Here is a 115,343-nt window from a genome sequence, read left to right on the forward strand (position 1 = left end):
CCTTTGAACATGGTGTTAAATCACGGTGCTGATGGGGGTTTTCACGGTATGCTCAATGACATCAATGTGATCAGTGAACTGGTCAATGGTAAAGGCAACCGTGTCAAAGCGCAGGTTGTTTGTAATGTATCAGAGTGTCTGTCGAACAAAGAAATTAAACTTAGAACCGGAAAAAGCTCACCAGATTTAACCCATGTACTCCAACATAAAGCTGGAGATAGTGTGATAGCCCAAGTGACTTCAATTTACGGTGAACCTGACTACGTACATCAGGTGGCAAGTGTGAATAAATTGGCTTCAATTCGCAGCGCTGACGTGGGAGCTGAAATTATTTACCCGCCTTTGGAGCGCTGATATGGATATACGTTACACCATTTTAGTCGACGGCAGTGAAAAAAAACTGGAAGTGGGTGTCAAAGAGATAGTCGCTCGCCGAGGGGTGAATCAGATCCCTGAGCTATCGATTATTTTCGCTGATGGTGATATGGCAGAAGAAACTTTCTCGCTGTCTCTGTCAAAAGACTTTCCACCGGGCAAGTCAATAGAGGTGAAAGCAGGCTTTGGTGATGCGGCGCAAATAACCGTTTTTTCTGGTGTGATCACTGGCGGTAAAATTGGCTATTGTTGCGAGCCATTTGTAGAAGTTGAAGCCAAAGGGGAGGCAAATAAGCTTTGTCAATCGAGGATCAGCAAACTATACAAACCAGACTCCACAGACACAGATATTCTAAATGATTTGTTGACGCCGTGTGCAGGAAAAAAGACGGTCGCAGACAGTAAAATCAAACATTATCAATACCTCATGGTTGAGAAAAAGCCATGGGAAGTACTAATGAATCGAATCTTGACCAATGGCTTTGTTTTTTACGAAGAAGAAGGCGGAATTAACATTGTCGATTTGACTAAGCATACACCAAGTGCCACAGAGTTTAATGTCGCCATGGACGGGTGTACTGAGTTTGAGCTCTGTATAGATAACAGCTCCTATGCGAAAAAAGTCGATCACAGTGCATGGGATATTAAAACTCAAGCGATGCTTGTCGAAAACCATGACTCAGGTGAAAAAAAGGACGGTGCGACCGCTGACATTGTTATCAAGTCTCAAGCGCCAATAGACAAAGTGGAGTTGGCGGCAAAAGCCAAAGCTGAGCAAACCTATCGCCTCTGGGATACTCAACAAGGTCGTATTCAAGTAGATATGTCAGTAGCTGAGTCATTGCATAACGTTAAGTTGTTAGAAGCCATCACCGTATCAGGTGCTGGTGAGAGCAATAAAGCGGATTATATGATCAGCGAGATCCATCATCACCTTTCTAATCAGGGATGGTTTTGTGAGTTCACTTTGGGCTTGTCCTTGGTCAATAGTGGTTGGTCGCAGTGGGAAACTTTGGAGCCAACCCCAGTTGTGGTAGGTAAAGTCGCAGAGTTTAAAGATGATAAAGAAAAACTGCATCGGATCCCACTCACTTTACATAGCCTGACGACAGAACCTATTTGGGCTCGGCTACTAACACCTTACGTGGGGGTAGAAGAAGGGCTGTTTTTACCGCCAGATCAAGATACTGAAGTGATAGTGGACTTCATCGGTGGTGATGCAAGATTTCCGGTCATTGTGGGGGCTGTTCACAACCCCGTTGCTAAGCCCCCTCTGGGTGGATATAAAAAAGAATATGATGTCCGAGGGTTAGTATTTAAAGAGCAGGCCATGGGTTTGAAATTTACCTTTAAAAAACCACACATCATCATGGAAGGCAGTAAGGACCACTCTATTTCACTGGGTGAAAGCTCAGGTTATAGCTTATCGCAAAAAGACAAAGCGGGCATGACGGCAAAGACTGATGTCGTGATCAAAACCCCGGATGATAGTCAAATCAAGATGGATAAATCCATCACCATCGAAAGTAAAAAAGTCGCAGTCGTGACAGACAAAATGGAAATAGGATAAAGAGGGTTTATATATGGACCAATCATTTCTTGGACGAGGGTGGGGTTTTCCACCGCAATTTGCCAGCCCAGATGCTGGGCCTGAAATGGCCGAAGGAGAAGAGCTTGTGAAGCAGGCGATCTCTACTGCTTTAAATACGCTAAAAGGTGAGCGACCATTTTGGTCTGAACTTGGTTCTGGGTTATCAAACTTTGTGTTTGAGGATGCCAGTGAAGCCGCGCTTGTTACCTTAAAGCAAGAAATTTCAGCGGTGCTGCTTAATCACGAGCCTAGAATTATATTAGAAGACATTTCGTTTGATCCACAAGAGCTCTACGATGGAGTATTACTCATTGAGTTGACCTATTTGATCCGCAAGACGAATAGCCGCAGCAATATGGTATTTCCATTTTATCTATCTGAACAGTCTGTCTAACTGCTTTTGCTCGTGGTCCTCCCACACTGAGCAATACCTTTACTTTTTTATCTTTTGCATTGTTGCAATCTGCACGAACGCCGTAATACATAGCAGCCAACTTTTGTTGGTACGTGTGGTTACGTTTATGTGTTCGTTTTCGAATTTATAAGGTAATCACATGACTTCTAAGTCTCGTAGTCTTTCACACATTACCCATTATCAAACAGGGTTGAGCCAAACTGGGCGCATCATACCCGAGCTCTCAAGTGGGTTTTACGAAATAGAGCCACGCTCGATTGAGCAATGGCTAAGCTACCTTGCTAAGGTGGCCGAACAAACAAACTTCATTGGTACAGATACTTGGCGTCCAGTACAAACATGGTACAAAATTCTACCTGATGCAGAAAAATTTGCCGACCTGAGTACATTTGTGTTAACTGGCAATGCTGATGAACTAACGGCCAAGATAGCAGAGCGTCCAGATTTAGCGCTGCTTCTGACTTTTGTTGATTTACTGTCTCACACACAAAGTCAGTTTAATGAGTTTATTGAGCGTCACTTGAATCACTATTATCGCGATGTTCTGGGCTTTGAGCCCTTGGCAGCAGAGCCTGACGCCGCGCATATTTTGATTGCTTTAAATGAAGTCGACTCAATAACTTTGCAATCTGGAACTGAGTTCGATGGCGGCAAGGATGAAGAGGGTAACGACCTGACTTATCTCTCGACTGAGCCATGTGCCATTAATCGTGCCGTGGTTGATAATGTCACAACGGTAAACAAGCTTATCACCAGCTCAGGCCTAGACATTTGTCGCCATGTCCTCATTGACAGCGAGCAGGGCACTGAGTTGGAATCCAGTGCGATGACGTTTGGTGACGACAAAGTCATTGAGTCAGATCCTGAAGTAGAAATTGGCTTCAAAGTAGCATCACAAGACCTGTTCCTATCTAGCGGAAAACGTATTATTTCAATGCGATTTTCCAGTGATGAGTTTGGGGAAAGCCCGCTGGATTTAACTGCTTGGTTAGAGAGCTTTGATGTATGGGTCAGTACCGAAGATGGCCCTATTCTATTATCAGCAGAGCAGCTAACGCTTAATTCTGAAAACAGTGAAATTCACATCACAATTGATGAGCTGTTCGCGCCAATAGCACCAGTAAAAGATGGTTTTATTGGACGGGATAAAGTGTTGCCTTATGTGGCGTTTGTGCTCAAGAAGTCTAAGTATCAAGGTCTTTACAGCATAGATTTAAACAAGCGTGAAAAATTATTAGCGTCTCTTACTTTAAACGAAGTGCAAGAAGTGCGACTTAATGTATTAGTCGTAGGTGCGAATGGCTTAATAGGAAATAATGGCATTGGCTTTTTAGATATGGCTAAACCATTTGAGCCTTTCGGGTTCGCACCTCAACTTGCCGAAAAGTTTGAATTTACGCACCCAGAGTTACTGTGCAAACGTATAACCAGAGCAAGCGTTGAGCTAAATTGGGTAGGGCGACCGGATGATTTTGATGAGTACTACAAAACCTACCTAAACTACCAAAGCGTGATCGCTTCAGCTCAAGGTGCCAAGAAGTCTGAAGCAACACCTATATGGCCAGTCAACCAAGTTCAGATTTCTCAGTCGGATGAAACTTACGGTGACGCACACCACAAAATAACCGCAGACCTATTTTATAACGACGATCTTTGGGACAGCTCAGAGGTTCAAGTTTCACAGCAAAAAAACTTACCTAGTAATGAAAATAATATTGCCACAAATCGGCTCGCTTTCACCTTCGACGATGACAATGGTGCCCGGGACTATTTGACGCTACCCTTTAATCTGACGCAAGCGAAAGAGTGGCCTAAATGGTACACATTTGAACTGTCTAATCAGGACTTTGGACATCCATACCATTTAAAAGTTGCTGAGTATTACGCATACCAAAACAGCATTAATTTAACCAAGTGGGACCCAACTGATGGGGACTTTATGCCTGTTCAGGTACCGGAACCTTATACCCCGTTACTTGATTCAATTAAACTCAACTATTACAGCCAAAGTATTTCTCGTGCCCAACGAGATGTTATTGGTAATTCAATTTGGATTGAGCACATATCGCCAATCGGCAGGCAATTACAGTTACTTGAAGATCAGAACAGTCTGCACCTGTTACCGCAAATTGACGATTTAGGCTATTTATACATTGCGCTAGGCTCGATGGTGACACCAGGTCAATGCAGCGTGCTATTTCAATTAGAAGCTGTTGATGGTTATAACTTTGTAGAGCAGCCGGACTTTAAATGGGAGTATTACAATCAAGGGAAGTGGCATCACTTTAGCCGGGAAGACTCTCAGGGAACGGGTGGTGAAGGCCGTATTTTGCAAGACAACACCTATGACTTGTTAGACTCAGGGATCATCGTTTTTTCGTTACCTGAATTTGATCTAACCGATCAATTTAATCAAGACGGCAAAGTTTGGGTTCGCGCGGCCATTGATACTTCGATGCTTTCAAGTGATTACACCCATCCAATATACTCTAAGCTAAAGGGGGTTTACTCGCAGGCTGTAAAAGTCACTCTGGGTTCAACAGGACACCCTGAGTCTCACTATTTGAAGCCTCTTCCCGCACAGAGTATTTCGAAGCTGGTAACAACAGATCCGCTCATATCCTCCGTCGAACAACCTTTTGATAGTTTCGGTGCACGTGTTAAAGAAGATGATAGCCGCATTAACTTGCGTGTGAGTGAACGCCTGAGACATAGAGATCGGTTACTAACAGGTTGGGACTTCGAACACCATACACTGCAAACTTTTCCTGAATTGCATACGGTTCGGGCATATAAGACGAGTGACGGGGTGAACATGATGGTGATCCCACTCAACCATGATACTGAGTTGTTACAGCCCAAAGTACCTAGATATTTAATGCGTCAGATCCAGGACGAAGTTGAATTGCGTTCAGTACCTAATTTAGACATCACGGTTGTTGACCCAATTTATGTAGAAGTCCAACTAGAGATCATTATTCAAATCGATCCTCGTTTTGATATCCAAACAACGGTGATAGAGCTGAACGATTTAGTTGTTGATACGCTGACACCTTGGAATAAGAGCGATGAGAAACTATCTCATACCATCTATTTGGCGGATGTAGCGCAAGCCTTAGAAATGCACCAAGCGGTAAAAATGGTGCAAGTTATTCGTGGTAAACGCCTAGATGACAACATTCGTCAATATGCACAGGTGTGCCCTCAGAGTATGGACGAAATTTTGGTGCCAAGCCGTAATCACAAGATATCACTGACTAACGTGGCAGGCGATGTTTTTGAAGGCATCGGGAAGTGGAAAATTCAACATAACTTTGTGGTGCAGTAAGCACGCAACTGAATACAGTCTCTAAACACCCATATATGCGTTCACAGATATGAACGCACTCCGTCTATTCAAATATTGACCAAATTCCCAGAGGAAAAACATGGAACCCAATGCACTGAAAATTGCTTCAGATGCTTCGTTGCATCCCGGGCAAGACCTAACTAGGTTACGCCAGCAAGGGATAGCGCAGCTGCAAAAGTTGGCACCTGAAACTTGGAGTGATCACAACGTTTTTGACCCTGGCATTACTTTGCTGGAAGTACTCGCCTATGTGCTATCTGATTTAAGTTACAAATTAAGTTACCCCGTGGCAGATCTGCTTGAGGTCGATCCACAAAGTGATGGCGCACCAGATCAGTTTTTAACGTCTGACGCGGTCATGTTTAGCCACTGTGTCACTCTGGCTGACTATCGACGATTGTTTTTAGATATTCCGATTATTAAAAACTTAGACATTCAAACCAGCGATAAGACGAAAAACGGTGAAACTTGCTTTGATTTAATGGTGCAACTTTATAACTATGAACCAGAGCAAGTAGTACAGGTGCAAAACCGTATTCATCATGTGTTCTCTCAAGCGCGGTGTGTGACACACCAATTGGGTGATATCGCTTTTTATAACCCTGCTGATGTTAAGCTTGGCATGAAAATGGTGCTTGAAAACACAAATAGCATCGTTGACGCTTTGGTTGATATTTTGGCTAAAGTTGCATTAGAAATCTCCCCCACGGTCAAACGATACAGCGCAACAGAGTTGTTTAACATGGGGATGTATGTGCAGGATATTTATCAAGGGCCGCGGCTTAATAATGGTTACATTTTAGATAGCGACCTCGAAAATACGCCCATTAAAAAGTACTTATATAGCTCCGATATTCTTGATGTATTACGCCAACACCAAAACATCAAACAAATCGAGGAGTTTAGGTTTATTACTGAAGGTGGTGCTCAACCTGGTTATGAATATTGGCAAGTTGAAGTTGCTGAGTTAGATCCTACCAAGAACAACTTGGCGCCACAGCTCGGATTCTCAAGTGACGCTTTCTTTGAAGGACTGTCGTTAGTCATTGAAGGTCAAGACTATCATTTGAGTGAGCAAGAAATCGCGCAAATAAAGTTGGGCATCGCTGCGAAGTTGAGTGAAGAATCGGGGGGTCTAGAACAGAGCTTTGCACAAAGCGAAGGGCAATATGTACATTTGAGCCGCTATGACTCATTGCAGCATGAGCTACCTAAGACCTATGCGGTTACTGAGCAAATGCTCAACCGTGAAATAGACTCCGCACAAAAAGCGCAATTATTACAATTTAAGGGTTATCTGCATCTTTTTGACCAGCTGCTAGCGGATCAGCATAAACAAATCGATATATTGCCGCATGTGCTGGCCTTACCTCAACAGCAAAGCTTTGAATTCTTAGGCATGGTCTTAGACTGTATGTTAGCCAGTGAAGCCATTTCTGAGTCGGTGCTGCACAAGTTTTGGCAACGCGCAATTTCATTGCCACATACACAGTTGAGTCAAGCAGTTACGGGCATAAGTGGGGTTAACCACCTGATTAGGGTCGCCATGCCTAGCTATCTCGAGCAAGGTTTACAACAGCAATTAGAAATAGATTTTTCAATTGCGCAGCTAACTCGGTTAAATGACAGCGCGGCACACCTTTTAGCTCGGTTTGCAATTAAACTGCCCAATGCCAATCTGTTGAAATATCGCGAAGCATTTAGCTTTTACATGAGTGCACTCTCTGGGTGCGAATTGGACCCAAGTCATGAAGAAGATTTATTAACGCGTTTAGTATTGCTACGCCAGTATATTGATAAATGTCGACTACTCAATGAAATTGGCACACTAGGTCACAATCGTTGCCGCGGCTTTAACTATTTATCTAAAAGTCCAAAAACCGCACACTTGTCCAGTCTAAGCCAACTTGTTATGCGCAACTTAGGCTTTTCTCACCAAGGGCAAATGCCACTCGCAACACACAACCGAGAAAGCTTCTACTTGCTAGAGGGAGATCTCATTAGCGAGCAACAAAGTGAAACCTTGTTTTTTGTGCTGCCTAATTGGACAACGCGACTGAACAATGAAAATTTCCAGCGCCTAGTCGAGAGCCAAATTGTGCAACACGTCCCATTGCATATGACAGTGCGTTGTGTATGGCTGCAACGTGAACAAATGAGTTTGTTTGAGCGGCTTTACTACGGTTGGTTAAACTTCTACGGGCAGGCACAAAGAGAGCGGTTTTGCGAAGGGCAAGCGCACATCGCTAACGTCGCGACAGACATTGGTGAATTGTTGGAATTGATACTGTTGGACAGTGGCAGAGTTATCGAGCTGATTATCGAGTATGTTCTGGCCAAGCCGCAAGGCGGCGAAGTACTCGAAACATACCTGCTGCAAATACTACAAGGTTATGCATCGGCAGAGTTACCCGATGATTTAGAACTAAATGGCGATTCGTATCAAGCCATTATGGATCAGATCACAGAGGTTATCTCGACGCATTCCGAACTGTATCCGCAAGGCTTCAATGCACAGCAAGTGATCTACCTTGCAACGCAATTGTGTATCGACCATATCTGTACGCCGAATGCATTTACACAACCAAATAGCAACACGCGATTCACCGTAGGCTATTCGCCGTTGGCTTACCTCAAGCCTATTTTGCCGGTGTCTTTTTCTCAAATTAACTCAAATACAGCGGTAGTTTCGAAATTCATCGTCGCTACTAGCGTGCCAAATCGAATAGATCCTGAAGGAAACGAAGAATGAACAAAGTCAGTGACCAAGAAATTGTAGCCGAGTGCGACTCAACATCTGTGATTGCCAAAAGCAGTCGGGCTGAATTGATTGATAAATTTGACGATCTTAAAACGCCAACGGGCGATGATTTTGAATCCCTGATCCGCTCCGGGTTTAATCAAATTGACGATCCGATAGCTGTCACTCAAGATGGCGATGAGCAAGAAATCTCTGTGACGTCTGCTCTATCAGTGAGCCCAGATGGAGAAACAGAGCAATTCAGAGTCGATGATTCTGCGGTAACGGTGGATCATACACTACATGTTTCTCCAGATGGTGGCGAGGTAAAAGCGCTAAAGGTTGAAGCTGATACATTGACAATGTATGACAAGGTAAAGGTCGACAGCGATGCAAACGACTTGCTACAAGTGAGTGGCAATATAAAGTCAACCGGTGAACTTAAATCACAATCAGCCAATGTGAGTGAACGCGTAACGGCGGGTGAGCTCAGCGTGAAAAAAGGCACGACTCAGGCACTTGAGGCGGGGTTAGATGCAGATAATCAGCCCTACGTGACAACGTCAGGCACGCTGAGGGCAAAAGAATCTGTCATTGCAGAAAAAGATATTCAGGCAGATTCTTTGAATGTCTCAGGTGAGGCCGAACTGGGTGGCGTGACCACTGCACATCAGCTAACTGTTGCAGAAAAAACCATGCTACAAGGTGAGTTGTTCGCAGCTAGACAGTCAATTTTCGAGTCGCATGTAGAAGTGCCAAAACTCGGTGTTGGGCTTGATGAGCAAAGTACGACTGCGAAATTACATATTGGTAAGCGCTCAACAGATACGAGTGATTTGCTGCGAGTCGACGACCTCAACCAAGATGCCACGCCATTTATTATTAACCCTGAAGGCCGAGTGGGTGTAGGTACTGCGACGCCCGATGAGAGTTTCCATGTCACCAATAGAGTATTGGTTGGCAAAAATAAAGACGAAGCACACATCCTGTTAGGTAATAATGGCAACGCTTCTTTTACTGGAGAAGTGGAGATTGGAGAGTCTCTAGATGTCGCGGGCAGCGCAGTATTTAACGCAAATGCACATGTGGAAACGGCCCTTTCAGTGGGCGCTCAAGCGCCGACGGCAAAGCTAGATGTACAAAGTAATCAGGGAGATATTCTTAACCTTGGCAACACTAATGACTCGTTGATCAAAGTCACAAATGCGCCTTTAGTAGGTGAACAACCCGTCAATATTTGGGCAAACACGCAAGTTTCTGAAAGCCTGAATGTGGGTGAAAAAGTGACTGCAAATCGCGCTGAGATTGAAATGGCTTTGAACGCCGGTGATACTCATCTGGATTCATTGGATGTCGCTGAAAACACTACTGTACTTGGACAGACTCGCACGCGTCAATTACAAGTTGGTGAGCAACCTAATGTACCAGTTCAAAGCGATGCTGGTGCGATTATTAATACAACTTTAGATGTAAAAGCACACGCTGACTTTACATCAATTGATGCAAAAGATGTCATTGAATCTGATGCGCACGTTATTTCGCCAGACATGATAGCGAAACAAGCGCTCACTGTCGGTGAAAATACAATTTCAGAAGAAGCGACGCTTACCATTAAAGGCACTGCTGCTGAAACCCCGGCACTTCTTGTCAAAGATAAAGATGGCAATCATTTAGTACGAGTGAAACATGGTCAGGCTGTTATGGGAAGCTCGGACTCTGCACTTTCTCTTGATGTCAAAGGTGATGTAAATACGCCGCTACTTGAAATAACAGAGCATGCTAAGGTTAAGCAAGCAGATTTCAGCGAGCATGTGGTTATTGCAAAGCACAATCTACAAAGTGATTGGACTACGGATGCGAAGCTATCTGTTCTAGCGCACAATGAGCAATCTCAAAGTGTTGATATCAGTTATTTTGATGGTCTTAATACAACTTCATTAATCCATGCTAAAGCGAAAAATATTGGCTTTTTCCAAACTAACCCGCTGGCACAATTTCACGTGGGTGAGGCGGCGCGCTTTGATAAAGACGTCAACGTGTTAACAGGGCTCTATGTTGCGACTGAAAATAGCGAGTTCGGCGGATTCAGTGCAGGGCTTTCGCAGACTATGGTGGGGACATCGCAAAAGTCAGCAGATTTCAGTGTATATGGTAATACGGATTTGCACGGCGCATTCTCAATTGTAGAAAACGAACACATTTCGGTTAATTTCTCCGCGAGCCAATTGACGCTCACTCAGCAGGCAGAAACGCCCATTTTCAAAGTAACGAATAGTGCAGGTGATGCTGAACTGAATGCGGCGCCTGGTCAACTCGCCATTAACCAAATGCTACCTAGCAATGAGGTTAACTTGGCAGTGACAGGTCGTGCCGATATTACTGGTCTGTTGAATGTCAGTAATCACGGTGATGCACTGACCGTTGATGGCAGAACAAAATTAATGGGTCATGCAACGCTTAAAGATGGCCTAGCAGTGAGTGTGACAAATAACACCGGTGATGCGCAACGTGCTGCATTACAAGTGTCTGGTGAGTCGGTGCTGGATGGCGAACTGACTGTGACACAAAAAGCCACGCTTGAACACGATTTGCTCGTGCGGGGCAATACGACCATCAGTTCAAACTTAGAAGTTGGACGCTCGGTTATTATTGAAGAAGATCTGAATGTTCACGGAGAGCATTATGCTGCTGGGAGCGTTGAGATTCAGGGCACAGAAGGTAGGGATGCACTGACAGTAAATAATGACGTGAGCTTTAGAGCCAATTTAGATGTTGCTGGCAATTTGTCGCTTGTTCCTTATCAGGCAAGTGCGCGATTACATATCAGTGAAAAAGACTTACAAGCGATACGTGTCGATGACCCTGCGGGCAATGTGCAACTGGTTGTAAGCCGAGGTTATTTAGGCCTTGGTATGGAAAGACCAGAATTCATGCTAGATGTTGCAGAAGATGCGCGATTTAGAAAGGACTTAGCAATTCAAGGCCGCCTCGAGATAGATGACAGCCTACATGTGAACGAATACGCGAGCTTTAGAAGTAATGTAAATGTTTATGGTACATCAGAGCTGCTTGGTGAAACGCGCATTGGTGTAGCGATGCATGCGTCTGACGAAGAAGAAATGAAAATTCTGCGCAGCGCCCAGCTTAGCCTTGAACAAAATCATTTCGAACACGCTTTCGCGGTTTATCACAAAGGCGCAAATCCGATTGTATTCCAAGATGGTAGAGTGGGGATCCGAAATGATAGTCCTGAAGCTGAGCTGGATATTGTAGGCGATGTTAAAGTTGAAGGTGATATTGAGCTAAACGGCGTACTTCGAGGCACAGGTCAACTCGAATGTTTGGACGGCGCAAAGATCCTTGGCGATGTAGAACTGCGTTCAGACTTAACAGTTTATGATGATGCGCTATTTAAAGACACAGTAACTATTGAAGGTCAAACGACTATTGAGCGCAAGTTAACGCTTGAGAGTGATGCTGTGTTTGCCAAAAGTCTAAATTTGGGCGGTGAGTTCACCACCCTTGGCAATGCGTATTTCAAGGAAGCCGTTCACTTAGATAAAGATGCGACAATTCGCGGAAGTCTAATCGTTGAAGGTTTAGAGCCCCAATCTCAGGTTGCATTGAAGCCTGCTGTAAATATGCTTAATACGCTTTCTGTTCAAGGCACAGCCAAGTTTAGCGATATGGTGAGAGCGCAGAAGCTAGATGTACAGCATAAAGTCTCTGTGGGCGATGCCCATACCGAAATTGCAATGTTGGCTGTTAACACCAGCGAAGGAGAGAATGCCCTTGATATCGGTGTGAGAGGCAATTCTGAACTGGTATTAGATGGTAACGCAAACCTAGGTTTAGGGTGTGCTCAGCCGCAACACAAGCTAGACGTACAAGGTGATGTGCGTGTTGCTGAGCAGTTGAAGGTAGAAGGCGAGCTTATCCTCGAAAACCAACTTCATCTGGATCAAGGCGCACAAATTGTTGGCGATTGCTCTGTACAAGGTGAATTGTCACCGACAACATTGAAAATGCCTTCAGGTCCATGCATTGAGGCGACATCAGCGGATATTGAACTCGGTGGTGATACGCCGTCTGATCATGTAATTGCAACGCAAGCTGCGGTTAAAGCATACGTGGATGAACATGCATGGCGATTTGGTCGCGGCAAGAAGGTCGTCGCTGTCCACAACCAAGATGAGTTCGATGCGGTCTTTAGTCGTGAAAACTTAAACAACATGACTATTTTGTTATTCCCTCACAATGGTCACAGACAAGTCTCTCGTGCTTATAAACTTAAAAACTCAGTCCAGGTTGGTTCTAACCTGAGTATCATCGGGTTTAATGAGCGTGAAACCCGTATCGTCAAAGCGCATGTGGGTTGTCGTTTTATTGTACGTGGTGACCGCGATGCCCCAGTGAAACATGTATCCATGCAAGGCTTTACTTTTGATGGGGCAATTCATGAAGTATCTCGTGAAATGAGCATGTATGAGGGCAATGGCGGTGCGTTTAATCTTCGCTATGCGGACCAAATTGAACTTAACTGCGTTATCGAAAATCACTGTGTTAGTGGTGATGGTGGGGCCATTTATGGTGAAGATGCAACGAACATTGAGGCCAAGCACATTCGTAATTGTCGTGCGGGGCGTCAAGGTGGTGCAGCATATGGCCTACGTTACGCCAAAATAGAAGCTCAGCACTGCCAAGCAGAGCGCGGTGGTGCAGTCGCACACTGTGATGAAAGCGAAGTATTGGCGATGAATAATGTGGCTCAATTACATGGTGGTGGCGCTTACAAGTGTCAGAACTTAATCTGTACAGGCTTTTGGCGTCGTAATACTGCTCAAAAAGGCGAGGGTGACCATATATACAGCGCCGGGTGTTATCACCTCGAAGAGCAAGAGGAGCATAAAGGCGACTTCCTTTGGCATGCCGTGTTCTTAGACAGACCAATGAATGATTCTCGCTATTTCTGGCGCAACGACCACGTGTAATTATGAAACTAGCAATCGCGCAAATAGGGGCTGATATTGATGCCCCTTCATCTCTCATTGACTCAGGGCAATATAGTGTAGGTGCCCTAGAGTCACTATTAAAAACATGGCTACACCATGCGATTAACCAATTGCAACTGGATGTATCTGAAGTTGAGCTCCTAAAAGGAAAGGACGTTTGTTTAGATGATATTAGTATTGAATTACCAGATATTGATTTAACCGCCTTACATGCGGATCCTAAAGGGTATTTTGAACGTGTATTTAGCCCCGTCATACGGCGAGTGCTAAAGCACTCGATTGAGGTGCAACTCAATGCACAAAGCTCAGCGAAAAACACCGAAGTGCATGAGTTTGTATCAAGTGTGGCGGAGTTAGAGTTTGGGCATCTAGATGAAAAAGTAATGATCTGCTTAAAAGAGGCGTTCTTAAAATGCATAACCGAAAATAAACAAGCGTTTTTAGGGCTGATCACGTCTACCGAGTGGCCAGCTTTGCGCGACACCTTTATTAAAGCGTTGTGTAACAGCCCACAGCAGGTTGCTTCCTTTATTGACACTTTAGTAGGAAATCTCCCTTCCACTAATGTCGCTGAGGTAGTCAATAAGCTTTCGCCAGAAGACCGGTTTTCGTTATGGCTAGATATTGAGTCAATATACTGCGCAAACGATAACCATCAGGCTCAACTGCAAGAGCGTATTAAGGTGCTCGCGATCGCTTACGAGTATTTTATTCGCGGTGAATTTAATCGCTTGGCATTAAATAGGGTGACCGCTGCGTTAATACGCCCACAAAGTGACCTGAAATTACTAAAAACATGGTTTGCGATAAAAGCCGCGAATGATCTAACGGACAATGACAGGCGCACGTTAGCTCGTATTGTTAATCGAGTTCTTGCGCATTCAAATGGAACAAGTGATTTAGCGTACATTCTTCAAAAGCCTCTGACGCATACTTCGTTAAGAGAGCTAATTACAACGTTTCGCGGTGATTCTAGCCCTATAGCCCAGCAAGAGCTATTGGGAGGCTCACAAGAAAAGCTTATTACCTTGCCGATTTATCGTCAGTTTAAGCAGGGTTTCAAGTCTTCGTATTTGGCTTTGCAAAAATTGAGTAAGCTTCTAAATCATCGTAGTGCAAACCTCGAACTGCCACTGTTTGATCGCAAGAATTGGCTTTCTTTATTTACGCAAGCTGATGCTTTTAAGGATTTACCACACCCCATTTACAGGCTATTTCAACACATAGGGCAATCAGTTATTTACCCCAACGCCAATACTGACAAACAGCACAAGAAGACCGAGTATTTGCTTAAGCTGGTTGAGCGTGAGCTACAAGCGATATCTTTAGCACCAGAGCGTTTGTTTAATTATGTGTATGCAAATCGGATAAGAGCTTTGGTATGCACATTTGAAGATATGCCATCATCAATTCTGAAAAAATTACAAAATCATTGTAGTGCGGTGCGAGTAATCGGTGCTCCGCTGCAACAAAATGTCAATTTACAGGCATATACCGAATTGTTAAATGAATTGAGTTGCTGGCTGGTGGAAAACAAGCATGGCGTTATTCAGAACAGTGAAGAAGCACAGCCGTCAAACGAGATTGTTAGTCGGCTTTGTGAGTCCATCACCTTTTATTCTGAGTATGATGAGTCTGTATACGTTCCGCAAAGCGATAAGGGGGGGCAAGTAACGCAACCAGTGCAAAATGCAATTGCCAGCGCCGTTGAATTGCAAGGACCGCTCTCTAAATTGGTAGCAAAGCGGCAAACAAAGCGTTTTGAACAAGCGCAAATTGCGCAGTATCGCCTGGCGCTCTGTGTCATAAAGCAAGGATTAAACTCTGTAGAAAAAGCGATCCTAGAGGCACAAATGATAGGGGCTAGCACGCAAATACTCGCCTTGATGGTACAAAAATTTGGAGCAATAAAACCTCAACTACGTGCAGGGGAACAAAAAAATCACGATTTTACAGAGACTCAATCGCAAGCAAATCAGCGCATCGAAAGTGGGCTAGTAGCAGAGCTAACAACACTGTGCGCAACCATGCTCAAATCCGTACACACGACTTGTGGTGACATAGAGCGGTCTATTGAGCAGCAATGTGCTGACCCTGTAGAGGCGAGTTTGGCCAAGCCGTGCGTTGAGTATTCAGAGTCGCAGTTGGTAGATGAGAAGTACGATTTAGTCGTGGGGCGGTTAAAGCAGACTCAATTACTTGAGGTGCTGAGTAGAATTCGATGTTATCTAAACGAGCTTGTGCAACAAATCGAAAATATCACTGTATCAGTCAGCCTTAAAGGCACACATCAGTTAATCGCAGAACTGACGTTGTGTTTCATTAGCTGGAAAACGCTGTTAAGTGAAGCTGAATTTGTTGAAACAGTCATTGATATAGACCGTACTATCGACAAAAGTCTAGCCAAATTGCAAAGCTTACAAAAGCGAATTCTTGTTTTAAATCCTTATCTAGTAAACGATACACAGAAAACGTCGAGTTGGTGGGGGGGGCTTTTACAGTGCAGTATTGAAGAACTGACAAAATTATCAGTGATGGGCACAGATGCCTTTTCCGAATACCAAACAACGCCAGAACTGGTACCATCAAAGTGCAACGATTCGAAAGTTAGTACAAATAATGCGGCAGGTCTTATCCCAACGGACTTACTGATGGATTTAGTGAGTATGCAGTCTGCGAGCTCCTACCAACAGGTGCAGCAAATATTGACGCAATTTACTGACAGGCTCGAAGGTATTCTGCTTAAACCCAAGTCAGCCGACTCTCCCGAATTCCCTTCCTCTTATCACGGTACAGAGGGCGTGTTTGCTATCGCAGCCCAAGAGGAAGTTAATTTAGAAACAGAATTACAACTGGGGTTTGTGGATGTAAGTGAAGCGTCGCAACAACGCGTAGAACAGCAATTCTACTCGAGTGCGAAACGCATCGTTGCGCAAAGTAAAACTTTAATGTGCCGGCTATCAAAACAAGCCGAAAAACATGAAGGCCGAGTGCTTGCAGCTGGCCTCACCGAGTTACGTAAACAAACTTTACAGGCGCTGGAAAGTGCTAAAGCAATTTATCAATCAAGCATAGAGAAATTGGTGAGTGAAGATGCTGGCATTGTACTGTTGTGGCCTTTTTTGGAAACCTTGTTTCGCAAGTTTGAGCTACTTTGTGAGGAAGAGTCTGGCAATGTGGTGTTTTGCAATGAGGTGTGCCAGCAAAAGGCGCATCAATTACTGTGCTACTTAGTTGATACCGACCCACAAGCGCATGAAACCTATGCAATCAACGCAGTATTGGGCCTGCCCTTGGATTATTGCTGTGAACATGAAATGCCACTCGATGATCTCGACATTTCTGAGTTAGATCGGCTTCTTGAGGTTGCGATTCTGCGTTGGGAAGCCCTTAAAGGGATGCCCAATAGCGTGTTCAAAGAAGTGTTCTTACATCGAAATGGAGAAGTTAACTTGACGTCAAACGGTGTCAGCATTGCCGTCGAAACCAAGCCTCAAGATATTCTAATGATGAAGCTGCCGTGGGGCTTGGGCATCGCCCAACTGCCTTGGTTAGGTAATGATCTTATCAATATCGATTGGCAATACGGCATATAGTAAGCCGTAACCTCATTAAACCAACTTGGTACATGCTCATGGTGACTGTTTACCTCTGAGCATGGTTGCCCATTTTATTTATTCACTAATTACGCCTTCGCGCGTTTTAAAAAAAACAATAATAGCGGACTGAATCTGAGATTTTGGTCCATCAACCCACCAATGGCAAGGTATCTAACGGGTTGGTATCACCCATGTTAATCCAACCTAAATTTAAAATGGAGAAGTGTATGCCTGTAAATAATTATTCAAACTTACGCGCCCTGATTGAAGAACATCAGGCGCGTCAACAGCAGTATCAAGTAGCCGAATCTAAAGTACAATCATATTTAGATTACAATCGACATAGTCTTTTACAGCACTTGAATAACTTATTTGAAAATAGAGTGTTGCCGCATTTGGAAACAGCGAAAGCCCTCTTAATTGAGCAAGGGTATACAGCTTCAATAGAAATTGAAAAACAAACGTTACATGAAGGGGACTCACCTATCGAGGTGATTAGTCAGGTCACTTTACTGTTTTCGGGTAACCCTCAAGAGCAAGACATTGGCCTAAATAGGTTACTTATTTTTACACGACCCAATCACTCTTTCATTTATTCAAAGTACCTAACTGAACTGGTGACGAGCCAAGTCCAACCTCTATTTTTTGCGGATGAGTACTACTACAAAAATGTACAAGCCCCGGAGCTTCATTTTCCCCATTGGCCTTGCCCACCTAACTTTGAAGACCATAGTGAGTTTAAGTCGATGCTGTCAGATTTCTTGAGCCTAGTGTTTTTACAAATTCGGGGAAAGCTAAGTTAGCTTTCAAGTCGAATTAAATACTTTTCACAAATGCCACTGAGGTACGTCCATTGATAAGTTGAATCAAGAGGTGGCTCCGTGGCGGATTATCATAAAGCATTTCAATATGCATTCAGTGTGGAATCGATAGAACCCAGCAGTACCCAAGCTGGGTTGGAAAAGTTAGCCATATGGCAAACACTAAGCGTGAATGGTTTCTCAGAGAAAGAGATATGCGCATTGTGCGAAGACTTGTACGTGTCTGAGCTTTGGCATTTTTTAAAAGGCGCACAAATTTATGACCAAAAGGTAGCTGGGTTATTGTTACTGGTCGCATCTAGAGGCTACCTAAGTGAGCTGCTTTCAGAAATACAACATTATGTGGGTATTCAGCAAAGTAGTGAAATGTGTGATGCAACGCTTCGTTACATCAACAAGGTATCTGTATCCAAGTTACAACAGTGGCTGTATGCCAGCGTTGCATATTTTGACCTTGTAAAGCAAAAGCAAACACTTATCGAAAGGAAAACAGCGACAAGGTATACCGTGAAAGGTGAATTAATTCCCAATATCGGTATATTATCTGTTTAAAACGTTAGCTTGATGAGCTGGCGGGCTGAATGAGTAGTAAATTAGGGAATAAACATGGCTATAAAATTACCGGATATCGGGCGTTTTACATTTGAGCAGGAAGGGCAAGAAGGGGGGCGGTATCACAGTCGTATTCTTCATGTGCCTACTAATAGTTCAGGGTTAACTATCGGGCGTGGATTTGACTTAAAGCATCGAGACCCGGATGAGGTAATGACCTTGCTGTCTCAAGCGGGGGTTTCCTTTGAAGACGCTAAGTTATTATCAAAAGCAGCTGGTTTATTTGGCGAAACCGCCAGAAAGTTTATTGAAGAACACGGTCTTAATAAGTTTGAGGTTAGCCATCAGGAACAGGTTAAGTTATTTGAGCAGACCTATTTAGATATGGCAAACGATGTTAAACGCATCTGTAATAAAGCAGATTGCGTCGAAGCCTATGGTGCGGTGGATTGGTATGGCTTGAACCCAAAAATCAAAGACATTCTTGTCGACTTGAGATACCGAGGTGATTACACACCTGCAACGCGGCGTAGAATTCAACGTTATGTCGCACAGAATGACTTGGCTTCTTTTAGTAAAGAAATGTCAGATAAAGAACTTTGGCACAAAGTGCCAAGAGAACGCTTTAAACAGCGACTTGCATATTTGCTCGAAAGCTAATTGATGCACCGGCTAGATTCAGCATCTGGTTAAAAAGCTTATCTCTGTGAGATAGACTTTCTCCATAAGCGCTGAGTGTGTTTTAGAATGCTTGTGCCATCGGCCAGTTTAATGGTTATGGCACAAACGATAAACTTAGCGATGAGGCCGTCTGAAAAGCCTATCTAAAAGTGTAATATTGATAAATATATACGCCGCCAGGTGCCCATCCTCCAGGTCCTGCGATTGTCCAGCTTGGTGGACATTTCTGTGAAGCTCGTACTGTCTTTGTCTCCCAAAGTGGCGCTGTAGAATTACTATGTGCAGCGGTTAATTTGTAGTAACAGACTTTATAAGTTGCACTTGAACTGCTGTTTTCCGTAGCTGTTGCACTGAGACTAAATGCTGCTACGCCGGCAACCAAAGCCGCACGCATAAACGCACTTGTTTTCATCTTATTTCCTTGACTTAGTTTATATGATTTAAGGCGAACCTTAGTTTAATTTGTCAGAACTAGACCCGATTACTTAAACATAAGCTGAATATAATGTGAACAGGTTGAACTTGGGATATTTTCAAGTTCAATCTTTGTCGTTATTGTCCTCAAGAGTATAAATTTCTGGCTCAAGCTGACAATCTCGTATCCAGTTATAGAGATATCCAGCGGTGTTACAAGCACTTTGAACTTGTGACGAATACTCATCCCGCTTGCTCACTTCATGTAGTTATTAACTCTGTATCGATTCACAACACTTGAAAATCGTGTAGCTTGGACACATAACAAAAAGCCTAAGCAAACTAAACTGGCTGCAAAATAGTCGGTAATTTGCTCAGTGTTTAAAAAACACTAAATAAATCGGCTTTAACAGCGGATAAGCGCTGTAAGTTACCAAATTATTTTGTAATAATGCCTCAGTTAACAAGCTACATATTCAGAGGAAAGACCTCCTATGGCGGATACAGAGAATCGCCCAACTAATTTCATAAGAAATATTATTGACGGGGATCTGGCAAGCGGTAAACACGCGTCAACCCATACGCGTTTCCCGCCAGAACCAAATGGTTTTTTACACATTGGTCACGCAAAGTCTATCTGCCTGAACTTCGGGATAGCACAAGATTATAAAGGTCTTTGTAATCTTCGTTTCGATGATACGAATCCAGAAAAAGAAGACATCGATTATGTGCACTCTATTCAGGAAGATGTGAAGTGGTTAGGCTTTGATTGGGACGGTGAAATTTGTTACTCGTCAAGTTACTTTGACAAGTTATACGGCTACGCAGTTGAGCTAATTGAAAAAGGCTTAGCGTATGTTTGCTTTCTTTCACCAGAGCAAGCTAGAGAGTACCGTGGAACACTGACCGAACCAGGTAAAAATAGCCCACACAGAGATACGTCTGTTGAAGAGAATCTAGCACTGTTTGAAAAAATGAAAAACGGTGAGTTTAAAGAGGGCGAATGCGTATTACGTGCAAAAATTGATATGGCGAGTTCATTCATGGTTTTGCGCGATCCAATTATTTATAGAATTCGTTTTGCACATCATCACCAAACAGGTGACAAATGGTGCATTTACCCGATGTATGACTTCACGCATTGTATTTCTGATGCACTCGAAGGCATTACACACTCACTGTGTACGCTAGAGTTCCAAGATAATCGCCGCCTTTACGACTGGGTGTTAGAGAATATCAGCATTGAGTGCAAACCTCAGCAAATCGAGTTTTCACGCTTAAACCTTGAATACACGGTTATGTCCAAGCGTAAACTAAACGATTTGGTTGAAAATGGCCAAGTCGAAGGGTGGGATGACCCGCGCATGCCAACGATTGCTGGACTGCGTCGCCGAGGTTATACACCAGCGTCAATTCGTGAGTTTTGTAAGCGTATTGGTATCACCAAGCAAGATAATATGGTCGAAATGGGCATGCTTGAAGCGTGTATCCGTGATGACTTGAATGAGAACGCGCCGCGTGCGATGGCAGTACTTGACCCAGTTAAAATCGTGATCGAAAACTTCGATGCTGACAAAGTTGAAATGCTTAGTGCACCAAATCACCCAACACTTGATATGGGTGAGCGAGAGCTGCCGTTCACGAGAGAAATTTTTATCGAGCGTGAAGATTTCCGTGTGGAAGCCAACAAAAAGTTTAAGCGTTTAGTGCTTGGTAAAGAAGTGCGTTTACGTAATGCTTATGTGATTAAAGCAGAGCGTATTGAAGAGGACGACGCTGGCAATATTACAACGATTTTCTGCTCTTACGACGACGAAACCTTGGGTAAAAACCCAGCGGATGGTCGTAAAGTGAAAGGTGTAATCCACTGGGTTTCAGCAACGCACTGCATTGAAGCTGAAGTGCGTCAGTACGACCGCTTATTCAACGTACCAAACCCAGCTGCGGCGGAAGACTTTACCGCGACACTGAACCCAGAGTCGCTTGTGATCATTGCAAATGCTAAGTTAGAGCCGTCATTGGCGAATGCTGAAGCTGAGCAAGGCTTCCAGTTTGAACGACTTGGTTATTATAGCCGTGATAACAAAGCCGAGACGTTAACTTTCAACCAGACGGTTGGGTTAAGAGACTCGTGGGCAAAAATTGAAAAGGCTTAAAGCTTAGCCGTCAAAATTTGCAGTAATTGATAAAAAAGGTCGACAAATGTCGGCCTTTTTTTCAATATATTCATAATATTAGTTTGAGAAGTGCTCGCCGTGAGTAAACAGTCAATTCATAATTTTTATATCAATGAGCAGCAATCCATCTATTTGCTATCCCATCATGATGCAAAAAAGCACCGCCAATGGCTGAACATATGTAAAAAGCAGTTAAGCTTGCTCGGCTATCAAGGAGTTGAATTAATCGGTTCAGGTGCATTTGGCTTTGTATTTGCTGGTGTAGAAGAGGGCGGTGAAGAGTGGGTGTTTAAATTCTCAAGAATTACGCTCGCACAAAGTGTGCGTGATAGGCTTGAAGATGAGGCCTACATGCTTTCTCAAATCAAAAATCCGATGGTGCCTGAGTTTTTTGCTTTTGAACGTGTAAAAAAACAAGGTATCTTGATGATGGCACGTGCCAAGGGTGAAGACTTAGAGCAGATCTCAATTAAGCAAGGTCGGCTTAACGCAAAGGATCTCGTTCAACTTGCACTTAAGCTTCGTAATGTACTCGTAGATCTGCGAGAAAGAAAAAATGGTATGTCTCCTCAGCCCATTGTTCACGGTGACATTAAGCCCTCGAACATAGTTTGGGATCAAGCGTCAGATGCCTTCTCGTTGGTGGATTGGGGAAGCTCGGTTTACGCACAAGTAGATGTGCACGGAGAGCCCATCGCAAGTAACATTATGGATCTGATGTCTTCTGATGTAGCAAGTACGAATGCACGCATGGGAGATGTTTACTTTATCGGTGATGAGCAAATGTCGGGCGCACGCTCATCGCCACGTTTTGATGAGCAAGGGGTTGCATCCACTATTTATGCCCTAGCAAGTGCGCAATCATGCCGCTTTGGTTCAAGTGTGATCCCCGCGACAAGTTTAGGGCTACCTATGGAGTTTGCTCGTGTAATAGATGGAATGTTAAGCCGGGATAAAGAGGTTAGGGATCAGGCGGGTGATTACTTTATGCGCAATATGCCAACGATGGCAAAAGTGTATTTACAAAAACTTGAGACTCCCCAATGCAAAGCGCCAATCCCTTTTTGGGTAACGCATTTGCAAGAACAACCCGATACCGTGGTTTATAGTTCACGCAAGCAGTTTTTGCGCAGAGCAGATCACAACCAGCAGTTGTTAGATGTTAACGATGCGCAATTGGATAGATACTACAAAGAGTTTCTGTTTGATACTGGCGATACTGAGAAAGCATTTTTGGCTTCCATTAGCCGTTTAGCCAAATATCCAGTTGTAGGTGGTCTGAGCTTTCATTGGCAGGAGGAGTCGGTATTTGTCGAGTCGAGCTTAATGTTGCATGATGAGTCTCTGGATGTTGCGTTTACTGATGCCGTAAATGCTACGGTAATGTTGGCTCAGGGGATTGAACAAAAAGGTCTATTCAAGTGTTGCTTGTTCGACGCTCGCCAAACCATCCAATTACAACGAGATGAGACAGGCGCGTATATTTTTGAGAACCTACCAGAGCTGCAGTACAGTGTAAGTCATGTGGCAGCGTCAGAAGTGACACGCCCGCATTCATATTTCGAAGATGGTAAAGATCCAGATGAACAGCTTAATCTGCCAAAACAAATCATCCAATGTGTTTTTGAGTTAAACAAAATACACCATACTGGCTGTATCATATTCGAATCTTTGAGTGATAGATTAAAAATCCATTATTACTACAGGCTACTGGATGCGGAAAAAGAAGCGCAGTTTTCAGCTTTGCTGCGTGAGATAATTCAGTATACGGTGAGTATTCAAGATTATGGTGTCGCTGGGTTTATGAAATTACCGTATAAAAATACTCGGGAATTTTCGTTGTGTCCTCGGCAATCTGAACGCTTTTACCCAAAAAACCCCAAAAGAAATTGAACAGAGACACTGAATTGCGAAGGGGTTAAGGCGAGCGCGATATCCCTCAAATAGACTAGTTAATTTCTTCATAGTATATGACGAATTGTCAATTGTAATTCCAAGCCGCTTGTTGCACCCTTTGTGCAAAGGAGGAATTATGGACAAAGAGAAAAGGCAGGAGATCTTAACGTTAAGTTGGGGGATCCATGACGAAGTAGAGCAGGCAATAGTACGTCATAAAGCAGTTCAAGGAGACGACTCATGGCCAGAAAAGCAGCGTTTGCTAATAGCAGACATGTCCCTTCATTTATTGCAAACCGCACTAAAGCCGGAGCCCATGTGTAAAGACAAGCTAAAAAACAATCTAAATGCGATATTAACGTTGTCGGACGATTTTGTGACCGAGGTGGATTTAAAGCGCGTTGCTGACGCTTTGTACGGGTTGGAGAAAACCACAACGTAGGTATAATTTACCCATAAAAAAGCCAGCTTAGCGCTGGCTTCAATATTTTAATAGCGTAAAAGCTATTATTATTCTTCCGACTCAGTAAACTTTCTGCAAGCTTCTTCATCGACACACTCACCGTACAAGTACAAAGAATGGTTGGTCAGTTTGATGCCATTGCTTGTTGCAATTTCAACCTGACGCGTTTCGATAACGTCGTCTTCAAACTCGATAACTTTACCGCACTTCAAACATACCAAGTGGTCATGGTGTGTGCTGCCCGATAATTCAAAAACAGATTTTCCGCCTTCGAAGTGGTGACGAGTCACGATACCAGCGTCATCAAATTGGTTTAAAACACGGTATACAGTCGCAAGGCCGATTTCCTCGCCTTTATCCAACAGGATCTTATATACGTCTTCTGCGCTGATATGTTGGTTTTCAGGAGATTGTAAGATCTCTAGAATTTTTATACGCGGTAAGGTGACTTTTAAGCCCGCCTTTTTAAGCTCTAAGTTGTGATCAGTCATTTAATCTGTCTCAATCTATTTTCTTTTACTTCAATTCTTAAGAATAAGCACGACCATTTTCTTAAGAATAACGTGCACGGGCAACAAGTCAAAGCTTGTTTTAGTAATTCAAAGAATTAATCTTCTAATTCGCTTAAACACATTTCGTCGTAAACCTGAGCACACCAAGCTTTAATACGCTGCTCAGTTAGCTCTGGCTGGCGATCTTCATCAATACCAAGACCGACAAAGTGGCTATCGTCTACGAGTGCTTTAGACGCCTCGAACTCATAACCTTCTGTTGACCAATGACCGACCACGATTGCGCCGCGCTCAGTTACGATATCGTTTACCATGCCCATTGCATCTAAGAAATATTCAGCATAGTCTTCTTGATCGCCGCAACCAAAGATAGCAACTAGCTTACCTTCGAAGTTGATCTCTTCTAGTTCTGGGAAAAAGTCGTCCCAGTCACATTGTGCTTCACCGTAGTACCAAGTAGGGATACCAAACAAAATTAGGTCGAACTCTTCAATGTCAGCTTTGCTACTTTTAGCAATATCTTTAACATCAATTAACTTTTTGCCTAATTCTTTTTGGATCTGTTTAGCAACGTGTTCGGTGTTACCCGTATCACTGCCGAAAAAAATACCTACGCTTGCCATTAATTACTTACCTTTATCTATTAATCGCTAATTTCTCTTGCAAGATGGTTTCAATGAGTGCGCTACGGCTGATATTTTGCTCTTCCGCCATATCACTCAAAGCTTGGTAAAGTTCAGAAGAAACTTTAAACTCTACGCGCTTTAACCCTCTTGCTCTATCTCTTTTAATTTGATTACGCTTGTTGATCTTAAGCTGCATCTCCCTGGGTAAGGGATTTGTTTTCGGCCGACCAGGGCGCTTTTCATTTTCAAATAAGTCGATAGTTGTTCTATCTAATTCAGACTTGGCCATTAACCAACACCCGCACCTTGCCAAAACACTTGGATAACACCTTTGGCTATAAAACCAGAACAACCTAAAAACAACACCAGCCAGACGATGTATCGACCAAATTTAGGCACGTCACCTTTCTTTAGAACGTCCTGTATCGCCATTCCAATAAGAAAAAATATACATGCGAGAGCAAAGTAAAAACCAAGAGTTTCAAACTCATTTATGTATTGACTGATCATCTTTGCACTACTAAAACCTTAAACGGCGGCTACTATAGCATACCTATCTACAATAAATTAAGCGGCGCCGCATAAAAATCTCTGACAATTATTGAATAAAATCAATAATTGAACGATTTACTGCTTCTGGCTTTTCTGCATGAAGCCAATGGCCTGCACCTTGGATGATTTTCGCTTTCGCTTTTGAAAACGCGCCAACAATGGCTTCCCTGTGCTCTGCCAGAATATAATCGGAGTTATTACCTTTAATAAAGAGCGTATCACACAAACAGGTACGAGGTGTATCTATGTTAGAGATTATCTTAGAATAATTTTCTTCTATGACAGATAGATTGAAACGCCACTCCAGCTCACCTTGTTGATTTTTCGCGAGACTTTTTAACAAAAATTGTCTGACACCGAGTTCTTCAATTGAGTCCGACATAATTTTATCAGCTTCGCTACGGGATGCTGGAGACTGTTGGCTTACTTTGTTTAGCGCTGCAATTATGGTGTCGTGTCTTGGGTGATAGTCTACGGGAGCAATATCTAGAATGACTAATTTTTCGACTTTTTGTTCTTCGAGCATAGCAACCTGCATAGCAACTTTGCCGCCCATGGAGTGACCAACGAGTATCACTTTTTCTAGTCCAAGGTGACTAATGAGCGATAGTACGTCATCAGCCATAACTTGATAATTCATATCGTCACTTTTAAAAGAACGACCGTGATTACGAAGGTCTACGTTAATGACATTGAAGCTTGGTTCAAGTGCTCTAGCAATGACATTGAGATTTTCTAAAGAACCAAATAAGCCATGAATTAAGATCACTGATTTAGCGTTATTTTGGTCTAATCCACTTTGTTTAAAATTGAGTAACATACTACCTCCGAGTTTCCGGTGCTATTTTGCCAGTGTTAATTCAAAAATCAAAGCCGTAGAGGAATATGATAAATTTAGATATAATCCGTTGCAGATGCGGTATATGTACAAAATGACAGGACAAGCATGAAAACAATAGAAATAGATGACGAGCTATATCAATACATTGCAAGCAATACGCAGAGTATTGGTGAGAGCGCCTCACAGATCCTGCGTCGTTTATTAGAGTTAGAGCCTTCACAGGTCAATTCGGTAAAAACGGTAACCGAAGATGAAGAAGCGGCTGAAATTCAACCAGTTAAAGAGGTTGAAGAGAAGCCTGAGCCAATTAAAGAAGCTGCAAATGTATTCAACATATTGAATAAAGAAGAGCTTGCTATGCAAAAGGGTGTAGTGGGTCGGTTTTTATTTATTTTGGCAGCGTTTCACAGAACTCACAAAGCCCAGTTCAATAAAGTACTTGAAATTAAAGGGCGAGACAGAATTTACTTCGCAAAAAGTAAAGAAGCGTTACTTGAAAGCGGGAGCAGTATGAACCCAAAAAATATCACTGATAGTGAGTATTGGGTCATGACCAATTCAAATACCACGCGTAAAAAGATGATGTTGCACGAGGTGGCTCTAAACTTAGGCTACTCTCAGCAGCAAGCAGAAACCATTCGAGACTACCTATAAGGAAATGTGATGGCAAACCATCCAAACGCAGGCAAACCAGCTCCCAAATCTCAGCTCGCGAATATTCCAAAGCTGGTTTCAGCTTATTATTTAAACGAGCCTGATTTAGAAGTGAATCCCGATCAATGTGTTGCTTTTGGCACCTCTGGTCATCGTGGTTGCTCATACAATGTGAAGTTTAACGAATCGCATATTTTGGCTATCACACAAGCTATTTGTGACTATCGAAAGGCAAATAATATTTTTGGACCACTTTTTTTGGGCAAAGATACACACGCACTTTCAGAAGCTGCATTTAACTCTGCGATTGAAGTGCTTGTTGCCAATGAAGTGCAAGTGATCACTCAAGATGGAGATGATTTCACTCCCACACCCGTAATAAGTCATGCGATTGTTTGTCACAATAGGACGCACCCTCAGGAGCTAGCTGATGGCATTGTTGTGACGCCATCACATAACCCACCAGAGGATGGAGGCTTTAAATATAACCCGCCAAATGGTGGGCCAGCGGATACCGATGTCACGAATTGGATCGAGCAAAGAGCCAACCAATTGTTACGTGAAGACTTAGTCGAAGTAGAGTTATTCCCATTTGCTAAAGCTAAGCGCTCAGGTTTCATTAAATATGAAGATTTGGTCACACCATATGTTGACGATCTTGCAAACGTAATCGATTTAGATGCGATAGCAAAAGCACAGGTAAACATTGGTATTGATCCGTTAGGTGGTTCGGGCATTAATTTTTGGCCAGTAATTGCTGAGCGTTTTAATCTGAATTTAACGGTTGTGAATGATGAAGTTGACCCTCGCTTTGCGTTTATGCCATTGGATAAAGATGGCAAAATTCGTATGGATTGCTCGTCGCCATTCGCAATGGCTAATCTAATTGCGTTGAAAGATGACTATGATATCGGCATAGGGAATGACCCTGATTATGATCGCCATGGAATAGTAACAAAAGACGGTTTGATGAATCCAAATCATTTCTTGGCCGTTGCTATCGATTATTTGCTGCAACATCGTGACTGGGCAAAAGATATCAAAGTAGGTAAAACACTTGTTTCGAGTGGCATGATCGACAAAGTTGTTCAAAACCTCGACCACGAAGTATATGAAGTACCAGTGGGTTTTAAATGGTTTGTGGAAGGCTTAAGCGACAAATGGTTGGCATTTGGCGGTGAGGAAAGTGCTGGTGCGTCTTTCCTAAGAAAGAATGGTGATGTTTGGAACACGGATAAAGATGGTTTTATTCTGGGTCTATTGGCAGCTGAAATATTAGCGGTAACAGGTAAAACGCCGTCTGAGCGTTACCGTGAATTAGAGCAACAGTTCGGTGCGCCAAGCTATAAGAGAATTGATGCGCCAGCAACAGACGCACAAAAAGCGCGTTTGAAAGCTTTAAGTGTTGATGATGTTAAAGCGACGACGTTAGCGGGTGACAAAATTACGGATATTTTAACCCATGCGCCCGGAAATGGTGCTGCAATTGGTGGCTTAAAAGTCGTAACGGAGTCAGGCTGGTTTGCGGCGAGACCATCAGGCACAGAAGATATATACAAAATTTATTTAGAGTCTTTCAAGGGTGAAGATCATTTAGCTGAACTTGAAAGCGCGGCGAAAGCACTAGTAGATAGTGTCATTAGCTAAATTAATACAATTCTTAAAGGCCATTCATTAATGGCCTTTTCTTTTTTACATCTCTCATAAGGTGACAGTATGTACCTTGATACATTAAAAGCGACAGGGGACTTTTTAACCATTACTCGTGAAAATGAATTTTCACTTGAGCCGAGCCAGTTTACATTGGCCAATGGTACAGAGGTTAAAGTAATTGATACCGGTGTTATCGAATTCACGCCGAAGTGCAAAACCAGTAAAGACATTGTGCTTTCAAGTGCGGTGCATGGAAATGAGACTGCTCCCATTGAAATTTGTGATGAACTTATTCAGCAAATTATCATGGGCAGCCTTGAATTAAAACAACGTGTATTGTTCATTTATGGCAACCCTAAATCGATCAATATTGGCCAGCGATTTGTGGATGAAAACTTAAATCGTTTGTTCAATGGTGCGCATGAAAATCGTTCAGAAAACCCTGAACAACTTAGAGCTGCTAAGTTAGAGGCTTATGTACGCACTTTCTTTACCACTGTTGAAGAAGGTCGTTACCGCGCGCACTATGATTTACATACTGCTATTCGTGGTTCTAAAAACGAAAAGTTTGCAGTTTACCCATTTCTACATGGCAAACCATGGAAAAAATCACAACTTCAATTTTTATTATCTTGCGGCGTAAACACTGTACTAATGATGAGTTCAGCGGCAACGACATTTAGCTATTTTTCTTCCAAGCAATTTGGCGCAGACGCATTCACAGTCGAACTCGGGCAGGTGAAGCCGTTTGGTCAGAACAATATGGCGAGTTTCGAAGCTACAAAGCAAACTTTGAAAGCATTAATTAGCCAAGAAGAAGTGGAATATAAGGAATTTAATGCAGAAGACTTCGAGTTGTTTACAGTGCACAGAACAATAAACCGCACTTGTGAAGACTTTTCTTTCCCATTCCCCGACAGTGCTGTAAATTTCACCGGTTTTGCGAAAGGTGAATTATTAGCCACCGACGGTGAAAATCAGATTTTTGCAGAAGTGGAAGGTGAAGCAATTATATTTCCGAACGCAAAAGTTGCGCTCGGTCAACGTGCATTGTTAACCGTAATTCCAATGGAAGTAAATGAAAGCTTTATATAACCACCTGAAATAAAAGTCATTTCATAGCCGTATCGAAATCTTTCCAGAATAAAAATGCAAATTGTCGGTTATTCATCTAGGATTAGTTGAATAACCGTTTACGTTAACGTAAAGTGGCAAAAGCTTTAATTTAAGTAATTTGCATTTACCGCACTAATTATTCAAAACTCTATTAGCGGGCTGTATGTCGATGCTCTTGACTGCAAGTATTGCAAATTGGCGATGACAACAAGAGAAGGTAGGTTATGACTAACCCCAATAACATATCGTTAAATATAAGCCATGCACTCGAATTCATCGATGGTCATGCGCTTAACATTCCAACATTGAAAATCTTGAGTGAACAGGGCGATATCTTGGACGGTGCAACTGCACCAGAGCTTGATAAAGAAACAGCACTTAAGATCTATAGCACTATGAGATTTATCCGTTTGTTGGATGAACGTATGCAAGCCGCACAACGTCAAGGTCGTGTAAGCTTTTATATGCAATGTTTGGGTGAAGAAGCTGCAATCACAGCCAGTGCTGCTGCATTAAAGCAAGAAGACATGATCATGGCACAGTACCGTGAGCAAGCTGCATTGCACTACCGTGGCTTTACGCTAGAACAATTTATGAACCAGCTATTCTCGAATGAGAAAGATCTTGGAAAGGGCCGTCAAATGCCGGTTCACTATGGTTCAAACGAACTTCATTACTTAACAATTTCTTCTCCGCTAGGGACTCAAATTCCTCAGGCGACTGGATATGCTTACGGTCAAAAGCTCAAGCATATCGACAAAGACTCTGGAGAGTTAAGCTCAGAAATCGACAACGTCACAATCTGCTATTTTGGTGAAGGTGCGGCCTCCGAGGGAGACTTTCACGCGGGTCTGAATATGGCAGCAGTGCACAAAGCACCGGTTATTTTCTTTGCTCGTAACAACGGATATGCGATTTCTACACCTGCTGACGAACAGTTTAAAGGGGATGGTATCGCATCTCGTGGGGTTGGCTACGGTATTAAAACAATCCGAGTTGATGGCGCAGACACATTAGCTGTTTATGAAGCGACCAAAAAAGCACGTGAGATCGCTGTGACAACAGGTGAGCCTGTATTAATTGAGTCGATAGCTTACCGCCTAGGCGCGCATTCAACGTCAGATGACCCGTCTGGTTACCGTACAAAAGAGGAAGAAGCTGAATTCAAAAATAGCTGTCCTGTAGCAAGATTCAAATCTTGGCTACTAAAGCAAGGCTGGTTGGATGAAAGCGAAGATGAAGCGATTAAAGACAAGATCAGAGAAGAAATCTTAGCAGCGCTAAAAGTGGCAGAGAAAGTTCAAAAGCCAGCACTTGAAGAGTTGGTTTCTGATGTTTATGACACGCCAATTCCTGCTCTACAAAAACAATATGAAGATCTTAAAGAGCACATTAAAAAATATCCAGACGCCTATCCAGTAACAGCAGGGAGAATCAAATAATGGCTAAGATGAACATGTTACACGCCATTAATTCGGCGCTAGATATCAGTATGGCTGAGCACCCACAGGCCTGTATTTTTGGAGAAGATGTTGGTTATTTTGGCGGTGTATTCCGTGCAACGTCAGGTCTTCAAGAAAAATACGGTAAGCACCGTGTTTTTAATACGCCTTTAACAGAGCAGGGGATACTCGGCTTTGCAAATGGTCTAGCGGCTTTTGGCGCCCCTGCGCTTGCTGAAATTCAGTTTGCTGATTATATTTTTCCAGCCTTCGATCAAATCGTAAATGAGTCAGCCAAGTTCCGTTATCGTTCAGGTAACGAGTTTAACGTTGGAAACCTTACAATCCGTACACCATATGGTGGTGGTATTGCAGGTGGTTTGTATCACTCGCAATCACCTGAAGCCTATTTTGCCCATACACCGGGCTTAAAATTGGTAGTACCGCGTAACCCATATCAAGCGAAAGGCTTATTAAGGGCGTGTATTAAAGACGACAACCCAGTGATTTTCTTTGAGCCTAAGCGACTTTACCGCGCATCTGTCGGCGAGGTACCAGAAGAGGACTACAGCATTGAAATTGGTACAGCTGAAGTCGTAAAAGAAGGCACAGACGTGACTGTGCTTGCTTGGGGTGCGCAAATGGAAATTATTGAACAAGCAGCAGAAAAAGCAGAGGAAGCTGGAATTAGCTGTGAGTTAATTGATTTGCGTTCCATTTTGCCATGGGATGCTGAGACACTGATAAAGTCTGTGACTAAAACTGGCCGTTTGGTAATTAGCCATGAAGCGCCAATCACAAACGGGTTTGGTGCTGAGATTGCAGCGACCATTCAAAAAGAGTGTTTCTTACACCTTGAGTCGCCAATTGAACGTGTGTGTGGGCTTGATACTCCTTACCCATTGGCACTTGAAAAAGAGTATGTGCCTGATGCACTGAAAGTGTTTGAAGCAATTAAAAAGTCAGTGGAATTTTAAGGATAAGTCATGTCTAAAGAATTTATTTTACCAGATATCGGTGAAGGCATCGTAGAGTGTGAAGTTGTAGAATGGCTAGTTGCGGTTGGCGATACTGTAAAAGAAGATCAGCCGATTTGCGATGTAATGACAGACAAAGCGCTAGTACAAATTCCCGCTGTTCACGACGGTGTAATTACACAGCTTCACTACGAAAAAGGCGATATTGCTAAAGTGCATGAGCCTTTATTTGCGATGGATGTAGCAGGAGATGCAGCTGCAACGCCGCAAGCGACAGAGGCTGACAGTGTAAGCTCAAATGAGCAAGCAACAGCTACGGGTTCACACCTTGAAGACTTTATCTTGCCAGATATAGGTGAAGGGATAGTTGAATGTGAAATCGTAGAGTGGCTAGTAACCGAAGGGCAAGAGATCAAAGAAGATCAGGCTGTTTGTGATGTTATGACAGACAAAGCTTTGGTTCAGATCCCTGCAAAGTACGACGGTGTTGTGGAAAAGTTATATTATCAAAAAGGTGATATTGCTCAGGTACATAGCCCGTTATTTCAGGTGCGGATTACAGGCTCTGCAGGAACACAGAATGCACCTGCTAAATCAGTAGAAGCGCAATTAGAAATTCATAAACCACAACCTGCACAAGCAAGCGATAATGCGGTAAATGGAAAAGCTGTTACAGGCAAAGCCGTCGCATCACCAGCAGTTAGAAGACGCGCGCGTGAAATGGACATTGATATTCGCTTGGTGGCGGGGAGCGGTAAGAATGGCCGTGTGTATAAAGAAGACTTAGAAAAATATTTGCAGGGTGGCAATTCGTCAGCACCTGTTGCAGCTACGTCTGAAAAAGCGGTTTCTGCGCCTCAAACGGTTGCCCCAAGCTCTGGCGGCACAAGAGTTGAACCAATTCGCGGTATGAAGGCTGCTATGGCAAAGCAGATGGTGGCTTCTGTTTCTACAATTCCGCACTTTACATATAGTGATGAGATTGATTTAACAGATCTGATTGCGCTGAGAAAGTCATTAAAAGAGCAATATGCAAAGCAAGGTATTAAGTTAACTATGATGCCTTTCTTTATTAAAGCGCTTTCTCTTGCGATTAAAGAATTCCCAATCTTAAACTCTCAAGTGAATGATGATTGCACAGAAATCACTTATTTTGATGACCACAATATTGGCATGGCAGTAGACAGTAAACTCGGTCTACTTGTACCAAATATCAAAGGCTGTCAGAACAAGTCAATTGTTGATGTAGCGGAGTCAGTGACTAAATTAACTGATGCTGCGAGAGAAGGGCGAGTGTCTCCAGATGACTTAAAAGGCGGCACAATTTCGATATCTAATATCGGCGCTATCGGTGGAACTACTGCAACACCGATTATTAATAAACCAGAAGTTGCGATTGTCGCTTTGGGTAAACTACAGCACTTACCTCGATTTGACGAGAATGGCAATGTTGTCTCGCGTTCCATCATGCAGGTAAGTTGGTCTGGTGATCATCGTGTTATTGATGGGGGTACGATTGCTCGATTCAATAACCTCTGGAAGTCTTATTTAGAGGAACCTGCAAAAATGATGATGGCCATGCGCTAATTCTACTTTGTAAAGGACCTTTACACGCCTCCAAAGCCCTAGTTTTGGGGGCGTTTTGATTTTTTATAAAAACTTTTGGAATGTGGGTTGTTTATCTGCTCAGATATATTCCAACCGCTAGTAAAAATCCGTATAATCCACATCCTAAAAATTTTTACCCGTAGCAATTAAAAAAGCCGTATTAGCGTAGGCTTGAGAAGTCGTAATGAACCAGAAAGACGATAGAAAAGAAATACTTGAATTTAATAAATTGCAAAAGAAACTGCGTAGAAACGTTGGTAATGCAATCAAAGATTACAATATGATCGAAGAGGGTGATGTTGTGATGGCGTGCATTAGCGGCGGTAAAGATTCTTTCGCTATGCTTGATATACTGCTGAACCTGAAAAAAGCCGCGCCAATTAACTTTGATGTTGTCGCTGTAAACTTAGACCAAAAACAACCTGGGTTCCCAGAGCATATTTTACCAGAGTATTTTGAGAGCTTGGATATCCCTTATTATATCGTTGATAAGGATACTTACTCTGTCGTTAGAGAAAAAGTGCCTGAAGGTAAGACGACTTGTGGTTTGTGCTCAAGGTTACGCCGCGGTACGTTATATTCTTTCGCGGAGAAAATTGGTGCAACTAAACTGGCACTAGGCCATCATATGGATGACATTGTGGAAACAATGTTTTTGAATATGTTCCATGGTTCAAGGCTAAAGGCCATGCCGCCAAAGCTGCGCTCAGATGATGGAAGAAATGTGGTGATTAGGCCACTGACTTACTGCCGTGAAAAAGACTTAATCAAGTATGCAGAGCATAAAGAGTTCCCAATTATTCCATGCAATCTTTGTGGCTCTCAGGAAAATTTGCAGCGACAAAACATTAAGGCCATGTTAGTTGAATGGGATAAGAAAACGCCCGGAAGAGTAGACAGCATCTTTAAGTCTCTACAAAATGTTAGCCCGAGTCAGTTGGCAGATACAAACTTGTTTGATTTCGAAAATTTGCCAATCGATAGAGACGCGGCACGTGATGAGTACCAGTTTAGTGAAGCGACGGTATCATCAACAAATATTGATGAGTCGTTATTTATAGATGTGACGAACATATAAAATAAGCACTAGGTCAGGAATGGATAATGACATTTCTGACCTACGAGCTTGCTTTCCCTTTGAGTAACTTATCTAACTTAGACTCTAGGTAACTAGGCAGCCATTTTACCATGATGGTTTTAAACGCTTGAGAGTTGGTAATGCCAGGCATTGTTTGATTGATTACTCTGATTATTTGCCTCCCATTTTCGTTCTTGGTACAGCCAACATACCCATACGCCAAAGGGTCTATATCATCCAGTATAAGTTGAGAAAGCTGTGCTTTTTTCTGGGTCAACTTATGAATGTAAAAGTGTTCGCTTGGGTAACCAATAACTGCGTCTACTCGCCTTTTTACAAGCATATTAGTGAGGCTTTCTAGCGCATCTTGGCCAGGCCTAACGATGACTTGCTCTCTAGGTATCGATTTTATTATTTCGTCCAGACGTGCGCCGTAAGAGCGCTGCATGGCAACTCCAAGTACTAAGTTATTTTGTTCAATAAACTGTTTTAGGCTCACTTTTTCAAGCTGTGATTTATTTAATGCTTTGAGCGTTTGCTTTGAGATAGCGAGGGTAGGAGACAGACCAATCGTTGCATAACTTTCACTGAAATACATGAATTTTTGTCTTTCAGGCGTTTTATAGAGTGACAACATACAATATGTTTTTCTCTTATCGCTTAACGCTCGAATGGCCCGACTCGCAGGGAAAAATATTTTGTTTTCACTGTATTCAGGTAACTGGTCATGAAGTAAGTTTATTACGAGCTCGTCTCTACCTGTCCCTTCTAGGGCATCACTGATCATATAATAGGGTGGAAAATCAGTGATGATCCAATCAATTGACTTGGCTTTAGCAGGCCCAATTAGCATTAATAACAAAAATAATGTTTTGCGCACGCTGAACTCTCTTCTTTTATTATCAATAAAGCTTAGCAAAAACAGAGCAATTTCCAACTCATACTAAATTACGTACGTTAAATTTATAAGATTGGATTTTTATTTAATTTTACAATTTTATTGTTTTTGCTACATTTTAGTTTGTACATCAACCTTTTTTGGGAATAAGTGCGGTGGCCAACAGAATTTTTTCAGGGATTGGTCTTGCTGTTAAGTAAGTAAAAAGTGTTTTTAACCAAACGCTTCGGGTAGAATACAAGGTTGGCGTATCAAGTTAATTTCAATAATAATATGAGAAACGCTATGATTACGCTTGTAGTGAGTGATATTTTCGGTCAAACAAAAAGCCTTGAGGGCTTTGTAAACGAATTAGATGGCAGCACGGCCATTTGTTCTCCTTATCCTTTTAGACAAGGGCACATCGATAGAGATGAGCCATCCGTCTATCAACAATTCATAGAAACGACAGGTCACGAGAAATATGTCGAGAAAGTTGTTGAGGCTATTTCAAGTAAGCAACCTGATTTAATTATCGGGTTTTCTGCGGGAGCTGTAGCGAGTTGGCGTGCGTTAGCTGCAATGCCAATAAAAAGCGCGACCAAGCTTATTGCTTTTTACCCCGGTCAGATCAGAAACCACCTGCAATTACACCCTAAATGTGATGTAGATATCTACTTCCCCTATGAAGAGAAGCATTTTGATGTAAAGCCTGTAATAGAACACTTATCTGGTGTGCATGGGGTTAGTTGCTATCGAACACGTTACTTGCATGGTTTTATGAATTCTCTGTCTGAAAACTTTTGTGCTCAGGCATATCAGCACTATACAAGACTTTGTCAAGGTAATATTGAAGATGCAATTAAGTTAAAATTAGCCAACCGGAGAATAAAAAGTGGACTAGAATTGACAATGTAAAACTTAAAGTAGAAGGAGTTATGTATGTCAGATCAGCCTCGTATTCCTTATAGACACTTTCCGGGAAATCCCATCGCAAAACCGCCATGCAGAATGCTTAATGCAATGATGTATGGCTTTTTTGTTAAAGGGGAGCTCGAAACCATTCAAGACTATGTGGACTCAACGTTAAACTCAGTACCAAGCGAAAATATAGCTTTTCGAGCTTTGTCTTCTTATTGTTTGCTAACTTTTACAGATATCGAAAATATTGCCTCTAAAGTGCCCCCTTTTAGTAATTATGGGTATATGCAAGAAACAGATATCATTGTTTGGTTACCTATTGCACAAATAAATAAGCAAGAAAATAAATTGACGCATTTGTATTGGTACCCTGCGTTTATCACCGTAAACAACATAAACGCATTGGTTAATGGCCGAGAAACTTGGGGATATAACAAATATCTGTGCAAGTATCAGATGCCGAGTAGCCAACATCGTGCAGATTACTTTTCTTTGAGCCTCGAAACATTTCAGCCATTTGAGGCCGATAAGAAAATGGCTTGGTACGAACTACTTTCAATAGAAAGAGTCGCTGATGACGATACTTGGTTTGAGGAAGCTATTGAGATTGGTAAAGAAGTCGCTGATCTTATCCATAATAGTGTCCTTGATCTTGGTGTTGGTATAGATTTTTTTAAACAGTTATTTACAGGGTTCTCAAATCCTCAGTTAGCCCAGATTTTGTTTAAACAGTTTCCAGACGGATATGCTGAAAATAGTGTTTACAGTGCTGTCGTTCACTCTCCTTCAACGGTTAAAAAAATCCACAAGTTAGGGTTTTTGAAGGATGAATACAAAGTGACTTTTAATCAAGTTGACGCTTTTCCTTTAGAAGACATGTTCGGTATTAAAGTCGGTGAGCAATTTGCCAAATTACCTTACTTCCTTTGCATGGACTTTGATCAAGACGGCGCAAAAGAAATTGTTACTGCAGACTTGTAATGGATGTAAGGATTTGACATGACAAAACAGAATATCGCTATCTTAGGTGGTGGAGTGTCTGCAATGACTGCAGCTGTCTATCTTACCGAAAAAGAAAACTGGCAAGACTTATATGATATTACCGTGTATCAGCTAGGCTGGCGACTCGGTGGTAAAGGCGCAAGTGGCAGAAACTCGGAGTATGGTGAGCGGATAGAAGAGCATGGTTTGCACGTTTGGTTTGGTGCGTATGTGAATTCATTTCGCGCAATTGAAACTGTTTACAACGAGTTAAATCGGCCATCTACAATTCCCATTCACACTTGGCAGCAAGCTTTAAAACCACACAGTTTTGTGGTTTTACAAGAATACATAGATAACGAATGGGAAACTTGGCCCGTAGACTTTCCGCTCATTGATGGAAATCCAGCTGACGGTACGTTGGACCTTCACTTTTGGCAATTGATTGAACTTGTTGTTGCATGGCTGCACAAATGGATAGATGAACTAGAGGAAGCGATAGAAGCTTCCCATAAGCAAGTTGAGTTACAAACCCGAAAAAGCAGAGATAGGAGCCTTTTACAACACCTTGCGAGTGAAATTTCGGATGCTGTAGACAGTGTTGAGGATAAAGTACGTTCATTTTTTGACAGCGCAGTGGATGAAGCACAGGATATACTCTCTACGCCAAAGCTGCTCATCTCACAGCTACATGAGCTAATGAGCTTAAGAGCGAAAGATAAAAAGCTATCGAATACAAAAGATAGACTCGTCACTTGGTATATCGTCAGAAAGTTGAAACGTTGGTTGCGTAGTGAAGCGCTTGAGCTTATTGATGATAACCCAGCTGTCAGACGTGCTTATATTTGTGCAGACCTTGCGATCGCGATGACCGTAGGCATGATCCGAGATAGAGTTCATGCTAAAGGGTTTGGGGTTCTAAATCAGTATGACTTTAAGTATTGGTTGGCACGAAATGGTGCAGATAAACAGTATGCTGTCGAGTCGGCTCCCGTGCGTGGATTTTATGATCTGGTCTTTGGCTACGTCGACGGGGATTTTGAAAATGGCAATGTAGAAGCTGGTGTAGCATCCTTGGCGATGATTCGGATCATGTTGTGCTATAAAGGGGGCGTAATGTGGAAAATGCAAGCAGGCATGGGAGACATTATATTTTCGCCTATCTACGAGTTACTCAGTGAGCGCGGTGTCAAGTTTGAGTTTTTCAATCAAATAGAGTCATTAAAACCAGGACAAGATGAAAACGGTAATTACGTCGTTGAAGAAATCTCAGTCGTTGAACAGGTTGCATTGAAAAATGGACAATATAATCCTCTGGTTGATGTAAAGGGCTTGCCATGCTGGCCTGCAAAACCTAACTTTGAACAAATTGATACGGAACAGGCGGCGCTACTTCAACAGCATAATGTTAACTTGGAGTCATTTTGGAGTGATTGGCCACAAATATACGAGCAACACTTTCAACAACCGCTACCTAAAAAAACGCTCAAGAGAATGCGAGATTTTGATAAAGTTGTGTTTGGCATCTCTGTTGGGTCGTTGGAGCATTTGTGCCCAGAGCTTTTGGCGTTGGACTATGCGTTTGAGCAACAGAGTACTAAGGTAAAAACGGTTGCGACGCAGGCTTTTCAGGTTTGGCTGAATAAGACTGATGAGCAATTGGGTTTTAACTACACACCGCCAAGTGAAGAGCGTCCAATTCTTAGTGCATTTTCTCAGCCTTTTGATACATGGGCTGCGATGTCAAACTTACTTGAAGTGGAAGACTGGCCAAATGACACTCCGTGTAATATTGCCTATTTTTGTAGTGCTTTTACTTGCGACTATTATCCACCAAGTAGTGAGCATTCATTCCCTAAAGAGCAAACAGCTAAAGTTAAGGTCAACTCTGTAGAAAAACTGCAAAGTGAAATGAAACCACTTTGGCCTTTGGCCTATGATTCCGCTGGTGACTTTATATGGGATGTTGTGTATGACCCAGGCGCACCTTCAACAGATGTGCGTTTTGACACGCAATATTGGCGCGTAAATGTTGACCCCAGTGAGCGTTACGTACTATCTGTAGTCGGAAGTAGTGATTTTAGGCTAACAACAGATGGTACCTTGTTTGAAAACTTATATATTACAGGTGATTGGATAAAAACAGGCGTCAATGCCGGCTGTGTTGAAGCCGCTGTGATGGCTGGCATGCAAACCTCAAGAGCCATTTGTGGGCTTCCGGAAGAAATAAGTGGAGAAAATGGCTTTGACCCCGACGGAACTTGAGAGAAAATAGACGTTAAGTAACAGAAAAGGCCTGCAATTTTATTGGAGGTCTTTTCTTTTGGACTATACTCAAGTGAGCAAAGTGAACACCGCTAAAATGAACGAGAACGGACATGTTTAAACTCTCTGCCTTATCAATATCAATATCCTTATTATTCGTTAACCCATCGGTTGCTTTTTCTGCTGACGAAAGCGCTATGGAAACCATTGAAGTTTACGCTCAAAAACGTAAACAGAATATCGAAGATGTCAGTGTCTCTATATCTACAATCGGTGCAGATCAGATAGAGAGGCAAGGTGTGAAAGATGTCACAGAGTTGGGAACTTTTGTCGCAAATCTCAAGATTAGTCAAAATGCTGCTGAGGGTACGCCACCTGCTATTAATATTCGAGGTATCGGACTATTAGATTACAACACTGCGAATACATCTCCCATTGCAATGTACGTAGATGGGTTGAGTGTTGGTTCAGCAAATAACCAAATTGCAAACCTGTTTGATATAGAGCAAGTGGAAGTACTTAAGGGCCCACAAGGTACTTTGTTTGGCAGAAACAGTACTGGGGGCGCGCTATTAGTGCGAACTAAGCGTCCAGAAGACGGCAATTATGGTTATGTAAAACTAGGTATTGGAACCGATGATTGGCAGCGAGCACAAGGTGCCTATAATGCACGGTTGAATGATGAAAGTGCCATCCGAGTTGCCTTTAGTCACACTGATTATGAATATACCAGTTATAACCTATTAGAAACGTCACCAGAAGCGGGACTGACACAGAATGATTTACGTTTGAGTTATTTGGGGGAATGGGAAAATTGGAGTGCCTTTGTAAAAGGTTACTATGGGCATTGGGATGGCATAGTTCAACCAGTTGGCAATATTGGAATATTTAAAGACCCCTTAAATCAAGTGCGCTGTACTCCATCTGAAGCTGGCAAAATAGGGTGTGTTGATAGTTTTGGCTTCAATGATGGTAATGATGATTTTTGGGCTGTGCGAGTTAACAATAATTCGCCTCACCTTAGTATCTATAAAGGCTGGGGGTTGGAACTGCAATGGCAGCAAAGTGACACAGCAAGTGTTACTTATTTAAATGGCTTTAATCGCCTAGACAGAGATCATGCATTTAACTGTGATGGCAGTCCTGCGCGATTGTGTGAGGGAGAGCTTGGCCTAAAAAGTGAATTGGTGACAAACGAACTTAGATATCAGGCTGAAATCGGAAAAGATCATCTAACGATTGGTGCATTTCACCTTGAAGAGCGTATTTACCAAAATAATCACAATGATATTTTACGAGACTTGCGTGGCGTATTGGCGCCGCAATTAACGACTACGTTCTTTTACGACAATGAGATAATCACTAAATCCATTGCATTATTCTCTCAATATGAGTGGCAGCTTGCAAAGAACCACATGTTGACAGTTGGAATACGCTATTCTGATGAGTCAGTAGATTATGACTCGGTTTCTCGCCTGAATTTTATTACTAATCCAGCCGATATAAATGGCTCTATTATTCCTTTCTATACTGTTGTTGGTAAAGTTGAGGATGATGGTGTGTCAGGAAAAGTAGCATGGAACTATACACCATCTGATGCGCTGTTGATTTACTATTCATTGGCAAATGGAAGCAAAAGTGGTGGTTATAATGGGGGGCTGCTGTCGTCGGCGGAGCAGGCGCAATTGGCTGACTACGGCCCTGAAGAGACAATGTCTCACGAGGTAGGCTTCAAGTTAACCGGGACAGATTACTTCTTGTCTGGCGCTGTGTTTTATTATGATTATCAAGATCAGCAAGTTTTTATGAACCAAGCAGCATCGACGCCAGGCGCACCGCCATTGCAACTACTTGAAAATGTAGGGGAGTCGATGATTTATGGCGCGGAATTAGAGCTCGACTACACTTTTACAAATGAATTGTCGAGTAGGGTGGCGATTGGTTATATTCCTGAAGCCAATTTTGAAGAGTTTACAGATCCATTAGGTAATACATTAACGGACAACCGCCTTCCATTTACTTCTGAGTGGAATGTTGCTGCGGAGCTTGCTTACACTATGAATATTAAGGGTGGAGAACTGGATACAGTGATCGGTGTGGACTTTCAATCGGATTACTACTTTGATCAAAATCAAAACCCTTATGCAAATCAAGCAAGTTATGCACTGTGGCGAGCTAATGTTTCATATCAATACGCAGACTGGCAAGTCGGTGTGTGGGCCAAAAACTTGTTTGATAAAGAGTATAGCCATCTAAAGTTTGATTTAAGTTCATTTCTGGGCATGTTAGAAGACTTTAAAGGAGAAGGACAGAGAGTTGGGTTGGATGTTACTTATAACTTTTAAGCGAGCTATTGGCGCTCACTTTAGGCGTATTAATGCAATTGAATAAATTTATCTTGCTGTTAATTGCGATACTTTTTTCAACTCATGTTAAGAGCACTGAGTATGTATTTGATGGAATTGAGCGTGGCGTCAATTTACATGATAAAGGCTTAGTGCTTGCGGCTAAAGATGATACACGCTTTCCGGACTCTTTCGAATCGGTCCAAAGCTGGGCAAAGGGCTTAGAACCGCAAACGGATCGGGCACTCTTCTCAGGTCGTTATTGGTTGGTCACGGAAATCGTTAATGAGTCTATGTATGAGCAACTTGTCTTGTATCCATACAATACCGTACTTTCAAATATTGAGACACGGATTTATTCCCAGTCAAGTGTTGCACGGTATTATTCTGGAGGCATGGTACAAAACGAATTTGCATTTCATTATGGAAATACGGTTACACTGAAGCCTAATGAAAAGTATTACATAGTTACATTATTCGAAAGTGACTTCTTTTATACGCCTATTAAGTTAGAGCTCGTACCTGTCCCTGACTTTAAAGAACAGGTTGTTATTGACAACCTGATAATGATTTTATGCTTTAGTGTTGGTATCGTATTAGGCCTTTATAACTTATTAATTTATATAGGCTCAAAGGATCTCACACATCTATACTACGCTATTTTTGCAGCGACGATGGTGTTTGCTTGGAGTCACTTTTTCCATATATCTGATCAGTTGTTTGGCTTCTACTCACCGCATCTACACTGGCTTGGATTTACCCTTTCTCCAATCAGTAACGCTTTGTTCTATAACTGTTTACTTAAGCTCAAAGAGACTCATCCTAATTTATCGTCTGCTTCAATATGGGTAGGGGTAATCGCGGCGATAGGAACTCCATTTAGCATCTTGTTCCCTGGTTTCGGATTTCTATGGGCGACAATGTCAACCGGTGTGGCACTTTGTTTAGGTCTTTATATTGGGGTATTAAGGATATTAGAAGGCTTCAAACCTGCTAGATACTTTATCTTGGCCTATGTCTGTATGGCTGTGCCGAACATGATAGGCAACTTTACAAATTTAGGGCTTCTTCCACCAATTGCGGTTAATCTTTATTTACTGGGCTTAATTGGGGTCGCACTAGATGCAATGTTCTTAGCATTTGCTGTCGCAGACAAAGTTCGACTAACCAGTGAAGAAAATATAGAGCTAAACAAAAACCTCGAAGCAAAAGTACTTAAACGTACCTATGAATTGGAACAGTTGGCATCCGAATTACGTGATGCGAGTGAAGCGAAAAGTCGTTTCCTTGCGAATATGAGCCATGAGATACGCACGCCAATGACCTCTATAATTGGATATGCGGATGGGATTATATTGGGGGACATTAAGCCCCATGAACGTAACCATGCAATCACTGTAATTTTACAAAACTCCCGTCATGTACTCGGTTTAATCAATGACATTCTCGATATGTCTAAGATTGAAGCGAACAGGCTTGAAGTAGAGTTAATCGAAGCAAACTTATTCCAGTCAATTGCACATGTTGAGTCTTTACTAGGAAAGCAGATCCGCGATAAGGGACTAGAGTTTGAATTAAATTATCAGTTCCCGTTACCCGATTACGTGGTGATTGACCCAACACGTCTGCGACAAATACTGCTCAACTTGACCTCAAATGCACTTAAGTTTACGTCAGTAGGTAAAATCTCAATCGTGGTAAGTTGTAAAGATGAACGCTTATACATATGTGTCAAAGACACAGGGATTGGAATGACTTCCGAGGAGCAAAAAGAACTGTTTAGTGCATTCTATCAAGCAGATTCATCGACAACTCGAAAATATGGTGGCACAGGCTTAGGCCTTAACATCTCTAAGAGCCTAGCCCAGAAACTTGATGGAGACATCGAAGTTGAGAGTGAGGTTGGTTCAGGGACTTCATTTACTTTGTCTCTCAGTTTATTTACAACAGAGAAGACAGTCTGGGTCAATTCATTTGATGAGATTCATCATTCAAATCACAATAAGCAAGCTTTGGTAACGGAGGTAGAGTCTGAAGAACTCAAAGGGGAAGTGTTGCTTGCGGAAGACCATAGTGACAATTGCAGGTTGATAACAAGAATATTGGAAAGAATGGGTTTGAACGTGACAGCTGTCGAGAATGGCCAATTGGCTGTACAAGCAGTATTGGATAACGAGTTTGACCTGATATTGATGGATATTCAGATGCCAGTGATGGATGGTGAACAAGCGTTCAATTTTATACAAGCAACGGGTTGTACAGCGCCGGTTATTGCATTGACAGCGAACACCATGAGTCATGAAGTTGAACGTTATATTAAACTTGGATTTACTGACCATTTAGCTAAACCCATAGATCGAACGAAATTTGCTCAAAAAGTCTCTCATTATCTCAACATAACAGTGGATGAAGAGCTGAGTTTACCTGATGCAGAGTTTAAACAGCTTAAAATGCAATATATAGACGGACTCCATGAGCAGCTTGTTCAATTACAGAATCAGCTTAAATATAAAGATTATGAAGGTCTAGGAAGGTCAATTCATGCGCTAAAAGGAACATCAGCCATGTTTGACTGCCACGAGATCTACCAAACAGTCACACAGATTGATCAACTCCTTAAACAAGAGAATTTCCTAGACGTAGAAAAGGCACTGAATAGATTGTTTGAACTGATAGATCAAGTGATTAAAGAGTCTGATTGTGATCAAGCTGTTTAGGTGAAAGTTCTGCATGTTGAGGTGTTTCTTATTGTCCTAACTAGGTACGCGACAATATACTGCATTGATGCGTTGAAGCTTTATAAGGAATATCTAATGCGAATTTTACTTTTCACTTTTATATTTTTCTCGCCACAGTTGTTGGCAAACCCTCTGATTGGTACATGGGAATTCGTTAAAGGAGAATATGCCACAGCTGAGGGAAGGGTGACCGCTGCTGCGCCAAATGTTACTTCCACAAAAATAATAAACGGCACCCATTTTAGTTATATTACTAGCAGTAATAATAAGTTCCATTATGCTGGCGGAGGAACATATGAACTTAAAGACAATTACTTTATCGAGACGGTGACATTAGGAAATGTTGAGAGCCTAATAGGGAGGCGTATGGCGTTTACCTTTGAAGTCAAAGATAACTTATGGCATCACAAGCTCGTTGAAAATGGTAAATTTGTTGAATACGAGGTTTGGAAAAAGGTTAAGTAGCAACTCGCAAGAATAAGGGCTAATTTTAGCCCTTGACAAATACCCTCAGCTCTTTTATTTCCTATCCATTAAATCTGAAGAAGTTCAATGACATCAAAGCATTGTTGAATTGGTGCAAGTTATAGGATTATGAGAATGTGTTACCTCAAATCGTATTGAATCTCAGGCGTAGCGCTTACTTAGACCAAAAAAAGTAAAAACACACACGTATCGTGTGGTTCGTAGGCTCAATAAAGTGATTTGGCGAAACTCAGTTTAATCGAGCAATGATCTCGGATGCTGAGATATGCAATAAGTCTGTTGCCACTGCAACGTGAGCGTGTGAAGGAAAGGCAGCAGTATAGGGAGGTGAAGCTTTCTGCATAGACGATCAAGTTAACTCACTGTAATTTGATGCTTAGCGATTACGTTATCTCATGATTTAAGGCTCTTTTCATAGGCTGCCACAGTTTACTAATCTCCTGCGTTTGCACCTAAAGTTTCAACATTCGAAAGTTCAAAGCATTATGTAAAAAAGTGTATTGAACATGTTTGATTGTACTAGAATTTAAAATTCATAGATAATTCAAAAAAATTCCGCAGGTTACAAACCTTGTGAATTATAAATCGAAAATAGTGAATTAATATGCATTTTGTGGTGTTTCGATAAAGGTTAAAAAAGTAATCCAAAAGTAGGTGTTTTTTGAACATTTAATCACATTTGTAAACGGCGAAATTTTGTCTAGCAGTCGCATTTGAATTAACTTTAATACAGGTTAGACAAACGAGGTATGCAGACATGAAATCATATATCCCAGTAATTATGGCTTCTCTAATGGTAGGTTGTTCGTCATCAGATAGTGATGAGAATACGCAGCAGACCACCCCTACGGAGCAAGAGACGCCACAAGAAACACCAACTGACAACACAGATTCTGAAAATAGTAATCAGGGTGGCGATTCGAATAATGATTCAAGCGATCAAAGTGATGATATGCAAGATCCAGTTACCGTTGATCGTGGACTATATTTCCCAAAATCTATGGTCGTAGCTTCTCCTTTTGGAGACAGCAGTGATGAAGAAGAGCGTCTTTATTTATCACGAGGTCCCGCTTCTCCAACATATTTTTGGGCGACGCGCAGAATTGATGCATTACTGGATGGAGAAACACCTTTACTAGATGTTTTTCGCGTAAGGTCTTTCTACAGAACTGGCAATAATGCAGACTGTTTTGGTCCTCAGGTTAGTTATCAAGGACATCCAAATTCAGCAGATCCGGCAACGAATTCTGGTACGCTTCCTTCAGGCGATCTAGGTCTTTGGCTTGCGAGTGATAGTGAAGGTAATGCCTGTTCGGTTGCGCAAACTAACGCACTTTTAGATGGAACAAAAGAACGCTCGAGAATGGCTTTGATGACTTTGGCAAGTATGGTGTCAGCGGCAATTGATGATGGAGCTGGTTTACCAGAGGAGGGCACATCTATTGATTTGACCTCTCAAATGAATAGTAAAGGTCTGTCAAATATAAACTTTAGCGCAGCTTCCATTAGCCTTAACTCTGGTATTTGGCAATATAATGTCACACTGGAGTATACCGTAGGTAGCAGTAGCTATGATATAGACCTTACTATGACACATACACCTAGCGGAGACAGGACGAGCTACACAGGCTTACTCAACTATTCTGTTGAAGGTGAGGTCGGTGTATCGGGTATTGAGTTCCCCGGTGGAAACTGTACTCAAAACCAACGTACTTTAGTAGGGTCATTAGCCTATGAGCGTGATGCGCAGCAAATGTCGCTGCAAGCCAGAACTGCAACGTTATGTGGACATGCAGTGAGTGGCGCATTTAATAGTGACCAGCAGGTTGATGTAAAAAATAAATATCATAGTACAGATAACCCGGACGGATGGAGCGAAAATTTTGCAATATTCGGCGCTAATTTTGATTTGACAAGTCTAGCTGGTGACTATGCTTATGTATGGCAAGCAGGCGTCAATGATTCACACAGCCGTATTTTAAACATAGGGTTCAATGACGCTACGCTCGAGAATGGAGAAGCACATTTTGGCTACGGAACAGACATTGACCAAACAAATGGGTTGATACAAGGGTTTATCTGTAACTGGGCTGGTCCAGGTAATAGCCATACTTTGCAAGATTATACGCAAAGACAATTCTTTGAATATGATACGAGTACAAGTAACTACATTGGTACAGATCACCGTGCAAATATAGAATACGCCCCCACAAACAGTTGTGATTATGATGGTACGGGAAGCTTTGTGTTTGATATAGATGTAAGCGGTGTGCTAGGGGATATTTCACAAGAGGATGCCAGTACAGCATTTAACAATGATTTATGGGCGCCAACAGATCCAACACTCACGGTGGCAGAATCCATTTTAGCGAGAGGTCTTAAAGTCCCAGATGTGCCCTTTACATGGCCAGTTGATGAGTAATAAAAAGAAGGCGTAAGCCTTCTTTTTCATAGCGCTACTAAATACATTTTGCAGGTTTCGGCAGCCCAGCAATCTTTGTAGCTTGTTTAGCAGGCCCTTTTGGAAAGAGCTTGTACAAGTAGATACTTTTTCCTTTGTCTTCGCCTAACTTCTTGGCGATGGCTTTAACCAGCATACGAATCGCTGGGCTTGTTCCATATTCCTCATAGAAATTACGAACAAACTTTATGACTTCCCAATGTGCATCAGTTAGTGTGATATTTTCACCTTCCGCGATAACGGGTGCCAACGCCTCGCTCCAGTCCTGATGATTCAACAGATAACCCTCTTTATCTGTCTCGATTGATTTATTTTCTATTACTAACATAGTTTACCAAGTAATTGATTTATCGCTTTTTACAAGTAAGTCAACCCAACTTAAGTCATCTAAAAGTATGGTCGAGTCATATGGGGATATGCCCCTTGCAAGAGAGCATGTCTCCAACATATATAGGTTTTTACTGAACTTCGACGCAAATTGCGCTTGGTCGTAACACGCATCTTGTTGCAAAAGGATTGTGTCATGCTCGCCAATAAGGGCTTCATTAAACGTGTTCGAGTAATAGCCTAATGGTTTTGAAAAAATATGTACTGTTTTACTCATAGCTTAACCACGTGGTCATGTTCACTTATTAAGCGTTGTTGCTGCTGATATGACAAAGGGTCAACGTCAACATTTAGCTGCTCAGTCGAAAGTTTGTATTCAAGCAATGCATGCTCGCAAGCAAATAAGCTATCTACATCGTAGATTTCTAAAGTTTTGAGTTGCTTGAAGAAGTCTTTGATGCCTATGGAATTTGGATTTGCTCCTTGAGTGAGCGCAAGCACTGATGCCCCAGTAAACAACCAGCTGACATCTTGATCAATCGCCGCAAAAATAAGTGCCATATCTAAGCTTTCACGAATACGTTGTCCATCAAATGGTGCTGCATCACTAATGATAAGAATCTTCTTACTCATTTAAACTGTACCCATCTATCTACTTGAGACATTTCCATAGCAAACTCAGCGAGCCCCGCCACAGAGAAAACACCAGTGTTTTTTACATTTATGCCTCGCTTTTCTGCGGCAGTGACACAGAGCTTTAAGTCTATACCTTGGTTTGACAGGTTTTCCCAAATCGAACTGACTTGCAGTTCATCACTAGACAATTGAATATACTGATTAGCGTGTAAAACTGCGTCTTGATACAGAAATATACACTTAATTGTATGGTTTTTTTTCAGTGCGGCTTGCACAAATCGGTTCATACACTGTAAAGCGTCGTGCGCGTCAGGACCACAATGTAATGAAATAATAAATTGGCTCAATATGAATCCAAAAAAAAAAGCCCCAGATGGGGCTTATTTTATCAGAATGATTTAATTAGTCATCATTTGACATGCCAAGCAGCATAAGTATAGACGTGAACATGTTATAAATTGCTACGTAAAGACCAACAGTTGCTAGTATATAGTTGGTTTCGCCACCATTTACGATCCTACTTGTCTCAAATAAAATCACGCCAGACATAAGTAATACAATTACCGCATTGATTGCGATAAATACAATTGGGCTACCAATAAAGATATTGACGATAGAAATAACTAAAGTTACTAAAATACCGATAGTTAAGAAACCACCCATGAAAGAGAAGTCTTTCTTCGTTGTTAACGCATAAGCTGATAAACCAAAGAATATTAAGGCCGTTGAACCAAGCGCTTGCGCAATCAGTAGGCCGCCATTTGGTAAGTTAAGGTATGCATTTAGCAACGGACCAAGGCCAAAACCCAAAATACCAGTAAATAGGAAAACCAAGCCAATAGCTGATGAAGAGTTCGCTTTTTTATGGATCACAAAAATCAGACCCATTGCAACGAGTGAACAAATCATGCCTGTAAAACGAGGCAGCGCCATTGTCATTGAAATTGCAGCAGTGATGGCACTGAACGCCAACGTCATCGCCAAAAGAAAGTAAGTACTCTTCAGTACCTTGTTAGTTTCAGTCGTTGACATTACTGCTTTTTCAGTAGTGTACGAATGATTGAACGCCATATTATAGCTCCTTAATAGAAACACGATGTTCCGAAAATTAATCTGATCAAAGATTACCAAGAGTTAATTAGTTGAGCAAACCTTTCTCGAATAGTAGACCATAAAACACGATAAATAGTTCTAAGATTACAACCGATTGGCAAAAAAATAGCCATGATTGAAGGAAATAAAGCCAAAAGTGCCGAAAATTAGCCAAACAGTAAAAAAAGCAAAAAAAAAGCTTCACATTCATGATCGCTTTCCCTATTATTCGCACCGCTGCGGAGAGATGGCTGAGTGGTTGAAAGCACCGGTCTTGAAAACCGGCATACGTTAATAGCGTATCTAGGGTTCAAATCCCTATCTCTCCGCCACTAAATTCAGAGGCATGATTTGCAATACGTATCATGTCTTAAAAAAGTTTTGGAGAGATGGCTGAGTGGTTGAAAGCACCGGTCTTGAAAACCGGCATACGTTAATAGCGTATCTAGGGTTCAAATCCCTATCTCTCCGCCACTACAATAAGTAGCGCAATTAGATAATGATTGTTGCGGTACTTTAAAAACTTTGGAGAGATGGCTGAGTGGTTGAAAGCACCGGTCTTGAAAACCGGCATACGTTAATAGCGTATCTAGGGTTCAAATCCCTATCTCTCCGCCATATTTAAGCCCGAGCTATCATGTTAGCTCGGGCTTTTTGGTTTTATAACAAATGTGAGCCAGCGTTCTTTGCGAAGCAGAGTAATGGTGCTCCACCCGAAAAGGGGTCTCGCTGGGCCAAGCAAATCAGACATAAAACGTATAGTATCTATTGTATGCTCAGCAGGGGTGAAGTCTGACCGCCATATCGCTAATAATGAAAACCTATAAAAAAAAGCGGTTAAAAAATAGATTACACGCACGACTAAAGTCTCATTGATCCAAACTTACTTTACTCAAAAACTTAATGAAGACTTAATTTTGTAAGGTTTTTGACATGAAGAATGTAGCAACCGCGATAGGTGTATCATTACTTTCTCCGATTCTTGTTGGTGCTTTGTTAGGTGTTTACTTTTTGGTTAGCGTTGGTGAGGCTGCTTTATTTTGGCAAGTATTTACAACGGCTATCGCAAACGCACATATTGTAGGTATTTCTATGGCTGTTTGTGTCTTGCCAACATACCATCTGCTATATAAACGAAATAAGGTAAGTTATTCAGCTGTAATGACAGCCGCAATGTTAGGTGGGGCAGCACTTACTTATGTGTTTTCGGTTAGTGGTGGGCCTATACTTATCGCAAATTCAATCATGTGCAGCCTAGCTGCGGCCTTGTTTTTGTACAGTTTAAGGCAGCGCAGTACTGTATAATGTGCGTTAATTGTACAGATAATAATAGATTGATCGCAATTTCTTACTTTTTCATAGTAAAAGGTTTCATTTGTTAGCGCGAAAGAGTACCTTTACTCCTTATATGTAAGAATGTTCAGTATCTAAAATGCAAAAGCAAAAATTTTACGATTTGTTAAACCAGCAGGCGCAAGGTTTAATTAGCGGTGAAAACAACTTTATTGCCAATATGGCAAATTTAAGTGCACTTTTATTCACAAACATGGAAGACATTAATTGGGCTGGCTTTTATCTGATGGACTCAGATGAAGAGTTGGTCTTAGGTCCATTCCAAGGTAATCCTGCATGTATACGCATACCCGTTGGTAAAGGTGTTTGTGGTACGGCTGTGTCAGAATTAAAAACGCAGTTAGTTGAAGATGTTCATGCTTTCGAAGGGCACATCGCATGTGACGCTGCGTCGAATTCAGAAATCGTAATTCCTGTTTACAAACACGGTAAAATTTTTGCTGTTTTAGACATTGATAGCCCAAGTTTGGCAAGGTTTGATGAACAAGATAAACTGGGGCTTGAAGCCATCGTTAAAAGCTTCGAGGAAACACTTTAAATGAAAGATATGCTTAATGTACAAGACTACCTGTTCTCTACTTTTGATGTTGGAGATTGGGAGGGTGATGAAGAGCAAGTTGCTGAAACGCTTAATGAACTGATCCATTTTGCGTGGGAAAAGTTACCTGATGATCTTGGAACTGAGCAAATCGACCACATTATAAATGGTATTTGGGAACATTTACGCGGTGATATGGCACTCATAGATACCGAGTTAGATGAACTCTTAGACTGGGTTACACACTACATTAATTCATCGTTAGATGAGAGTATTTAAATAGGTTTAGACATGGAAACCACAAACAAGCTAAAAGATATTAATGAGGTTCTAGAGTTTTTATACTCTGAGTTTCCTCAGTGTTTTAAACAAAAGGACGGTATAAAGCCGCTTAAAGTCGGAATTTTCAAAGATATTGCTGAGAAGATTGAAGGCTCTGAGAAGGTAAGTAAAACACAAGTAAGGCAAGCATTGAGAAAGTACACTTCAAGCTGGCGTTACTTAGAAGCTGTAACCAAAAACGAATTCCGCGTGGATTTAGAAGGTGCTCAAGCTGAAAAAGTAGAACAAGAACACGTTGAGCATGCGCAAAAAGCGCTTGAAGAAAGTCGTGCGAAAATGGCGAAACGTAAGAAGCCGCAGCGACCTCGTAACGACGGTGACACAAAATCTTACAAATCAAAAGGCCAAGGTCATCCTCGTCACGCAAATAAAAAGGCTAAAGTTAATAATAACAAGAAGCCTGCACCTCAACAACAACGTAGAAGTTCAGGAAAAGTTGAACCTCTTCCTGCAAATGAGGTCAAGGTAAATAACAAAGTTAAAGTTAAACTTGGCCAAGCACTAGTAAATGCGACGATTACTGAAGTAAATAAAGACGAAGTACACGTTGAGCTTGTTACTGGTATGCAGGTTAAGACTAAGGCCGAGAGCCTATTTATTTTATAAGGAGTAGTGTATGAGTAAAAATTTACCACTCATAGGGGCAGTTGCACTGTTTGTTTCCGGCACTTGTTTGGCATCAAATGGCGCTGTAACAGAAAAAGATATACCTGTGCTTAAACCTGAATTACAGCACGCAACCGCTACAAAAAGAGTGACCAGTAAATTTACTCGTGAACACTACAAGCGCTTTAAGCTCAATGAGACTTTATCAGAGCAGATTTTTGATCGCTTTGTGGAGAATATTGACTACAACAAGTCGCTATTCTTGCAGTCTGAAATTGACGCGTTTGCGCAACATAAAGCAAAGTTTGATGAAGCACTGGTTAGTGGTAAATTGAACTTTGCTTTTGAAATGTTTAATGAAAGTATGAAGCGTCGTTTTGAGCGCTTTGAATATGCAATTTCATTACTTGATACAGAGATGAAATTCGACAAACCAGACGAATTTTACTTTGATCGCGAAGAAGCTAGTTTCGCCAAGAGCCAAGCTGAGATAGATGAGTTCTGGCGTCAAAGAGTCAAGTCTGATGCTTTAAGGTTAAAGCTGACAGGCAAAGACTGGGAAGGAATAAAAGAAGTTCTGACTAAGCGTTATAAAAACGCGCAAAAAAGATTAGTTCAGACAAACAATGAAGATGCGTTTCAGATTGTTATGAACGCGTTTGCACGCAGTATCGAAGCTCACACCTCATATTTGTCTCCGCGAAGAGCTGAGCAATTTAAAATGGATATGGAACTTGAGCTTGAAGGTATAGGTGCAGTACTCGGCTATGAAGAAGACTATACGGTGATACGTAGCCTAGTACCTGGTGGTCCAGCTGATAAATCCGAGAAAATAAAAGCGGACGACAAAATCATTGGCGTTGCTCAAGATGGAGAAGACTTCGTTGATGTTATCGGGTGGCGATTAGACGATGTTGTAGACCTCATTAAAGGTCCAAAAGGCACAAAAGTGCGCTTGCAATATTTGAAGGGAAGCGATTCGCACGGTACGCCAAAGGTTGTTGAAATAACACGAGACAAAATTCGACTTGAGGATAGGGCTGCTAAATCTTCGGTCTTTGAGGCAAGTTATTCGACGTTGACGAGCAAGATTGGTGTTATCGAAATACCCAGCTTCTACAATAACCTATCAAAAGATGTGCTTAAAGAGCTCAACAAGCTAAAAGCAGAAAAAGTCGACGGTATTATTGTAGATCTTCGTCAAAATGGTGGCGGTTCTTTAAATGAAGCAAGAAACCTAACAGGTCTATTCATTGATAAAGGTCCAGTAGTTCAAATTCACACAGCAAATAACCGTGTTGATATACTTAAAGACCTCGACGGCGTGACACATTATGATGGCCCGCTAACTATTTTGGTTGACCGCTACAGCGCGTCGGCTTCTGAAATTTTTGCGGCGGCGATGCAGGATTATGGGCGTGGCGTTGTTATTGGTGAACAGACATTTGGTAAAGGTACTGTGCAGCAGCACCGTGGTTTAAGAAAAACTTACGACTTATTCGACAACCCATTAGGCAGTATTACCTATACTATCGCCAAATTTTACCGTATAGATGGTGGCAGCACGCAAAATAAAGGTGTAATTCCAGATATTCTACTGCCTTCTTATATTGACCCGGAAGACTGGGGCGAGAGTCAAGAAGACAACGCGCTACCTTGGGATAGTATTGTTAAAGCTCAATATCGCGCTTTGGAAGATTTAACGCCTAAAATTAATTATTTAAATGAAATGCATGGAAAGCGTGTGAAAGCAGAGCCTGAGTTTGCTTATGTAATGAGTGATATAGCACGATACAAAGAACAAGAGAATGAAGTCTCTATCTCGTTAGTTGAAGCTGATCGGAAAAAAGAACGTGAAGAGAGAGATGCACGCGCTCTTGCTAGAACGAATGAACGACTAGCTCGTTTAGGTATGGAAAAAATAGAGTCTTTGGATGATATACCAGATGTGATTTCTGATTTGGACCCTTATTTAGAAGAAGCGGCACTTATTACACAAGACGTGATTAATTATGGCAGGCTAGTCAAAAATAATATTAAGTAAAACTACATAACTTTGTAGTACTAAAAAGGGCGCTTGGGCGCCTTTTTTCGTTACTAGTCTCTGCAAATTTGTTATCATCGCCAGTCGCAACAAGACAACATTGGCTAGTTTTATCAATCCGTATTAATAATTAAAGTCACGATTTTGAATTTGAGAGCCGTTCAAGCTATGTGCTTTTAATAAAATTGAGGCCCTGAAACAAACAGAATTGTTAAACCGGATTGGTATTGGAAGCGTGCTAAGCATCTGGCTGAATAATAATACGCACTAAAATGAGTGCGAGGGGTACAGAAATTTGAAACAACCTAAAGCAGCATCCTCCTGGGATGCATTCATACCAATAATAGTACTTGTAAGTTTACTTGGCGCAGCTGTGTACCTTTATGGTGATAATTCATCCTCGGGTCCAAATCAGATTGCGCTATTATTTGCGACATTTACTGCTGCACTCATTGGCCTAAAAAATGGGTTTACATGGAAAACCCTCGAAGAGGCAATGATTAAAGGTATCACGATATCCTTAGGCGCTATCTTGATCCTACTCATGGTTGGGGCACTTATCGGAACCTGGTTACTTTCAGGAACGGTACCAACACTGATTTACTATGGCTTACAAATCATTAATCCAACTTGGTTCTATGCTGCAAGTTGCCTGATCTGCGGCATTGTAGCTATGAGTATTGGTAGTTCTTGGACAACCGCTGCGACGATAGGCGTCGCATTGCTCGGTGTTGCGAATGGTCTTGGCCTAGATCCTGTGGTGACGGCTGGCGCTGTGATCTCAGGCGCTTACTTTGGAGACAAACTGAGTCCATTATCAGAAACAACAAACTTGGCACCAGCGGTGGCGGGAAGTGATTTATTTGACCATATACAGCACATGCTTTGGACTACAGTCCCAAGCTTTGTTATAGCACTGATCATCTTTATTGTAATGGGCTTTAATGCTGATGTAGCAAGTGACGCAGGTAAAATTGATGCAATAAGTGCCATCTTACAAGACAACTTCAACATTAATATTTTGATGCTGGTGCCACTTGTGATCCTATTAGCGTTGGCAATAAAGAAAATGCCGGCTTTCCCAGCGATTTCAATAGGCGCGGTTGTTGGCGCGGTATGGGCGCTTTTATTCCAAGGGGACTTGATAGCCAGTCAATTAGATGCCAGCCAAGGTCAATTAGTGGGCCAGTTTAAACTTATTTGGGCGACTTTTTTTGACGGTTTTAGCGTGCAAACAGGTGATGCAAAAATGGATGATCTGCTAAGTGGTGGCGGGATGTCCAGTATGCTAACTACGACTTGGTTGATAATGACAGCATTGATGTTTGGCGCAATCATGGAAAAGACTGGATTGCTTGAGGTTTTTGTACGTAGCATACTGAAAATTGCAAAAAGCACAGGTTCATTAATAGCGTCAACTATCGCAACATGCTTTGGTACTAACTTGGTCGCAGCAGACCAATATATCGCTATCGTGGTGCCAGGTAGAATGTTTAAAGAAGAATATAAAAAACGAGGTCTTCAAAGTGTAAACTTATCTCGTACACTTGAAGATGGCGGCACGATTACGAGCCCACTTATTCCGTGGAATACATGTGGTGCATATATGCAAAGTGTCCTGTTAATTAATCCGTTAGATTATGCTGTTTACGCATTCTTCAATTTGATAAACCCACTTCTAGCCATAGTTTATGGTTACCTTGGTGTTAAAGTTCTAAAACTAAAACCAAGAGAGCAAGATTAAAATAAAAGCCCCACTGAGTTGGGGCCTTTTTTATAGTTTAAACCGCAACTTAACTAGTCTAAACTTGTTTACATACAACTCTACACTAATTTAATATTACTAAATCCTGTCCAATCATATAACTGAGTAGTGAATCAGGTTTCAGGGTTTACATCTCTCAAGCGAAAATCAGGCTAAGCAATGTAAGTTTTGGATGAGCCTAATTAGTCGCAATTGAGTATGCTTATGTTATGAAGGAATTTAAATGACGCAGAAACCACAAGCAAAATTTTTAAAAGATTATCAACCGCCTAGCCACCAAGTTGATCATATTGATTTGAACTTCGACTTGTCTCCTAAAAAGACAGTTGTGACAGCTAAGTATCAATTAACAGCGAATGATCATCAGACCTCAGTAGAGTTAGACGGTGTTGATCTAAAGCTTATTTCTTTAAAAGTGAACGGACAAGCTCATAATGAATATGAGGTGACAGAAACAAAGCTAATAATAGCCAATGTCCCAAGTAAATTTGAGCTTGAAGTTGGGACAGAAATAGCGCCTGAGTTGAATACATCACTAGAAGGCCTATACCTTTCTGACGGTGCCTATTGCACGCAATGTGAAGCTGAAGGCTTTAGGAAAATCACCTATTTTTTTGATAGGCCCGATGTGCTTGCAACATATGCCGTCACTGTCATTGGTGATAGTAGTTTTCCATACTTGTTGTCGAACGGAAACAAAGTTGACGAAGGCACGCTCGAAAATGGAAAGCACTTCGTAAAATGGGAAGATCCGTTTAAAAAACCTTCATACTTATTTGCTTTGGTTGCAGGGGAATTCGATTTACTAGAAGACAGCTTTAAGACAAAAAGCGGAAGAGATGTAAAACTTCAAATATTCGTCGATAAGGGTAACTTATCCAAAGCACCGCATGCCATGGAGTCGCTAAAAAAATCCATGAAGTGGGATGAGGAACGCTTTGACCTAGAATACGATCTCGATATATATATGATTGTTGCGGTTGACTTTTTTAATATGGGTGCGATGGAGAATAAAGGCTTAAACGTATTTAATAGTGCCTGCGTTTTGGCTAATCAAGAGACTGCAACGGACAGAGATTATCATGTGATTGAATCTATTGTTGGTCATGAGTATTTCCATAACTGGACTGGGAATAGGGTAACCTGTCGTGATTGGTTCCAACTAAGTTTAAAAGAAGGTTTGACAGTATTTCGAGACCAAGAATTTAGTAGTGATTTGGGTTCTAGGGCGCTTAATCGTATCGATGCGGTGAACGCCATGAGAACACATCAGTTCGCAGAAGATGCAGGGCCTATGGCGCATCCGATTCGCCCTGAAAAAGTTATTGAAATGAATAACTTCTATACAGTTACTGTGTACAATAAAGGCGCAGAAGTTATTCGTATGATGCATACATTGTTAGGTGAGTCAGGTTTCCAGCAGGGGATGAAGCTGTACTTTGAGCGTCATGATGGACAAGCCGTTACGTGTGACGACTTCGTCAACTCAATGGCAGATGCAACGGGCACCGATTTAAGTCAGTTCAAACTATGGTATAGCCAGTTTGGTACACCTAAATTGAAAGTACGAACTCAGTACAACGAAAATCAGTGTCAGTATCAAGTCGAAATAGAGCAAGTTCATGCCGAGCAAGATCCAATTCAATCGCCACTGCATATTCCTGTTGCAATCGAATTGTTGGACGGTGAAGGTGGCAAAATTGACATAGAACACCCTGAAGTTCGTCAAGGTCGAGTGATCGAGCTAAAAGAAGAAATACAGACGTTCACGTTTAGTGACATTTCTGAGGAGCCCACACTGGTACTCCTCGAGGATTTCTCGGCGCCATGCATACTAGAATATGACTATTCAACAACTCAGTTGTGCCATATAGCGATGTTCGCAACGAGTGATTACGCTCGCTGGGAAGCCTTGCAACAGCTTTATACTCAGCAGATAAGAGAATATGTTGCTGATCAAAAACATGAGTTTGTGCTTTCTCAAGAGTTATCAGCTGTTTTGTTAAGCTTGTTTGATAATAAACCAAAAGATCTTGCGATCTTAGCTGAATACATCACGATCCCTAACTTTGATACTTTGTCAGCTGGCTATGCACAAGTACCTGTAGAGGCACTGTGTAAAGCGATTGATGAACTAGAAAGTCAAATTGCTCAACTCTTACAAGGTGTGCTGAAGGCGTTTTATAATGAAACCCAAGAAAGTGGAAGTTTGAGCGCCACAGACGTAGCTGTTCGAGCACTTAAGAATAGAAGCCTATATTATTTGTCGTTAACGGGCGAAGACGTCATGGCGTCACTGAATGCACAAGCTTCTTCGGCGAACATGACTAATAAATTGGGTGCATTGCGAAGTGCTGTTAATGCAGAACATCGCCTTGCAGACGAACTCATGGACAATTTTGACAAACAATGGAACCACGATTTACTCGTTATGGATAAGTGGTTTGCGTTACAAGCTACCAAAAAGGCGGATGCTTGTATCGACAATATTTTATCATTATACGAACACCCTTGTTTCGATAAATCTAACCCGAATCGCGTACGAGCACTTGTTGGTACGTTTGCTAGGACTAATCCAAAGCAATTCCACAGAGAAGATGGCGCTGGCTATAAACTTTTGGCAGATCTTATCTGTGAACTTAATCAACTCAATCCTCAAAATGCATCACGAATCATTACTCCGCTATTATCGTTTAAGCGATTTGATGAGAAGCGCCAAGGCTTGATGAAAGCACAATTAGAGAGGCTTTCAAGCATTGAGAATTTGAGCGATGATCTGTTTGAGAAGATAGATAAAGCACTGAATTGATATATGCAAGAGTATTACTTTTATTTAACGCTAACATATGAACAGTGCTTAGCTTACTACGAAGGTGAAGTAGAGCATATACAAGTCATTGAAGACGGGGGAAAGCGTATTCGCTTTCCTGCTCAGCACATTCGTAGGTTTGTATCAACTATCGGAGTAAGTGGCCGTTTTAGACTGCAATTGGACGATAACAACCGTTTTATTGCGTTAGAAAAGGTCACTTAGCATACACAATGTCGTAATGAGATAAACTATTTTTGTTAATTCGGTTTGTTTTAAACTTAAATTACGTGTTATAACTATTCTGGTAAGACGTCTTACCAAGGTTAAAAGACGGCCTAAAAAGTTAAAAATGCACCGAACGAACGCGTAAAATTTGTAATTTTCAATTTTCGCTTCTATCGTTACGACAACAAAAAACAATAACTTGATTAGATTTACCCGCCATAAGGGGGAGAAATAATGATAAAAAAAGCGCGCTTTACAAAGAACAAGATTATGCTTGGGCTTGGAGCAGCCATTTTTGGAACTGTTGGTTTGCCAGTGCACGCTGCCAACTTTCAGGTCGGTGATTTTGAAATAACATTCGACTCAACATTTTCATATGGTCAAAGCATTCGTGTTGAAGACAGAGATTTCGGCAACATTGGTAAAAGTAATCATCCTCGATTTGATTGGACTGGTTACAATGCTTCGACGGGCAATATACTGTACTCTTCTTCTCAGGTTTGGAGTCAACCGGGCGCGTACTCAAACAATGGCGATGCTGGTAACCTAAACTTTGATTCAGGCGATACATTCTCACAGCTACTTAAAGGCACACACGAGTTTGCTATCACAAAAGATAACATCGGTTTCTTCTCGCGTTTCATGTATTTCTATGACTTTGCAATGGAAGACGGTGATTTTGCGTATAGCAACCCTGTATCAGGAAAATCAGTCGACCCTTGTGACGATGACGAAACGAAAGAGCAAGTATGCTCAGATGTGCGTTTGCTAGATGCATTTGTGTGGGCTGACTTCGATCTCAACGGCGGCAATAACCCGCTGTCTATTCGTTTAGGTCAGCAAGTTATTAACTGGGGTGAAAGTACACTCATCTCACACGGAATAAACGTAAACCCAGTTGATATTGATAGATTAAGAGCACCTGGTTCGGAACTAAAAGAAGCATTTATTCCTGTGGGGATGCTCTGGGCGTCACTTGGTATAACAGAAAATATTACGCTTGAAGCATTTTATCAGTATGAGTGGCAAGAAACCCGTTTACCTCCTTCTGGAAGTTATTTCTCGACAAACGACTTTGCTTCATCAAATGGTTATGGCCAAAACGTACAGTTAGGCTTTACATCTAATCCAGATATTGATTTGCACCACTTAACAGATGCGCTTAACGGCTTGCAGGCTAATTGGTTAGGCGCATTATCTGCTCAGGGACTAGATGTTACTAATCCAGATGTTCTGCAAAGCGCTGAAGCAAGACAAATGCTTTCTTCAATGTACCTTGCATACCCAACGAGAGTTGCTTTAAAAGGCAAAGGCGATGCGGGTAAAACGGATGCCGACGATGGTGGCCAGTTTGGTATTAGATTGGGTATGTTTATTCCGCAGCTAAACGACACGGAAATTGCCTTATACCATATTAATTACCATAGTCGCCGACCACTTATTTCTGGTAAAGCGTCAAACTTCACACAACAAGCTATTCAAGACGATTTGAATACGATTACAACGGACGGAGTGACCGCTGATAATATCACGAGTTTGAATGCCTTTACTCAGGCCATACTTGTGTACCCAGAAGACATCAAACTTTATGGTTTGAGCTTTAATACCGCGATTGGCGAAACTGCATTTTCTGGTGAATTTGCATACCGTCAGGATGAGCCGCTGCAAATTGATGATGTTGAGTTGCTGTACGCTGGTATGGTAGAGCAGTTGGCTGCTGCAGGCATTCGTGACGATTTTGCTGGGTTCTCTCAACTAAGTCAGGGCAATGATGTTGCTTACGTTGAACCTGGTCAAGTTGCGCAAGGTTTTGTTTTAAAGGACACTCTTCAAGCTCAATTTACTGCAACACACTTATTCGGCCCATCTTTGGGTGCGGACAGCTGGGCAGTAGTCGGTGAAGTAGGTGCTGTTACTATTAAAGATATGCCGTCTTATGACGAATTGCGATTAAATGTTGCAGGTACAGGACGAAGTGGAACAATTGAAGGTATTGAAGGTCGCAACTATGATCTGATCCATCAAGCTGTATCAAATGGACCTGAAACAAACCCGTTCCCAACTGCATCATCTTGGGGTTACCGACTAATTGCAAAAGGTGAATATAACAACCTATTCTCTGGTGTTAACTTCTCACCTCGTATTGTATTTTCTCACGACGTAAATGGCACAACGCCAGATCCGATGTATTTATTTGTTGAAGACCGTAAGTCAATGGGTGTCACACTTAACTTTAGCTACCAAAATGCTTGGTCATTTGATTTAGGTTATAACACTTTCTGGGGCGGCGGCGCGACGAACACATTCTCTGATCGCGATTTTGTATCATTTAATATTAAGTATTCAATTTAAGGGCTTTCGTTATGTTTAGAAAACCTACTCTTATAGCAGCATCAATAATGACAATAATGGCTGCTCCAATTGCTGTCGCAAAAATGACAGCAGAAGAAGTTGCTCGCTTGGGCAAAGACTTGTCGCCAATTGGCGCAGAGGTTGCGGGCAATGCAGATGGCTCTATTCCAGCTTGGACAGGTGGTATTACTAAGCCACCGGCAAACTTTAAGCCAGGTATGCACCATCCTGATCCTTTTGCTGATGACAAAATTTTGTTCACTATCGATAAAAGTAATCTAGATAAGTACAAAGACCAATTGAGTCCAGGGCAAATCGCGCTTTTTGAAACTTATCCAGATACGTTCAAAATGAACGTTTACCCGACTCGTCGAAGTGCGGCTTACCCACAGTTTGTATATGACGCGACGAAACAGTATGCATCGACGGCAGAGCTGATCGAAGGTGGTAATGGTATTAAAAATACCGCTATTGGTATTCCTTTCCCGATTCCAAAGAACGGTTTAGAAGCAATTTGGAACCACCTATTAAGATATCGTGGCTTGTCAATTGCACGTAATGGCGGCCAAGCAATGCCTACAGCTTCTGGCTCGTATAACATTATTGGTTTTGATGAAAAGTTATTGGTGAAATACTCAGATCCAAGTGCCACGCCTGAAGAATTGCAAAAGTCGAACGTATTATTCAAGTTTAAGCAAAAGGTGACTGAGCCTGCGCGTCTAGCGGGTACAGCACTTCTAGTCCATGAAACGATGGACCAGATCTTAACACCTCGCCAAGCTTGGACATACAACACAGGTCAACGCCGTGTTCGTCGCGCTCCTAATGTTGCCTATGACGCGCCAGGAACTGCATCTGACAGCTTACGTACAACTGACGATTTTGATATGTTTAATGGGTCGCCAAATCGTTATAACTGGACGTTGAAGGGCAAAAAAGAAATGTATATCCCTTACAACAGTTATAAGTTACACAGTGACTCGCTTAAGTATGATGACATTCTGAAAGCCGGTCATATAAACCCTGAGCATGTTCGTTACGAAAAGCACCGTGTTTGGGTTGTAGAAGCAAACCTTAAAGAGGGCACACGTCATATCTACAAAAAACGTGTATTCTTCATAGATGAAGACAGCTGGCAAATTCATGTTGCAGATTTATATGACAACAGGGATCAAATGTATCGCGTAGCGATGGCACATGGTATTAACTACTATGACGTACCTACACACTGGAGTACGCTAGACGTTTATCATGATTTGAACTCTCGTCGTTATTTGGCTATTGGACTAGACAACGAAGAAGAAATGTACGACTTCACACAGTCTTTCCAAGACAACGAGTTTACTCAAAGTGCTCTGCGCCGCGAGGGAAGACGTTAATCAACGTCTTTCAGGATCAAGTCATTTGATCTATCAATATTTTACTACCAAGGCTGAGTATAACTATGCTCAGCCTTATCCCACCAAGTCATTCACGACTGTTTTATTTGAGAATTCATAATGATTAAGAAGTTAATTGCAACCTCCCTTGCAGTTTTCGTTATGCAAAGTGAAGCCGTTAGTGGCGAATCAGAAGCGCTAATCGTCGCGCACCCTGAAACGACTCTACTTACAGATATCACCTACAATGGCGAAAACCTTGTTGCTGTTGGCAAGCATGGCACAATTGTATTGAGTAAAGATGGCGAACATTGGCAACAAGCACGTGTGCCAATTCAATCTCTTCTCACCGCTGTAGATTTTACATCCTCTGAGAATGGGTGGGCATGTGGACACGATGCGTCGATATTAAATACAACGGATGGCGGGACCTCTTGGGCAATACAACAGTATTTACCAGATGTCGAAAAACCTTGCTTAGATATTGAATTCATAGATGAAAACAGCGGGTTTGCAATTGGTGCATATGGGATGATGTTTCAAACCAACGATGGTGGGAAAACTTGGAGTAAACGGTTTTTAAGTGAGTTTGTTCACCCAGATGACGTGGAATATCTTGAGGAATTAAAGCAAGACGATCCACAAGCATATGAAGAAGAGACCCAATTCATTCTTCCTCATTTTAATCGTATGGCGATTTCAGGGGAGACCATCTATCTCGCAGGTGAAATGGGGCTTTTTGCCATGAGTGAGGACCTTGGTGCTACTTGGCAACGCTTCGATGAGTTTTATTCTGGTTCTTTTTTCGCAATCAGTAAGCAAAACGATCAGATCTTAGTTGCAGGCTTAAGAGGTAATACGTTCGCAAAATACGACAAAGCCAGCGAGTTCAGTCGTATCAAAGTGGATAAATCTGCCACGATAAACAGCATTGTGAGCTATAACAATAAACAAATCATGCTCGCCAACAGTGGTTTTATATTCACTGTTGAAAATGACAAAGTGACGACATCTCAGTTACAAAATGGTAAATCCATTCTGGCTGGTGCTATTCACGAGAAGAAATTAGTGCTCGCGACAGAGCAAGGTATTAAAGTAATCGAGGTTGAGCGCTAATGCAGTCAATACTAAATCAACTGGTTTACGTTGTGTTTCGTCATCGTTTTGTGATGATCGCGTTGTTCGCGCTGACAACGATATTTTTAGGGTTTAAATCTACTGAAATACAACTTGATGCATCTTTCAATAAAAATATTCCGCTTAATCATGACTACATGAAAGTCTATTTGAAGCATGAAAAGCAGTTTGGCGGTGCAAATAGCATCTTGCTCTCTGTCTGTGATGCTGATGGAAATATATTTAACCCAGAATTTTTTACACAGCTGAAGGCTGTACACGATCAACTTTACTTTATACCGGGTGTTAACCGGCCGCTAGTAAACTCCATTTTTGCCCCCAGTGCGCGTTTTGTGGAAGTCGTAGAGGATGGGTTTGCCGGTGGTCCCATTATCCCAGCAAACTTTACTGCCGACGAAGCAGGCCTTGCCGTCGTAAAACAAAATATTGAAAAAGCGAAAGTTGTAGGACGCATGATTGCGAGCGATTATTCGTGTGCGATGGTGTCAGCGCAATTGATGGAGACAGATCCGCAAACGCAAGAGAAGCTTGATACATTAGCATTTGCTAAGAAACTTGAGTCTGAGATCCGTGAACCTTTGAGCACAGAAAAAGTGTCTATCCATATCATCGGTTTTGCAAAAATGGCCGGAGATATTGCGGATGGTGCAAAAGATGTGGTGCTGTTCTTCGCAATTGCTATCTTATTTACGTTTATCATGGTGTGGCTATTTTGTAAGAGTTTCAAACTCACTCTTTTGCCAATAGCATGTTCTTTGATAGCGGTAGTTTGGCAGCTTGGCTTACTATCAGTGTTAGGTTTTGGCCTTGATCCAATGTCAATTCTGGTTCCATTTTTAGTTTTCGCAATTGGTGTAAGCCATGGTGTGCAAATGATTAACGCCATAGGTAAAAAGGTCTCTGAGGGCGTTAGTAGCAAAGTAGCAGCGGAAGCCAGTTTTAAAGCACTGTTAATTCCAGGTGGTATTGCTCTGCTTTCTGACACGATTGGTTTTATGACCTTGTTAGCGATAGATATTGGAATTATCAGAGAGCTTGCTATAACGGCAAGTTTAGGTGTAGCAGTTATTATCTTCACCAACTTAATCTTGCTTCCAGTGTTGGCATCTTACTACAAATCTTCGAAAATTAGCCGGCTAGATGATGGTGCTACATCCGCCAACAATGTATTTACGAATCTCAGAGAAAGCTTAGTTCTTGCAACAGACAAACGTTATGCAGCGTTAATTTTAGCAACTTCAGCGGCGCTATTTGCTTTTGGTTATTGGCAATCAAAAGACATGCGAATAGGGGACTTGCATGCAGGCGCGCCAGCACTTCATCAAGACGCAAGATACAATCTAGATACTTTCCTTATCTCCGATCGTTATGAAATCTCTTCCGATATATTAAAAGTACTCGTTGAAGCTTATCCAGCGGCGTGTACAGAGCATGACACAATGGACCGCATCAGTCGTTTTCAGTGGCGCGTTGAGAACTTAGCTGGCGTGCAATCTGCTGTTTCTTTGAGTTCAGTAGCTCAAGCCGTCAACGCAGGGTACAACGAAGGTAATTTAAAATGGCAGACATTACCTAGAAACGGCGCTTCACTAGTGCAAGCGACATCTCGCGTAGAAACAAGCACAGGGCTGTTAAATGGTGATTGTTCAGTCATGCCTATAATCATTTTTATGGATGATCACAAAGCTGAAACCATAGACCATGTCGTTGAGCAAATTAAGCTCTTTGCCAACGAAGAGGGAACCGATCGCGTTAGCTTTAAGCTCGCTTCTGGGCCAATTGGTGTTATGGCTGCAACCAATGAGTCAGTAGCCGCTGCACAATTGCCAATGATGATCTATGTTTATGGTGCAGTGATTATTTTATGTCTAATTAGTTTTAGAAGCGTACGTGCAACAGTAGCTGTGGTATTGCCACTGTACATAGTTTCGACTCTGGCTCAGGCGTTAATGGTTAAATTAGAAATAGGCTTAACGGTATCGACACTGCCTGTTATCGCTTTGGGCGTTGGCATTGGTGTGGACTATGGAATATATATCTTGTCTTCGATGATGAACCAACTTAAGCAAGGCGTACCATTAAGCCATGCATATCGCAATGCATTGGCGGAGCGCGGAAGCGCGGTTCTCTTTACAGGTATCACGTTAGCAATTGGTGTGAGTACTTGGATTTTCTCTGCATTAAAGTTCCAAGTTGATATGGGTATCTTGCTGACATTCATGTTCCTAGTGAATATGTTGGGCGCAGTGCTGTTGTTACCCGCAATAGGGACTTTCATCTGGCCAGACCAGAAAAAAAAGTGTGAATAATTGTGCTCTTAAATGGCCTTAATTGGCCATTTATATCTACAATTTGTGAATATATGACCAACTGGCTGAAAAGCCTCAAATGTTTTTGTCAAAAAAGCTTTTTATTAGCGCCAGAAAGGTTAAAATCCTCTGGACTCCACGCTAATAATTGGCTGTACAAATAATCTACCGTTCAAAGGTGGTATAGATTAAGGAACACATAATGACACAAAGTGAAGGTCCAGCATCGGTTATCCTTGATAACGTTTGCAAGTTGATCCATAAAAAAGTTCATGCCGATAACGTGTCGCTCGTTGAAACATTTGCCAAAGCCTTGTACAGCAACATGTCTAAAGAGGACTTGGCACATCGTAACGACAGTGACCTCTACGGTGCTGCTTTGAGTCTGTGGAATTCTCTAGAACAGAATACCTCAGATAATGCAGTAATCCGTGTATTCAACCCTGAAGTTGCAAAAGATGGCTGGCAATCGTCACATACGATTGTTGAGATCATTTCAGATGATAAGCCGTTTTTGGTTGATTCAGTGCGAATGGCACTTAGCCGTAAGAATATTGCATCGCATTTGCTTTTACACTGCCCTCTCAAAATCAACCGTGACAAACAAGACAAAATCTCTGCCGTTTCAGGCTTGAAGACCGAACAAGAATCTTCATCTACTAAAACTGTATTCTTTATTGAAATTGACCGTCAGACTGACGAGTCGGTTATTGCTGACTTCAAACAAGAGTTAGAATCAGTGCTAAAAGATGTATCAGTTGCGGTTGAGGACTGGTTACTAATTAGAGATAAGCTAGTATCAGTTGGCGAAGATATTCCAAACCGTAAACATGACGCTTCAAAAGAAGAACTAGACGAAGCCGCAGAGTTCTTAGATTGGCTAGCGCGTGATAACTTCACTTTTATGGGCTATCGTCAGTATGACTTAGTACCGGTACAAGGTGACTATGAGTTAAAACCTGTCGCTGGTTCAAGCTTAGGTTTAATGAAAAACTCTACTGAAAGTAGCCGACTGCTATCAGAGTTGCCTGAAGTAGCTCGTCTTGAAGCACGCAGTAAAAATTTACTTATCCTAACGAAGACTAATTCACAGTCTCGCGTACATCGACCAGCACATATTGATTATGTTGGTATCAAACGCTTTGATAACGAAGGCAATGTAATCGGAGAAGACCGTTTTATTGGTTTGTTCTCGTCGAGCTTCTACAATAATAGCGCAGCCGACGTTCCGGTATTGAAAAGCAAAATCGCTCGCATTATGGAGCAGTGTGATTTTGCCAAAGGCACACATGCTTACAAAGCCGTACTGAACATCTTAGAAACATACCCTCGAGACGAGCTTGTGCAGGCTCGTGAAAACGAGTTGTTAGACGTAGCTACGGGTGTTTTACAAACCCAAGAACGTGACATGTGTCGCTTATTCATTCGCAGAGATGTATACGGAAGATTCTTCTCATGTATGGTTTATGTACCGCGTGAGCGCTACAACACGGCGCTTCGTCGCGAAACTCAAAAGTTGTTAGGTAATGCTTTCGGTTCTAACGAAAAAGTTGAGTTCACCACATTTTTCTCTGAGTCTACACTTGCAAGAACGCATTACATTGTTCGTGTAGCTGACAACAACATTAAGTATAACGTGAAAGAAATCGAAAATAACTTGGTAGAAGCTGCCCGCACTTGGGAAGATAAACTACAAACTGCTTTACTTGCTAGCGATGGTGAAGCGCGTGGTAATGACCTTAACCGTAAATATGCAACGGCATTCCCGCGTGCATATAAAGACGAAGTTTTACCAAGTGCAGCAGTAGTAGATATTGAAAAGCTTGAGAAGCTCAGCGACGAAAACAAGCTAGAAATGTTGTTCTATCGCCCGCAAGAAGAAGCGAATTCACAAATTGTGCGCTTGAGCTTATTCCATAAAGATGAGCCGATCCACTTATCAGACGTCATGCCGATGCTAGAAAACTTCGGCCTACGTGTAATCGGTGAGACGCCATACGCAGTTAAAACCAGTGATGGTCAAGTTAACTGGATCATGGACTTCTCTATGCTATTAGATAGCAAAGGTCTGGCTGATTTTGATAAAGTGTCTGCGCGTTTCCGTGCCGCGCTTATTAATGTTTGGAACAACCGTCTAGAAAACGATGGCTTCAACCGCCTTGTGTTGAAAGCTGGCTCAACAGGTCGTGAAGCATCAATCCTGCGTGCATATGCTAAATATATGCGCCAAATCGGTGTGACATTCTCACAATCATATATTGAAAATACATTTGAGCACTATCCTCACATTGCTAACCAATTGGTTGAGCTGTTTGAGAAGAAGTTCTGTCCACAAAAGAAAGTTGCACAAAAGTCTCTTGATAAGCTAGTTGAGAAAATTTACCACGAGCTAGAGAGCGTTGCGAACTTGGATGATGACCGTATTATTCGCTTATATGTTGCGATGATTGACGCGACATTGCGTACCAACTTCTATCAAAAAGAAGCCGATGGTACGAACAAGTCATATGTTTCCTTCAAGATCCAGCCAAGTGCAATTCCTGAAATGCCTTTGCCATTGCCTGCGTTTGAAATCTTTGTTTACTCTCCACGTATTGAAGGTGTTCATCTACGTGGCGGCAAGGTTGCGCGTGGTGGTTTACGTTGGTCGGACCGTAGAGAAGATTTCCGTACAGAAGTACTAGGCCTTGTAAAGGCTCAGCAGGTTAAGAATACAGTAATCGTCCCTGTGGGTTCTAAAGGTGGCTTTGTATGTAAGCAACTGCCAAACGATCGTGAAGGTTTCTTCCGTGAAGGCCAAGAGTGCTACAAGATCTTTATTCGTGGTTTACTAGACATAACAGATAACATCATTCATGGCGACATCGTTCCTCCAGTAGATGTAGTACGTCATGATGAAGATGACCCATACCTAGTTGTCGCGGCAGATAAAGGTACTGCAACATTCTCTGATATCGCCAATGGCATTGCTGATGAATACAACTTCTGGTTAGGCGACGCGTTTGCTTCTGGTGGTTCAATTGGTTATGACCACAAGAAAATGGGTATCACAGCAAAAGGTGCTTGGGAGTCAGTTAAGCGTCACTTCCGTGAAATGGACATTGATTGTCAAACAACAGACTTTACAGCTGTTGCAATCGGTGACATGGCAGGGGATGTATTTGGTAATGGTATGTTGCTATCTGAACATACTCGCTTAGTTGCCGCATTTAACCATATGCACATCTTTATCGATCCAAACCCAGATGCAGCAAGCTCTTACAAAGAGCGTGCACGCATGTTTGAACTACCACGTTCTTCTTGGGAAGATTACGATTCAAGCTTGATTTCTCAAGGTGGTGGCATTTTCTCTCGCGCAGCGAAGTCAATCACATTAACACCAGAAATTAAGAAAATGCTTGGCACTAAAAAAGCAAGCATGACACCAACAGAGCTTATAAAAGCATTGCTAATGATGCCAGTTGATCTACTTTGGAACGGCGGTATCGGCACATATATCAAAGCAGCAGGCGAAAGCGATGCTGATGTGGGTGACAGAGCAAATGATGCACTGCGTATCAACGGCTCGCAACTAGGTGCGAAAATCTTCGGTGAAGGTGGTAACTTAGGTGCAACGCAGCTTGGCCGTATCGAGTTTGCAGCCAAAGGTGGTCGTATCAACACAGACTTCATTGATAACGTTGGTGGTGTTGCGTGTTCAGATAACGAAGTTAACATCAAGATCCTGCTTAATGGATTAGTTGCCGAAGGTGATTTAACGAAGAAGCAACGTGACGAGTTACTATACGCGATGACAGACGAAGTGTCTGAGTTGGTATTAGCAGACTGTTACCGCCAAACTCATACGTTGTCAGTAACTAAGTCGAAAGGTCCTGCGACGTTAAAAGAGAAGATCCGCTTTATTCATGCCCTTGAAAAAGACGGCAAGTTGGATAGAAGCATCGAATTCTTGCCAAGTGACGAAGAACTTGCAGAGCGCGCAGCAGCTGGACTTGATCTAACTCGTCCTGAGCTTTCAGTGCTTGTTTCATACTCTAAAATGGTATTGAAAGAAACACTGGTTGTTGACGAAATTACTGAAAACCCGTATTACCGTCAGTTGCTTGTAAACTCATTCCCAGTGCCTCTGCGCGAGCGTTTTAATGCTGCGATGGATGAGCATCCACTGAGAAAAGAAATCATCGCGACTAAATTGGCTAACAACATCGTCAATGATATGGGTCTTAACTTCATGGTTCGTATGCATGAAGAAACGGGGGCGACAGAAGCTGAAATCGCACTATGTTACTCAATCGCGAGCGCAACATTCCAGATGTCAGAGACTTGGACGGCAATTTCAGATCTAGATAATAAGATCCCTGCAGCTGTTCAAACAGAGATGCTATATCAACTACGTCGCACAGTACGCCGTGCTACTCGCTGGTTCCTGCGTCATCGTAATAAGGCGTTGACAATTGAGCAGACAATTGAGTTCTTTGCACCGACATTTGCGGACTTAAGTGCAAACCTAGACAACTATATGGTTGCTGATGAAAGTGCACGCCTTGCTGAGAAAGCAGAGACACTTACATCTGAAGGTGTACCAGCAGAACTTGCACAGCGCATTGTGGCACTGTCTAGCCTGTTCTCTGTGATGGATCTTGCAGAAGTGGCGAATAATGCAAAACGCGATATTTCAGTTGTTTCTAATACTTACTTCAAGCTTGGCGCAAATATGGGCTTACACTGGTTCCTAGATCAGATTACTGCTCAGCCGGTTGCAAACCATTGGCAAGCACTGGCTCGCGCATCTTACCGTGAAGAGCTAGACTGGCAGCAACGTGCTTTATCAGAAGTGGTATTGAACAGCTTTGAAGGAAATGATGACAATGTTGATTCACTGATTGAACAGTGGATGGAAAATCAGTCGTCGCTACTTCACCGTTGGCAACAGATGCTTGCAGAGTTCAAGACATCTCAAAACCATGACTTTGCGAAGTTCTCGGTTGCACTAAGGGAGTTAATGTTACTTAGTCACAACTGTGATACTTCCAAATAAAAATTAAAGCGTTACAATACCCCGGCAATTGCTGGGGTATTTTTTTGCCTCAAACTGTTACCAGGAACTTAAGGAGTCACGATGTTTTACGATTTAGCACGTCGTTATATGTTTAATAAAGATGCAGAATGGGCACACGATTTTGCACTTGGCAATCTACGCCGTTTCAAAAATACCCCATTAAGTCTCGCATGGTCGCAGTCACTCCCTAAGAAGCCAGTCAATTTCTTAGGGCTAGAGTTTGATAACCCAGTTGGTTTAGCCGCTGGTTTGGATAAAAATGCGGAATGTATTGATGCATTTGGTCAAATGGGTTTTGGGTTTATTGAAGTTGGCACAGTCACGCCAAGACCACAAGCAGGTAATGATAAACCTCGTATATTTCGTCTTCCTGAGGCACATGCTGTAATTAACCGAATGGGTTTTAATAACAAGGGTGTGGATAATCTTGTCGCAAATGTAAAAGCGTCGAATTATACCGGGATCCTTGGGATCAATATTGGTAAAAATAAAGATACGCCAAATGAGCAGGGTAAAGACGACTACATTCATTGCATGCGTAAAGTGTTTGAACATGCTTCGTATATCACTGTAAATATTTCGTCACCTAATACACCAGGGCTTCGAGACCTGCAATATGGCGAAGCGCTAGATGACTTATTACAAAGCCTTAAAAACGAGCAGGTAGATTTAATCGCAAAACACAATAAATCGGTACCTATGCTTGTCAAAATTGCGCCAGACGTAGACGCAGTACAATTAACACAAATATCTGAATCTCTTGTAAATAACCGTATTGACGGGGTTATTGCGACGAATACAACGCTTGCGAGAGATGCTGTGCAAGGGCTTGAACATGCCGACGAAGCTGGCGGGCTTTCAGGTAGACCTGTACGTGAAAAGTCCACTCACGTTGTCAGTGAGTTAAAGCGCCTAACTGACGGTAAGTTACCTATAATTGGTGTGGGCGGTATTGATAGTGCAGAAACAGCACAAGAAAAGCTAAATGCTGGTGCGGATTTGGTCCAAGTTTACACAGGCTTCATTTATGAAGGGCCACAATTGATCAAAAGGATCGTAAATTCTTTATAAGGATCAGATATATTACTAAATGATCCTAAATAAAAAGTTATTATAAATATTTTTACACTTGCAAAAATCGCGATATACTACGAGTTACTGTTAGTTTGGAGAAGTAGTAATTCGGAGGCGATTTTGCAAGCATCAAAAGAGTGGCGTTGGGTACAGTGCCACACACAGAATCGGTTGCTTGTTGATCTCGGAGACGAGCTCCAGTTATGTACGCCTTTTCGATTGCGTCAACTAACGGCCGATTCTGAATCACTTCCAAATTTTAGCGTAGAAGAAGCTGAATTTTACCAAAACGTTTTCGATTATTTGCGTACATATGCAGTTTGGTCTGAAGCTCAATGTTGCCAGATTTCGCTTAATGCAACAGCTGTAAAATTTCACTTACTTCCAATGCAAGCCAAAAGCTGGTTTTTTACGCCTTATCGCGGAACAGACATCTTGTGCAATGCGGTTATCAGTTTACAGTCAAAAGAAATGACTGGCGAGTGTCTCATCGTGGATCACGACAGTGAGGCAAGCCTGTGTGTAAACCTAACAGCAGACTTTAGACTTGATGAAAATATTGTACTCGAGCAGTTTCAAGCCATTAAAGTCCTTAACAACCGTATTCACCCTCTCATGGTCAGTAATAAACTCGATAGAAGGGCGTAATCCAATCCCAGTCTGTAAACAGCTGTGTTATACTCGCGTCAATTGAAATTACAGGGTTATCACATTGCAGTTTATTGCACTTACGTCGATTGGTATCGAGAATTTATTAGTTGAAGAGCTTCAATCTTTCGAAATTAAAGTAACTAAGCAAAGTATTGGCTCAGTTCGTTTTGATGCGGATAATTTAACGGCACAGAAGTTCTGTATGATGACACGCTACTCAACGCGCGTAATGTTGCTGATTGATGAGCATGAAGATATTAAAAATAAAGATGACCTATATAAATTTGCCCGATTTCAGGGGTGGCAAGAATGGTTTGGTCCAAAACAAACATTTGCTGTTGAATTCAATGGCACCAATAAAGAGCTGAAAAACAGTCAGTTTTCTGGACTAGTCATCAAAGATGCGGTGGTTGATTATTTTCAGGACCTGTATGAGCAGCGTCCTTCTGTTGATAAGCAAGACGCAAACGTCAGAATTATAGCAAAGCTTAATAAACAAAAGTTAGCGTTATACCTTGATTATTCAGGCCCAAGGTTGTCAGATCGTGGTTATCGAACGAAACAGGGCAAAGCGCCTATTCGTGAACATTTAGCGGCGGCATTGGTGTCTCGCAGTGGCTGGTTAAATGATACATCTAAACCGCTTTTTGATCCTTGTTGTGGCTCGGGCACACTGTTAATCGAAGCTGCTAGCATGGCGTTGAATTTACCCACTAACCTCAACAAAGCCTTTGCATTTAAAAGACTACCAAGTTTCAGAGAAGCAAAATTTAAAGAACTTCAAAAATCCCTTAAAGCAGAGAAAACTGAGTCAAAATTGTGGCTGATTGGGCACGATATTGATGCAAAGGTTATCGAAACCGCGCAATCGAACGCAAACCGAGCAGGATTGGGCGAGCAAATTCAATTTAAAGTTGCTGATGCAGGTAAACTTCAATCTGTCGCTAAGCGCCCTGGAACGGTTTTAAGTAACTTGCCTTACGGTGAACGTCTTGGTTCTATGGCCGAGTTGATTAGCTTATACCGAAATATGGGAGCAAGTTTTAAAAAGCATTTCCAAGATTGGAATGCTGCTCTTTTAGGGACTGACGATGAGTTGTTTAGACTGCTCAAACTTGCGTCTAAAAAGCGCTATAAGTTTAAAAATGGCCCGATTGATGTGACATTGTATCTTTATGAGTTAAATGAGAAACAAGTTGCACAAAATCAGCAAGCATCTGAACTGCATTACGAGCAATCTCGTGCTTTTGCAAATCGATTAAAGAAGAACAAACAAGGCCTTAAAAATTGGCTTAAAAAAGAGTCGGTTCAGGCTTATAGGCTATATGATGCAGATATTCCTGAATACAATGTTGCCGTCGATGTGTATGGTGATAATGCGGTCATTTTCGAATATGCAGCGCCAAAAGAAATCAATGCTGAAGTTGCTGACAAGCGTTTACAGGATGTGATTTCGTTAACATCTGAAACATTACAGATTTCTCCGAGTAACCTTGCTGTTAAAGTGCGCAAGAAGCAACGTGGTGATGAACAATATACCTCGTATGAAAAGCAAAATCGCTTACAAGTTATCGAAGAATTTGGCGCGAAGTTTAAAGTTAACTTGTATGACTACCTCGACACAGGTTTGTTTTTAGACCATCGACTAGCACGTCGCTTTATTCAGCAAAATGCAAAGGATAAGCGGGTGCTGAACTTGTTTGCGTACACTGGTACTGCGTCGGTGCATGCGGCTCTTGGTGGTGCAAAAGCAGTAACAACGGTAGATATGTCAAAGACGTACTTAAAGTGGGCTGAAGAAAACTTTGCTTTGAATAACCTTAAAAATCCTCGTTTTAGATTTGAACAAGCTGATTGCCTCAAATGGTTAGAACATGCGAAAGGCCAATATGATTTGATCTTTTTAGATCCACCAACGTTCTCTAACTCCAAGCGAATGAAAGATGCATTTGACGTGCAAAGAGATCATATCCAGCTATTAACTTGGGTAAAGAATATCCTGAGTCCAGATGGTACGTTGTTGTTTTCGAATAACAAACGTGGTTTCAAGATGGACGAGGTTGCGTTAATGGGTCTAGGTTTGAAAGCAGAAAATATTTCTACGCAAACATTGTCACCAGACTTTAAACGCAACAAGCAGATCCACAATAGCTGGCTGATTACTCATGGCTAAAGTGACCTTGTATTACACACAGGGGTGTCATTTATGTGAAGAAGCGCTTTCGTTAGCGCTTTGTTGCGTTCGTGAAGGTGATATTCTTCACCAAGATATTTTGGAAAGTGAGGCTTTGGTTGAAAAATATCAAACCTCAATTCCTGTTTTAAAATGTATAACTACTGGTAAATTGCTATATTGGCCGTTTACCCAACAACAAATTCAAGAGTTAGTACAAGAAGATGGATTTAATAAGAATAGCTAAAGCGCAACTTGCTTTCGGCTCTCATCCGTTATTAGACAATGCTGATGCTCTCATCGAAGCGGGTGAGCGAGTGTGTATTGTTGGTAGAAATGGTGCAGGCAAGTCAACCTTACTCAAAGTATTAGACGGTCAAGTCGTACTTGATGATGGTGAAATAAATAGATTAACTGGCTTAAAAGTTTCTCGATTAGAACAAGATCCACCTAAGGGCGCTGAAGGGAGCGTGTTTGATTATGTCGCCAACGGGTTACCGGAGGTTGCTAGTTTACTTATTGAATATAATCATGTTAGTGAAGCGCTTCAAACCGATCAATCTAACTCTTTGTTAAATAGACTAGAGCGTCTATCAGCTGAAATTGAGGCGGCTGATGCTTGGCGGTTTGAAAGTAGAATTAACCTAGTACTTAGCCAATTGCAGCTCACAGCGCAAATGCGTTTGGAAAAGCTATCGGGTGGTTGGTTAAGAAAGGTGGCACTGGCAAAAGCGCTTGTGGGAGACCCAGATTTACTATTGCTTGATGAACCTACTAACCATTTAGATATGGCGAGTGTCGAATGGTTGGAATCATTTTTAAAAGATTTCAAAGGCGGCATCGTGTTTATTTCACACGACCGTGCTTTCATACGTGCTGTTGCAACACGTATTCTCGATTTAGATCGAGGCAAATTAATCTCTTACCCTGGAAACTACGCAAAATACCTAGAACAAAAAGCGCACGACCTAAAAGTTGAAGAAACTCAGAATGCACTTTTCGATAAAAAGCTAGCTGAAGAAGAAGCGTGGATACGACAAGGCATTAAGGCGCGTAGAACCCGCAATGAAGGGCGAGTTAGAGCGCTGAAAGCTTTGCGTGTTGAGCGCAAACAGCGAGTCGAGCAAGTCGGTAAAGCAGACTTCAACATCGAATCGGCAGAGCGTTCAGGGAAGTTGGTATTTGAAGCTAACTTTGTTAACCATGCCTTTAAAGATAAACCTATCGTTAAAGACTTTTCAACGCTGGTAATGCGTGGCGATAGAGTAGGGTTAGTTGGCCCAAATGGAATAGGTAAAACAACGCTGTTAAAGCTGTTATTCGGTAAACTTTCTGCAGACAGCGGTAAAATCAAACAGGGTGTCAATCTTGAAGTTGCCTACTTCGATCAGTATAGAGAGAAGTTAGATGAAGAGATGACCGTGCAAGACAATGTTGCCGAAGGAAAACAAGAGGTCAATATTGGTGGACGTAGCAGACATGTACTGGGTTACTTACAAGATTTCTTATTTCCACCAGCAAGAGCAAGAACACCAGTTAAAGCTCTGTCCGGCGGTGAGAAGAATCGATTATTACTCGCTAAATTGTTCTTAAAACCCTCAAATGTACTGGTCCTCGATGAACCTACCAATGACTTGGATATTGAGACTTTAGAGTTATTAGAAGAAATAATCACTCAATATCAGGGTACGATTTTAATTGTTAGCCACGATCGTGAGTTTATCGATAACACCTGTAACAGTGTGTGGGCTTTCGAAGGAGACGGGGTTGTCACTGAAATCGTCGGTGGTTACAGTGACTTTGAAGCCTATAGAGACAGCAAACTGGCTCAGCAAAAAGCACTAGAGAAACTAGACAAAGAGAAGAAAGCTGCACCGGCGGCTAAAAAAGAGACAAACAAGAACAAATCAAGCAAGTTAAGTTACAAATTAAAACTTGAATTAGAAAGCTTGCCAAGTAAAGTAGAGGAACTTGAGGCAGCTCTAGAGAGCCAACAAGAATTAGTTAACTCTCCTGAGTTCTTTAAACAAGACTCCGAAGTAACACAGCAAGCGTTGAACCAATTAGCAGAACTAGAGTCAAAGCTCGAAACCGCGTTTGAACGTTGGGAAGAATTAGAAGCTTTACAGAATCAGCAGTAAGGATTGAAATGAAATATTCACTTTTAGCCGCCAGTATCGGTTTGTGCTTTTCAGGGCAGCTGTTTGCTGTCACTTATGAATTAACAGAATTACCGACCAATGAAAATACAAAGCATACCTATATTTTGGATGCCAATGAGTCAGGCACAATAGTTGGTCGCTCAACCGAATTATTCAATCTGCCAATTGATGTAAGTTACATTGATATTGAAGACAATGGCATAAAGAGTGCGTATGACTCTTGGAAGCGAAATTTAGAGCTTCGTGATGATACTATCGATTTTACTCTCGAGCAGATTAAAAATGAAAATGTAGCCGCAACTAATGCGGACGCTAACGCTTTTATGCGTACATTTTTAAGTAGCAGAGCCGGTAATCCGGAGTTTCAAAAATTAAACTCTGGTATTTCATCGAGCTTTACAGCAACGACAGCAGACGAACAAGTGATATTTGATGCTAACCGAGAGTATACAAATAACGAATTATCGCGCTCAACAGTTCAACTGTTAACTGCCGTTGCTTCTGATGGCACAAGAGTAGGTTGGGCTACGGCGCCTTACGACAAAGTGGCTTTCAAGAAAAATAATGAAGATGACGACACTATCTTTTTCCAAAGAGCACATACTTCAAGGGCATTTTTGATAAAGCCAAGCGGCGAATTAATGGTATTGCCTGCAAAGTATACAGATGATTATGGCAGCTATAGTAATGCGACTGATATTAAAAAATTAGACGATGGCACGTACTTGGTTGTTGGGCAAAGTGCTGTAAGTGTAGAAAAAGACTCACAAGATCGTTTCAATGATAATTGTAAGGGCGAAGACGAGCCTGTCGCAGTGTGCGCATGGAGTCTGCAAAATGCTGGATACTACGATTTACGTGCTTATCAATGGAAGCTAGATGCCGACTTTAATATCATCGCAGCAGAGACTGACGAGATAGGAATTGGGCTAACACGTAACGACGATGAGAATCGCATTCATGTCAGTTCGGCTATGGCTGTAAATAAAGCAGGCATTGCGGTCGGTAATTCTCAGACTCGAGAAGGTGATGATTTTATCATTAGACAGCGCGCTGGTTATTATCAAGGTGGTGCTTTCAAACCCGTTGTTGACCATGACAAAGGCTACGAATCGAGCAGAGCTGTTGCCATTAACGATAACAATGTTGTAGTTGGATATCGTATGGATGAATTTTCTGTTGGTACAAATTCTAATGTAAAGGCCTATTACTACGAGATTGATAATGCAAAGTATGTTGAAATTGACTCGTTTTACGAAGGCTCTGACATGTATGTGACTGACATCAACAATGCAGGTCAAATTATAGGTAAAGCTGAAGTTGAAAAGAATGTAGCCTCCCCTAGAAGCGAGGCCTTCATCTTTGATAAGGTGACTGGCAAGTTAGATAACATCAATGACCTATTACCTTGTAAGAGTGCCGAGTTTCCATACGATATTTCTGAAGCCATTAAAATTACCGATAATGGTAATATTTACGCAACTGCAACTAAAACAGTAAACAGAAAAGACGCGTTAGGTAACAACATGAAAGATAGCAATGGTAATGATGAGTTTGAATCAGTTGCTATTCCTGTTCTTTTAACGAGAAACAACAGTGGTGAACCTGCTCAGTGCGCGCCAGATGAAGCTGAGACTTATGAGCGTAACTCTGCATCGTTTGGCTTGCTAAGCTTGTTAGCAGCGCCATTGCTTATGTTGAGAAGACGCAAAAAAGTGAAGTAATGAATAATAAAAAAGGCCCGAAAGGGCCTTTTTTATTATGTTAGAATGCTTTAAAACAAACTTATCTTCATTCTGCCTGATTACGCGCTTCCCAAGCTTTATTTACTGAACGTCGCCATAAATAATCAATGCCGAAAAAACCAATTACAGCAGCAATACATGCACAGATAAGCGAACCAACCATAAATGCAGGCCCAATTGTTGAGATACTTTCGCTTAACCATGCCCACGTAGGCTCAAAATGAAATGGTTGTAACTCTTGACCGAGTGCAAAAACGCCGACAAGATAAGAGCAATAAAAAATAGGTGGCATAGTCAGTGGGTTAGTGATCCACACTAGTGCTATTGATAAGGGTAAATTAACTCTAAACGGTATGGCAAGGGCTGCCGCAAGTACCATTTGAAAAGGGACAGGTATGAATGCAAAAAATAGTCCAACTGAAAAGGCACCTCTAGCTGAGCGTCGATTCAAATGCCATAGGTTCGCATCGTGCAATAAATTTCCAAATATCTTTAACGATTTTTGTTCTTTGATCTTATTGTGATCAGGTAAAAAGCGTTGGATCGTTTTCTTCGCCATATAGAGCAACCATCTACTTCACTATTGATTTGTTGCGGCATCATTTTTGGGAGCCTAATATCCGTTTTTTATCTGGATTCTTGGCAGTTACCCAGCTGTATTGCCATGCTTGTTTTTGTTAGTAGCTATTTTAAGCCTTTTTCGAATGTTTTGGCAGGTTTTATTTTAGGTATTTTTGTTACATTTTCTCATTATCTCATTTCCCACCATTTGAGTTGGGAAAAAGAAGTCGTGAACAAACCTATAAAAATAAGTGGCGTAGTATCTAAAATATTAAACCGTGGTAGCTACTCATACATCACGTTAGATGTATCTGCACTGGATAAGTTTCATATATCGGCGTTTAAAACAGTTTATGCAAACTTAGCGGTCGTCGACGAGGCGCAAAACTTGGCCGAAGGAGATAAAATAACGGGAGAAGGCAAAGTACGGTTTTTTCGTTCTAGAAAAAATTTTGACACCTTTGATGCTGAGCTGTACGCATTTCGTAACCATATTCACTTCAAAGGCAAAATAACTGTTGAATCGATTACCCCGTTAGATACAAGTTGGCAAAAGAACTACCAAGGCTTTATTTTTAATGTGTTCAAAGACTACAAACTTGGTTGGTTGTATTATGTTTTGCTCAGTGGCGATAAGTCTCAGATCACCCCAAATGATAAAGAAGGCTTTAGAAAGTTGGGCTTGAGTCATATCATGGCGATTTCTGGGCTACATATAGGGATTTTATTTACGCTGGGCTTTGTATTCCTCAAAGCTGCTGTGTTCACTCTACCCCAAAATATCCTACAAGAACTGAATATCAACATGGGGTGTTTAATTGGGGCGCTGGTCTTGGCTGGCATATACGTTATCTTAAGTGGTATGCAAGTTTCAGCTCAGAGAGCTTGGTTAATGGCGGCGCTCGGTGTTACCTGTTATTTTCTCGGTCTGCGTTTAAGCTTTGTCAGAACGGTGGTTTATGCATTAACGCTTATTGTGCTGTTCTCGCCGTTTTCTTTTCTGAATGTAGGTCTTTATTTTTCATTTAGTGCTGTCGTCGCTATTCTTTGGCTCGTATCACGACAAAGGCAGTATAATCATCAAACGCATCGTATTATTGATAAGTTTAAACTTTTGGTCATGGTGCAAGTTACGGTATTTTTGTTTCTATTGCCCTGGAGTATTTTCGTTTTTCAAGGAGTGAGTGTTTCAGGCCTACTTATTAATCTTGTCATGATCCCATTTCTGGGCATCGTTCTTTTCCCCGCCATAGTGATACAGAGCTTCGTATCACTCATTTCCGATGTACAGTTATTAAGTGGAATCGATAGTTTGTTATCTACATCCTATTTTTTGATAAAACAATGGCCATTCAATTGGTTTAGCTTTGGTAAGATAACCTTTCAAGATTTGGGATTGTCTGTGCTTTGCCTTTTAATGTTGTTGCACAAACTAACATTACGATATGCGAGCATACCTGTTTTTATTTTAATGACTCGTTGGTTCATTTGGCAGCCGCCCGATTGGCAAGTAGACATTTTCGATGTTGGTCACGGCACAGCTGTGCTTGTCTCTAGGGATAACCAAGCGCTTCTTTATGACTTGGGCGCCAATTACTTTGGCACATACTCTATATTTGAAAATGTGGTCATGCCCTATATGAGAGCGAACCAGCTCTCTCTAATTCACACCATCATTAGTCATGATGACGGAGATCATGCTGGCGGCCTTGAACATTTAATCAGTAACGGATACGAGCAAAGTTTGAATGTATTTCACGGAGATGAATATCAACAACCCTGTGTCAATCGGAGTATTGAGTTTGGAGAGCTTACAATTAACGCAATGTGGCCTAAAGCGTTACAAAATAACGATAATAACAGCTCATGTGTGGTGCATATTAGTGATGGAAAACACAGCCTATTGCTACCAGGTGATATTGAGTCCAACTCAGAATATGAGCTGCTAGAAATGTATGAGCAGATGCTGCCTTCGACAATCTTACTTGCCCCGCATCACGGTAGCAAAACGTCATCTAGTATTGAATTTGTTCGCGCTGTTGAAGGTGAAATGGTTGTTTTTTCGAGGGGCTATCACTCCCCATGGGGGCTTCCGCATCAAGAGGTCGTTACCAGATATGAGCAAGCTGGATATAAAACGTTTGATACAGCATTAAATGGGCACATTCAAATTCGTGTATTTTCTAATCACTATGAAGTTTTCTTGGCCCGAGAAGCGAAAAATCTATGGTTTTTAAGATAATGCATTCAGTTTTTGCGCCATGGCAGATACAATACAAAGGTTTTGAAGTTTTAGAGTAACACTATGCAGCAGTCTGGAAAGCAAATTTATAAAAGGCTTTTGACTTATACCTACGAATTTAAAATTGCAGCATTTTTTGCTGTGTTTGGCATGCTCGGTTATGCGGCTATGGACGCGCTTTTTATCCAACTGATGAAGCCATTTATGGATGACGGATTAACGCAGGGCAATCAAGATGTATTAGCCATGGCACCAATTGTAGTGATCCTGTTGGTCTTGGGCAGGGGCATTTTTAACTATATGTCTTCGTATTGCCTGAGCTATGTAGGTTCTCAAGTTGTTCGTAAATTGCGCCAACAGTTATATGAGCACATGCTATTTATGCCAGTATCATTCCATGACAAACACTCCAATGGTGAACTGGTTTCGAAAATAACATTTGATACAGAGCAGGTACAACAAGCTGTTACACGCGCTTTGCAAGTTGCAATCAGAGAAGGGGCCTTTGTGGTGTTCTTACTTTGGGGCATGTTTGCCATTAGCTGGAAATTGTCCCTCCTATTTTTGGTGATTGTGCCGTTTGTCGCGATTGTGGTGAGTGTCGTATCAAAACGCTTCAGAAAAATTTCAAAGAATATTCAAGATGCGATGGGCGCAGTGACCAGAGGCTCTGAACAAATGCTTTCTGGGCACAAAGAGATTCATGGCTTCGGTGGCCAAGATAAAGAGATTAAGCACTTTGCTACGGTGAACAATCACAATAGGCAACAGCGTGTAAAAATGGATGCGACCCGAGCGTTGAGCGTATCTGTCATTCAATTGATTGCAGCCAGTGCGATGGCGGTCGTGCTTGCTATTATCGCGATGCCTGACGTACATGAATCATTGACTCCGGGTGTAGTTGCATCGCTTATAACAGCGATGGTTATGATGCTGAGGCCACTTAAACAATTGGCGAATGTAAATAGTGATTTTCAAAGGGGCATAGCAGCTGCGAAAAGTATTTTTGAAGTCTTGGACCAAGAAAAAGAAAAAGATACTGGCACATACGAAGCAGGCGAAGTACGTGGAGAAATAAGCGTTAAAAATGTGACGTTTACCTACCCGACTAAAGAAGACCCAGTTATTGAAAACTTATCATTGGAGATTAAAGCAGGAAAAAGCATTGCTTTAGTCGGTCGCAGTGGCTCTGGTAAATCTACACTATCTAACCTGCTACCCAGATTTTATGACCTTGATGCAGGGAAAGTGACGCTAGATGGCATTGAGTTGACTGAATACTCACTGGCATCACTTCGTAAGCAATTTGCGCTGGTCTCTCAGCACGTAACGCTTTTCAATGACACCATTGCTAATAATATTATGTACGGACTTGATAAGCCGCTTAGCAAAGATGAGCTTGTGAAAGTTGCAAAGCAAGCTCACGTTTGGGAGTTTGTGAAGGATTTACCAGAGGGCTTGGACACAGAAGTTGGAGAGAATGGAGTCATGCTTTCAGGTGGGCAGAGACAGCGAATTGCCATCGCAAGGGCAATTGTCAAAGATGCGCCTGTACTTATTTTAGACGAAGCAACTTCAGCACTAGATACCGAGTCAGAGCGGTTAATTCAAGAAGAGCTAGAAGCATTAATGAAAAACAAAACATCTATTGTTATCGCTCACCGCTTATCTACGATAGAAAAGTCAGATCAAATCTATGTACTAGATAAAGGTAAAGTCTTGGAGCAGGGGAAGCATGAAGAACTGTTGGAAAAAGACGGTGCGTATGCAGCACTTTGCAAAATGCAATATGGTGAATAAAATTGAACAAGATTGAAAAAAGCTGGTATCAACCTATCGGCCTTTTGAATATTGCTCTATTGCCGTTAAGCGCATTGTTTTGGCTTGTGAGTAATGTCAGAAGAGGGCTATTTAAGTTGGGTATTAAATCCGCTTATAAAGCGCCCGTGCCTGTATTTATCGTGGGCAATATTGGTATTGGTGGCAACGGAAAGACGCCTTTTGTGTTATGGCTAGTGCCTTACTTACAGGTACTGGGGCTTAAAGTTGCGGTGATAAGCCGTGGGTATGGTGCCAAGCCGCCACATACACCTTACCAAGTAAATGAACAAAGTACAGCCAGTCAGGCGGGAGATGAGCCTCTACTCATATTTAATCGTCTAGGTTGCGATGTGGTGATTGGTGGAGACAGAAAAGCGAGCATCGAGTATCTCATCGAGCATAATGAACCCGATATTATTATCAGTGATGATGGCTTGCAGCACTATCAGCTCGATCGCGATATTGAGGTGTGCATTGTGGATAATGAACGCCGATTTGGTAATGGGTTTTTGCTCCCTGCTGGACCATTACGTGAGCTGCCAAGTCGCCTAAAAACAGTGGACTTAGCTGTATATAATGGCTCTGTAAAAGAGGATGGTTACTCATTATGCACAACTGGCATATACAGTGTAAAAACAGGTGAAAAGCTGAGTGACTATTCAGCTAAAGGTGTCGCAATAAGTGCAATAGGTAACCCATCTCGCTTTGAAAAGTCATTGCGAGCAAATGGTATTGCAATAACACAAACAAAACATTTTGCAGATCATCACCTATACAGTGAACAAGATTTCGAACCATATACAAATCAACCGGTGTTTATGACCGAAAAAGACGCGGTTAAGTGCCAAGCTTTTGCAAAGCAAAATTGGTATTTCTTGCGTGTAGACGCCGTTCCATCTGACGCACTTGTGAACAAGTTACATCGATTATTAGAAAAGAAGGGGATTATCAGCCATGGCATTTGATACAAAATTATTGGACATCATCGCTTGCCCAGTATGTAAAGGTAAACTGGCTTACGACAAAGAAAACAAAGAGCTAATTAGCACTGCAGCCAAGTTGGCATATCCAATTAGAGATGATATCCCGGTACTACTTGAGAATGAAGCAAGAGAATTAAGCCTAGAAGAGGTTGAGAAGTGGAATTCATAGTTGTTATTCCTGCACGCTATGCCTCGACGCGATTACCTGGCAAACCACTGGTAGATATTTGCGGAAAAACCATGATTCAGCGCGTTTTTGAACAAGCAGAAAAAGCGGGCGCGAAAGCGGTTTATGTAGCGACAGATCACCAGGCGGTATTTGACGAAGTAAAGACATTCACTGACAACGTTTTGATGACCAGAGAAGATCATCAATCTGGTACGGAGCGTCTTGCTGAGGTCGTCGATATTTTGGGCTTAGATGATGAGACGTTAATTGTGAATGTTCAGGGCGATGAACCTTTACTCGAACCTGAAAACATTACTCAAGTAGCACAACTACTGTTTGCATCGTCTGCGCCGATGGCGACGCTGAGTGTAGATGTTGAAAGCGTTGAAGAAGTGTTAAACCCCAATGCGGTTAAAGTCGTCAGTGACGCAAATCATAATGCGCTCTATTTTTCACGTGCATCAATTCCGTTTCAACGAGACAGCATGATGGAGTTAGACAAAAGCAAAGTACCTCTGGGGCATTTTAACCGCCATGTAGGTATTTATGCTTATCGTGCAGGATTCATCAAAACATATTTACAGTTGAGCGTTTCTCCACTTGAAGTTCAAGAGTCTTTGGAACAACTGAGGGTGCTGTATCACGGTTACCCAATAAAAGTGACGAAGGCTGTTAAGCCTGTTCATGCGGGAGTAGATACACCTGAAGATCTCGCTCGTGTCATTGAGTACCTTAATGGGTAAGCTCGATATTATCGCCCAACACAGAGACTTTATCGTCGCTTATAAACCGTGTGGAATGAGTTTTCATAGTGAAAATGAAGCTGGCTTTGTCGCTTTGCTTGAAAAGCAGCTTGATAAGCGCCTTTATCCTGTGCATCGCTTAGATAAAGTAACCTCGGGTTTGCTTGTTTTAGCAACTTCCAGTGAATCCGCGAGTGAGCTGACTAGACTGTTCACTGAGCGCTTGGTAAGTAAGTTTTACCTCGCTTTAATAACCGATAAACCCAAGAAAAAGCAAGGCTGGGTAAAAGGGGATATGGCAAAGTCTCGACGGGGGACTTTCAAGTTACTAAAGACGCAAGAAAACCCTGCAATTACTAGATTTTACTCCTCGAGTGTGAAAGCGGGTCTAAGAGCTTGCCTAATGAAACCTTTTAGCGGTAAGACACACCAATTACGTGTAGCGCTAAAAAGCTTGTCTGCACCTATACTGGGTGATGAAAGCTATGGTGGTAGCGAATCTGATAGGGTTTATCTCCATGCCTATTACATTGCGTTTGATTGGCATGACGAGCATCTAAGTTATAGTGCAGAACCTAAAGAGGGGGCGCATTTCATGCAGTTATTAACGCATGATGTATTTAATTCGTGGCGACAGCCCGAGCAGTTAGAGTGGTAATATGACAGAACAAGATACATCACTACGTTTTGGTGGTATTGGTCGGCTGTATGGAAATAAACAGCTGCAATGGTTAAATGAAGCGAATTTTTGTGTGATTGGTATAGGCGGTGTGGGTAGCTGGGCAGCTGAAGCATTGGCTAGAACTGGTATCGGACATATTACCCTAATTGATTTAGACGATATTTGTGTGACGAATATTAACCGTCAATTGCATGCTGTCACAGATACGGTGGGTGAAATCAAAGCTGAGGCAATGAAGGCACGGTTAGAAAACATTAACCCTGCATGCCAAGTCTCTGTGATTGACGACTTCATTACGCTTGAAAATATAAAAGAATATATACAAGGTTTTGATTACGTTATTGACTGTATAGACGCTGTAAAAGAAAAAGCGGCTTTAATCGCCCATTGCAAACGCAATAAAATCCCAGTGATAACAACTGGAGGGGCGGGAGGTCAAACGGACCCGAGCCAAATCTGTTTTGGTGATGTGGCTAAAACGACGCATGACCCTTTGCTGGCTAAAGTGCGTTACCTACTGCGAAAGCAATACAATTTCACATCAAACCCAAAGCGTAAATTTGCTGTAGACTGCGTTTACTCGACAGAGCAACTTGTTTACCCAACTGACGACGGTAGTGTGTGTAAAGCGAAACAACAGGCGGATGGCAGCAAAAATATGGACTGCGCAACGGGCTTTGGCTCTGCAACTATGGTCACGGGAAGTTTTGGTTTTTTTGCTGCGTCGAAATCGATCCGTAAGTATTTAGATAAGCGCGAACGAAACAGTTAACAATTAGCGCATTTCAGTTTTAAGTCACTGAAATGCGTCAATTTGGTTTTGTATACGCTCTACAATGGCTTTTACGCCATTCCCTCGAGATGGGCTTAAGTGCTGTATCAACCCCATCTCTTCAAATAAAGCATAGGCATCAACTTGTTTAGCCTCCTGAGGTAAGAGATTGTTGTAACAAGCTAATATTATGGCCAAAAGCCCTTTTACAATGCGTGTATCAGAGTCCGCGATGATGACTAGGCGCTCTTGACTTTCATCCAAGTCTAGATGCAGCCATACGTTACTTTCACACCCTCGAACAAGGGCATCTTCAATTTTTAGCGCTTCAGGCAAAGCAGGGAGCTTTTTACCAAGCAGCATGATCTCTCTGTATTTGGCCTGCCATCCGTTTAAGCTGTTAAGTCGATTTTGAATTTGCGTGATGTCCATAGTTATTCTTCCAACATATCAATAGTATCTTTCAAGGCATCGATAAATGTATCGACGTCATTATACGAATTGTAAAAAGCCAAACTCACTCGGACTGTGCCCGACAATGACAAGTGTTCCATTAAAGGTTGCGTACAATGATGACCGCTTCTGACCGCAACACCATATGTATTTAAAAATGTTGCTATGTCGAAGTGATGCTCGTCTTTGTATGTAAAACTGACAACACCGATATTGTGCTCTGTGTCTCCCCAGACTTTAATACCATCAATTGCTTTCAGAGCACTCAATAAGTAGTGATATAGGCCCTGTTCGTATTTACTGAGTGCCGCTGCATCGACACTATTTAGGTAATCAAGCGCTGCGCCAAAACCAATGACACCGCTAATATTTGGTGTGCCAGGTTCAAATTTGCCTGGCGCGTCTCTAAATGTTGTGCCAGAAAAGCTGACACGTTCGATCATCTCTCCACCAGTTTGATAAACAGGCATATCATTGAGTAGTTCATATCGTCCAAACAGGCCGCCTAAGCCAGTCGGACCGAGCGCTTTATGCGCAGAAAATACGAAAAAGTCGCAGCCCATCGCACTTAAATCCGGCCTCAGATGTAAGAGCGATTGCGCACCATCCACTATCGTGATGGTGTTGTATGGCTTTGCTGTGGTAATTAATGCCGCGACATCGTGAATATTTCCAAGCGCGTTGGACGCATGACAAACACTGAGTATTTTTGGCTTCAGTGTATTAATGAGCTGTTTTGCAGCTTCTAGATCCAGCACGCCTTGTTGATCCGCTGGTAATACCTCCAATTTGGCACCCGTTTTCTGGGCGATTTGCTGCCAAGGTACAATATTGGCGTGGTGCTCCAAAGGTGATATTAGAATGACATCGTCGTGAGATAACTTTTCTGATAACCCTGCGGCTATCAGATTGAGGGAGTCAGTCGCTCCTTTCGTCCAGACGATTTCTTTCGATGTAACATTTAAAAAGTCTGCGAGCTTTGTTCGAACAGCTTCATATTGTGTTGTTGCAGCGGCGCTGAGGGTATGCGCACCACGGTGTACATTCGCATTTTCTTGCTGATAAAATTTATTCACCGCGTCTATTACACTTTGCGGTTTTTGTGTCGTTGCAGCTGAATCAAAGTAGCAAATGGGTTGCTCTTCGATGTGCGTGTGCAGCAATGGGAAATCTTTACGAAGTTGCTCGATCAATGTATATGCTCTACAAGGACAATAAACGGCAGAATTCTACCTAATTGTAGAGGCCTTGCAACCCCGTACTAAAAATTACGTCAAGCAAATGCAAAAAAGGCAGCTACTGCTGCCTTTCTTAAACTTATTAGCGCCTAGTGCTGTGGCTTAGGAGGGAAGTTAGCCAAAATGTCTTTGACTGTTTTATTAACTGACTCGGTTCGCTTCTCTGGTGACTGATTCTTTCTCAACCGGCCTTCTTTCGCACCACGCCAAACTAGCTGATTTGAAGCGCGGTCGACAATATCAATGACTAAAGTACCCACTTCATATTCTCTTGCTTGCGTTTGAGTATGCCAGCCTACGCCCCAGTAATTCCATCTAGCAGTGTAGCTTGTATTGAAAGTATCAACATCTAGTTTTGTGTCAACAGATGCATGAAAATTAACCATTATATCAGCTTGTGGTGCATCAACTAACTTAAAACCATGTTGGTTCATTTCAGACTGAATTGCGTTGCGAACACGTTTTTCCATTAATTCGCTGATCTGATAATTCTCGGCACCTTTGTCAAAATCAGTATCAGGGGACCAAGCAAACGTCTTATAATTTGCGAATTTAACAGATTTATCGTAATCCCAATCGGGCGTGTTAGTGCATGCGGTTAATACAAATAAACTCAAAGCTACAAGCAAGTTGCGAGTCATTTTTTACTCCTTAACTAAGGCGTAACGCCTTTTTAAACAAATTGGGGCCAATTTTATTAAGTGTAATCACTAATTTAGCAAAAAAGACCCTAACTTTAAGACCAGAATTTATTATGAATGTTCCACTTCAATCCAATCTTTTTCGTCCACCCAGTTCTGGCTACCTTGATTAACACTGCGTATCGGCACTAAATAGTCGCAGCTGATCTGCGGCTTAACCGACGCAAAGATTGGAACGAATCCAAAGCTCAGTGCAGTTTCAATTATCGCTTTTTGGTTCTGAGGGTCAATGTCTGCGGCTTCATCGATATAAATTGGTATACGGTAAAGCGCCTGCTCTTGATCAGAAAGCAAGTACCTAATGAATAGCATGCCACACAATAGTTTGATCGTAATACGCGTACCATTAGAACCCGCTGAGTCAATTTTATCGAAGTGCTCAGTTTCTCCGGCGCGATTCACAACTTCAAAACGTATGTCAAACAAATCAGTCAGTGTGAGACCGGCCTTTTCACTAGCGAGCTTAATAATATGATCTTTGGCTTCGTTAACTGCTTTCTCATCTGCCGGCGCGTCACTTAATAGATCGAAACTTTCACCTTGCTCATACTGCTCAGATGTACTGATGATAGTATCTATACTTTCAACTAACATCTTTCGTGGAATAACGTTAATCTTGAAGGCTTTTAAGTTAGAGATACGGTGTTGGCTGATCCCGCGGTTGAAACTGTTCATTTCGCGGCGTAACCGGTCTAAGTCTTCGCGCAGCCCTTTAATCGTTGCTGCAACTTCCGTTAACGCCACACGAGCTTGGCGCTCAACGGCATCTCTCTCATTATCTATGTTGTGATACGCGCTGATGAGTTTGGCGTATTTGGTTGATTCATCTGTTTCGTTGTCAAACTTAGTAATGCCCGCATTGTATATGTGCAAGTATGTGTTGCGTACATTAACGTCCAAGTTTCTCAGTTCTTGGCATTCTTTGTTAAACTGATGAACAATTTCAGACAAGTTATCAAAATCAATGGTCACATCGATAGGATAGGGGGTCTGTTTTCCTTCGTAAATTGCGAGAGTGTGGTCAATACGCTCTGATTTGACCTGCTTTAGTCTGTCACTTTGTCGTACGATGAGATCTTGTTTACTCTTTATGATCGAGCGGCGATCAGAAATCGATCCTGCATTTCTTTGAACATCCTGTAAGTAATCATCTACCTGCTCACGTTCTGCACCTAATTGGTCTTTAAGTGCCGTTTGTGCATCGACAGACTGTTGCATAGTTTGGAACTGCTCAAATCGTTTTAAGGCATCTTCTGTTGCCATAAGCTCTTGATACAGATTATCTCGCTCTTGTTGCTTGTCTGCGACATTGGCTGCAACGTCGCGCTGCTGCTTTAACTCGCCAAGGGAGCGTTGCAATGCATCTAATTGTGCTTGTAATTGTGACTTATTTTCGCCACTTTGCATTTGCACTGGCGCTAGCTTTTTAAGTTTTATAGTCGCGCCAGGTAGCTGAAGTTCGCCACCTTTTACCGCTGATGACAGTGCAGATAGAAAATCGGCGAACGTATCTTCATCGTGTATGTTAACTTCACCTTGAGACGTCGTCGCAAACGATAATAGATCAGGGTTAAGGATCCGAGAGATCTCTTCGACTTCTTTGAGTGATAAATCTTCACGCATACGCGTAAACAAATTAAACTCGAGATTCTTAAGTTGAAGCTTTAAGCTCTTAATTTGCTTTTGTGTTTCACCAATACGGTAATCAAGCGTGTGCAGGCTTTGGCCTTGCGCGCTATTTATCGAAAATGACAGTTGCTCATACTCTTTTTTGAGAAGAGTGAGGTTTGTTTTGAGCGTAGCATGATTGGTCAGTTCAAACTCAGATTTAAGGGCACTATAGTCAGTAAACCATTGCTCAATTTGGGTTTGTTTTCGCTCGATATCTCGAGATTGTTGAACAAACAGCTGCTGTTTTTGTTCAAACTCGCGCTTTTCTTGCTCAATGTTTTCTAATTGTTCATTGAGTTCATCAATCTGTGAAGTCTGATACTCATCGAATGCGATGATTGCCTGATCAATCTTTGGTGCGTAAGCGGCTAATTTACCTTTGATTGTTGCTTCGCTCTCAATCATTTGTTCAAGCGCCCCAATAGGCTCTTGCATTGATTCAAGCGCACTTAGCTCGCGCTTTGAACGGTTAACTTTGTCAAATGCACGTCGCCAAACTTCGTAAAAATCCACTTTCGAATTAGACATATGACGTTCAAATACGCGCAGCATAAAGCGCTTGACGTCGTGAGCTCCTAGCTTGTGTAAGTTCAAAATACGTCTAAATATTTCTTTATAAATGGCCGCGTCTTGTACGTTATTGAGCGGGATCATTTTTAAATTAATGTCGCCGTCATACGGCGTTGCACCACCGGTAAGCAAGGCATTAAGTTCTGCGGCCTTGAGTTCAATGGCTTTATACCCTTTGCTGTCGAGATGATTAAACAGCTTGGTGTATTTAATGATGCTTTTCCCTTCGGTAAAGTCATCTAAATTGAGCTTTCCGTTATAGCAGAAAAACTGATGCGCATAGCCCGCAATTTTACCCAGGCCAGCCACACCGATAACGACATCACCATGTGGTAGGTTAGCTTCTAATAAAATATAAGATTGGTCGCTAGAGAAATAAAACTTTCGCGTTTCCTCTAAATCATGGCCATCCCACTCAGTAAGACGTAAGTCATTTACTAAAGGAAACTGTAATGCATTGATAACCGAACTTTTGCCGGTATTATTTGGCGCACAGATTGACGCACTTTTATCGAGTGGAATGACGCACTTTGCATAACCAGCGGTGTTTAAAAGTGCCAGCTTACTTAAACCATACAATTCGCTCATACTTCTTCCTCTAGCGCATCAAAATTATCTTCATTTACTTCCATCAAAGCGTCAATGTATCGGTAGATAGGGGCAAGTAGTAAGAAACCCTGCTCGGTTTCTTTACAAAGACCTAATCGCAACATACGTAAAAAGACATCTTTACGTAGATCTGACCCTGAAAATATCTCAAGCTGATCAAATAGATGCTTATTTAATTGTATGAGCGTTTGCATTAGCTCTAAGTCAAGGTGCTCATCAAACAGCGCTCTAAGAGGGTCTTTGCCTTGGTTCGCATAATATTCAATTAGGATAAACACAGTAAGCGCAATCGCACGGCTGATTTTGCCCATGTTGGGCGTGCTCTCGTCACTTGCCAGATAGTAAAATCCTCGTCCATCATGTTGTAGGTCATGCCCCAACGCCGCAAATAAGGCCTGATATGAATCAATATGCTGATCGAGCTCTTGCCAAAGGGTCGTATCTTGTTCACTTATGTGATAACCGCTGGCGAGCTTTTTATTAATTGCTTGCAGCTGTGTAAGTTCGTTAAGGTTAATATTCGTCATGTATTTTGTACTTATTCTTTAGTTTGTTCAGCGTTGTCTGCTGTATTGCCTGATGCGCTAAACGGATAAAGTTTAATTTTTGCGTTGGCCAGTTGCATTGTTTCTTGTGAATCAGACTGAGCGACTTTTAACTCGGGGTCACTAATGAGCTTCTGATAAAGAAATAGCATCTCATCTGCCTCTAAATTCGGATATGTATCACTTAAAAACCCGAGTAGGGCAGTTCGCTTAGTGCCGCTTGAGGTAAACGACTTTCTGACATCGCTATAATCAGGAATATTTGGACTTTGATAGGCTGGTACATCTTGGTGATCAGGCAGTTGGTATTCCTCATGCTCAAACTCCGCCAAACTTGCCATATAAGCGACCATATGTCGCTTTTGCCCCAAATTAAAGCGTTGAATATCAGAGACAAACTCAGGCTGAACAGGGCTCAGCATGCGATCTACACCGTTTTTACGGATTAGGCCCAACGCCTTCGCTGCTTGTCTGGTAATTAACGTGTTACGCCTTAATTCTTCACGCAGTGGCATGAGCATATCAGCGCTTTTACCTAAGCTCTCGCGGCCTACTAAGTGCATATCGAGAATACGAGTTCTCAGCTGCTCCAACATGCGTTTATCTTGTGCACCACGGCCAAGCTGTTCAATTTGGTCAATTTGCTCACTAATCGCGCTTTCAATTTTACTAAAACAAGCATGAAAAGGGCCGTGTATATCGACCATTTCAAGCATAGGTTCAATGTATTCATCGAATGCCTCAATGACTGCTTGATAGCGACGTTTGAGTGATAAGTTGCTGTGATCAGACTTAGCTTGCTCAACAAGGTTCAAAATCGCACTCTCATTGTGTTGATAAAGCTTTACAATTTTTCTGACTCGCTCATCCATGATTCTACTGAATCTTCTCAGTTCACTGTGGTCGCCTTCATTACCAGCTTCTGTTAAGCGTTCTCCCAATCGTTGCAAATCTTTAACTAATACTGTGATTTCTTCGGCTAAACCTAAATGCTCTTCTTGCAACAAAAAGCTAGCGAAATCAGCTACAGCGCGATTGATTTCGAGCTGTGATGACTTTGCCAAGGGGATGATTATTTCCTGATTTAACAGTCTATTTGTTTCTCTAAAAACTCGCTCACTTGACCAGTTAGGGTTCTTAAGTTTTATGATGTTTTGTACATCTTTTATACTGAAATCAGCCATTTTAAAGCGTTTAAATAACAGCTCTAAAACGCTCCAGTGCTCATTTAGCGTACTCAGTACTTTTTTAGCTGGGATCATAACTTTCCAGTTTGTATCATTTTTGTGACAGGCTGCTATCACAATTTTGTCATAAAGTGTAATTACTGATAGCAGTCACTCGCTCATAGTGTTAGACTCCGCGCCGATTTACATCACCCTTTACAAAAATTACATTTTATTACAGGTTGTTTACGCGTATGGTCACTTCCATAATCCTAACCCTAATAGCGTTAGCTTTTGTGCTTATCGTTATAGAGGATATTATCCATGTAAACAAGGCCAAAACGACCCTTTTTTTTGGCACTTTATGTTGGATTATCGCTTTTATATCTCCAATTCATGGCGAAAGCACAGAAACTATACAACATCAGCTAGATCATAACATTCTAGAAATAGCCACATTGTGGTTATTTTTGATGGCAGCTATGACCTTCGTCGCGTATTTGAACTCAAAAGGATTTATTCAAAACATAGTGCATAGGATCATGCCCGAACAAATAAGTGAACGAAAACTGATGTTTTTAGTTGGCGCTTTTGCATTTGTTTTTTCTTCTATTTCTGACAACATTACCGCGACACTTATCTCGTTAGCGGTTGTGATGTCTTTGAAGTTAGATACAAAGAAGCTTGTTAAGTATGCCACACTTATCATTTTTAGCGTAAATTCTGGTGGGGTTTCTCTTATTACGGGTGATGTTACAACCTTGATGATTTTCCTCGCGGGTAAAGTAACGATCCCAAATTTACTGCTTTTGGTTGTACCTGCTATGGTCAGTGTATTTGCCCTTGCGGCGATGCTATCAATCGGTATGAATGAACAATTACATTTTGCGAGGCAGGAAGTGCGTCGCATAGAGAAAACTGATATCACTATTGCGGTTATATTCATGTCCACAGTGCTTGCTACGCTGTTTTTGAGTGTCGAATATCAAGTGCCACCTATGCTGACTTTTCTATTTGGGCTTTCGTTCATGTTTTTGGTGGCGCAGTTCTTAATGCGCAAAAAAGACGTAAACAAGAAAATCATCGATTACATCAGAGAGATAGAGTATGACACCTTGTTATTCTTTGTCGGGGTATTACTGTTAGTTGGTGCATTGAAAGAGGTGGGTGTATTAAGCATGTTCACCGAATTGTATCAATACTTGGCGCCTGAATATGCAAACTATTTAGTGGGTTTACTGAGTGCGGCAGTTGACAATGTGCCTCTAACGGCTGCCTTGTTGAAAGCACAAATCGAAATGACACCGCAGCAGTGGCTTACGTTCACTTATGCCACTGGCGTTGGTGGTTCAATGCTCATAATTGGCTCAGCAGCGGGTATTATCGCAATGAGTAAAGTGAAAGCCCTAACATTTATGAGCTACCTGAAAATGGCGCTCTATTTGTTGATTGCGTACACAATTGGATATGGTGGGTCATTTTATATGGGTCAGTTGATTTAAAAGTTTTTATGTTTAGGTACAAAAGTACTTGACACCTAGACGTCTAAAAGATAGTTTTTAAAAGCCTGCTCACCGTAGCAGGCTTTTATTTTGCTAATGTTCATATTAAAACACGCAAAATAAACAGAAGAGGTGCGATGCTTAGGTAGCTTGTTCGAGGACACGACATCCGTTGACAACAAGTGAGGGAAGTATTCGCCGAGGAAAGTCATTGGTCGTGGCGATGATTTTTCGGTTTTAGAGGTTGAATCCTCTGAACTGTCACCGTTTTTGGTGGAGAGCTTCTGGCAGTGGTCTTACAATAAGTCATTTCTTCCTCTTGCCATGTTAGTTCTCCTTATGTTTAAGGGTAGTCCTATTGACTATCGAAGGAGAGAAAATGAATTCCCAGTATGTTGTTGCAAAGTTTGGTGGTACGAGTGTGGCCGACTTTACAGCCATGCATCGTTGTGCCCAAATAATCAATGATGATCCAAGTGTTAGAGTTGTTGTCGTAAGTGCAAGTGCAGGTGTCACGAATCATCTGGTCACGCTTGTACAACAAAAATCAAACGAAGCACAAAGACTTGAACTGGTTGAATCTGTTATGAAAATCCAGAGCAATATTTTGGCGCATTTAACACTTGATAGTGATCTTCGAGAAGGGTTTGACGCCACCGCTGAGCAGTTTAAACAATTGGCTCAGTTACCTGCATTAGATCAACAGCAATGTGATGAAGTTTTGAGCTTTGGTGAACGTTTCTCGTCGTATATTTTTTCTCAGGTGTTGCGTGACCTAGGTGTCAGTACACAGCGTTTTGATATTAGAGACGTCTTAAAAACAGACAGTAACTTTTCAAAAGCAACACCAGATATCGAAGCGACAGAGCAAGCTGCTGCTGATTTGCTAATACCACTATTAGGACATCAGGTTGTCGTTACACAGGGCTTTATAGGCAGTGATAAATACGGGCAAACGACCACTTTAGGGCGTGGCGGTTCTGATTACAGTGCGGCGCTGATTGCGGAAGCGATAGGTGCAAAAAGCGTACATATCTGGACTGATGTGGTTGGTATATTTAGCACCGATCCTAGGCTTTGCAACAAGGCAAGACCAATTCCGAGATTGAGCTTTGACGAGGCCGCTGAGATGGCAACATTTGGTGCGAAGGTGTTGCACCCAGCGACAATTCTACCTGCAAGCCGAAAAGGTATTTCAGTGTTTGTTGGCTCTAGCAAAGCGCCCGAGCAAGGTGGCACTTGGATTGAAAAGGAAACCCAATCTCAATCAGGGATAAGAGCCGTAACGCAACGTAAGAATCAAATCCTGTTGACCTTGAAAAGCCCGGAAATGCTTCTGGCAAGCGGGTTTTTGGCGAAAATATTTACTATCTTGAGTAATTATAATATTTCCGTTGATCTGGTTACTACATCTGAAATTAGCGTGGCTTTGACATTAGATAACGCGCCAAATGCAACGCGACCAGAGTTAGATCAGGCATGCCTTGATGAATTGGGGGCCTTTTGCCATGTAACTGTGGAAAATAATTTGACACTGGTGGCAATGATTGGCTCTGAGATCCAACTGCAAGGTGGTGAAAATTGCCTCGTTGACGTACTCTCTGAGTTTGATATCCGATTAATATGTCACGGTGCAAGCCGTCATAACTTGTGTTTTTTGGTTGAACAAAATAAATCGGATTTGGTCGTGCAATCTATTCACCAAAAGCTTTTGGAAGCTGCATAATATAATTCACCTCTTCATCGGGCTGAGCGCAATGCGTAAGTGCTTAGCCGACTCTTCTTTGGTAGCGTTTATACATAAATTTATAACAAAAATTAGTGATAAAGTTGCAATAAATCTGGTCTGGTGGCAATCTAGAAATGAGACCAATGTGAGTAAGGACGTAGGCAATGCAGTATCAGCAAGTATATGAATTTTGGTTTGTTACCTGTTCTGAAAGTGACTGGTGGCAAAAGTCGACCGTGTTTGACCAAAAAGTGACGCAAGAGTTTGCAACGCTACATGCAAAAGCGCTTAATGGTGAATTGGCTTCTTGGCGTCAGAATCCATTAGGTGCATTATGTGAAATCATCGTTTTAGATCAATTTTCTCGGAATATGTTTCGCGATACGCCACGTGCTTTTGCGAGTGATACTCTAGCACTATGTTTAGCACAGCATGCGATTGAAAAAGGTTACGATAAAGCGCTCAACGATACCGAAGTGAGCTTCTTATATATGCCTTTTATGCACAGTGAAAGCCGTCATATTCATCAGCAAGCAGAAAAGCTATTTCGTGATCTTCCAAACTATGAATTTGAAATCGCACATAAAAAGATAATTGACCGATTTGGTCGATACCCTCATAGAAACGAGATTTTAGGGAGAATATCAACAGATGAAGAGATAGAGTTTTTGCAGGAACCGGGCTCTAGCTTTTGATTATTGATTATTGATTATTTTTGAATAAAATAATTGGAAGGTTCTTAAATCGGAACCTACCTACTCGCAATTTTCGTTCAACAGGGTATAATCGCGGACCTAAAACAATAATTATATTAGCGTTAAATTATGGCTCAGGTACGTGATGGTTTTCAAAGCCGACTTGGTTTTGTTCTTGCTGCAGCGGGCGCCGCTGTAGGATTAGGAAATATTTGGGGTTTTCCCACTCAAGCCGCCAACCATGGTGGTGGTGCATTTTTGCTTGCATATTTTATCGTCATCTTTTTACTCGCATTACCCGCTTTGTATACTGAGTTATATCTCGGCCACCAAGCTCAGGCTAACCCTGTTAAAGCGCTGAAAATGGCGTGGCAAGAGAAGAACCCCAGAGTAGGTGCAGGGGCTGGTTATTTGGGCCTCGCTGGTGCGATTGTAATGCTTAGCTTTTACTCTATCGTTGCTGGTTGGATGTTAGCTCACTCAATTGAGCCTATAACGACCTTTATTGGATTGGAATCGGCAAGCCAGTTTTTAACTGGTGATTCGATGACACGTAACTTCGTATTTACGCCACTCATGTTGCTCCTCACTGCTGCGATTATCTTAAAAGGCGTTAAATCTGGCATCGAGATTTGGTCGCGTCGATTAATGCCAGTATTGCTGTTACTTTTAATGTGTTTAATTGCGTACATGGCAACTCTCGAAGGTGCTAGTGAAGGATTTAAGGCATATTTGATCCCTGATTTTAGTAAAATAACGGACCCAGATTTAATCATTGCTGCTATGGGGCAGGCGTTCTTTTCACTCTCCTTGGGTGTAGGCTGTATGATGATTTACGGCTCATACCTCAAACCGAATGAAAACCTGCCTAAATTGACATTTAGTGTTGCAATGCTGGATACCGGTGTGGCGTTTTTAGCTGGCTTATTGATTATCCCTGCTATATTTGTTGCACAGCAAAATGGGGTTGAAGTATTCCAAGATGGTAAATTGGTTGGTGAGGGCAGATTGATTTTTGCTATTTTGCCTGAGCTATTTGCAAGTATGGGTGAGATTGGTATTTGGGTTGGATTGACCTTTTTTGTACTAATGTCTATTGCATCATTAACCTCAACAATTTCATCTACAGAAATTCCAGTGTCGTTCTTAGTTGAAAACCATGGCCTGGCACGCAAATCAGCCACTTGGGTAGTAACTTTGGTAATCCTCGTCTGCTCGAGCTTAATTATACTGAACTTTGAATGGCTATTCGGCTTGGTGATAAATGTGTTTACCCGATATCAATTACCGCTAATGGGGTTGTTTTACTTTATCACTGTCGGTTGGATGTGGCGCCGTGGCAACCAATTACTCTTAGCGACGGGTGGTAAACAATATTGGTTTGCACAGTATCTTAAGTTTGTATGCCCAGTGTTAATGACTGCTGTATTCGTAAATGTGGTCTTGAACAAATAGGTGAAAATCGACGAAAAAAGCGCAGCTTATAGCTGCGCTTTTTTATGTGTTTAATTTAATCTATTAAACGTTATTTACTGAGTCACTACCGCTATCAAGCGTATTTAAATTATCGAGTGTTGTTGAGGCAATTTCAGTAAGCGCTTCTTTTGTGAAAAAACCTTGGTGACCAGTAATTAAGACATTTGGAAACCCGCTTAAACGAATAAAGTCATCGTCTTGTATGATGTCTTCGCTTCTATCTTTAAAAAATAGCTCAGACTCTTGCTCATACACATCGAGGCCTAAATACCCAATCTTTTTAGACTTCAGCGCTTTGATACAAGCCTGTGTATCTATCAAAGCGCCACGACTCGTGTTGATAACCATAACACCTTGTTTCATTTGGTCAAAAGCCGCATGATCTAATAAGTGATGTGTGCTTTCAGTTAACGGGCAGTGCAGGGTAATGATGTCACTTTGCTCAAAAAGCATTTGTAAAGATACTTTGGTGTAAGAGCCCTCACCAATATTTGGGTCGAACACTAAGGTATGTGCACCGAACCCGTTAAGTATTGAAACCAAAGACTGTCCTATTTTACCACAGCCAATTACGCCGACAGTTTTGTTATGAATATTAAACCCCAACAACCCATTTAAATCGAAATTCTCTTCTCTTACCCTATTGTACGCTTTATGGGTTTTGCGCGCTAACGTTAATATAAGTGCGATACAGTGTTCTGCGACTGCTTCTGGGCTATAAGCAGGAACGCGCACGACCTTGATACCGAGAGCATGTGCCGCTTCGACATCAACATTGTTATAGCCAGCGCAGCGTAGTGCAATATATTTGACATTCAATTCGGCAAGTTCTGCTAAGACGCATGCATTTACATCGTCATTAACGAAAACACATATTGCATCGTAGCCTGTAGCGAGAAACACAGTGTCCAAACTTAATGCATGTTCAAAATGCGAAATTTCTACGTGCGGATAGCTATTTAGCGCTTCTTTAAAGAATGGTCTTTCATACTTTTGCGAACTGAATAGTGCTACTTTCATGATGTAACTGGCCCTCAATGATCTGCTTTAAAGATTCAGGCTTAGTGCGCGGCGCATAACGTGACAATAGTTCACCATTACGACCAATTAGAAACTTAGTATAGTTCCATTTTACGGCGCGATTTTGCGCAATGCCACGTGTGTGTGATTTCAAATAATTAAACAAAGGGTGGGCATCCGGTCCATTGACCAAAACTTTTTCGGAGACCTTAAAACTAATATTGAAATGAGACTGATAAAACTCTCGAAGCATTTCATTTTCTAACGGTTCATTTTTACCAAACTGGTTACACGGAAAAGCGATGATCTCGAGACCGCTGTGCTTATATTTGCGGTACATTTTTTCTAGTGCGGCTAACTGAGGAGTAAAGCTACATTTGCTAGCAATATTGACTATCAGTACAGGTCTATCTTGCAGTGACTTAAGAGAGAGTGTTTCTCCAGTAAGTAACTTAACGCTGTATCTGTAAATATTATCCATATTGAAAGGCTCCGTGTGTAAAACGAGTGTTATTTAAATAGTTCATTTGGATTCAATTTGAGGTCTCGGCTCATAACGAATGAGGTAAAAATCCCTCCATTGTTGAAGCATAGCAGTCATTTAGGACAATTTTATGTCAGCGTTGATTTAAATTTAATCAAACTTAAACATTGTTGTAGAATTGATAGAATTTTGAGAACAGTTGGGTGTCTTGAATGGACACCCGAGGGTATAAACTAAACTATATAAGGCGTTTTAATAGACTAGATGTATCCCAGCGATTTCCGCCCATTTTTTGTACATCAGCATAAAATTGGTCAACAAGTGCTGTCAAGGGAAGAGTAGAACCATTTTTCTTCGCTTCATCTAAAGCGATTGCAAGATCTTTGCGCATCCAATCTACCGCAAAGCCATGCTCATAATGGTCATCTAACATCGTTTTATGTCGATTTTCCATTTGCCAGCTGCCAGCTGCACCTTTTGAAATCACCTCGACTACAGACTCGCAATCGATTCCCGCATTTTGGCCAAATTGAAGTGCCTCTGCTAAACCTTGGACGACACCTGCGATACAAATTTGATTCATCATTTTTGCTATCTGGCCTGAACCGACTTCCCCTAAAAGTTTTGAGAATCTTGCGTAGGCTGCCATAACAGGCTCGACAGTACCGTAAACATCTTTATTGCCGCCACACATGATAGTCAGCTGTCCATTTACCGCACCCGCTTCTCCACCAGAAACTGGGGCATCTACAAATCCAATTTGTTTTGACTCGCAGAGTGCATAAAGCTCTCTTGCAACATCTGCAGAAGCGGTCGTATGATCAACGAGGGTGCTACCTGGCTTCATCGTCTTTAAAACGCCGTCTTCACCAGAAGATACCTGGCGTAAATCATCGTCATTGCCCACGCAAATGAAAACAATATCTGCATCTTTTGCTGCTATTGCAGGTGTCTCTGCTGACTTGCCAGTGTAAGATTCTAGCCATAACGCTGATTTGCTAGAAGTGCGATTATAAACAGTTACATTGTAACCTGCGTTAGCTAGGTGCCCAGCCATAGGGAAGCCCATTACACCTAAACCGATAAATGCTACATTTTTTGTGCTCGATGTCATGCTTAACAATCCAATTGCTTTAAGTGCACATGATTGTATCTTAAGTAAAATATTTATGTAGCAAAAAAGTTTATGCGGGATTGAGAAAAAATAATTGAAGAGGGTTAGGGCAGCGATGGCTGCCCTAAAGTGTAAGGTTAAGAAGCTTTTGAAGTCGATAGATTTTCTTCAAGCTCTTTAGCGGCATCAGGGTCATTGAATACAGAGTGATCTAATTCATTCTCTGATTTTGCTACGACACACGTGACCATACAATCGCCCGTTACATTAACTGCAGTTCGGGTCATGTCTAGTAATCTGTCCACACCCATGATAATGGCAATGCCTTCAACGGGGAGGCCTACTTGATTCAGTACCATCGCTAACATGATTAGACCAAAACCTGGAACCCCCGCTGTGCCAACCGAGGCAAGTGTTGCGGTTAGAATAACCATTAAGTAATCGCTAAGTGTTAAATCAACAGCAAATACTTGCGCAATAAATACCGTTGCTACGCCTTGCATGATGGCTGTGCCATCCATATTTATGGTTGCACCAAGCGGCACTGTAAAAGAAGCGACAGTGTTGTTTGCACCGAGTTTCTTTGTTGCGGTCTCTAGGGTTACAGGCATAGTCGCACTCGAGCTTGAAGTACTAAATGCGAACATACATGCATCTTTCATCTTAGCTAGGAAAGTCACTGGGTTGAGCCCCGTAAGCACTTTTAATAGGATTGAGTAGTTCACTAACGCATGGAAGAACAGCGCTGCGACAACGACTAAGAAATATTTACCTAGCTCGAGGATGAGCCCCATTTGAATGTCTGTGAATAGTTTAGCCATTAAACAGAAAACACCGTACGGTGCGAGGTTCATCAGCAGTGTAACCAGTTTCAAAATAACTGTATTCAAGTCATCAAAAACAGCTGCAATGCGTTTCCCTGCGTCACCACTTAGTGCCATAGCGATACCAAACAGCAAAGCAAAAACAATAACTTGAAGCATGTTTCCACTAGCCATTGCATCTATCGGGTTTGTGGGGAACATGCCAATGATAACCTGAGCTAAAGTCGGTGCTTCTTTTGCGTCAAAGCTCGACGTAGTTGGCATATCAATACCAGCACCAGGGCTAACTAGAAGCGCCAGAGAGATTGCAACAGTAATAGCGACAGCGGTTGTTGTTAAATATAGAAGAATGGATTTGCCGCCAAGACGACCTAGCTTTTTTGGGTCACTCAAGCTGCATGTACCACACACCAGTGAAATAAACACCAGCGGTACTACAAGCATCTTCAAACTAGCTATAAAGATTTGCCCACCAACGTGGAAAAGGCCATCTACGAAAAAGCCCCTAATCGGTAAATCAAATAGACCCAGTTGAATTAAAAGCTCTGGTTTTCCGCCTAGCGAGAATTGAAACATTAGGCCCACTAGAATACCCGCGATCATGGCTATCATGATACGAGTAGTCAGGCTAAATTTATTATTATCTGTCATAGTTTTGGACACGCCCTAAAACTTCTTGTTGTTAAAATCGTTATAGCCTAACAGGATGGTTCGAAATGAACAAAAAAAAATGCTGTAGACTACGAAAAAATTGTGATTTTTTGCCAAGCTTTGGGTTAACATTGTGAAAATAACTCTAATTTTAAATTGTGCGAGGGAGAACTGCGGATGCTTTCAATGCGTTGGTTTAGCACCATATTTATGATATTCCTTCTTACCGCTTGTGGCGGCGGGGGGTCAATCGAACGAGATTCATCCGGAGACGGAGACAGTAATACCGAAGAGTATGAACTGGTTCTGAGTCTCAACTCTCAAAGCGGCTCTTCTGAATTAAGTGTCGCTAACCCTATTCAGATTCAAGCCAAAGTAACCAAAGATGGTCAACCTTTGACCGATAGGTTGGTTAAGTTTATTGGTGATGAGTTTTCAGACTTCAATGGCGCTGAGTCAGCATTGACCAACAGTCAAGGGATCGCAGTTGTTGGTATTATTGCAAATGAGAATAAAGGAGCAGGCACCATACAAGCTTCTTTTGACGTAAATAATGAAACAATCACAAAAGGCATTGAATATGCCGCAGCTGGTGATGGTGGAATTCAGATTGCTTTGTCTATGAAAGATGCCGAAGGTAATGACATTAATGCGCAAAACCCTTTAAAAGGCCAATTTGCGGCTACGGTAATGGCAACGCTCACTGACAATGCCCAACCAATAACGGATAAAATAATCACATTCACCTTTGATGAGCTGCTCAGTACTACGAGTAACGGTAAAATTGTAACAAACGCCAGCGGTCAAGCGAGCTTTAAAGTGAATGCAACCCAGCTAACTGGGGCGGGAACCATTGTTGCTCAGTACGAGGAAACCTCAAATTCCATCGCTTATGTGTCAGATGGCTATGAGTTTTTTGGTATTGAAAAATACGAGCTTGAGCTGAGAGGTATTGATCAACAGTCAGCTCTTGCCGATGCACTGTCTTTTGCTACTCCCCTGACTATTCAAGCGATAGCAACACTCAATGGAAATCCAATTCCAAACCAGTCAATCTCTTTTACTGTGAATGATAGAGCGCTAATGAGTTCTAACTTGGCACAAACAAATGAAAATGGCATTGCAACTGTCGTACTGACAGAAAATAACATTAGCAGTCAGGGGGATAACAAAGACGGTCTCGTAACGGCATCCTTTACACCGGACGACTCTGATATTGTACAAAGTAGCTTTGCTTTCTCCAGTAAGGGAGATGGCGGTTTACAAATGACAGTGACAATTACGGACACTAATGGCAATCCGATTAATCTAGAAAACCCACTAGATAAAACCACTACTGGGCGTATTTCAGTCAGCCTGAGTGATAATGGCGTGCCAGTAGCTGGTGCAATCGTTTCGGCATTATTAGATGACAGGTATAGTAATGCTGTCACAATCCCAGCTAATGGTTTAGCAGAGACACAAGCGAATGGCGTAGCAACGGTGCAGCTCATAGCTAACACCGAAAATGGAGTAGGTGAAATCGTTGCGTCTTATACCCGAACCGAAACTAATGAAACAGTTAGCGAAAGAAAGACTTTCCACAGTAACGGTGATACTAGCTTTGGTAATTCAAGTTATCAGTTCAATGTTGTTGGTAAGAAAAATGACGGGTCAGGTGATGAAAGCATGGAGCTTTCAGCTGCGACACCGCTTTTAATCGAAGCAACACTTGCGCTCAATAATATTCCATTACCTGGTGAAAGGGTTACGTTTGAAGTCGATGACTTCGGAGTGCTGACCCCAAGCTCTGGCTCTGTTTTGACTGATACAAATGGTGTTGCCTCTATTCTTCTAAGAGCCACCTCAAAGGATGGCGCTGGCCAAGTTAAAGCTACTTATACGCTCAGTGATGGTACACCTCTAGAGCGAGTTTTTAATTTTAACAGCGCAGGTGACGGTGGTATTCAACTTTCTATTCAAAGTATTCGCGATTCTGACGAGATTGATATCGGGCCAACAAATAAAATTGGTGAAAATAAAAACGGTATTGTGAAAGTAAAACTGACGGAAGATGGTGAGAATATTGTAGGCGGTTTGGTAACGTTCGAAACGGACTCGCTCAATGTCGCCACGCTTTTACCAACAAATGGTCGCGCAGAAACTGATGCAAATGGCGAAGCAACCATTCAACTCGTAGCGACAAGTGAATCTTCAGGTGTTGGATTTGTCACTGCAAGCTACCAAGATGTATCTGCGACTAGAAACTTCCACTCTGCTGGAGTAGCAGAAGCCGTGACGGGTATCTACGACTTTGACATCCGGGTGTTGACCAACTGTGCTCCAAACTTCGATGAAGACAGAAATAATAATCAGCTCGACCCGACCGCTAACAATTGTCAAGATGTAACGAGTATATCTTCACTAGATAGCAACATTTATGTCTACATAAGAGTTTCAAACGCGACTAATACAGACATTGGTATTAGAAATGAGATCATCACAGTCACTACGGATAAAGGCGCAACATTGCCTACTTCTGGTAAGGTGCTGACCGATAATTTTGGTATCGCGTTACTCACATTGCAACCAGGCGATGGCGGTGGTGCAGGCACTATCACTGCGTCTTATCGTAATGAAGAGGATACAAAGAACTTTGAAGTCAATACTGGTGCTCTTTATATCGGTCTAGTTTCGCCTTTAACAACACCTGCGACACCAGATGCAGGTAACGTTGGTGGTCTTCCAGAGTTGAACTCAGGGGACAGCTTTATTTTGACTGCAACGCTTTATACTGATGAGGCAAGAACAACCGTTTACACCGCTCAACAGGTTGATCTTGAGTTTACTTCTACTTGTGTTGCAGAAGGCGGCACGCCTCCGTTAGCAACGATTGATGCTTCAGTAAGGACGAAGCAAGGGGTTGCGAATTCAACTTATCGTACCAGTGGCTGTGCGGGTATTGAGTCGATTACAGCGAGTATAGGGTCAGGTGACTCTGCGAGCTATGATTTTTATATAAAAGAAGCCCCCGTTCAGGCAATTCAATTTAACTTAGACAGTGAAGGGTTTAATGCGTTTATTGGTTTGCCACCAGGAATAGGGGGAGTCAATACGACATCCTCGGTTCAGTTTACCTTGTTTGATACTGACAACCGTCCGATGGAGCAAAAGTATATTGAGTTTAGGCTGGCAGATCTGACGGGTAGAGCGTCGTTAACAAATTACCAAGGTAATACGGATAACGATGGTATCGCTAAAACGACAGTCACCGCGGGTGTTGTCCCTGGCGATATCGTTGTAGAAGCGTGTTACATCCCCGATGAAGAGCTGAACGCTTTGGCTGACGGCCAAGTTGCCACTTGTTGGCAATCTAAAATAGACCAATGTGTTGCTGATACTACGTTAGATTTTTGTCCCAGCGACCCAAGTAATTTTGTGTTGATTGATGCTGACAAAGTCGTTAATGCTGTGTCTTCAGGCATTGTGTTATCGTCAGGTGTACCGGATCAAGACAGTTTTGATGCAGCGCCAGATGTTGCCGTATTAAATGCACTGAATTATGTAGATGTCACAACCAATATAACGGTATTTTTCGGCGACCAGTTCAATCAGTTAACAGCGGACAGCTTAGTCGCAAACATTCAAGCTGAGGCAGGTGTTATTGGTAGTATCGATGGCACTGGTGGCAATAGTACCTATACCTGTACGGCAGTTGATGGCAAGTGTACCGTGCAGTGGCGTAAACAAGGCGATTTCCCGCTCAATGATGCCAAGTGGCAGAACGATTTGGAAACTGTGTGTGGTACTTATGAGGGCAGACCAGGGCCTTGTGTAGGCGTATTCCCCGCAAATGTGGTCAGAGGTGGGCGTATATCGATACTCGCGACAGCGAAAGGCCAAGAAAACTTCCATGATAAACCTGGCGCTAATAATAGAAATGGCGTGTTTGATAGTGGTGAATTTTACGCATTGAATGATGATTTAGCAGAAGCTTTTATTGATTTTAATGAAAACAACCAGTACGACGGTGTGAATTGTAATGTCAATAATAATTGTGAGCCTGGAACGAGTACAGGTGGTCATAATGAAGTCTTCTTAGATGCGAACAACAATGGATTGTTGGACAGTGGCAATGGTATCTACAATGGCTTGCTGTGCGTTGAAGACGAAGACCCAAGTAATCCAGGTGTAAAAATTTGTAGTCGAGACCTTGTAGACATCAGAAAGCAATTTGAAATTGTTATGTCTAGTGATGAAGTAATGTTCCGCTTTGTCATTAGCAGAGACCAAATTGACAATCAGCCATGTAGTCAGGGAACACACGATGGTGTAAGCGGCTTGGTAGCGAACGATAGTAGTGACTATTGCGATGTTTCGTCAATTAATCAAACGGATGCCAATGTGAATGCTGCACATGTTGTTAGGCTTTACTACTCAGATATATTTGGTAACACGCTGCCAGAAGGGACACGCATTAACGTAGGAACAGAGAATGGGACAGCTAGGGTTATAAGCGGTGATGGAGAAATCATTGCAAGGACAAACACTGGTATACAGTTTGTTGAAGTTGAAGTTGGACAGGAAATAACTGCCAATAGTGCCGATCGAGGCAACCTTGTGGTGACCTTCACAATTCCAGGGCCTAATCAAGGCGCAGACGATAAAGTTGTACAGGCCAAGCTTCTTATCATTGATGCTGGCTAAGTTAAAAAAGGGCCTTTTTTAGGGCCCTTTTTTATTAACGCTTGAATTTCCTCACATATCCGCTATATTCGCCTTTTTAACAAGTCCAGATATACAGTTGAATAAATTTAGAGCGAAAATTGCTCAATAAATCGCTGTTCAGATAAAAGTTGAAATGAAAAGCTTGTAACAATAGGTGTTTGTGGATATACCTATAAATAATAACGCCCAATGGGGCACAACAGACAGAATTAGTCAAAATAGGCAAATATGGGCAAATCGCTAGTAATCGTAGAGTCTCCCGCAAAGGCCAAAACTATTAATAAGTATTTGGGAAAAGACTACATTGTTAAATCCAGTGTAGGTCATGTTCGTGATCTACCAACATCAGGGGCAGGTAAAACCAAAGGTGTTGCAACCAAGTCTCCGGCTGAAGTACGTAAAATGTCTCCAGATGAAAAGGCGGCATATCGTAAGCAAAAGGACTACGCCAATTTAGTTGCAAGAATGGGTATCGATCCTGAGAAAGGGTGGAAACCACACTATGAGGTGTTACCAGGAAAAGAAAAAGTTGTCCAAGAGCTCACGAAGCTTGCGCAAGATGCTGACCACATCTATCTCGCAACCGATTTGGATAGAGAGGGAGAGGCAATTGCTTGGCACCTTGAAGAAATTATTGGTGGTGATGCTTCAAAATACAAACGTGTAGTCTTTAATGAGATAACCAAAAATGCGATAACGCAAGCCTTTGAAGCACCGGGTCAGTTAAATACAGATATGGTGTATGCACAACAGGCCAGAAGGTTTTTGGACCGCGTTGTAGGCTTTATGGTGTCGCCACTACTTTGGCAAAAAGTAGCGAGAGGCTTGTCTGCTGGTCGAGTTCAGTCAGTTGCTGTTCGCTTACTTGTTGAGCGAGAGAGAGAAATTAAAGCGTTTATTCCAGAAGAGTTCTGGGATATTCATGCAGATACAAAACTCGCGACTACGGACGTTCGATTTGCAGTTACGAAATTCCAAGGTCAGGCGTTTAAACCTGTTAATGAAGAGCAGGCATTAATAGCTGTTGCAGATATTCAAAGCGCTAGCCTGTCAGTTGTTAAGGTTGAAGAAAAACCGAGTAAGAGCAAACCGAGTGCGCCTTTTATTACGTCAACGATGCAACAAGCTGCAAGTACAAGACTTGGCTATGGCGTAAAGAAAACGATGATGCTCGCTCAGCGCCTTTACGAAGCTGGTTACATAACCTATATGCGTACAGACTCAACCAACCTGTCAAACGATGCGGTTGAGATGTGTAGAGATTACATCCAAGGTAATTTCGGTGATAAGTACCTTCCTAATGCACCGATAAAATACAGTGCAAAGGGTAATGCCCAAGAGGCGCACGAAGCTATCAGGCCTTCTGATGTGAATGTTTTATCAGGCCATGTTGAAGGTGTAGATGCAGATGCTAAAAAGCTGTATGAACTGATTTGGCGTCAATTTGTGGCATGTCAAATGACACCAGCTGAATATGATTTGACCAACATTACTGTTGGTGCAAATGACTATACACTGAAAGCCAGAGGACGCGTGCTGCGCTTTGACGGTTGGACTAAAGTGCAACCCGCTGTGCGTAAAAAGAACGAAGAAGAACAAGCGCTGCCTGCAGTGGCGGTTGGTGATAACGTTGATTTGTTGAATTTGGATCCGAAACAACACTTTACCAAGCCTCCTGCAAGATACAGTGAAGCAAGCTTGGTTAAAGAGCTTGAAAAGCGAGGTATTGGTCGACCTTCAACTTATGCTGCGATTATTTCTACTATTCAAGAGCGCGGTTATGTTCGAGTTGAAAACAGACGATTCTTTGCTGAAAAAATGGGTGAAATTGTTACAGATAGGTTGGTTGAGAACTTCAACGACCTGATGAATTTCGACTTCACAGCTAAAATGGAAGGTCGTCTTGATGACATCGCCGAAGGTGAACGTGAGTGGACTCAGGTATTAGATAAGTTTTATGCGGACTTCTCTGAACAGTTGGACCTCGCTGGAAAAGAAGAAGCTGAAGGCGGCATGCGACAAAACGTGATGGTTGAGACAGATATCGACTGTACGACTTGTGGCAGAAAAATGGGTATCCGAACTGCGTCAACGGGGGTGTTCTTAGGCTGTACCGGGTACAGTTTACCGCCAAAAGAGCGTTGTACAACGACGATGAACTTAATCTCTGGTGATGAAGCCATTGATACGGATGCAGAAGACGCCGAAACAGAAAGTTTGAGGCAGAAGAAGCGTTGTCCTAAATGCGAAACCGCAATGGACTCTTACTTGATCGACGAAACACGTAAAATCCATGTTTGTGGTAATAACCCAGCTTGTGACGGGTACATTGTGGAGCAGGGCACATTTAAAATAAAAGGCTATGATGGCCCTGTTATTGAATGTGATAAGTGTGGCGCTGACATGCAGCTTAAATCGGGTCGTTTTGGCAAGTATTTTGGCTGTACAAATGAAGCGTGTAAGAATACACGTAAGCTTCTGAAAAGTGGTGAGCCTGCGCCACCGAAAGAAGACCCTGTACCGCTGCCTGAATTGGAGTGTGAAAAGTCCGATGCACACTTTGTATTGAGAGATGGCGCGTCCGGGATTTTCTTGGCGGCACATACGTTCCCTAAATCTCGTGAAACACGTGCACCAAAGGTTGCTGAGTTAAAACGATTTAGAGACCGTATTTCTCCAAAGTTCTATTACTTGGCTGATGCACCTGAAAAAGACAGCGATGGTAACTTGGCTGTCGTGAGGTACTCGCGAAAAACTAAGTCGCAATATGTCATGACGGAAGTCGATGGCAAAGCGACAGGCTGGAAAGCGACATACGCCGAAGGCAAGTGGGTAGAAGAAGAAAAGAAACGCAAAAAATAATAAAAAGGGTCAGCATCTGCTGACCCTTTTTATTGACTCTTTTAAATAGAGAGTTGGTCATCCAGTATCCGTTTGAGTCATTTCTGATACACATCACAAATAGCCAACCTTTCTAACCGACTTAATTCCCAAGCAAAACTCTTTGTGTTTCTGTTGGGTACGCTAATTATTGACACGCAAATGCGCGACCTCTATTCTAACGCCCACTGTATTAACTGATTAATACACTAGTTTATTGACAATCACCTCGTAGGGCAGTTGTTGATTTTAAAAAGGAAATAATTAATGAATAAGTACGGCAAACCGCTTATTAAGCTTATAAAATCAAGCTTAATCCCTCTTGCCATCGCATGTTCAGGCTTGACGCACGCACAACAAAACTCAAAGGTACTACAACCTTGCTATGTTGACGGCCTAGAAGATAGATTAATGTGCGGCTCTATCAGTCAGCCCCTTTCAAAAGATAACAGTGAAGAGTCTATAGAGATTCATTTTGCGGTGATCCCAGCAATTAAAGAAACAAACCCGACTGAAGCTGTCTTAGCTTTCGCAGGTGGGCCTGGTCAATCAGCGATAGAAGTCGCCCCAATATTTGCGCGTAACTTGCGCTATGCTAGAGAAAATAGAGACATTATTCTTGTTGACCAAAGAGGAACTGGTAAATCTAATTTACTCCAGTGTGATACTGACAATTTAGAACAACAGTTTGCTCTGGACGATCAAGCTGTGCCGCTATTTAAGTTGGCAAAAGAAGAAACACAAGCTTGTATTAAAAAGCTCAATACGGATTTATCAAATTTTACCACGGTCGCGGCTGCAAGCGATTTTGAGGCTGTAAGGATCGCTTTAGGTTATGAAACCTTGCACCTTTATGGCGCATCCTATGGTACCCGTATTGCTCAAGAATATATGAGACAATATCCAAACTCAGTAGCAACAGCGGTGCTTGATGGGGTGGTGCCAATGCAGCAGAGTTTAGTCGCGATTGGTGATGCTATTGATGATTCTCTGGCTGCTTTGTTTAAACGGTGTGCCGAAGAGCATGTTTGCAACGGGCAGTATCCAAACTTGGAAGATAAATATCAAACGCTGATTAATACGGTAAAAACCTCGCCGATTAAAGTGTCCGTTAGGCACCCTCGTACGTTCGAGTTAATTGATTTAGTGATTACAGAAAGCAAATTGAGAGGTTCTATCCGAATGGCCCTATATGGTCATACTACACGAGCGCTTGTTCCCTTGGTTATCGATGCAGCGCACAAAGGCAACTACAACCCTTTAGTTGGCTTACTGGGGAATGAAAATACGTTTGGTGCAATTGCAATGGGTATGCATAGCGCCATCACCTGTGGCGAAGATTGGCCGAACATGACGGACCAGGATAGAGCAAAATACAAAAAATCTTACTTTGGGCGGCTGATGATTGAAGCTCTCGATGCAAGTTGCCCGTTATGGCAAGTCAAACCAGTTGAGCAATACTTTTATCAGCCGCTGAAAACAGCGATCCCCACTTTATTGTTATCAGGAGGCTTAGATCCGGCCACTCCACCAAGTTGGGCGGAATTAGCAATGGTGAATATGGGCAATGCAAAGCACTTAGTCGCGCCAACGGCAACGCATGGTGTAGCGGCACAAACATGCGCCAACAAACTTATTGGTGAGTTTATCAATTTACGCACCTTTGAAAGCTTAGACTCCGAGTGTTTAGAAAAAGATAATACAAAACAGTACTTCATGAATATTAATGGACCTGTTGCCAGTCAAAGTAATGAGGAGTTGCAATGATAGAAGTGACTGAATTAAGAAAAACTATTGGGACTGTTCAAGCTCTCAACGATCTTAGTTTTCGGGCTGAGAATGGCAAAATTACTGGTTTATTAGGCCCTAATGGCGCGGGTAAAACGACTTGTTTACGTACTGTGTTTGGCTTGCTGCAAGCTGATAGTGGTGAGGCAAAAATTGATGAAGTGAATGTAGCTGAAAAGCCAATGCTAGCTAAACAGCAACTAGGGCTATTTCCAGATCCTTGTGGCTTGTATGAACGCCTTACCCCAAGAGAATATATCCAATTTTTCGCTGAATTAAGTGGCATGAGTAATCAAGCTGCCAAATCTGCGACACAGGATGTACTTGATAAATTACAAATGAATGATATTGCAGATAGAAAATGTCAGGGGTTTTCTCAAGGGCAAAGAATGAAAACAGCGCTAGCACAAGCCATTGTTCATAAACCAACCAATATTATTTTGGACGAGCCAACACGTGGATTAGATGTAATGAGCACTCGAATCCTAAGAGAGCTTTTATTAATGCTAAAAGAACAGGGGCATTGCGTGCTATTTTCAAGCCATGTTATGCAAGAGGTTGCGGCATTATGCGATCACGTTGTTGTCATGGTTAAAGGAAAGGTCGTAGCACAGGGCTCTCCTCAAGAGCTTTGTGTAAAAACTCAAAAAGAAACGCTAGAAGAAGCGTTTATTTCACTTATCGGTTCAGATGAGGGACTTGCTGCATGATGAATCTGATTAAAGTCCTGTATAAAAAGGAAATGATTGATGCGAGTCGTGATAAACGCTCAGTCATGGCTGGCCTTTACTACGCAATCGGTGCACCAATTGTAATGTGTTTATTGTTTACCGTGTTGTTGAAGCAATTGAGTTCTCCCGAGGCTTTAGAGATCACGATTGAAAACGCAGATTATGCCCCGAACCTCGTACGATACTTGGAAGGGAAAGATATCAGCCACGGAGAGTCTGGCAGTGTTAAAGCCATTACTTTGATGATCAGTGAACAGTACCCACAAAACATGTCTCAGGGCAAAAGTGCGACAGTGACTATAATTGCGGATAAATCAGATAACAAACTGATCAAATCTGTACGTAGATTAGAGCGTGCACTTGCTAGATATAACTCAGAAGTTGCTGGTTTACGTCTTATTTCTAGAGGTATTGATCCAAATATTATGCGGGCGGTCAATGTTCAAACGCATGATCAAGCAACCCCTGATTCGAAAGGAGGCATGTTTTTAGGTATCGCGACGCTTTCAATTATTATTGCACTGTTTTACTCGGCGATGAATTTAGCTATTGACACCAGTGCAGGAGAAAGAGAGCGTAACTCACTTGCTCTATTGCTTAGCCATCCATTGAGCAGCACTCAAATCGTGCTGGCCAAAGTCGCTGCAATTGCAAGTTACTCTATGATGGGATTGGTGTTGGTTTTGGTCGTATCAAAGTTTGCCTATGGCATGGTACCTTGGGAGCAGCTTGGATTTAGTATTAATATTGATGTCATGTTTATTCTATTTTGCACCTTGTTAGGGCTGCCCATTGCGCTAATGTCAGCAAGCTTATT

Annotated in this window: 85 protein-coding genes, 3 tRNA genes and 1 riboswitch (2 of these 89 cut by a window edge); of the genes, 65 read left to right on the forward strand and 23 right to left on the reverse strand. The window is 42.0% G+C overall.

All coding sequences use genetic code 11. The features are described 5' to 3' along the window. The 10 genes from A7985_RS02945 to A7985_RS02990 form a co-directional block, all read left to right on the forward strand. Window positions 1-354, forward strand: partial view of a CIS tube protein gene (locus A7985_RS02945; RefSeq protein ID WP_065788930.1) — the 3' end only. It extends 384 nt beyond the left edge of the window; 354 of the gene's 738 nt are visible here — the last part of the coding sequence; its start codon lies off the left edge, out of view; it ends in the stop codon at window positions 352-354. 1 nt (window position 355) lies between these two features. Further along, window positions 356-1,945: a phage baseplate assembly protein V gene (locus A7985_RS02950; protein ID WP_065788931.1), complete on the forward strand. Its 1,590-nt coding sequence runs from the start codon at window positions 356-358 to the stop codon at window positions 1,943-1,945. Between the two features lie 13 nt (window positions 1,946-1,958). Then, on the forward strand, window positions 1,959-2,360 hold the full coding sequence (locus A7985_RS02955) for a GPW/gp25 family protein (RefSeq protein WP_065788932.1): 402 nt from the start codon (window positions 1,959-1,961) through the stop codon (window positions 2,358-2,360). Window positions 2,361-2,520: 160 nt separating this feature from the next. After that, window positions 2,521-5,709 (forward strand): hypothetical protein, encoded by a 3,189-nt coding sequence (locus A7985_RS02960; protein ID WP_065788933.1) that lies wholly within the window; start codon window positions 2,521-2,523, stop codon window positions 5,707-5,709. Window positions 5,710-5,809: 100 nt separating this feature from the next. Continuing rightward, window positions 5,810-8,482 (forward strand): hypothetical protein, encoded by a 2,673-nt coding sequence (locus A7985_RS02965; protein ID WP_065788934.1) that lies wholly within the window; start codon window positions 5,810-5,812, stop codon window positions 8,480-8,482. Then, window positions 8,479-13,461 (forward strand): hypothetical protein, encoded by a 4,983-nt coding sequence (locus A7985_RS02970; protein ID WP_065788935.1) that lies wholly within the window; start codon window positions 8,479-8,481, stop codon window positions 13,459-13,461. The genes A7985_RS02965 and A7985_RS02970 overlap by 4 nt, the downstream gene beginning before the upstream one ends. Window positions 13,462-13,463: 2 nt before the next feature. Then, window positions 13,464-17,078, forward strand: a complete 3,615-nt coding sequence (locus A7985_RS02975) for a contractile injection system tape measure protein (protein ID WP_065788936.1) — start codon at window positions 13,464-13,466, stop codon at window positions 17,076-17,078. 230 nt (window positions 17,079-17,308) lie between these two features. Beyond that, window positions 17,309-17,884, forward strand: a complete 576-nt coding sequence (locus tag A7985_RS02980; protein WP_065788937.1) for a hypothetical protein — start codon at window positions 17,309-17,311, stop codon at window positions 17,882-17,884. A gap of 78 nt (window positions 17,885-17,962) precedes the next feature. Beyond that, the gene (locus A7985_RS02985; RefSeq protein WP_065788938.1) at window positions 17,963-18,454 is read left to right on the forward strand and encodes a hypothetical protein; all 492 of its coding nucleotides are present in this window, start codon (window positions 17,963-17,965) and stop codon (window positions 18,452-18,454) included. Between the two features lie 54 nt (window positions 18,455-18,508). Continuing rightward, window positions 18,509-19,114 (forward strand): hypothetical protein, encoded by a 606-nt coding sequence (locus tag A7985_RS02990; RefSeq protein ID WP_065788939.1) that lies wholly within the window; start codon window positions 18,509-18,511, stop codon window positions 19,112-19,114. Between the two features lie 160 nt (window positions 19,115-19,274). Here the strand turns inward: A7985_RS02990 and A7985_RS02995 are convergent, their stop codons facing one another. Beyond that, window positions 19,275-19,547: a hypothetical protein gene (locus tag A7985_RS02995; protein WP_065788940.1), complete on the reverse strand. Its 273-nt coding sequence runs from the start codon at window positions 19,545-19,547 to the stop codon at window positions 19,275-19,277. Between the two features lie 496 nt (window positions 19,548-20,043). Between A7985_RS02995 and glnS the strand changes: the two genes are divergently transcribed. From glnS to A7985_RS03010, 3 genes are all read left to right on the forward strand, one after another. Further along, a complete protein-coding gene (gene glnS, locus A7985_RS03000) occupies window positions 20,044-21,705 on the forward strand; it encodes a glutamine--tRNA ligase (RefSeq protein ID WP_065788941.1) in 1,662 nt (553 codons plus the stop codon). Window positions 21,706-21,804: 99 nt separating this feature from the next. Further along, window positions 21,805-23,619, forward strand: coding sequence for a protein kinase domain-containing protein (locus tag A7985_RS03005; protein ID WP_065788942.1), 1,815 nt, complete (start codon window positions 21,805-21,807; stop codon window positions 23,617-23,619). 139 nt (window positions 23,620-23,758) lie between these two features. Beyond that, window positions 23,759-24,064: a hypothetical protein gene (locus tag A7985_RS03010; protein ID WP_063371918.1), complete on the forward strand. Its 306-nt coding sequence runs from the start codon at window positions 23,759-23,761 to the stop codon at window positions 24,062-24,064. A gap of 68 nt (window positions 24,065-24,132) precedes the next feature. Here the strand turns inward: A7985_RS03010 and fur are convergent, their stop codons facing one another. The 5 genes from fur to A7985_RS03035 all read right to left on the reverse strand — a co-directional run bounded on the left by fur (window position 24,133) and on the right by A7985_RS03035 (window position 26,595). Beyond that, window positions 24,133-24,576, reverse strand: a complete 444-nt coding sequence (fur, locus tag A7985_RS03015) for a ferric iron uptake transcriptional regulator (protein WP_063371919.1) — start codon at window positions 24,574-24,576, stop codon at window positions 24,133-24,135. A 116-nt stretch (window positions 24,577-24,692) separates the two neighbouring features. Beyond that, window positions 24,693-25,220 (reverse strand): flavodoxin FldA, encoded by a 528-nt coding sequence (gene fldA, locus A7985_RS03020; protein WP_063371920.1) that lies wholly within the window; start codon window positions 25,218-25,220, stop codon window positions 24,693-24,695. A 13-nt stretch (window positions 25,221-25,233) separates the two neighbouring features. Further along, window positions 25,234-25,512, reverse strand: coding sequence for a LexA regulated protein (ybfE, locus tag A7985_RS03025; RefSeq protein WP_023399385.1), 279 nt, complete (start codon window positions 25,510-25,512; stop codon window positions 25,234-25,236). After that, the gene (locus tag A7985_RS03030) at window positions 25,512-25,733 is read right to left on the reverse strand and encodes a DUF2788 domain-containing protein (protein WP_023399386.1); all 222 of its coding nucleotides are present in this window, start codon (window positions 25,731-25,733) and stop codon (window positions 25,512-25,514) included. Before A7985_RS03030 ends, ybfE begins: the two co-directional genes overlap by 1 nt. An 88-nt stretch (window positions 25,734-25,821) precedes the next feature. Then, window positions 25,822-26,595 (reverse strand): alpha/beta fold hydrolase, encoded by a 774-nt coding sequence (locus A7985_RS03035; RefSeq protein ID WP_065788943.1) that lies wholly within the window; start codon window positions 26,593-26,595, stop codon window positions 25,822-25,824. A 126-nt stretch (window positions 26,596-26,721) separates the two neighbouring features. Between A7985_RS03035 and seqA the strand changes: the two genes are divergently transcribed. The 7 genes from seqA to ttcA all read left to right on the forward strand — a co-directional run bounded on the left by seqA (window position 26,722) and on the right by ttcA (window position 35,144). Further along, the gene (seqA, locus tag A7985_RS03040; protein ID WP_065788944.1) at window positions 26,722-27,270 is read left to right on the forward strand and encodes a replication initiation negative regulator SeqA; all 549 of its coding nucleotides are present in this window, start codon (window positions 26,722-26,724) and stop codon (window positions 27,268-27,270) included. Window positions 27,271-27,279: 9 nt separating this feature from the next. Next, window positions 27,280-28,917 (forward strand): phosphoglucomutase (alpha-D-glucose-1,6-bisphosphate-dependent), encoded by a 1,638-nt coding sequence (pgm, locus tag A7985_RS03045; protein ID WP_065788945.1) that lies wholly within the window; start codon window positions 27,280-27,282, stop codon window positions 28,915-28,917. Window positions 28,918-28,986: 69 nt separating this feature from the next. Beyond that, window positions 28,987-30,018 carry a succinylglutamate desuccinylase gene (gene astE, locus A7985_RS03050; protein ID WP_065788946.1) on the forward strand — a complete coding sequence of 344 codons (1,032 nt, stop codon included), beginning with the start codon at window positions 28,987-28,989 and terminating at the stop codon, window positions 30,016-30,018. Between the two features lie 245 nt (window positions 30,019-30,263). After that, window positions 30,264-31,481: a thiamine pyrophosphate-dependent dehydrogenase E1 component subunit alpha gene (locus tag A7985_RS03055; RefSeq protein ID WP_065788947.1), complete on the forward strand. Its 1,218-nt coding sequence runs from the start codon at window positions 30,264-30,266 to the stop codon at window positions 31,479-31,481. Further along, window positions 31,481-32,458: a transketolase C-terminal domain-containing protein gene (locus A7985_RS03060; protein ID WP_065788948.1), complete on the forward strand. Its 978-nt coding sequence runs from the start codon at window positions 31,481-31,483 to the stop codon at window positions 32,456-32,458. The genes A7985_RS03055 and A7985_RS03060 overlap by 1 nt, the downstream gene beginning before the upstream one ends. Window positions 32,459-32,467: 9 nt before the next feature. Beyond that, window positions 32,468-34,045, forward strand: a complete 1,578-nt coding sequence (locus tag A7985_RS03065; RefSeq protein ID WP_065788949.1) for a dihydrolipoyllysine-residue acetyltransferase — start codon at window positions 32,468-32,470, stop codon at window positions 34,043-34,045. A gap of 205 nt (window positions 34,046-34,250) precedes the next feature. Next, window positions 34,251-35,144 (forward strand): tRNA 2-thiocytidine(32) synthetase TtcA, encoded by an 894-nt coding sequence (gene ttcA, locus A7985_RS03070; protein ID WP_065788950.1) that lies wholly within the window; start codon window positions 34,251-34,253, stop codon window positions 35,142-35,144. Between the two features lie 40 nt (window positions 35,145-35,184). Here ttcA and A7985_RS03075 read toward each other — a convergent pair whose 3' ends face one another. Next, window positions 35,185-36,024 (reverse strand): TIGR02285 family protein, encoded by an 840-nt coding sequence (locus A7985_RS03075; protein WP_141685254.1) that lies wholly within the window; start codon window positions 36,022-36,024, stop codon window positions 35,185-35,187. 303 nt (window positions 36,025-36,327) lie between these two features. Here A7985_RS03075 and A7985_RS03080 point away from each other — a divergent pair, with 303 nt between their 5' ends. The 7 genes from A7985_RS03080 (at window position 36,328) to A7985_RS03110 (ending at window position 48,179) form a co-directional block, all read left to right on the forward strand. Continuing rightward, the gene (locus tag A7985_RS03080) at window positions 36,328-36,939 is read left to right on the forward strand and encodes a hypothetical protein (protein ID WP_065788951.1); all 612 of its coding nucleotides are present in this window, start codon (window positions 36,328-36,330) and stop codon (window positions 36,937-36,939) included. Between the two features lie 24 nt (window positions 36,940-36,963). After that, complete coding sequence (locus A7985_RS03085) at window positions 36,964-37,923, forward strand: acetoacetate decarboxylase (protein WP_065788952.1); 960 nt, start codon at window positions 36,964-36,966, stop codon at window positions 37,921-37,923. 18 nt (window positions 37,924-37,941) lie between these two features. Then, on the forward strand, window positions 37,942-40,188 hold the full coding sequence (locus tag A7985_RS03090) for an NAD(P)-binding protein (RefSeq protein ID WP_065788953.1): 2,247 nt from the start codon (window positions 37,942-37,944) through the stop codon (window positions 40,186-40,188). 113 nt (window positions 40,189-40,301) lie between these two features. Next, the gene (locus A7985_RS03095; RefSeq protein ID WP_065788954.1) at window positions 40,302-42,533 is read left to right on the forward strand and encodes a TonB-dependent receptor; all 2,232 of its coding nucleotides are present in this window, start codon (window positions 40,302-40,304) and stop codon (window positions 42,531-42,533) included. Window positions 42,534-42,565: 32 nt separating this feature from the next. Continuing rightward, window positions 42,566-45,250 (forward strand): ATP-binding protein, encoded by a 2,685-nt coding sequence (locus A7985_RS03100; protein ID WP_065788955.1) that lies wholly within the window; start codon window positions 42,566-42,568, stop codon window positions 45,248-45,250. A gap of 96 nt (window positions 45,251-45,346) precedes the next feature. Next, a complete protein-coding gene (locus A7985_RS03105; RefSeq protein ID WP_065790010.1) occupies window positions 45,347-45,736 on the forward strand; it encodes a hypothetical protein in 390 nt (129 codons plus the stop codon). A gap of 778 nt (window positions 45,737-46,514) precedes the next feature. Then, a complete protein-coding gene (locus A7985_RS03110) occupies window positions 46,515-48,179 on the forward strand; it encodes a hypothetical protein (protein WP_065788956.1) in 1,665 nt (554 codons plus the stop codon). A gap of 37 nt (window positions 48,180-48,216) precedes the next feature. Here A7985_RS03110 and A7985_RS03115 read toward each other — a convergent pair whose 3' ends face one another. From A7985_RS03115 to A7985_RS03135, 5 genes are read right to left on the reverse strand one after another with little or no spacing between them, the layout of a single operon-like run. Then, entirely contained in the window at window positions 48,217-48,546 is a 330-nt protein-coding gene (locus tag A7985_RS03115; protein ID WP_065788957.1) for a TusE/DsrC/DsvC family sulfur relay protein, read from the reverse strand. A gap of 3 nt (window positions 48,547-48,549) precedes the next feature. Further along, window positions 48,550-48,822 (reverse strand): hypothetical protein, encoded by a 273-nt coding sequence (locus A7985_RS03120; RefSeq protein WP_065788958.1) that lies wholly within the window; start codon window positions 48,820-48,822, stop codon window positions 48,550-48,552. Beyond that, a complete protein-coding gene (gene tusC, locus A7985_RS03125; RefSeq protein WP_065788959.1) occupies window positions 48,819-49,178 on the reverse strand; it encodes a sulfurtransferase complex subunit TusC in 360 nt (119 codons plus the stop codon). The genes A7985_RS03120 and tusC overlap by 4 nt, the downstream gene beginning before the upstream one ends. Further along, entirely contained in the window at window positions 49,175-49,528 is a 354-nt protein-coding gene (gene tusD / locus A7985_RS03130; RefSeq protein ID WP_065788960.1) for a sulfurtransferase complex subunit TusD, read from the reverse strand. The genes tusC and tusD overlap by 4 nt, the downstream gene beginning before the upstream one ends. A 55-nt stretch (window positions 49,529-49,583) precedes the next feature. Then, a complete protein-coding gene (locus A7985_RS03135) occupies window positions 49,584-50,252 on the reverse strand; it encodes a Bax inhibitor-1/YccA family protein (RefSeq protein ID WP_065788961.1) in 669 nt (222 codons plus the stop codon). A 262-nt stretch (window positions 50,253-50,514) separates the two neighbouring features. Between A7985_RS03135 and A7985_RS03140 the strand changes: the two genes are divergently transcribed. The 22 genes from A7985_RS03140 (at window position 50,515) to A7985_RS03245 (ending at window position 79,978) form a co-directional block, all read left to right on the forward strand. Further along, window positions 50,515-50,605, forward strand: a tRNA-Ser gene (locus tag A7985_RS03140). Between the two features lie 51 nt (window positions 50,606-50,656). Then, window positions 50,657-50,747 (forward strand) — tRNA-Ser (locus A7985_RS03145). Window positions 50,748-50,800: 53 nt separating this feature from the next. Next, window positions 50,801-50,891: transfer RNA gene (locus A7985_RS03150), tRNA-Ser, on the forward strand. A gap of 315 nt (window positions 50,892-51,206) precedes the next feature. Next, a complete protein-coding gene (locus tag A7985_RS03155) occupies window positions 51,207-51,578 on the forward strand; it encodes a hypothetical protein (protein WP_065788962.1) in 372 nt (123 codons plus the stop codon). 127 nt (window positions 51,579-51,705) lie between these two features. Next, window positions 51,706-52,164, forward strand: coding sequence for a GAF domain-containing protein (locus A7985_RS03160; protein ID WP_065788963.1), 459 nt, complete (start codon window positions 51,706-51,708; stop codon window positions 52,162-52,164). Next, entirely contained in the window at window positions 52,165-52,443 is a 279-nt protein-coding gene (locus A7985_RS03165; protein WP_063373515.1) for a hypothetical protein, read from the forward strand. A gap of 12 nt (window positions 52,444-52,455) precedes the next feature. After that, window positions 52,456-53,112, forward strand: coding sequence for an RNA chaperone ProQ (proQ, locus tag A7985_RS03170; protein ID WP_065788964.1), 657 nt, complete (start codon window positions 52,456-52,458; stop codon window positions 53,110-53,112). 10 nt (window positions 53,113-53,122) lie between these two features. After that, window positions 53,123-55,156: a carboxy terminal-processing peptidase gene (gene prc / locus A7985_RS03175; RefSeq protein WP_065788965.1), complete on the forward strand. Its 2,034-nt coding sequence runs from the start codon at window positions 53,123-53,125 to the stop codon at window positions 55,154-55,156. A gap of 295 nt (window positions 55,157-55,451) precedes the next feature. Further along, on the forward strand, window positions 55,452-56,900 hold the full coding sequence (nhaC, locus tag A7985_RS03180) for a Na+/H+ antiporter NhaC (protein WP_065788966.1): 1,449 nt from the start codon (window positions 55,452-55,454) through the stop codon (window positions 56,898-56,900). Between the two features lie 244 nt (window positions 56,901-57,144). After that, entirely contained in the window at window positions 57,145-59,730 is a 2,586-nt protein-coding gene (gene pepN, locus A7985_RS03185; protein ID WP_065788967.1) for an aminopeptidase N, read from the forward strand. A 3-nt stretch (window positions 59,731-59,733) separates the two neighbouring features. After that, window positions 59,734-59,955: a DUF2835 domain-containing protein gene (locus tag A7985_RS03190; RefSeq protein ID WP_065788968.1), complete on the forward strand. Its 222-nt coding sequence runs from the start codon at window positions 59,734-59,736 to the stop codon at window positions 59,953-59,955. A 237-nt stretch (window positions 59,956-60,192) separates the two neighbouring features. Further along, on the forward strand, window positions 60,193-62,310 hold the full coding sequence (locus A7985_RS03195) for a DUF1302 domain-containing protein (RefSeq protein ID WP_065788969.1): 2,118 nt from the start codon (window positions 60,193-60,195) through the stop codon (window positions 62,308-62,310). A gap of 11 nt (window positions 62,311-62,321) precedes the next feature. Further along, on the forward strand, window positions 62,322-63,689 hold the full coding sequence (locus A7985_RS03200; protein WP_065788970.1) for a DUF1329 domain-containing protein: 1,368 nt from the start codon (window positions 62,322-62,324) through the stop codon (window positions 63,687-63,689). A 123-nt stretch (window positions 63,690-63,812) separates the two neighbouring features. After that, on the forward strand, window positions 63,813-64,805 hold the full coding sequence (locus A7985_RS03205; protein ID WP_370671161.1) for a WD40/YVTN/BNR-like repeat-containing protein: 993 nt from the start codon (window positions 63,813-63,815) through the stop codon (window positions 64,803-64,805). Next, on the forward strand, window positions 64,805-67,135 hold the full coding sequence (locus A7985_RS03210; protein ID WP_065788972.1) for an efflux RND transporter permease subunit: 2,331 nt from the start codon (window positions 64,805-64,807) through the stop codon (window positions 67,133-67,135). Before A7985_RS03205 ends, A7985_RS03210 begins: the two co-directional genes overlap by 1 nt. Window positions 67,136-67,337: 202 nt before the next feature. After that, the gene (locus A7985_RS03215; RefSeq protein WP_065788973.1) at window positions 67,338-72,173 is read left to right on the forward strand and encodes an NAD-glutamate dehydrogenase; all 4,836 of its coding nucleotides are present in this window, start codon (window positions 67,338-67,340) and stop codon (window positions 72,171-72,173) included. Window positions 72,174-72,254: 81 nt separating this feature from the next. Continuing rightward, on the forward strand, window positions 72,255-73,265 hold the full coding sequence (gene pyrD, locus A7985_RS03220; protein WP_065788974.1) for a quinone-dependent dihydroorotate dehydrogenase: 1,011 nt from the start codon (window positions 72,255-72,257) through the stop codon (window positions 73,263-73,265). 120 nt (window positions 73,266-73,385) lie between these two features. Continuing rightward, complete coding sequence (locus tag A7985_RS03225) at window positions 73,386-73,916, forward strand: cell division protein ZapC domain-containing protein (protein WP_065788975.1); 531 nt, start codon at window positions 73,386-73,388, stop codon at window positions 73,914-73,916. 64 nt (window positions 73,917-73,980) lie between these two features. After that, entirely contained in the window at window positions 73,981-76,092 is a 2,112-nt protein-coding gene (rlmKL, locus tag A7985_RS03230) for a bifunctional 23S rRNA (guanine(2069)-N(7))-methyltransferase RlmK/23S rRNA (guanine(2445)-N(2))-methyltransferase RlmL (protein WP_065788976.1), read from the forward strand. Further along, window positions 76,085-76,339, forward strand: coding sequence for a glutaredoxin family protein (locus A7985_RS03235; protein WP_065788977.1), 255 nt, complete (start codon window positions 76,085-76,087; stop codon window positions 76,337-76,339). The genes rlmKL and A7985_RS03235 overlap by 8 nt, the downstream gene beginning before the upstream one ends. Then, on the forward strand, window positions 76,317-78,233 hold the full coding sequence (uup, locus tag A7985_RS03240; RefSeq protein ID WP_065788978.1) for an ATP-binding cassette ATPase Uup: 1,917 nt from the start codon (window positions 76,317-76,319) through the stop codon (window positions 78,231-78,233). The genes A7985_RS03235 and uup overlap by 23 nt, the downstream gene beginning before the upstream one ends. Window positions 78,234-78,241: 8 nt before the next feature. After that, the gene (locus tag A7985_RS03245) at window positions 78,242-79,978 is read left to right on the forward strand and encodes a DUF3466 family protein (protein ID WP_065788979.1); all 1,737 of its coding nucleotides are present in this window, start codon (window positions 78,242-78,244) and stop codon (window positions 79,976-79,978) included. A gap of 67 nt (window positions 79,979-80,045) precedes the next feature. Here A7985_RS03245 and A7985_RS03250 read toward each other — a convergent pair whose 3' ends face one another. Further along, a complete protein-coding gene (locus tag A7985_RS03250) occupies window positions 80,046-80,558 on the reverse strand; it encodes a DUF2062 domain-containing protein (protein ID WP_065788980.1) in 513 nt (170 codons plus the stop codon). Window positions 80,559-80,582: 24 nt separating this feature from the next. On the opposite strand from A7985_RS03250, the gene A7985_RS03255 reads away from it, so the two are divergent. From A7985_RS03255 to tcdA, 7 genes are all read left to right on the forward strand, one after another. Beyond that, window positions 80,583-82,802 carry a DNA internalization-related competence protein ComEC/Rec2 gene (locus A7985_RS03255; RefSeq protein WP_370671162.1) on the forward strand — a complete coding sequence of 740 codons (2,220 nt, stop codon included), beginning with the start codon at window positions 80,583-80,585 and terminating at the stop codon, window positions 82,800-82,802. A 63-nt stretch (window positions 82,803-82,865) separates the two neighbouring features. After that, the gene (msbA, locus tag A7985_RS03260; RefSeq protein ID WP_065788982.1) at window positions 82,866-84,602 is read left to right on the forward strand and encodes a lipid A export permease/ATP-binding protein MsbA; all 1,737 of its coding nucleotides are present in this window, start codon (window positions 82,866-82,868) and stop codon (window positions 84,600-84,602) included. Window positions 84,603-84,604: 2 nt separating this feature from the next. Further along, on the forward strand, window positions 84,605-85,588 hold the full coding sequence (gene lpxK / locus A7985_RS03265; RefSeq protein WP_065788983.1) for a tetraacyldisaccharide 4'-kinase: 984 nt from the start codon (window positions 84,605-84,607) through the stop codon (window positions 85,586-85,588). Continuing rightward, complete coding sequence (locus tag A7985_RS03270) at window positions 85,578-85,775, forward strand: Trm112 family protein (protein WP_065788984.1); 198 nt, start codon at window positions 85,578-85,580, stop codon at window positions 85,773-85,775. Before lpxK ends, A7985_RS03270 begins: the two co-directional genes overlap by 11 nt. After that, the gene (gene kdsB, locus A7985_RS03275) at window positions 85,763-86,518 is read left to right on the forward strand and encodes a 3-deoxy-manno-octulosonate cytidylyltransferase (RefSeq protein WP_065788985.1); all 756 of its coding nucleotides are present in this window, start codon (window positions 85,763-85,765) and stop codon (window positions 86,516-86,518) included. The genes A7985_RS03270 and kdsB overlap by 13 nt, the downstream gene beginning before the upstream one ends. Beyond that, on the forward strand, window positions 86,511-87,176 hold the full coding sequence (locus A7985_RS03280; protein WP_065788986.1) for a TIGR01621 family pseudouridine synthase: 666 nt from the start codon (window positions 86,511-86,513) through the stop codon (window positions 87,174-87,176). The genes kdsB and A7985_RS03280 overlap by 8 nt, the downstream gene beginning before the upstream one ends. A 1-nt stretch (window position 87,177) precedes the next feature. Continuing rightward, entirely contained in the window at window positions 87,178-87,972 is a 795-nt protein-coding gene (gene tcdA / locus A7985_RS03285) for a tRNA cyclic N6-threonylcarbamoyladenosine(37) synthase TcdA (protein ID WP_065788987.1), read from the forward strand. Window positions 87,973-87,996: 24 nt separating this feature from the next. Here tcdA and A7985_RS03290 read toward each other — a convergent pair whose 3' ends face one another. From A7985_RS03290 to A7985_RS03315, 6 genes are all read right to left on the reverse strand, one after another. Continuing rightward, window positions 87,997-88,404, reverse strand: a complete 408-nt coding sequence (locus A7985_RS03290) for a SufE family protein (RefSeq protein WP_065788988.1) — start codon at window positions 88,402-88,404, stop codon at window positions 87,997-87,999. Window positions 88,405-88,406: 2 nt separating this feature from the next. Next, window positions 88,407-89,618, reverse strand: a complete 1,212-nt coding sequence (locus A7985_RS03295; RefSeq protein WP_065788989.1) for an aminotransferase class V-fold PLP-dependent enzyme — start codon at window positions 89,616-89,618, stop codon at window positions 88,407-88,409. 134 nt (window positions 89,619-89,752) lie between these two features. Beyond that, the gene (locus tag A7985_RS03300; protein WP_065788990.1) at window positions 89,753-90,304 is read right to left on the reverse strand and encodes a DUF4136 domain-containing protein; all 552 of its coding nucleotides are present in this window, start codon (window positions 90,302-90,304) and stop codon (window positions 89,753-89,755) included. Between the two features lie 111 nt (window positions 90,305-90,415). Beyond that, a complete protein-coding gene (locus A7985_RS03305) occupies window positions 90,416-93,193 on the reverse strand; it encodes an ATPase (RefSeq protein ID WP_065788991.1) in 2,778 nt (925 codons plus the stop codon). Further along, window positions 93,190-93,741 (reverse strand): condensin complex protein MksE, encoded by a 552-nt coding sequence (locus tag A7985_RS03310; RefSeq protein WP_065788992.1) that lies wholly within the window; start codon window positions 93,739-93,741, stop codon window positions 93,190-93,192. The genes A7985_RS03305 and A7985_RS03310 overlap by 4 nt, the downstream gene beginning before the upstream one ends. An 11-nt stretch (window positions 93,742-93,752) precedes the next feature. After that, window positions 93,753-95,021 carry a hypothetical protein gene (locus A7985_RS03315; RefSeq protein WP_065788993.1) on the reverse strand — a complete coding sequence of 423 codons (1,269 nt, stop codon included), beginning with the start codon at window positions 95,019-95,021 and terminating at the stop codon, window positions 93,753-93,755. A gap of 158 nt (window positions 95,022-95,179) precedes the next feature. Between A7985_RS03315 and nhaD the strand changes: the two genes are divergently transcribed. From nhaD to A7985_RS03335, 4 genes are all read left to right on the forward strand, one after another. After that, window positions 95,180-96,427 carry a sodium:proton antiporter NhaD gene (gene nhaD, locus A7985_RS03320; protein ID WP_063876540.1) on the forward strand — a complete coding sequence of 416 codons (1,248 nt, stop codon included), beginning with the start codon at window positions 95,180-95,182 and terminating at the stop codon, window positions 96,425-96,427. Between the two features lie 119 nt (window positions 96,428-96,546). Further along, window positions 96,547-96,719, forward strand: a riboswitch (Lysine riboswitch). An 87-nt stretch (window positions 96,720-96,806) separates the two neighbouring features. Beyond that, entirely contained in the window at window positions 96,807-98,153 is a 1,347-nt protein-coding gene (gene lysC / locus A7985_RS03325; protein ID WP_065788994.1) for a lysine-sensitive aspartokinase 3, read from the forward strand. Between the two features lie 167 nt (window positions 98,154-98,320). Next, entirely contained in the window at window positions 98,321-98,851 is a 531-nt protein-coding gene (locus A7985_RS03330) for a DUF924 family protein (RefSeq protein WP_065788995.1), read from the forward strand. 129 nt (window positions 98,852-98,980) lie between these two features. Then, entirely contained in the window at window positions 98,981-100,306 is a 1,326-nt protein-coding gene (locus A7985_RS03335) for a sodium-dependent transporter (RefSeq protein WP_065788996.1), read from the forward strand. Window positions 100,307-100,369: 63 nt separating this feature from the next. Here A7985_RS03335 and A7985_RS03340 read toward each other — a convergent pair whose 3' ends face one another. The 4 genes from A7985_RS03340 to A7985_RS03355 all read right to left on the reverse strand — a co-directional run bounded on the left by A7985_RS03340 (window position 100,370) and on the right by A7985_RS03355 (window position 104,420). Continuing rightward, on the reverse strand, window positions 100,370-101,347 hold the full coding sequence (locus A7985_RS03340; RefSeq protein WP_065788997.1) for a 2-hydroxyacid dehydrogenase: 978 nt from the start codon (window positions 101,345-101,347) through the stop codon (window positions 100,370-100,372). Beyond that, complete coding sequence (locus tag A7985_RS03345; RefSeq protein ID WP_065788998.1) at window positions 101,313-101,828, reverse strand: glutathione peroxidase; 516 nt, start codon at window positions 101,826-101,828, stop codon at window positions 101,313-101,315. The genes A7985_RS03340 and A7985_RS03345 overlap by 35 nt, the downstream gene beginning before the upstream one ends. A gap of 241 nt (window positions 101,829-102,069) precedes the next feature. Then, window positions 102,070-102,945: an NAD(P)-dependent oxidoreductase gene (locus A7985_RS03350; protein ID WP_065788999.1), complete on the reverse strand. Its 876-nt coding sequence runs from the start codon at window positions 102,943-102,945 to the stop codon at window positions 102,070-102,072. 137 nt (window positions 102,946-103,082) lie between these two features. Beyond that, entirely contained in the window at window positions 103,083-104,420 is a 1,338-nt protein-coding gene (locus tag A7985_RS03355) for a dicarboxylate/amino acid:cation symporter (RefSeq protein ID WP_065789000.1), read from the reverse strand. Window positions 104,421-104,606: 186 nt separating this feature from the next. On the opposite strand from A7985_RS03355, the gene A7985_RS03360 reads away from it, so the two are divergent. From A7985_RS03360 to A7985_RS03380, 5 genes are all read left to right on the forward strand, one after another. Continuing rightward, window positions 104,607-109,106, forward strand: coding sequence for a hypothetical protein (locus A7985_RS03360; protein WP_141685255.1), 4,500 nt, complete (start codon window positions 104,607-104,609; stop codon window positions 109,104-109,106). A gap of 249 nt (window positions 109,107-109,355) precedes the next feature. Next, the gene (gene topA, locus A7985_RS03365; RefSeq protein ID WP_065789002.1) at window positions 109,356-111,989 is read left to right on the forward strand and encodes a type I DNA topoisomerase; all 2,634 of its coding nucleotides are present in this window, start codon (window positions 109,356-109,358) and stop codon (window positions 111,987-111,989) included. A 285-nt stretch (window positions 111,990-112,274) separates the two neighbouring features. Continuing rightward, on the forward strand, window positions 112,275-113,774 hold the full coding sequence (locus tag A7985_RS03370; RefSeq protein WP_065789003.1) for an alpha/beta hydrolase: 1,500 nt from the start codon (window positions 112,275-112,277) through the stop codon (window positions 113,772-113,774). After that, on the forward strand, window positions 113,771-114,505 hold the full coding sequence (locus A7985_RS03375) for an ABC transporter ATP-binding protein (RefSeq protein WP_065789004.1): 735 nt from the start codon (window positions 113,771-113,773) through the stop codon (window positions 114,503-114,505). The genes A7985_RS03370 and A7985_RS03375 overlap by 4 nt, the downstream gene beginning before the upstream one ends. Continuing rightward, window positions 114,502-115,343, forward strand: partial view of an ABC transporter permease gene (locus tag A7985_RS03380; RefSeq protein WP_081310405.1) — the 5' portion only. 295 nt of this gene lie beyond the right edge of the window; only the first 842 of its 1,137 coding nucleotides appear in the window; the start codon lies at window positions 114,502-114,504; its stop codon lies off the right edge, out of view. Before A7985_RS03375 ends, A7985_RS03380 begins: the two co-directional genes overlap by 4 nt.

The organism is Pseudoalteromonas luteoviolacea (assembly GCF_001696455.1).
Taxonomy (GTDB): Bacteria; Pseudomonadota; Gammaproteobacteria; order Enterobacterales; family Alteromonadaceae; genus Pseudoalteromonas; species Pseudoalteromonas luteoviolacea_C.

Coding starts and splice junctions, on each gene's coding strand:
- A7985_RS03270 (WP_065788984.1), top strand. CDS start 85,578: ATGGCATTTGATACAAAATTATTGGACATCATCGCTTGCCCAGTATGT.
- A7985_RS02995 (WP_065788940.1), bottom strand. CDS start 19,547: ATGAAAACAAGTGCGTTTATGCGTGCGGCTTTGGTTGCCGGCGTAGCA.
- A7985_RS03355 (WP_065789000.1), bottom strand. CDS start 104,420: ATGACAGATAATAATAAATTTAGCCTGACTACTCGTATCATGATAGCC.
- A7985_RS03375 (WP_065789004.1), top strand. CDS start 113,771: ATGATAGAAGTGACTGAATTAAGAAAAACTATTGGGACTGTTCAAGCT.
- A7985_RS03215 (WP_065788973.1), top strand. CDS start 67,338: ATGACACAAAGTGAAGGTCCAGCATCGGTTATCCTTGATAACGTTTGC.
- A7985_RS03340 (WP_065788997.1), bottom strand. CDS start 101,347: ATGAAAGTAGCACTATTCAGTTCGCAAAAGTATGAAAGACCATTCTTT.
- A7985_RS03120 (WP_065788958.1), bottom strand. CDS start 48,822: ATGAGTAAAACAGTACATATTTTTTCAAAACCATTAGGCTATTACTCG.
- A7985_RS03110 (WP_065788956.1), top strand. CDS start 46,515: ATGAAATCATATATCCCAGTAATTATGGCTTCTCTAATGGTAGGTTGT.
- A7985_RS03200 (WP_065788970.1), top strand. CDS start 62,322: ATGTTTAGAAAACCTACTCTTATAGCAGCATCAATAATGACAATAATG.
- A7985_RS03280 (WP_065788986.1), top strand. CDS start 86,511: ATGGGTAAGCTCGATATTATCGCCCAACACAGAGACTTTATCGTCGCT.
- A7985_RS02955 (WP_065788932.1), top strand. CDS start 1,959: ATGGACCAATCATTTCTTGGACGAGGGTGGGGTTTTCCACCGCAATTT.
- A7985_RS03065 (WP_065788949.1), top strand. CDS start 32,468: ATGTCTAAAGAATTTATTTTACCAGATATCGGTGAAGGCATCGTAGAG.
- tusC (WP_065788959.1), bottom strand. CDS start 49,178: ATGAGTAAGAAGATTCTTATCATTAGTGATGCAGCACCATTTGATGGA.
- A7985_RS03190 (WP_065788968.1), top strand. CDS start 59,734: ATGCAAGAGTATTACTTTTATTTAACGCTAACATATGAACAGTGCTTA.
- A7985_RS03060 (WP_065788948.1), top strand. CDS start 31,481: ATGGCTAAGATGAACATGTTACACGCCATTAATTCGGCGCTAGATATC.
- glnS (WP_065788941.1), top strand. CDS start 20,044: ATGGCGGATACAGAGAATCGCCCAACTAATTTCATAAGAAATATTATT.
- uup (WP_065788978.1), top strand. CDS start 76,317: ATGGATTTAATAAGAATAGCTAAAGCGCAACTTGCTTTCGGCTCTCAT.
- nhaD (WP_063876540.1), top strand. CDS start 95,180: ATGGTCACTTCCATAATCCTAACCCTAATAGCGTTAGCTTTTGTGCTT.
- astE (WP_065788946.1), top strand. CDS start 28,987: ATGTACCTTGATACATTAAAAGCGACAGGGGACTTTTTAACCATTACT.
- fldA (WP_063371920.1), bottom strand. CDS start 25,220: ATGGCAAGCGTAGGTATTTTTTTCGGCAGTGATACGGGTAACACCGAA.
- A7985_RS02950 (WP_065788931.1), top strand. CDS start 356: ATGGATATACGTTACACCATTTTAGTCGACGGCAGTGAAAAAAAACTG.
- A7985_RS03335 (WP_065788996.1), top strand. CDS start 98,981: ATGGCTCAGGTACGTGATGGTTTTCAAAGCCGACTTGGTTTTGTTCTT.
- topA (WP_065789002.1), top strand. CDS start 109,356: ATGGGCAAATCGCTAGTAATCGTAGAGTCTCCCGCAAAGGCCAAAACT.
- A7985_RS03085 (WP_065788952.1), top strand. CDS start 36,964: ATGTCAGATCAGCCTCGTATTCCTTATAGACACTTTCCGGGAAATCCC.
- A7985_RS03115 (WP_065788957.1), bottom strand. CDS start 48,546: ATGTTAGTAATAGAAAATAAATCAATCGAGACAGATAAAGAGGGTTAT.
- A7985_RS03210 (WP_065788972.1), top strand. CDS start 64,805: ATGCAGTCAATACTAAATCAACTGGTTTACGTTGTGTTTCGTCATCGT.
- seqA (WP_065788944.1), top strand. CDS start 26,722: ATGAAAACAATAGAAATAGATGACGAGCTATATCAATACATTGCAAGC.
- A7985_RS02970 (WP_065788935.1), top strand. CDS start 8,479: ATGAACAAAGTCAGTGACCAAGAAATTGTAGCCGAGTGCGACTCAACA.
- A7985_RS03360 (WP_141685255.1), top strand. CDS start 104,607: ATGCGTTGGTTTAGCACCATATTTATGATATTCCTTCTTACCGCTTGT.
- A7985_RS02975 (WP_065788936.1), top strand. CDS start 13,464: ATGAAACTAGCAATCGCGCAAATAGGGGCTGATATTGATGCCCCTTCA.
- A7985_RS02965 (WP_065788934.1), top strand. CDS start 5,810: ATGGAACCCAATGCACTGAAAATTGCTTCAGATGCTTCGTTGCATCCC.
- msbA (WP_065788982.1), top strand. CDS start 82,866: ATGCAGCAGTCTGGAAAGCAAATTTATAAAAGGCTTTTGACTTATACC.
- A7985_RS03090 (WP_065788953.1), top strand. CDS start 37,942: ATGACAAAACAGAATATCGCTATCTTAGGTGGTGGAGTGTCTGCAATG.
- A7985_RS03195 (WP_065788969.1), top strand. CDS start 60,193: ATGATAAAAAAAGCGCGCTTTACAAAGAACAAGATTATGCTTGGGCTT.
- A7985_RS03245 (WP_065788979.1), top strand. CDS start 78,242: ATGAAATATTCACTTTTAGCCGCCAGTATCGGTTTGTGCTTTTCAGGG.
- A7985_RS03035 (WP_065788943.1), bottom strand. CDS start 26,595: ATGTTACTCAATTTTAAACAAAGTGGATTAGACCAAAATAACGCTAAA.
- pyrD (WP_065788974.1), top strand. CDS start 72,255: ATGTTTTACGATTTAGCACGTCGTTATATGTTTAATAAAGATGCAGAA.
- lysC (WP_065788994.1), top strand. CDS start 96,807: ATGAATTCCCAGTATGTTGTTGCAAAGTTTGGTGGTACGAGTGTGGCC.
- A7985_RS03055 (WP_065788947.1), top strand. CDS start 30,264: ATGACTAACCCCAATAACATATCGTTAAATATAAGCCATGCACTCGAA.
- A7985_RS03250 (WP_065788980.1), bottom strand. CDS start 80,558: ATGGCGAAGAAAACGATCCAACGCTTTTTACCTGATCACAATAAGATC.
- A7985_RS03030 (WP_023399386.1), bottom strand. CDS start 25,733: ATGATCAGTCAATACATAAATGAGTTTGAAACTCTTGGTTTTTACTTT.
- A7985_RS03345 (WP_065788998.1), bottom strand. CDS start 101,828: ATGGATAATATTTACAGATACAGCGTTAAGTTACTTACTGGAGAAACA.
- A7985_RS03330 (WP_065788995.1), top strand. CDS start 98,321: ATGCAGTATCAGCAAGTATATGAATTTTGGTTTGTTACCTGTTCTGAA.
- ybfE (WP_023399385.1), bottom strand. CDS start 25,512: ATGGCCAAGTCTGAATTAGATAGAACAACTATCGACTTATTTGAAAAT.
- tcdA (WP_065788987.1), top strand. CDS start 87,178: ATGACAGAACAAGATACATCACTACGTTTTGGTGGTATTGGTCGGCTG.
- A7985_RS03350 (WP_065788999.1), bottom strand. CDS start 102,945: ATGACATCGAGCACAAAAAATGTAGCATTTATCGGTTTAGGTGTAATG.
- A7985_RS03310 (WP_065788992.1), bottom strand. CDS start 93,741: ATGACGAATATTAACCTTAACGAACTTACACAGCTGCAAGCAATTAAT.
- A7985_RS02990 (WP_065788939.1), top strand. CDS start 18,509: ATGGCTATAAAATTACCGGATATCGGGCGTTTTACATTTGAGCAGGAA.
- pgm (WP_065788945.1), top strand. CDS start 27,280: ATGGCAAACCATCCAAACGCAGGCAAACCAGCTCCCAAATCTCAGCTC.
- A7985_RS03160 (WP_065788963.1), top strand. CDS start 51,706: ATGCAAAAGCAAAAATTTTACGATTTGTTAAACCAGCAGGCGCAAGGT.
- A7985_RS03010 (WP_063371918.1), top strand. CDS start 23,759: ATGGACAAAGAGAAAAGGCAGGAGATCTTAACGTTAAGTTGGGGGATC.
- A7985_RS02960 (WP_065788933.1), top strand. CDS start 2,521: ATGACTTCTAAGTCTCGTAGTCTTTCACACATTACCCATTATCAAACA.
- A7985_RS03155 (WP_065788962.1), top strand. CDS start 51,207: ATGAAGAATGTAGCAACCGCGATAGGTGTATCATTACTTTCTCCGATT.
- A7985_RS03135 (WP_065788961.1), bottom strand. CDS start 50,252: ATGGCGTTCAATCATTCGTACACTACTGAAAAAGCAGTAATGTCAACG.
- A7985_RS02980 (WP_065788937.1), top strand. CDS start 17,309: ATGCCTGTAAATAATTATTCAAACTTACGCGCCCTGATTGAAGAACAT.
- A7985_RS03080 (WP_065788951.1), top strand. CDS start 36,328: ATGATTACGCTTGTAGTGAGTGATATTTTCGGTCAAACAAAAAGCCTT.
- ttcA (WP_065788950.1), top strand. CDS start 34,251: ATGAACCAGAAAGACGATAGAAAAGAAATACTTGAATTTAATAAATTG.
- A7985_RS03165 (WP_063373515.1), top strand. CDS start 52,165: ATGAAAGATATGCTTAATGTACAAGACTACCTGTTCTCTACTTTTGAT.
- A7985_RS03095 (WP_065788954.1), top strand. CDS start 40,302: ATGTTTAAACTCTCTGCCTTATCAATATCAATATCCTTATTATTCGTT.
- A7985_RS03290 (WP_065788988.1), bottom strand. CDS start 88,404: ATGGACATCACGCAAATTCAAAATCGACTTAACAGCTTAAACGGATGG.
- fur (WP_063371919.1), bottom strand. CDS start 24,576: ATGACTGATCACAACTTAGAGCTTAAAAAGGCGGGCTTAAAAGTCACC.
- prc (WP_065788965.1), top strand. CDS start 53,123: ATGAGTAAAAATTTACCACTCATAGGGGCAGTTGCACTGTTTGTTTCC.
- A7985_RS03305 (WP_065788991.1), bottom strand. CDS start 93,193: ATGAGCGAATTGTATGGTTTAAGTAAGCTGGCACTTTTAAACACCGCT.
- A7985_RS03105 (WP_065790010.1), top strand. CDS start 45,347: ATGCGAATTTTACTTTTCACTTTTATATTTTTCTCGCCACAGTTGTTG.
- A7985_RS03370 (WP_065789003.1), top strand. CDS start 112,275: ATGAATAAGTACGGCAAACCGCTTATTAAGCTTATAAAATCAAGCTTA.
- A7985_RS03300 (WP_065788990.1), bottom strand. CDS start 90,304: ATGACTCGCAACTTGCTTGTAGCTTTGAGTTTATTTGTATTAACCGCA.
- A7985_RS03235 (WP_065788977.1), top strand. CDS start 76,085: ATGGCTAAAGTGACCTTGTATTACACACAGGGGTGTCATTTATGTGAA.
- A7985_RS03100 (WP_065788955.1), top strand. CDS start 42,566: ATGCAATTGAATAAATTTATCTTGCTGTTAATTGCGATACTTTTTTCA.
- proQ (WP_065788964.1), top strand. CDS start 52,456: ATGGAAACCACAAACAAGCTAAAAGATATTAATGAGGTTCTAGAGTTT.
- pepN (WP_065788967.1), top strand. CDS start 57,145: ATGACGCAGAAACCACAAGCAAAATTTTTAAAAGATTATCAACCGCCT.
- A7985_RS03315 (WP_065788993.1), bottom strand. CDS start 95,021: ATGATCCCAGCTAAAAAAGTACTGAGTACGCTAAATGAGCACTGGAGC.